We start from the raw sequence: 81,549 nt of genomic DNA, 5'->3' as shown, positions 1-81,549 counted from the left end.
CCGACATGGTCAGTTGGCGGTTGGGCTGCGTATGGGGAGTGGGCGGTGAGGATGGATCGTTCCGGATGGCCTGTGGGAGTTGATGATGCAAATCCGGGCGCCCCGCTCCTCGGGCGTGCCTGTCGGCAGCCGTACCGGTCAGACCTCGACGACCACGGGAAGGATCATCGGGCGGCGACGGTAGTTGTCCGACACCCACTTGCCGATCGTGCGGCGGATCAGCTGCTGGAGCTGGTGCGGCTCCACGACGCCGTCCTGGGCCGACCGGGCCAGGGCCTCGTCGATCTTCGGGATGACTGCGGAGAACGCCGAGTCGTCGATGCCGGAGCCGCGGGCCTGGATGTGCGGGCCACCGACGATCTTGCCGGTGCTGCTGTCCACGACCACGAAGACCGAGATGATGCCCTCGTCGCCGAGGATGCGGCGGTCCTTGAGGTGGGTCTCGGTGACATCGCCGACCGAGAGGCCGTCGACGTACACATAGCCCGCCTGCACCTTGCCGACGATCTTCGCGACGCCGTTGACCAGGTCGACGACGACGCCGTCCTCGGCGATCACGATCCGGTCCTTGGGAACGCCGGTCAGCGCGCCCAGCTCGGCGTTGGCGCGCAGATGGCGCCATTCGCCGTGCACCGGCATGAGGTTCTTCGGCTTGCAGATGTTGTAGAAGTACAGCAGCTCGCCGGCCGAGGCGTGGCCCGAGACGTGGACCTTGGCGTTGCCCTTGTGGACGACGTCCGCGCCCCAGCGGGTCAGCCCGTTGATCACGCGGTAGACCGCGTTCTCGTTGCCCGGGATGAGGGAGGACGCGAGGATCACCGTGTCGCCGGGGACGATCCGGATCTGGTGGTCGCGGTTGGCCATCCGGGAGAGCGCCGCCATCGGCTCGCCCTGGGAGCCGGTGCAGACCAGCACGACCTCGTCGTCCGGCAGGTCGTCGAGCGTCTTGACGTCGACGACCAGGCCCGCGGGGACCTTGAGGTAGCCCAGTTCGCGGGCGATGCCCATGTTGCGGACCATCGAGCGGCCGACGAAGGCGACCCGACGGCCGTACTCGTGGGCGGCGTCGAGGATCTGCTGGATGCGGTGGACGTGGCTGGCGAAGCTCGCCACGATGATGCGCTTCTGCGCATTGGCGAAGACCGTGCGCAGGACGTTGGAGATGTCCCGCTCCGGCGGGACGAAGCCGGGGACCTCGGCGTTGGTCGAGTCGGTGAGGAGCAGGTCGATGCCCTCCTCGCCGAGCCGGGCGAACGCCGGCAGGTCGGTCAGCCGGCGGTCCAGCGGCAGCTGGTCCATCTTGAAGTCGCCGGTGTGCACCGCCATGCCCGCGGGGGTGCGGATGGCGACCGCGAGGGCGTCCGGGATGGAGTGGTTGACGGCGATGAACTCGCAGTCGAAGGCTCCGATCCGCTCCCGGTGGCCTTCCTTGACCTCCAGGGTGTACGGACGGATGCGGTGCTCCTGGAGCTTCGCCTCGATCAGCGCGAGGGTCAGCTTGGAGCCGATCAGCGGGATGTCCGGCTTCTCGCGCAGGAGGTAGGGGACGCCGCCGATGTGGTCCTCGTGGCCGTGCGTGAGCACGATGCCGTCGATGTCGTCGAGCCGGTCCCTGATGGACGTGAAGTCCGGCAGGATCAGGTCGATTCCGGGCTGCTCCTCCTCGGGGAAGAGCACTCCGCAGTCGACGATCAGCAGCCGGCCTCCGTACTCGAAGACCGTCATGTTGCGGCCGATCTCTCCCAGACCGCCGAGGGGCGTGACCCGCAGGCCGCCCTTGGGGAGCTTCGGGGGACGGCCGAGTTCGGGATGCGGATGACTCAAAAGACTCTCCTCACCACGCGCGCCACGCTGCCGTCGGGGCACGTGGCGCGCATGACATTCGTGCACTTGCTGTGGGGCGGTTAAAGGCCGTTTTCAGTTGTGAAGTCTGTGCTCAGAGTTGTACCCCGCCGGCGGCGAGGTCCCGCGTCAGCTGCTCCGTCTCCTCGGGGGCCAATTCCACCAGCGGCAGGCGCAGCGGCCCGCCGGGCAGGCCCTGCAGGCCGAGGGCCGCCTTGGTGGTGATGACGCCCTGGGTGCGGAACATGCCGGTGAAGACCGGCAGCAGCTTCTGGTGGATCTCCGTCGCCTTGGCGACGTCACCGGCGAGGTGGGCGTCCAGCAGGGAGCGCAGCTCGGGGGTGACGACATGGCCGACGACGGAGACGAAGCCGACGGCTCCGACGGAGAGCAGCGGGAGGTTGAGCATGTCGTCGCCGCTGTACCAGGCGAGGCCGGAGCGGGCGATGGCCCAGCTCGCGCGGCCGAGGTCGCCCTTGGCGTCCTTGTTGGCGACGATCCGGGGGTGCTCCGCCAGCCGGACAATCGTTTCGGTGTTGATCGGGACACCGCTGCGGCCGGGGATGTCGTACAGCATCACCGGCAGGTCGGTGGTGTCGGCGATGGCCGTGAAGTGCCGCAGGAGTCCTTCCTGGGGCGGCTTGCTGTAGTACGGCGTGACCGCGAGCAGGCCGTGGGCGCCGGCGTCCCGCGCGGCGCGGGCCAGCTCCACGCTGTGCCGGGTGTCGTTGGTTCCGGCTCCGGCCACCACGAAGGCGCGGTCACCGACGGCGTCGACCACGGCGCGGACCAGCTGGGCTTTCTCCGCATCGCTGGTGGTCGGGGACTCTCCGGTGGTGCCGTTGACGACGAGGCCGTCGTTGCCGGCGTCCACCAGGTGGGCGGCGAGCCGCTGCGCGCCGTCGAGGTCGAGATCGCCATCCGCCGTGAACGGCGTGACCATGGCGGTCAGCACCCGCCCGAACGGGGTCTGCGGTGTGGAAGTCGGAGCCATGGGTCCCACGCTACTCGTAGCTCACCGCTGGGTGTGCCGCCGGGGAGCCAAGGATGTGGACTCCGGCACTGCCTGCTCGGGGGTTCAAGCAGTGCCGGGTCCGTTTCTTCAGCGTAGATGAAGTTCTCAAAATGCTGCAATACGGACACCTCCCGGGTCGGGGCCCCGGAGGTGCCGCGGTGCAGGTCGGGGCGTTACGGGGCGATGCGGCCGTTGGCGTTGAATGCGCCGTACGTGAGCGGCATCAGGCGCGCCCAGTGGGCCTCCATCTGCTCGCCGACCATCTCGATCTCGCGCTGCGGGAAGGACGGCACCTTCGCCTGCTCGTGCTGGGTGCGCAGCCCGAGGAAGTGCATCAGGGAGCGGGCGTTGCAGGTGGCGTACATGGAGGAGTAGAGGCCGACGGGCAGGACCGCGCGGGCGACCTCGCGGGCGACACCGGCGGCCAGCATGTCCTGGTAGGCGGCGTACGCCTGGCGGTAGGAGTCCTCCATGGCGCGGCTGGTCAGCTCGTGCTGCTCGGGGGTGCCCTCGACGAACTCGTACTTGCCGGGGCGGCCCTGCTGGACGAGCTTGCGGTCGGCGCCGGGGACGTAGAAGACGGGCTCCAGGCGGCGGTAGCGGCCGGACTCCTCGTTGTACGACCAGCCGACGCGGTGGCGCATGAACTCGCGGAAGACGAAGATCGGGGCGCTGATGAAGAAGGTCATGCTGTTGTGCTCGAACGGGCTGCCGTGCCGGTCGCGCATCAGGTAGTTGATCAGACCCTTGGAGCGCTCCGGGTCCTTCTGCAGCTCTTCGAGGGACTGCTCACCGGCCGTGGAGACGCGGGCCGCCCAGAGCACGTCGCTGTCCGCGGCGCTGTGCTTGACCAGCTCGACCGTCACCTCGCTCCGGAAGCGGGCGGGATCGCTGTCGGAGCCGGCAGGGCCGTCAGGGCTCTGCGTGCTCGCGGCGGGGGTCTGGGACACCGGTGGTTCCTTCCGTTCGTTCCGTGCGGCGTCCAGCCTACGGCCCGCCACTGACAGCGCGGGAAATCCCGCCTGATGCGGTGTTAGCGGGCAAAAGGGACCCCGGCGTCCGGAGTGGCCGGGGGCGTTGATATTTTTCACAGAAGTTACTGGAAACGGGCACCAAACGGACGCCTCAGACGTCTGACTCTGTGAAAGTGCCCACTTCGAGGTTCCTAGGAGAGCCCCAGATGTTCCGCCGGCGTGAGCCCGTCCCGTTCGCCTTCGTCGCCGAGGCAGACCGGTTCCGCAGCAATGTCACTCCCCCGCCCCGGGAACGCGCCTCGCGCTCCCAGCTGGCGGGCCGCACGCTGATCACCCTGACCGTGGTGGGGGGCCTGGCCGGCTCCCTGCTGTTCGGGATTCCGGCGCTGCAGCAGGTGCCGGGCGCCGCCACCACGCATCAGTCCGAAGCCGCGCACCGCTGACCTGCGGGGCCGGAACCACCCCTGCCGCAGGGCTCGGGTGGTTCCGGCCCCGCACTGCCGATAGCCTCACCGGATCACAGCTTCCATCAGTGCCCTGAGTGAGGATCAGCCGTGCCCCTGCCTTTTCTGACGGCCGACCGCGACCTCGACGTCGACGACCGTGCGGCGGCCCCGCCGCTGCCCCATGAGGCGCCCGAGCGCTGGCGGCGGCCGTACCGCCCCGGCCCCTGGCGGGTGGGTATCTCGGCCGTGGCCCTGCTGCTGGCGTCGTTCGTGCTGCTCTCCGCCATGATCGTCGGTTTTGCCGGTTCGGTGGCGGGCGCCGTGACCTGCGTGGTGCTGGCGCTGGTCGTCATCGGTCTGGCGCTGCGGATGCTGCGGGTGGGTGTCTGGGTCAGCGCGCACGGGCTGCGCCGGGTCGGGCTGCTCTCCACGGTCACCGAGCCGTGGGGCGCCACCGGGGCGCTGCGGACGGTGCAGCAGCCGGTGCGCTGGCTGGGGCTGCCCCGTACGGTGCAGGGCCAGGCGCTGGTCGACCGGCGGATGTCCGGGGCGGCGCGGGTGCTGCTGACCGATCACGACGCCGACTTCCTCTCCCGCCCGGAGGCGTTCGAGCGGGCGGCCGACGTCCTGGAGGCGTGGGCCGCGGAGTACCGCAGGTAGACGAAGACGCATGACGACGGCGCCCGGCCGGGGAGGGTTCTCCCGGCCGGGCGCCGTCGTCGTATCCGCCGCGGTCGCGCGGTGCGCGTGAGCTCAGGTGCGGGCCGGCGTCCCGTCGTGCAGGGCGATGGCGCGCTGCATGGCCTTGCGGGCGCGCGGGGTGTCGCGGGCGTCGTGGTAGGCGACGGCGAGGCGGAACCAGGCCCGCCAGTCGCCGGGCGCCGCCTCGGCCTCGGCCTGCCGCCGGGCGAAGACCGCGTCGGCGGCGTCCCGGTCGATGCGGCCGCCCGGGGTGCGGGCGGGCGCCTCGTCCTCGGCGGCCTCGGGGCCCTCCTCGGCCGCCAGCTCACGGCCGAGGCGGTGGGCGTCGCGGGCGAAGCGGGTGTTGTGCCAGAGGAACCAGGCGCCGATGACCGGCAGCACGAACGCTATGGCGCCCATGCCCATCGCGGCCGGCTCCCCGGTCAGCAGGAGCAGTACGCCCTCCATCGCGACCACGCCGAAGACCAGCACCAGCACGGTCGCGAGGAAGAAGTAGGTGATCTTTCCGCCCATGATGCTCAGCCCAGGTCGAGGAAGTGTTCCAGGCCCACCGTCAGGCCCGGGGTGGACACCACGCGGCGCGCGCCGAGCAGGATGCCCGGCATGAAGCTGCTGTGGTGCAGCGAGTCGTGGCGGATGGTGAGGGTCTCCCCCACGCCGCCGAACAGCACCTCCTGGTGGGCGAGGAGCCCGCGCAGCCGTACCGAGTGGACGGGCACGCCGTCGACCGAGGCGCCGCGGGCGCCGTCCAGCGCGGTGCTGGTGGCGTCCGGCTGCGGTGCGCAGCCGGCCTCCGCGCGGGCCGCGGCGACGAGCTGCGCGGTGCGGGTGGCCGTACCGGAGGGGGCGTCCGCCTTGTTCGGGTGGTGCAACTCGATGACCTCGGCCGATTCGAAGAACTTGGCGGCCTGCCGGGCGAAGGTCATGGTCAGCACGGCGCCGACGGAGAAGTTCGGCGCGATGAGCACGCCGGTTCCCGGGGAGGCGGCCAGCGCGGTGCGCAGCTGCGCGAGGCGTTCGTCGGTCCAGCCGGTCGTGCCGACCACGCCGTGGATGCCGTGGCGGACGCAGAAGTCGAGGTTGCCCATGACGGCATCCGGGTTGGTCAGCTCGACGGCGACCTGGGCGCCGGCGTCGGTCAGCGCCTCCAGACGGTCGCCGCGGCCCAGCGCCGCGACCAGCTCCATGTCCTCGGCGGCCTCGACGGCCTTGACGGCTTCGGAGCCGATGCGGCCCTTGGCGCCGATCACGGCCACGCGCAGCTTGCTCATCGTGTCAGCTCTCTCTCGGTGGTACGGCGAACGGGTCAGGCGACGGCTTCGTGCAGCCGGTCGGCCTGCCGGTCCTTGAGCGGTCCGATGACGGACAGCGAGGGCCGCGCGCCCAGGACATCACGGGCCACCTCCCGGACCTCGTCGGGGGTGACGGCGGCTATCCGCTCCAGCATCTCGTCGACGGAGAGCTGGGCGCCCCAGCACAGCTCGCTCTTGCCGATGCGGTGCATCAGGGCGCCGGAGTCCTCCAGGCCCAGGACGGTGGAGCCGCGCAGCTGGCCGATCGCCCGGCGTATCTCGTCGTCGGTGAGGCCTTCGGCGGCGACCTGGTCGAGCTGGTCGCGGCAGATCGCGAGGACGTCGCGCACCTGGTTGGGGCGGCAGCCCGCGTAGACGCCGAACAGGCCGCAGTCGGCATAGCCGGAGGTGTACGAGTACACGCTGTAGGCCAGGCCGCGCTTCTCGCGGACCTCCTGGAAGAGGCGGGAGCTCATCCCGCCGCCGAGGGCGGTGTTGAGGACGCCCAGGGCCCAGCGGCGCTCGTCGGAGCGGGCCAGGCCCGGGGTGCCGAGGATGACGTGGGCCTGCTCGGATTTGCGGTTCAGGTGCTCGACGCGGCCCCCGGCACGCAGCGTGCGGGAGCCCGCACGGGGGGCGAGCGGGGTGGCGGCCGCGGTGTCGAGGGCGCCGGCCCGTTCGAAGGCGCGGCGGACCAGGCGGACGACCTTGGCGTGGTCGACGTTGCCGGCGGCGGTGACGACGAGGTGCGTGGGGTCGTAGTGCTTCTTGTAGAAGCGGCGGATGCGCGCGGGGGTGAGGGCGTTGACGGTGTCGGGGGTGCCGAGGACGGGGCGGCCCAGCGGGGTGTCGCCGAGCATCGTGTGCGCGAAGAGGTCGTGGACGCCGTCTCCCGGGTCGTCCTCGGTCATCGCGATCTCTTCGAGGATCACCCCGCGCTCGGCCTCGACGTCCTCGGGCTCGATCAGCGAGCCGGTGAGCATGTCGCAGACGACGTCGATGGCGAGCGGCAGGTCCGTGTCGAGGACCCGCGCGTAGTAGCAGGTGTATTCCTTCGCGGTGAAGGCGTTCATCTCGCCGCCGACGGCGTCGACGGCCGCGGAGATGTCCAGTGCGCTGCGCCGCTCGGTGCCCTTGAAGAGCAGGTGCTCCAGGTAGTGGGTGGCGCCGTTGAGCGACGGGGTCTCGTCGCGGGAGCCGACGTGCGCCCAGATGCCGAAGCTGACCGAGCGGACGGTGGGCAGGGTCTCGGTGACCACCCGCAGACCGCCGGGGAGGACGGTCCGGCGGACGGTGCCCGCGCCGCCCTCGCCCTTGAGAAGTGTTTGGGTACGGGCGACGGCCCGCCCCTCCGAAGAGGTGCGGGCCGTCGCACGGTGCGTGCGGGACGTCACTTGGCGGCGTCGTCCTTCTTGTCGTCGCCGTCCTCGTCCTCGATCACGGGGATCAGGGAGAGCTTGCCGCGCTGGTCGATCTCGGCGATCTCGACCTGGACCTTGGTGCCGACGCCGAGCACGTCCTCGACGTTCTCCACGCGCTTGCCACCGGCGAGCTTGCGGATCTGCGAGATGTGCAGCAGGCCGTCCTTGCCCGGCAGCAGGGAGACGAACGCGCCGAAGGTCGTCGTCTTCACGACGGTGCCCAGGTAGCGCTCGCCGACCTCCGGCATGGTCGGGTTGGCGATGCCGTTGATCGTGGCGCGGGCGGCCTCGGCGGCCGGGCCGTCGGCGGCACCGATGTAGATGGTGCCGTCGTCCTCGATCGTGATGTCGGCGCCGGTGTCCTCCTGGATCTGATTGATCATCTTGCCCTTGGGGCCGATGACCTCACCGATCTTGTCCACGGGGATCTTGACGGTGATGATCCGCGGGGCGTTGGGGGACATCTCGTCCGGGACGTCGATGGCCTCGTTCATCACATCGAGGATGTGGAGGCGGGCGTCGCGGGCCTGCTTGAGCGCGGCGGCCAGGACCGAGGCGGGGATGCCGTCGAGCTTGGTGTCGAGCTGCAGGGCGGTGACGAACTGCTTGGTGCCGGCGACCTTGAAGTCCATGTCGCCGTAGGCGTCCTCCGCACCGAGGATGTCGGTGAGGGCGACGTAGTGGGTCTTGCCGTCGATCTCCTGGGAGATCAGGCCCATGGCGATACCGGCGACCGGGGCCTTGAGGGGCACGCCGGCGTTCAGCAGCGACATGGTGGAGGCGCAGACCGAGCCCATGGACGTCGAGCCGTTGGAGCCCAGCGCCTCGGAGACCTGGCGGATCGCGTAGGGGAACTCCTCGCGGGTCGGCAGGACCGGCACGATGGCGCGCTCGGCGAGCGCGCCGTGGCCGATCTCGCGGCGCTTGGGCGAGCCCACGCGGCCGGTCTCACCGACGGAGTACGGCGGGAAGTTGTAGTTGTGCATGTAGCGCTTGCGGGTCACCGGGGAGAGGGTGTCCAGCTGCTGCTCCATGCGGAGCATGTTGAGGGTGGTGACGCCCAGGATCTGGGTCTCGCCACGCTCGAACAGCGCGGAGCCGTGCACCCGCGGGATGGCCTCGACCTCGGCGGCGAGCGTACGGATGTCCGTGACGCCGCGGCCGTCGATGCGGACCTTGTCCTTGATGACGCGCTCGCGGACCAGCTTCTTGGTCAGCGCGCGGTAGGCACCGGAGATCTCCTTCTCGCGGCCCTCGAACTGCGGGAGCAGCTTCTCGGCGGCGATCTCCTTGACGCGGTCGAGCTCGTTCTCCCGCTCCTGCTTGCCGGCGATGGTCAGCGCCTGGGCCAGCTCGTCCTTGACCGCGGCGGTGAGCGCCTCCAGGACGTCGTCCTGGTAGTCGAGGAAGACGGGGAACTCGCCGGTCGGCTTGGCGGCCTTGGCGGCGAGGTCGGCCTGGGCCTTGCACAGCACCTTGATGAAGGGCTTGGCGGCCTCCAGACCGGCGGCGACGACCTCTTCGGTCGGGGCCTCGGCGCCGTCCTTGACCAGCTGGACGGTCTTCTCGGTGGCCTCGGCCTCGACCATCATGATCGCGACGTCGCCGTCGGGCAGCACACGGCCGGCGACGACCATGTCGAAGACGGCGTTCTCCAGCTCGGTGTGGGTCGGGAAGGCGACCCACTGGCCGTTGATCAGCGCGACACGGGTGCCGCCGATCGGGCCGGAGAAGGGCAGGCCGGCCAGCTGCGTGGAGCAGGAGGCGGCGTTGATCGCGACCACGTCGTAGAGGTGGTCGGGGTTGAGCGCCATGATCGTCTCGACGATCTGGATCTCGTTGCGCAGGCCCTTCGCGAAGGAGGGGCGCAGCGGCCGGTCGATCAGGCGGCAGGTGAGGATCGCGTCCTCGGAGGGCCGGCCCTCACGGCGGAAGAAGGAGCCGGGGATCTTGCCGGCCGCGTACATCCGCTCCTCGACGTCGACCGTCAGGGGGAAGAAGTCGAGCTGGTCCTTGGGCTTCTTCGACGCGGACGTGGCCGACAGCACCATGGTGTCGTCGTCCAGGTACGCGACGGCGGAGCCGGCGGCCTGCTTGGCCAGGCGGCCCGTCTCGAAGCGGATGGTACGGGTGCCGAAGGTGCCGTTGTCGATGACGGCTTCGGCGTAGTGGGTCTCGTTCTCCACCAAGAAAATCTCCTCGTCAGCGTCCGCCGCCCGTGTGGCGGCGGACCTTCGTCGGGGAGCGCCGGTACGGGCCGGTCTTCGATCGAAGCTCCCGGGGCGGGGCCGCGCAGATGTCGTGCGGCGCACGTCCGGGGGCCACTACCGAGGACCGGCGGCCAGGGGGCGCTCCCCCTCGTTCGGTTGTACTCGTGCCACCAGACTACAAAGCTTCCGGCCGCCTCGCGGCGACGCCGGTGTCCGGTGCGTACGGCAAAGGGAGCGGCCCCCGGTGGGAACCGCTCCCTTCACGGCGTCTTACTTGGCGCCCGCCGCGCCGCGGCGGATGCCCAGGCGCTCGACCAGCGCACGGAAGCGCGTGATGTCCTTCTTCGCCAGGTACTGCAGCAGGCGGCGGCGCTGGCCGACGAGCAGCAGCAGACCACGGCGGGAGTGGTGGTCGTGCTTGTGGGTCTTGAGGTGCTCGGTCAGGTCCGAGATGCGGCGGGAGAGCAGGGCCACCTGGACCTCGGGGGAGCCGGTGTCGCCTTCCTTCGTGGCGAACTCGGTCATGATCTGCTTCTTCGTGGCGGCGTCGAGCGACACGCGATACTCCTTGGGGTGATCGGTCCGGGAGCGTCCCTGGATTTGCTTCACAGGGAATCTTGATGACTCACGGCGGACCGTCACACAGCGTACCAGCCGACGGCGACGGCCCCCCGGGCGGGCCGGGGGGCCGTCGTCGTGGTGCGGGCGCCGGTCAGTTGCCGGTCAGGCCGCGCACCTTGGCGTAGACGTCCAGGACCGCGAGGCAGAGCGGCACCAGGGAGAGCAGGACCAGGCTGTCGAAGAGGTCGAAGATCCGGCCCCAGAAGGGGGTGACGCCCTTGCGGGGGACGACCAGTCCGACGCCGACGAGCAGGGCGGCGCCGCCCGCGATGCTGGCGGAGAACCAGACGGTGCGGATGTTGAGCGGGCCGGCGTCGCCGAAGCGGGCCAGCTCGACGAGGGCGTCGACCGGCGGGTGGAGCGAGATGCCCAGGATGAGCAGCACGATCGTGAGGATGCCGGCGACGACCATGCAGGCGATCTGCGCGGTGTAGTCGAAGAGCCGGGCGCGGAGCATGATCGTGATGCCCGCGGCCAGCGCCATCAGCTGGGCCCACATGTTGTCGGAGAAGCCGAGGACGACACCGGCGGAGCCGACGACCAGGGCGGAGCAGCCTGCGACGAGGCCGAGCAGGAGTTCGTGGCCGCGGCGGGCCTGGTTGCCGATCTTGACGAAGTCGACGGCCTCGGAGTCGCCGTCGGCGTCGTAGCCCTTGGCGATCTGGTCGGGCGACTTGTAGCCGATGGGCAGGCGGGCGAAGCGGGCGGAGAGGCCGGGCAGCCAGGCGACGAGCGCGATGGAGACGGCGGCGGTGACGGCGGCGACCTCGATGGGGGCGGCGTCGGTGAGGATCGCGGCGAAGACCGAGAGGGTGCCGATCGCGGAGAGGAAGGCGGCGGCGACGAACGGGGCGTCGCCCTGCGGCAGCAGCACGACCAGCAGCACGGAGGCGATCAGGACGACCACGCAGCCGACGAGGAGGTGCAGGCGCCCGGGGCCCTCACCCGCGTCGACGGGGAAGATGCCGGAACCGGCGATCAGCAGGTGCGGCAGCGACGCCAGGCCGAGCGCGATGGAGGAGCCGTGGTCGTCGTAGACGCGGGCGCGGACGCCGGAGACGGTGACCAGCACGATGCCGACGACGCCGGCGATGATGCCGGGCAGCCGGTGCATGTCGCGGTCGACCGGGTTCGAGAACCAGAGGGCGAACGCCATCATCGTGAGCAGCAGGACGCCGGCGGTGAGGCCGACGTAGTGCATGAGGTCGTCGCTCCAGCGGGTGCGGTTCTGCTTGACCGCGGAGGCGACGGCGTCCGAGACGTCGTCGAAGACGGGGAGCGGCAGCGATTCGGCGAACGGCTTGAGCAGGAGGAGGTCGCCGTCGAGGATCTGCTGCTGCGCGAGCGACCGGCCGGCGTCGAGCACGGTGCCGTCGCGGCGCACGAGGTGGTAGCCGGTGGGGGCACCCTCCGCCTGGGACTGCCCCGACAGGCGCAGGATCTCCGGGTAGATGTCGACGAGTGCGACGTCCTCCGGCAGTGCCACATCGATCCGTGCGTCCGGCGCGGCGACTGTGACCCGGCAGAAGCCGGTACCTGTGGTCGTGCTCACCTGGCGGTTCCCCCTATCCGTTGGGTGTTTTGTCGCGTGCGTGGCGTATATATGGAGTCATATACGGATCCCCCGTGGGAGCCTTTTCACGCCGTCGCGGCACGCTCGCGGGGCGTCAGCGTACCGCCCGATTCGGCGCTTGCCCCACTCCCCCCGAGACTTGACTCCAAACAGTAGGATCAACGCCTGCGTCGGGCCAAGGACTTGGCTCGGGGGACCGTCGAATCCAACGGGGGCGGTCCGAGACTGCGAGATGCATGAAGGACTGATGCCTCGGTGAGCGTTGTCATCGTCAAGCGCCCGCCCCGCGCGCTACCACCTGAAGTTCCTGGTGAGGAGGTGATGCTGGAGGCGCCTCCCGAACTCCCCCGGGAGGGGGAGCAGGAGAACATCCTGATGATGTTCATGCCCATGATGGGTATGGGCTCTTCGGCCGCATTCCTTTTCATGGGCGGCCAGCCATTCATGAAAATCATGGGTGGCGTGATGGTGGTTTCCACTCTGGCAATGGCGATCGTACAGATCGTCAAAGCCCGCCAAGGCCCTTCCGGGCAAATGGTTCAAGAGCGTCAGGATTACCTCAAGTACCTTTCGCAGAAGCGAAAAGAGGTGCGACGCACCGCACGTAAGCAGCGTGATGCGCAGCTGTTCACGCACCCCGATCCCGGGCAGCTGTGGTCGGTTGTCGCGGAGGGCAAGCGGGTCTGGGAGCGCCGGGCGAGCGACCCGGACTTCGCGCAGGTGCGGCTGGGGCTCGGCCCGCAGCAGCTGGCCACCCCGCTGAAGGCGCCGGAGACCGCGCCGGTCGACGAGCTGGAGCCGCTGACCGCGCACGCGATGAAGGAATTCCTCGACAAGCACGGGCACTTGGAGAGCCTCCCGCTCGCGGTGTCGCTGCGCGCCTTCTACCACCTGACGGTCTCCGGCGACCCGGACACCGTCTACGGCGCCGCCCGCGCGATGGTGGCGCAGCTGTGCACGCTGCACTCCCCCGAGGACCTGGTGGTGGCGGTCGTCGCCTCGCCGGGTGCGCAGGCGGAGTGGGAGTGGACGAAGTGGCTGCCGCACGCCCAGGACAAGACGACGGACGGTGCGGGCACCCGCCGGCTGGTCGTCGGTGACCTCGGCGAGATCGAGGAGCTGCTGGCGGACGAGCTGGAGGGCCGCGGCCGCTTCAACCCGCAGGGCACGCCGGTGACGGACACCCCGCACCTGGTGGTCGTGCTGGACGCGGGCGAGGTGCCGATCGACTCGGTGATCGCCGGTGCGGAGGGCCTCCAGGGCGTCACGATCATCGAGGTCGTCCCCGGCGACCTCGACGAGATCCGCGGCGGTCTGGCCGTACAGGTCTGGCCGGGCAAGCTGGTGCTGGAGTCCGCCAACGGCGCGGTGTACGAGGGCGTCTGCGACACGCTGTCGGAGGCGGAGGCGGAGGCGCTGGCGCGTCAGCTGGCGCCGCTGCGGGCCGGTGCCGGTGCGGACGGCGAGGAACCGCTGCTGTCCAACCTGGACTTCACGGACCTGATGGACATCGGCGACGCCGGCTCCGTCGACGTCCAGCGCACCTGGCGGCCGCGGACGCTGCACGAGCGGCTGCGGGTGCCGATCGGTGTCGACCGGGACGGTCAGCCCGTCATGCTCGACATCAAGGAAGCCTCCCAGGAGGGCATGGGCCCGCACGGTCTGTGTGTCGGTGCGACCGGTTCCGGTAAGTCCGAGGTGCTGCGCACCCTGGTGCTGGCGCTGGCGGTCACCCACTCGTCCGAGACGCTGAACTTCATCCTCGCGGACTTCAAGGGTGGCGCCACCTTCACCGGTATGTCGGAGATGCCGCACGTCGCGGCGGTCATCACCAACCTCGGTGAGGACGTCTCGCTGATCGACCGCATGCGCGACTCGATCACCGGTGAACTCCAGCGCCGTCAGGAGCTGCTGCGCTCGGCGGGCAACTACGCGAACATCACCGACTACGAGAAGGCGCGTGCCGCGGGTGCCCCGCTGGACCCGCTGCCGTCGCTGGTGATGATCATCGATGAGTTCTCCGAGCTGCTGGCCGCCAAGCCGGACTTCATCGAGATGTTCATCCAGATCGGCCGTATCGGCCGGTCGATGGGTGTGCACATGCTGCTCGCCTCGCAGCGTCTGGAGGAGGGCAAGCTCCGCGGTCTGGACACCTTCCTGTCGTACCGGCTGGGTCTGCGGACGTTCTCCGCGGCCGAGTCGCGGACCGCGATCGGTGTGCCGGACGCCTACCACCTGCCGAACGTGCCCGGCTCCGGCATCCTGAAGTACGACACCGAGACGATGGTGCAGTTCAAGGCCGCGTACGTGTCGGGTCCCTACCGCGGTCCCGGTGCCGGCGGCGGGGGCGGCGGCGGGCGGGCCAACCGGCTGCCGGTGCCGTTCACGGCGGCGCCGGTCGCCGAGCAGATCATCGAGGACCCGACGCCGATCGAGCCGGAGGCGCCGCAGCAGGACGACGCGCTGGCCGACACCGTGCTGGACGTCATCGTCCACCGGATGCAGGGCCAGGGTCCGCCGGCGCACCAGGTGTGGCTGCCGCCGCTGGAGGAGGCGCCGACCGTCAACCAGCTGCTGCCGGCGCTGGCCGTCACCCCCGAACGGGGCGTGCACGCGCCGGAGTACGGCGCGCTCGGCAAGCTCGTGGTGCCGGTCGCGCTGGTGGACAAGCCGTTCGAGCAGCGGCGTGACGTGATGTACCTGGACTTCTCGGCCGGTGCCGGTCACGGTCTGGTCGTCGGTGGTCCGCAGTCCGGCAAGTCGACGCTGATCCGTTCGGCCATCGCGTCGTTCGCGCTCACCCACACCCCGGCCGAGGTGCAGTTCTACTGCCTCGACTTCGGTGGCGGCGGCATGCTCGCCATGGAGGGGCTGCCGCACATCGGCGGCGTCGCCTCGCGTCTGGACGCCGAGAAGGTGCGCCGTACGGTCGCCGAGGTCGTCGGCATCCTCAACGAGCGTGAGGAGTTCTTCCGGCAGCACAACATCGACTCCATCGGCACCTACCGCCAGCGGCGTGCCTCGGGCGCCTTCCCCGACCAGAAGTGGGGCGACGTCTTCCTCGTCATCGACGGCTGGGCGACGTTCAAGACCGACTACGAGCAGCTGGACCCGGTCATCCTGGACATCGCCGGCCGCGGTCTGGGCTTCGGTATCCACCTGATCGTCGCGGGTTCGCGCTACACCGAGATCCGTCCGGCCCTGCGCGATCAGCTCCTCAACCGTGTCGAGCTGCGGCTCGGTGACGCGATGGAGTCGGAGTTCGACCGCAAGCGCGCGGAGAACGTGCCGATGGGCAAGCCGGGTCGCGGTCTGTCGCCGGAGAAGCTGGACTTCCTGTCCGCGCTGCCGCGGCTGGACGGCGTCAGCGATCCGGAGTCGCTCAGCGAGGGCATGGCGAATCTGGTGGAGACGGTCAAGGAGCACTGGCAGGGCGAGCCCGCCCCGCAGGTGCGGATGCTGCCGACGATGCTGTACGCCCGGGATCTGCCCAAGGGCAGCGACTACCCGGAGCACGGCATCGCCATCGGTGTCGACGAGACGACGCTGTCGCCCGCCTTCATCGACTTCGAGACCGACCCGCTGCTGGTCATCTACGGCGAGAGCGAGTCGGGCAAGTCGTCGCTGCTGCGCCTGCTGACCAAGCAGATCGCCGAGCGGTACCCGTCCGAGAAGGCCCTGATGGTGGTCTCCGACTACCGCCGCGCGCTGCTCGGCGAGGTCCCGGAGAGCCATCTGTACAAGTACTGCGCCGCGGGGCCGCAGCTGGAGGAGGTCATCTCCGGGCTGGCCGGTTCGCTGGGCCGCCGGATGCCGGGCCCGGACGTCACGCCGGAGCAGCTGCGCAACCGCAGCTGGTACGACCTGCCGGACGCGTTCGTGATCGTGGACGACTACGACCTGGTGGCGACGAGCAGCGGCAACCCGCTGCAGCCGCTCCTGGAGTACCTGCCGTTCGCCCGTGACCTGGGTCTGCGCCTGATTCTGTCGCGTACCTCCTCGGGTGCCGGACGGTCCTCGTTCGAGCCGGTGATGCAGCGGACGAAGGAGCTGGGCGCACAGGGCCTGATCCTCTCGGCCGACCCGGGCGAGGGTCCCCTGATGGGCAACATCAAGGGCCAGAGCCTGACACCGGGCCGGGCCACGTTCGTCACGCGCAAGCGCGGCGCACAGCTGGTGCAGACCGGTTGGCTGCCGGCGAGCGGCCGCTGACCTGCGGATCGGCACGACAACGGCGGTGGGGCGTCCCTCTTCGAAGGGGCGCCCCACCGCCGTTTGCGGGGAGTCGTGCGCGTTCCGTACGGGCCCGGGGCCGGGTCGCTGTGACCGGCCGGGCTCCGGGACGGGTCAGCCGAAGGCGCCGTGCCTGCCGACGTCGGGGCGGACGCCGCCGGACGGGGCGGCGTCGGCGGGCCCCGCGCCCGGGGTCGCTGCGGGTGCCGGGCCGGTGGCCGCCGCGCCCTTGGCGGTCTTGGCGTCCGCGGCTCCCTTCGGGTCCTTCGCGTCCTTCGGGTCCTTCGGGTCCGCGCCGCCGGGGCCCTTGCCCGCCGGTGCGGCGTTCGTCGCCCCGGCCGTTCCGGAGGCGGCGGTGTCCGGGGTGCGGGCTCCCTTGGCGACTCCGGCGCCGCCGCGGCGGGAGCCGCCGGGGCCGAACGGGTCGGGGCCGGCGGGCGCGTCGGAGACCGCCCATTCGCCCTTCAGCGGCGGGCGGTTGCCCTGGCCGCCGCCGCCCTTCCTGCCCCGGGCGAAGCCGCCGAGCGCGTTGCCCAGCTGCCCGAGCGCCATCACGCCGTACATCAGATCGCGGCTGCCGTCCGGGGAGCCCGCGGCCGGCGCGGCGGGCGCCGGGGCGTCCTTCGCCTCGCCGTCGTGCTCCGGTGCGGCGGGCCGGGACGCGGCGGAGTCCAGGTCGGCGGCGGCCAGTTCGAAGACGGGCAGCGCATCGTCCACCGACCGCTTGAGGCGGTGCCAGTCGGCGGCGAACGCCTCGCCCGCCGGGCCGTGCCAGTCGGCGGCCGCCGCCCGGGCCACATGGGTGTCCAGCTCGCGGAGCATGCCGTCGAGGTGGCCGCCCATCTCCCGCCACCCGGCCGCGGCCTCGTGCAGCGCCTCCGGATTGCCCCGCCCCGTCATCCGACACTCCTGATCATCGCGTCCAGCTCGTCCTCGACCGCCTGCGTCGAGGCGGCGGTCTGCCGTATGCCGCCGCCGACCTCGGCGAGCCGCTCCCGCAGCTGCCCGAGGGCGCGTTCGGCCTGCTCGTACAGTTCCACGTGCGAACGGGCCGCCTCGTCGTCACCGAATCCGTCGCGCAGTGCGGCGGCATCGGCGCGGCGCCGGAATGCGGTCAACTGCCGTGCCAGATCATCCGCGTGTTTTTCGAAGACCGAGCCGAGCTTGTGCAACTGCTCGGTATCGGTCCGGACTTCGTCGGACATCTTTTTCTCCCCGTATTCGATCAGCAGTGACCTGCCGGACATCGTCTCAGATGTAGCACACCGGCAAAGGGCTCCCACCCTGCCGTTCGGCGGCCGGACGGTTCTCTCCGGAATGCGCGGTGGGCAATATCCGGCAAGAGCGACAACCCGCCTTGGCGCCCCGTTCCCACCCGTCATTAGACTCATGACGCCGGTGCAGCACACGGGTTGCTGTGCCACACGTTCAAGGGGGCAGCATGAGCAACGAACGGCAGATCCAGGACGAGGACCTGATGGATGTCGCCCAGGATCCGCAGCAGGCACACCGGCTGCGCAAGGCGCTGAAGACGCTGGCGGAGAATCCGAACGTCGGCGGTCCGCTCCAGGAGATGGCCAAGGAGGTCCTGTCCGGGCGGATCGGTATGAAGGAAGCGATCCAGACGCCGACGTACATGGACGCGCTCGGCGACCGCCTCGGGGAGATGCGGCGCGCGGCGGAGAACCAGACGATGGCGGAACGCGAGGAGTCGCGCGAGAAGTTCGCCGCCTGGCAGAAGCAGCAGGAGGAGCAGGAGGACAAGGAGCGCGCGGAGCGCGACGGCCCGTCCTCCGGCCTCGTCACCGGTCCGCGCCGCGGCCGCGGCGGCTCCTCCCACCGGAGCTGAGCCGCGGCTCCCGCCACCGGAGCCGGGATCACGGAGAGCAAGGGGAGGGGGAGAGATCCAGAGAACCTGGATCTCTCCCCCTCCCCCTCCCCTTCTCCTTTCCTCTCCGCAATTCCCTCCGATCTCTCCTCCCCTCCCTTTCCTGATTTCCCCCTTTTCTTCACACCGCGCGGCAACTCGCCTCCCCGGAAGTGCCCGAGGAGGCGCACTCCCACCGCGATCCCGCACGCTCCGTCCCGTAAATCGCGTTCGGAAATCGGGAGTACGGGGCTTTTGGCGCGAATACCGTCCACCGGACGAAGGATCGAGTGTCCGATACCCGGTCCGCGGGCGGCGGAGCGCACCCCGTGTACCGGTTCCGGAACAGCGCGGACCCGACGGCTCCCGAAGCGTGGCGCGGATCATAAGATCGCCGGTGAGGCCGGAAAACGACGGTGAGACGGTGAAGGGCGGGATTTCCATGGGGGACGAGGAAGTCGTCGACACCTCGCGGACGGACGGCCGCACGGCGCCCCGATACGCCCCGCATCCGTACGTCGGCGGCCGCACCCCGGTGCTCCGCGCGCTCGCCGCCTGGCGGATGAGCTGGCCCGGCGCGCCCCGCGTCATCGTGCTGACCGGCGCCCCGGGCAGCGGACGCGGGCGGCTGCTGACCGGCTTCCTGATGCTGTGCGACCCGGAGTTCCGCACCCGGCTGCCGCTGGACGAGCTGGATCCGGCGACGATTCCGCCGGACCTCCCCGCGCCCGCCGTGCTGCGCCCCGACGGGCTCACCGCGGCGCAGCTGCTGTGGACCGCCGCCGATCACTTCGGCCTCGCCGCGACCCGGACCGCCGACCTCTTCACCGAGCTGGGCGGGCGCGAGGAGTCGGTGACGGTGGTGGTCCCGGACCTCGCCGCGGCGGGCCCCGTGCGCGCCGCCGGGGAACCGGCCCGCGTGGTGCGCGAGGCCCTCGCACCGCTCGCCGCCGTCCCCACCGTGCAGCTGCTGACCGTCGCCCCGCGCGAACTGGCCGCCGAGCTGACCGCGGGACTGCCGCGGGGCCAGGCGCAGATCATCGACCTCGACGCACCGGAGTGGGCCGATCCGGACGCGCTGGTGGCGCACGCCGCGACGGCGCTCGACCCGGCCCGGAGGGCGCCCGCCCTGCCGTTCACCACCGACCCGCAGGTGCGCGGGGCGCTCGCCGGGGCGCTGGCCGCCCGCGCCGCCGGGAGCCATCTGACGGTGAAGCTCGCCGTCCGCTCCGCGCTACGGGCACCGGACGGCTTCGACCCGACCGCCACGGAGCAGCTGCCCGCCACCGTGGGGCAGGCGGTCGATCTGCACGCCCGGCGGCTGGGCGCGGATCCGCAGCTGCTCCGGCTGCTGCTGACGCCGCTCGCGCTGGCCGAGGGCGACGGTCTGCCGCGCCCGCTGTGGGGCCCGCTGGCGAGCGCCGTCGCCCAGCGCGATCTCAGCCGCGAACTGGCCGAAGGCACGCTGCTGACCGCCCCGTTCGTGGACCCGGTGGACACCCCGTCCGGCGCGGGCGCCGACGACCGGCCCCTGATACGCCTCGCCCACCCCGCGCTCGCCGCGGAGATCCGGGAGCAGCTGCCCGACGTCCGGGGCGCGCAGACCCGGATCGCCATGACGCTGCTGGAGGCGGTGCCCGGCCAGGACTGGTCCCGGGCCGACCCCTACGTCCGCGACCACCTCGCCGGGCACACCCTCGCCGCCGGGCTGCTGCCCCAACTCCTCACCGACCCGGGCCTGTTCGCCCATGCGGACCCGTTGATACTGCGCGCCGCCGTCGAGGCCGTACCGCCCCAGGAACTGGGCGCCCCGGCCCGTACGTATCTGCGCACGGCGCGGCTGCTGACCCGTACGCAGGCCACGCCGGCCCTCCGCGCGGCGCTCCTGGAGACGGCGTTCACCGAGGACGGGCTGACGCCGTATGCGCAGGCGCTGCACGGCCTCGGCCTCGGCCTGCCGTGGCGCACGCTGTGGAGCCTGCCGTCCGCCGGGGCGCGCAGCGCCACCGCCGGAGTGCTGCCGGGCGGCCCGGCCCCGGTACCGGTGGCGGTCTGCCGCGTCCCCGCCACGGCGCCGGGCGCCCACCCGCTGCCCGGCGGCGACGGCGCGTTCACCGTCCATGCCCTGGCGGACGGCGCCCCGCTCGACGCGGCACCCGAGCAGGTGGTGCACCCCACCGAGGAGGAACGTGTCGCCGCACCGTTCGGCCTCGATCGGGACGGCCGCCACGTCCACGTCCGGGACCGGCGCACCCAGGAAGTGGTGGCATCGGTGCTCGCCGACTCCCCCGTCCTCGACGCCGATCTGTCGGCGGACGGCATCCTGCTCCTCACCACCGAACGCGGCATCACCGCCCGGCAGCTCCTCGCACTGCCGCCCACCGTCCCGGACGGCCCGGCGGCCGCGGCGGCGACCGGCTCTCCGGGGCGGTAGGCGACGGGCCGGGTCAGACCGGGGGCCGCACCCAGGCGTGGCCGGGGCGCCTTACGTCCGCACTGCGCCCCTCCCCGCCCCTGCCACCGGCCTTACGGCTTCGGGCTCACGGGCCCGGCCTTGCGGTTCGTTTTACGGGTTCGGGCTACGGGTTCGGCTCACGGCTTCGGGCTTGCCACTCAGGGCGCATGGTGCGGTGAACGGGGCGCGGACGGCGGGGCAGAGGCGGTCGGCTCAGGCGGCCGCACCGGTGCGGGAGCGACGGGCTCACGGCAGCAGCAGCCAGTCCGCGGCGAGGGCGGCGGCCAGTCCGACGCCGAGCAGCCAACTCCCCAGCCGGGTACGGCCGTGGCGGCTGAGTTCGATCACCACGCCGCACAGCACCAGCGCCGCGCCGTAGACCCCGACCACCAGCACCGAGGTCCGGCTGGCCAGCCGCACCACCAGCACCACGGCCATCGCGCCCATCATCACCGAGGCCAGGGCGATCCGTATCCGCCGCGCCTGACGGGGCGTCGCCGCCGCCTTTTCCCCCGAAAGAGGCTCTTCGCCCCTGGCTGCTTCCATGATCCGAGATGCTACGGGACCACCCCACCCCCGCCCCGCCCGCACTCTCCGTACGACAACACCCCGGCCACGGCACCCCGTTCGCCCCCACCCCGGCGGCCACCCCACCGGGAATGCGTCCCCCGCCCCGGCCCTTTCCCCGACCTCCCCCGCCCTTTCCGGAAAATCCCCACCCCACCACCACCGCACAGGGATTTCCCCCGGCCAAATCCATCTCCCCCACCCAACCCACCCATCAATGCTCCACAATTCCCACAAGTCCCACACAATCCCATTTGACGGGGTCCCCAGGAGATCACCTAAAGTGAGAGCGTTGGATGTGAAAATTGCCATGCGGAAATGGGCATGCAACGGGGGCAGCGATGGCAGACAAGGCTTTTGACGTAGAACCGGACGTGCTGAAGGCACAGGGCACCGCGTTCGTCCACCTCGGCAGCGACTTCACCAAGGCGTCGAAGAAACTCCAGGACGATCTGGAGAGCATCGGCGACCCGTGGAAGAAGTGCGACTTCGGCGAAATCTTCGACACCATCTACGACCCGATCAAAAAGGGCATGTTCACGTCGATGGACTCGCTCGGAGAGCGCCTTGAGGGAATCGGCGAGAAGCTCGGCGAGATGGCCCAGTCATACACGAAATCCGACGACCAGGGCATCCACACGATCAGCGCCGTCGGCCGCCCCGTGATCTGACGGGGCCGACGCCCCGCACCCGCCGGCACCACGCGCCGCATTCCCGGGGCCTTCCCGGCTTCCCTTCCCACACCGCGATCCGGCCCGCCGACCGCGGTCACGTCACACTTCTCTGCCACACCGTACGGGGGACAACACCGTGTCATTGACGCTTCCAGGAGAGGTCACCTGGGTCCTGGACCTCCTGGGATACGAATGGCCCGAGGCCGACGAGGACGCGCTCTTCGACTGCGCGGCGGCATGGCGCACCTTCGCCGAGCAGGTCAACGAGACCCTTTCCCAGGGCTCTTCCGCGGCCAACGAGGTGACATCCGCCAACTCCGGTGAAGCCATCGAGGGCTTCACCAACGAATGGGGCGCTTTCGCCGGCAGCGGGAACAGCGGCGACAGCTATCTCCGCGACGCCGCGGCGGCAGCCGAGGTCATCGCGCTCGCTTTCGATGCCGCCGCGCTCGCCGTCATCGAAGGAAAAGTCGCGGTCATCGTCCAGTTGGTGATGCTGGCCGTGGAACTCATCTCGGCACAGGCCGCGGCGCCGTTCACCCTGGGCCTCTCCGAATTGGGCGCGGCCGGCGTCACCCAGGCGACGCGGGTGATCGTCCGGCAAATCCTCGACAAGATCAAGCGCGAAGTGATCCAGGCGGCCACCAAGGCCATGGAGCACGCCACCATGGACGCCATCAAGAAGATGGCGAAGAAGGCGGTGTCCAAGGAATCCCGCAAGCTGGCGGCCGACTACATCAAGACGACCGTCAAGGAAGAGGTCAAGGACAAGGTCGTCACCGAGGCGAAGAACCAGGCCAAGGAATTCGCCAAGGACACCGTCGTCGAGGGCGCCAAGGAAAAGGCCAAAGAAGCCGGCACGGAAATGGGCCAGAACGTCGCCGAGCAGAGCATCGAGGCCCACTTCGGCGAACGCGACGGCATCCGGTGGAACGAAACCGCCGATATCGGCAAGGAAAAGGCCAAGGAGTACGCCGACGACGTCCAGAAGGACGCGACGGACCGGCTGCAGAACTACAAGGACGGCGTCACCAGCCTCGCCGACCCCACCACCTACACGGACCGCGCCCAGGCCGACCTCACCGAACGCGGCCTGACCCACGCCCAGCGCCAGGCCGACCAGCACACCGGCGGCGCCGCCACCCGCCACCAGGAACACACGGACACGGTCAAGGAACACGTCCGGTCCGTGTTCGGCTGACTGTCCTTCTCGGCTGAGACGAGCCCGCCGCGAACGATACGAAGCGACGGACCCACCACCACGCCACCACCACCGCGGTTCGCCCGCCTCCGTAAATACCCCACCAACCCATCAGGGCCCGGCAGTCCAAGAACTGCCGGGCCCTGACAACGTTTCAAGGGAATTCTCCCTCAGCTGTGCCTCACTGACCGGGAGGCGCCGGCGGGTAAGGCCCCTGCCCACCGGGCTGCTGCTGATAAGCACCGGGCTGCTGATACATCCCCTGCTGCGGCGGCACTCCAGGACCACCCGGCCCGCCGAACCCCGTGGGACCACCAAGCGGAGGACCATTCCTCCGCTTCTTCTTCACGACGACCAGCACGGTGATTCCCACAATCACGAACAGCACGATCAACGAGAACCCGATGATCCCGAGCACCGCACGGAAGTTGCTGGTGTCCTTCGGCTCCGTCGCATCCGACCGGTTGGACGGCTTCATCAATCCGTCGTCGTCACTCGCCTCCGGCGACTTCAGCGGCCCGTTCTTCGACCCCGCCGGAATATCCGCGGTCAGCGCCTTGTAGGGGTCGATGACACCGTAGCCGTAGTACGGATCGGGCGTGTCGGTACCAGCCGGCGCCTTCGCGGTCTTCACCAGCCGATTCGCAATCTGCCCGGCCGTCAGATCAGGAAACTTGGCACGGAGCAGGGCGGCGGCGGCCGAAACGTAGGCAGTGGAGTCGGAGGTGCCGCTCGCGTATCGGTAAGGCTTGCTGGCTGCGGCGGAGCGGATTTCCACGCCGGGTGCCGTGAGCATCAGGTGCGGACCGTAGTTGGATTCTTCCCAGACCTTCTGATGCCTGTCGCTGGCGCCCACACCCAGGACGCCTGGAGCCGCTGCCGGATAATTGGCGTTCCCCGAACCTTCGTTTCCGGAGCTTGCAACAAGCAACACATCATGCTTCACCGCATAGGCGATAGCTGAAGATTCCTCTTCGGTGGGTGTGACAGGATCGCCGATCGACATGTTGACGACCTTTGCCCCGTGATCGACCGCATACCGCAGAGGGCCAGCGTACGTCGCACCATATGTAGCGTTCTCGGAGTTCGAGAGCTTCACCGGAAGGATCTTCGCATCCGGCGCCAGTCCCATGACACCGTCAGAATTTCCCGGGCCATGTCCATGCCCCGCAATCAGAGATGCCATGGAGGTGCCATGGTTGTTCACGGTCTCTTGATCAGCGGGATCGCCGGTGGAGAAATTCTTTCCGGGAAGAACATTTCCCTTGAGGTCAGGGGCACTCCCGTCCACACCGCTGTCGATGACAGCGACAGTGACCCCCTTGCCGGTGGAGACCTTCCACGCCTCCTCCGCACGAAGAGAATTCAGCGCCCACTGTTGGTCTCTCATCTGGTCTGCCGAAGCGACCGGCGCGGTACCGAAGAGCAACGCTCCAGCCACTGCAGCGCCGCTCACCGCCCGCAGCGTCCGCGTGAAGCTCATGCCGTACACCTCTCCTTAGAGAAAGGGGCCCGCAGCCCGAAGACTGCGGGCCCCCTCGTCTCCGCCGATTACCTGGCCAGTGAGTCTCTACTCGATGACCTTCGGGGCCACATTACGCTCGGGCGTCCAGGTCTCCTCGTCTTCCACGAGGTAGTCGGGACGCTCGCCGTTCTCGTTCTTGCCGCGGCCCTTGGCGCCGTTCACGCCCGGAGCACCGGCCATGCCCATGGGGCGGCGGCCGCCAAGGCTGCCCTTCTGGCTGCCGCCACGGCTGCGGTGCAGACCGGAGCCGCCCTGGGCGCCACCGCCGGTCTTACCCTTGGCGCCGCCGACCACGCCGCCCTTCTGCTTGGCCAGCGCGCTGCCGCGTCCGGCGGCCGCGCCGCCCTTCGCTCCCCCGGCGCCGCGGCCGGCAGCACCTCCCATACCGGGCATGCCGGCGCGTCCGCCACGGGCACCCGCGCCTCCTGCTGCCCCACGACCGGCCGCGCCGCCACCGATGAGGCCCGCGGCGCCACCGGGCACGCCCGAGGAACTGGTCCCTGAGCCGCCGCCGACACCACTCCCGCCGCCGATGCCTGCACCGCCGGCGAGCCCGCCGCCCCCGGTGCCCGAAAGTCCCCCGCCTCCGGCTCCTCCGCCGCCGGAGAAGCTGTCAAGGCCGGTGCCGATGTTGGGCAGCGTGGACGACTTCGCCGGCATGGTGCTGCCCAGTCCGCCGGAGATGCCGTCGTGACGCGGACCTTCAAGGTCAACAGGTGACTTGTACCCGCCGCCGTGGGGGGTGGGGATGTTGGCCTTCGCGGAAGGCTTCGGCGGATTCATCACACTGTCAGGGACAGGCACGAACGGTGGTGGCACCGGCGTGTCACCACCAGGAGGAGGCACATCCTGATCCCTCGACGTCCCGTGCGGCGGCTTCCCGATCGCTGCCACATTCGACCTGTAGGACGACCCCAGGTACTCCATGATGATCGCCGTCTGGAGCTGGCGTTCCTTGCCCTCGGAAAGCTCACCGGAGTTGCCGTTGAGGACGTCTTCGGTCGGCTTGCCGGCCGCCAGCTCGCTGTTGGCCTTGGAGTCGTCGCGCCCGCCCTTGGCTCCGAAGGTGACCACCTTCAGGCCGTAGTTGCCGACGGCATCGAGATTGCTCTCCGTGCCCGACGGCTTCTCCATGGCGTCGATCTTCTTCTTGTAGTCACTGAGCGACGCCTCGACACCGTTCATGATGTCGTGCATGTTGATCGCCCAGGGACCGGCGTTGCCGATGTTCTCGCTGATCTTCTGCGCCGTCCGGCGGAATCCCTCCGCCGCCTGACCGCCCCACGACTCCAGGACTTCCTTGACGGCGTCGTCGAATTCCTTCCGCAGCCCGCCGCGGCCGTCCGTCCCGATGAGAGTGTCGTGGATCCACTTCCAGTTGGTCGCGATTTCCTTGACCTTGCCGGGCTTGGCGTCCGCCACCATCGCCTTCAGCTGGTCCATGTCGTACTGGTAGAACTTGGTTTCGTGCTTGGCGTAGAAGCAGCCCTTGTCGGTGGTCACACCGCCCTTGTTCTCACTCACGACTACTTCCCCCCGGGGTTCAGAGCGTTGGAGGCGTCGTACTCGCGGTCGTGGTAGGCGTCCCGCGTCTTCGCCGTCTTCTTGCTGAGATCGTCGACCAGGTCCGCGATCTTCTTCAGGATGTTTTCGTCCATCCACGCCTTCATGGCGTCATGGGCTTCCCTGAGCTCCCGCTCTTCCCGGAATCCGGTGCCGAGGGTGCCGTCCGGCAGGTAGGTGCTGTGACCCGCCTTCGTCTTGGCCTCGTCCATCGAACGGAGTACGCCGTTGAGTTTCCGACCGACCGTGTCCAGAGCCTCGAGATCGACGAAATATTCGTCGGCACTGCCCATTACTGTCCTCCCCGTGTGATCATGCCGTTCTTCCGCCGCCAGTCCCGGAGCGCGATCGATGAACCCACCACTCCGGCAACCGCCAGAAGTCCTCCGCCCACAATGTAAAGGGAAATGCGCGCCCGCCGGTCCTCCGGGCTCTCCCCGATGATGAGGGCGGCCGGCTGGACCTTGGCGGTGTTCTGGTTGACGGGCTTGTCCGGAGTGGGCGAACTGGTGGGCCGGGTGGTGTCCTTGAGGGCCGCCACCGGGTCGATGACGCCCCATCCGATGTTGTGGTCCGGTCCCTGGTTGACGCGCTCGGCGGTCTGCTCCAGGTGCCAGATCAGTTCGCGTGGCGTCCAGTCCTTGTGCAGGGACTTCAGGAGCGCCGCGGCACCGGCCGCGTACGGGGCGGCGAAACTGGTGCCCTGGTCCACGCAGTTGCCGCCGTCCGGCACCGTGGAGACCATGTCGACGCCGGGCGCCGCGATGTCGACGTAGTCGCCGGGCTGCGAGAACGCCGCGCGCTCGTTGTTGCGGTCGGAGGCGGCGACGGCCAGGACGTTGTCGAACTCCTGGAACGCCGCCGGGTACATGCGCTTCTCCTTGCCGGAGGCGCCGTCGTTGCCCGCCGAGGCGACGATCAGAACGCCCGCCTTCGCGGCATGGGCGACCGCCGCCTTCAGCGTGGGGAGCAGCTCCTCGCTCGCGTCCGTGCCCTGGGAGATGTTGATGATCTGAACGTCGGCGGCGACGGCCGCGTTGATGGCCTTGGCGAGGCTGTCGGCGGTGCCGGGCTTCTCCTGGTCGGTCTGCTGGAACGGGATGACCTTGGCCCTGGGCGCCAGACCGTAGAAGCCCGAAGAAGGCCGCGGCTGGGCGGCGATGATGCCGGCGACCTTGGTGCCGTGGCCCACCCGGTCCTCGGTGGGCTTGCCGCCCTTGACGAAGGTCTGGCCGCCAGACCCGATGGCCGGCTTGATCTGGTCGTTCCCGGCGTCGATGCCCGTATCGATGACGGCGACGCGGACGCCCTGCCCCTTGGTGTCCGCCCACAGCTGCTGCGTCATGAGGCGCTGCAGGGACCACGGGGTCTCTTTGATGTCGGTGGTGTTGAACTTGCACTCACCGCTGTTCAGCGGAACGTTCTCGTCCGCGGCCGCCGGAAGGGCGGTGACACCGGAAAGAGCGATGGTGCAGGCCGTTGTCACCAAGACACCCGCCGCGCGGCGGCGATGCCCTGCTCGGTGACCGTTGGCGCGAGATCCCACGGGTTGTCTGCTCTCCATGCGTGGTGGACGGGACGAGGAAGCGATACGGAGGTGCCGTTGGTACGGGAGCGGCGAGCGGTGCCGGGCGTGGACGACAGAAGGGCGGGCGCACTGGTGCAGCGCGCCCGCCCTCTTCTGCCACTGTGCGAGCCTCGTGGCTGCTCAGCCGTTAGCCGTTTCCGCCTGCGGCGACGGAAGCACCTGCCACCTGGTGGTGGTCAGTGGTTCCACATGTTGGCGTTCCGGTGCTCCGTCTCGCGGTAGTTCACGGATGCCTCGTGCAGCGCCTTGGAGATGGCCTCCAGCGTCTGCTGCAGGGAGTGCGCGCGCTTGTCCCACTCGTGCTGGCGGGCCTTGTAGCCCTCCTGCGCCGCACCCTCCCAGGTGCTGGCGATGCGCTTGACACCGGCCTCCAGGTCGTCCAGCTGCTGCCGGATCTGGCTGGCGGTGCGCTTCACGTCCTGGGACGCCTGCTGGATCGTCTCGGCATTGACGAGAATGTGGCCCGACATGATCTCTCCTCGGAATGTACTGAACTGATCGATTCACACGGCCGCGGGGAATTCGGGATACCGAATCGCGGTACCGCGGCTACTGGCTCACCGCGCCGCCGCAGCGGCGCCGGACCTCACCCGAAGGGGGAGTTGTCCGAGGCGGAGGCCACGTGGGTCATCGATGCGTGCTGCGCTTCTTCCGAGGCGGCGTAGTTCTTCGTCGTGCCGTCGATCGCTTCCTTGATCTCGTTCAGCAGCTGGTTGATGCGAGTCGCATCCTCGTTCACCTTGGACTGGAGCTGGTTGTACGAAGAGGCCGCCTGGCCCCGCCAGCCGGAGGTGATGTTGTCGACGACCGTGTTGAGGTGCCGAATCTCGCCCTCGATCGCCTGGCTCACCGCTCCGATCTTGCCGCTGAACGCGACCATCTCTTCTTCGGTAACTGTGAACTGACTACCACTCATCGCAACGTCCCCCATGAGACTCGCACGTCACCCGCACCGCACCGGTGACGGTGCCGCACGGTCGGCGCCGCCTGCTGGCGCCATCGACCACTTTAACCACTTCATACAGCTGCCCCCAACAGAGGGAGCAACGTTGTGACCGGATCACCACAACACCAACTGGCCGCCCCGTAGGGCCAGTTCGAGAAAGCGTCGGGTGAAGTGGACAGATGGGATTCTATCGGTCCACGGAGAAACACATCAAGATTTTCCCGGGCCCCTTCCGGGGAGCAACCGAATCCGTGGAGCAAATCCGGAAAAGCCGGGCGGGCCACCGAAATCCGGTGACCCGCCGGCGGAATCCGGCGCGGGGCGGATGCGGGCCGGGCGCGCCGCCCGCGGGCCCGTTACGACGTGCCGGTCTTCCGGGCGGCGTCGACGCTGAGCGTGGGGCCCTCCGAGAGCAGGTCCACCCAGTTGCCGAGCATGGGCTCCGCGTGGACGCCCTTGTACCCCAGCCGCACGGCCGCCTGGTTGACCTCCTGGTTGGCGTTGCCCGCCTTCTGGGAGCTGTCGTTGTTGACCGGCACCCGGTAGCGCAGCCCGGTGTCGGTGATCAGGTAGAGCGAGCCCGTGGTCTCCTGGGGCGTACGGACCCGCTGGAGGAGCTGGCCGCTGCCGGGCGTGACGTAGGAGGAGGCGCCGTTGGCGATCTTCGCCGGGTAGTCCTTGCCGATCCAGGTGCCCATGTTCGGCAGGCCGTTGGGGTAGCCGAGGGCCTTGTCGGCGCCACCGGGGAGCTTGGTGGTGGTGCCGTCGTAGAGGCTGCAGGAGACGCCGTTCTCGGTCGGGGTGGTCAGACCGCCGGTCTGGGAGCCCTCGGCGAAGTTGTTGGCCATGGCGACGGCCTCGGTCGGCCAGGGCATGTCCACATCGGGGTGGCCCGGCACCGTACCCAGGTATGAGACGAACCGATCCTTGTCGTCCCTCATCGGGGTGATGCTGGAGGTGGAGACCTGTTCGGGCCGCATGGCCGAGCTGTCCGGGTGCACCTTCTGGGCGTTCGGGCCCTCCATCAGCAGCTTGGCGACGAAGTCCGACACCTGCTGTACGCCGCCCGCGGTGACGACGTACTTCTTGCCCGCCTTCTCGCCGTCCGTCGTGCTCTGATCCGCGCTGCCGGGAACTTCGAGGACGGTGCCGATCTTCCGGTACTGCTCCGGGACGCCGTTGGCCTGCGAGAGCTGGCCGGCCCCCTTGACGACCGGCAGGTAGATCGGCACCGGGCTCTTGATGAGGGTGTCCATCCACTGCTGCGTCACGTCCTGCGGCTCCGCCTCACTGAAGAGCACGCGGCGCAGGACCAGGTTGGCCTCCTCCGGGTTCTGCCCGGCCAGCTCGGGGTTGTGCCCGCTCAGGGTGGCGTCGAGCGCGAACTTGAAGCCGTTGTGGTCGACCAGCCAGAGCTTCTTCTGCGGGTCGCGCACGAAGAGCACCTGCTTCATGTCGAGGCGCCCCTTGCCCTCGACGAGGTTCTTGTCCTTGCCGCCGAGCACGAAAACGGCCTGCTGGGCCTTGCTGTTGATACCGCTGCCCGGACGGTCGCAGACGGCCCAGGTCTTCGCCTGGCCCGCGTCCTTGGCATTGGGAAGCCGGTCGGGGGCGAACGGAATTCCGACAGCGGGGCCGTGTGCGATCTTTCCGTCCAGTTCGGATTCCTTCACATTCACGACGCTGTACTTGTCGGGATTGAGAAGGAGTTTCGCGGAGGCGAGGTTCAGGACGGGGTGGAGGAGTTTCTGCTTCTTTCCCTGACTTCCGTCACCGGACAGAACGACATAACGGGTCGTCGAATCGGCCCCGACGATGACGCTTTCCCCGTTGTCCCAGCCCTCGGGCGCGACCGGCTTCATGATGCCGCAGGCACCGAAGCCGACCAGGATCACGACGCCCATCAGGACGCTCGGCAGCACTGCCTTCAGAGGACGCGGCGCACTCTCGATCGAACCGCTCGGCAGTGGCTTCAGAAATGCGGCATTCGTGCGCTTCCGCGCGAATGAATACGCATTGAGCTCGTCCCGACGTGATGCCATTGTTGCTTTCTCTCCCCGCGTGTCGGATCCACATCGACCGCCCCCGGCACTCAAGCCGTAGCGCCCTCTACTATGCCGTGTGTCGATCGACCCGTACGGTACGGGTGCCACCTTCCAACGCACCAGTCTCAACGGCGATTGATACGCCGCGAGGCCACACCACCAGTAGAGGAGCAGGCCGGGGGATGTCCAGCGCCACCAGGGCTCGACGCCGCAATGGGCGGCAACAGCAGCAACAGCCTTCCACGGCACCGCGCAACGCGGGAAACGGCGGCCCGGACGGCACAGATCCGGCCAACGACAGGGCGGGGGGCCGGAGTTCGTCGGGCGGACCGGTGGCCCCGCGGCTGCGTCCGCAGATCGGCAGCATCGGACCGGTCCGCGTCCAGCAGCTGGCCATCATCGAGATCGCCGCCGCACTGGTCCTGGTCGGCGCGTCCGTGAACGTGATCGCGCTGACCGTCGCGGTCGTGCTCGCCGCCGTCCTCGTCATCTTCGCGCTCGGCCGGCGCCGCCGGATCCCGCTCCCCGAGTGGATCACGACCGTGCGGGCGATGAAGCGCCGCGGCAAGGCCGCGGGGGCGGCGGCGACGCAGGGCGTCGAGCCGGCCTTCGCCCCGGTCGTCGAGTGCGACCCGGCGCTGCGCACGTACGAGTACACCGATGCCGAGCAGCGCGCCGTCGGCTTCGTCGGGGACGGCACCTTCCTGACCGCGCTGGTGCAGGTCGAGCCCCGGGACGAGCCGCTGCGGCCCGTCAGCGGCAGCCACATGCTGCCGCTCGACGTGCTCCACACCGCGCTCGACGTCGAGGACATCCACCTCGAATCCGTGCAGTACGTGCAGTACACCCAGCCGGCGCCGGCGCCGCACCTGCCCGAACAGGCCGTCGCCGCCCGCTCGTACGCGCCGCTGCAGGCGCAGTCGCAGACCCCGGCGGTGCAGCTGACGTGGATCGCGCTGAAGCTCGATCCGGAGCTGTGCGCGGAGGCGATCGAGGCCCGCGGCGGCGGCATGGAGGGCGCCAAGCGCTCGCTGCTGCGCGCCGCCGACCAGCTGGTGAGCCGTCTGACCTCGCACGGCGTCCGGGCGCGCGTGCTGTCCGAGCGGGAGGTCGTGGCGGCGGTCGGCACGGCGGTGTGCGTGAGCCCGCGGGCCGCCAACGGCGCCATGGGGCGCGACGCGCGCTCCGGTCGCCGCACCCAGGAGACGACGCGGGCGTGGCGCTGCGACGACCGCTGGCACACCACGTACTGGATCGGACGCTGGCCCCAGCTCGGCCCCGGCGGCGCGCCGCTGGCGGCCGTCACCCAGCTGCTGACCAGCACCCCGGCGATGGCGAGCACCTTCGCGCTGACCGCGACGCACGGCGGCGGGCGGGCGCCCGCGATCTCCGGCTACGTCCGGCTGTCGACCCGTAGCGAGAACGAACTCGACGCGGCCCAGCGGGAGTTGGAGCGGCGTTCCGGTTCGGCGAAGGTCGGTCTCGTCCGGCTCGACCGGGAGCAGCTGCCCGGCCTGCTCGCCACGCTTCCCCTCGGAGGTACCCGCTGATGACCTCTCCCACATATCAGCCGCGTGTGAACAACTCCGGGACGGGCTGGCGCAATCCGCCTATCGGTGCGCCGGACGCCGGGCAGGGGCGCCGTCCCTCGCACCAGCCGCGGCCGGACGAGCAGCGGTCGGCGCAGTCGGGGCCGACACCGCAGCCGGGCTTCGGGCTGCGCGGTCCGCGCCGCAGCCCGCACGTCCTGACGGCCGAGTCGCTGGCGTCGCTGACCCTGCCGGTCGGCGACGACGGCGTCATCATCGGCATCGACCCGCAGAACCAGCCCGCGGTGCTGAGCCTGCTGCGTCCGGCGCCGTTGGAGATCGCGCTGGTCGGCAGCATGTGGATGGCGCAGGTGCTGGCGCTGCGTACGGTCGCCACCGGCGCGCGGGTGGCGGTCGAGACGGCGCGCCCGCCGGCCTGGGGCCAGATGGCGCAGGCCGCCGGCGGCGGTCAGCAGTGCGTGTCGGTCCACGAGGTGCGCCAGATCGCGCCCCAGGGGCCGTCGGTCTCCAGCCCCGTGCTGGTGGTGCGGGACATGGGCGCGCGCCCCCCGCGCAATCAGCTGGCGCCGAGCCCCTGGCAGTCGGTGCTCACGGTGCTGCCGTTCCTCGGGCCGCGCTCGCCGCAGATGCTCGGCCGGGCGGATCTGGTCGGACTGCAGCGGCTGTCGCCGGAGGAGGCGGAGGTCGTCACGCGCGTCATGCGGCTGCCGGAGCAGGTCGGCGCGGTGCTGCCGACGCTGAGCGACAACGCGATGCTCTGGTGCACCCGCGACAGCCACCAGTTCGTGATGACACAGCCCACCGAGGCGGAGACCAACCTGCTCGGCGGGCCGCGCCGGATGGACTGACGGCGCCGGGCGCCCGGCGCCCGCAGACCGGGGCTTTTCCTACGGGCGCATCCTTGGGTGCGCCCGTAGGCGTGCCACGGACACAAGACGACATGACGTCGACTGCCGTTCCGGCCCGACTCTTGATTAGGCTGTATGTCGCCGCAGGAGCACACCGGACGGCAGCCGATACGGGGATGGAGATTGCAGTGTTGGCGCAACCCCGGGCGGGGTGTTCCGAATTCCGTGACATCCGATCGATCCGCCTGTATCCGGTCCTGCCGTTCAGGTGCGTTGCAGTACACCAGGAGGCACAGTGAACGAGCGGGAGGCTTTCCGCCCGGACGGGAACGACCCTGACGACGAGCAGTCCGAGTTCGACCTGACGGGCGAATTCAAGATCGATTTCGCGGCTCCGGCCTGGTACGCGAGCAACGACACCAGCGGGGGCGCGGGCACGCCCATGGCGCCCGCCCCGTCCCCCGCCTCTCCCCCGCCGCCCACCGGACAGCCGTTGTCCGGCCCGGGTGTTGCGGGTCCGCCGGCGACCGGCGGGGCGCAGGGCGGCCCCGGCGCCCCGGTGCCGCCGCCCGCCGCGGCCGCGCCGCCCGGTTTCCCGATGCTGCGCCCGCAGGAGCCCGCGGACACCCCCGCGCCCCAGGCCGAGGCCCCGGCGGAGGCCGCGGCGCCCGCGCCCGCCGCCGACGCCCCGGCGCCCGGCGGCAACGTCCGCTCCGGTACGGGCGCCGACCCGTCGGCCTCGCTGTGGGACGACGACGAGGACGACGCCGCACCGACGGAGGAGCCGGCGCCGGCCGCGCCCCAGGCGCCCGTGGCCGACGCGCCGCGGTCCGACGCCGGGCAGGGCCCCGAGCAGCAGGCTCCGGCCGCTCCGCCCGCCCCGCAGGCGCCCGAACCGCCGGACCCGCAGGCGCCGCAGACCGACGCACCGCAGGTGCCGGTCCAGGCGCAGTCCGCACCGTCCGAGCAGCCGCCGGCCGCGCAGCCGGTGCCGGAGCAGGCCGCCGCGCAGCCGCCCCAGGCCCCGCAGCAGGGCGGCGCCCCGCAGGACGTACCGCCGCAGGGCGGGGTGCAGCCGGGCGTGCCGCCGCAGGGCGCCCCGTGGCCCGCGCAGGCGGACGCGGCCGCGCAGGGCGGGCTGCCGCCGCTGCCCCCGGAGTACCAGCCCGCCGACCCGCGCACCGCGCAGGCCCAGCAGGCCCAGGCCCAGCAGCCGCCGCAGCAGGCCCAACAGCCGCAGCCGGGGCAGGAGTTGCCCCCGCAGCAGCCGCAGGCGCAGCAGCAGGCCCAGCCCCAGGCCGGTTTCCCGCAGCAGGCCGCACCGCAGCAGGGCTACCCCCAGCAGGGCGGGTACCCGCAGCAGGTGCCGCCGCAGCAGGCGGGCGCGTACGGCTATCCGCAGCCCGGGTACGGCTACCCGCAGCAGGCCCAACAGCAGCCGCCCGCCCAGCAGTCGGCGTACGGCTACCCGCAGCCCGCGCAGGGGTATCCGCAGCAGTCGCCGCAGACGTACCCGCAGCAGGCCGGTTACGACCCGCAGGCGCAGCACGCCGCGCAGCAGGCACAGCAGCAGGCCCAGGCCGGTTACCCGCAGCAGGGCCAGCCCGCGCAGGCGGGTTACGACCCGCAGGCGCAGGCCGCCCAGCAGGCACAGCAGACTCAGGCCGCCCAGCAGGCGCAGGCGGCGCAGCAGGCGCAGCAGGCGCAGCAGGCTCAAGCCGCCCAGCAGGGCCAGGTGCCGCATCAGCCGTTGCCGGGTCAGCAGGCCGGCGGGACGAACTACGCCTCGTACTCCCAGCCGGGTCAGCAGCAGCCGCAGCGGGCCACCCCCGGTGCGCCGCTGGGCTACAGCGCCGCGGTCGAGCTGACCTCCGACCGGCTGCTGCGCAACCAGCCCAAGCGGCGCAAGCCGGGCGCCAACGCGCAGCCGTCCAAGTTCAAGCTGGGCGCGAAGAAGGAGGAGGCGGAGCGTCAGCGCAAGCTGGAGCTGATCCGTACGCCGGTGACGTCCTGCTACCGGATCGCGGTGATCAGCCTCAAGGGCGGCGTCGGCAAGACCACGACGACCACCGCGCTCGGCGCCACGCTCGCCTCCGAGCGGCAGGACAAGATCCTGGCGATCGACGCGAACCCGGACGCCGGCACCCTCGGCCGCCGTGTCCGCCGCGAGACCGGCGCGACCATCCGCGACCTGGTGCACGCCATCCCGCACCTGCACAGCTACATGGACATCCGCCGGTTCACCTCGCAGGCGCCGTCCGGCCTGGAGATCCTCGCCAACGACGTCGACCCGGCGGTCTCCACGACGTTCAACGACGACGACTACCGCCGCGCCATCGACGTCCTGGGCCGCCAGTACCCGGTCATCCTCACCGACTCCGGTACGGGCCTGCTCTACAGCGCCATGCGCGGCGTCCTGGACCTCGCCGACCAGCTGATCATCATCTCCACGCCGTCCGTCGACGGTGCGAGCAGCGCCAGCACCACGCTGGACTGGCTCTCCGCGCACGGCTACGCCGACCTGGTGCAGCGCGGAATCACGGTGATCTCCGGAGTCCGCGAGACCGGCAAGATGATCAAGATCGACGACATCGTGTCGCACTTCGAGACGCGCTGCCGCGGTGTGGTCGTGGTGCCCTTCGACGAGCATCTGGCCGCCGGCGCCGAGGTCGACCTCGACATGATGCGGCCCAAGACCCGCGAGGCGTACTTCAACCTGTCCGCGCTGGTCGCCGAGGACTTCTCGCGCGCCCAGCAGGCCCAGGGGATGTACCCGCAGCAGGGCCAGCAGATGGGCCAGGACCCGTACGCCCAGGACCCGTACGGGCAGCAGCAGTACCCGCAGCAGGGCCAGCCGCAGCAGCAGCCCCAGGCGCAGCAGCAGCCGGCCGGTTACCCGCCGCAGCAGGGCGGCTGGACCCAGCAGCCGCAGCAGCCGCCCGCTCACTGGCAACAGCAGCAGCCCGCCCCGGACGCGCCGCAGCCCGACCAGCAGGGGTGGCCGCAGCAGCCTCCGCAGTGACGCGGTAGGCGTCACCACCACGCAGCGGGGCCCGGCACTTCACGGTGCCGGGCCCCGCTGCGTGGTGCAGGGAGTCGCGCGTTCGGAACCGTGCGCATGGGGCGTGGGGCGCCGCGCATGGGGCATGGGGCGTGGGGCATGGGGCACGTCGCACGTCACATTGCACACGGCACACGGCACACGGCACACGGCACACGGCACGGACGACGAAAGGGCGCCCGGGGAGTTCCCCGGGCGCCCTTTCGTGTGGCGCGGCGCCGCCCCGCCGGGCTCAGTCCGCCGCGGCGATCAGCTCACGTGCCTGCTTCACATCGATCGCCATGCGCTCCAACAGCGCCTCGAGGGTGGCGAACTTCTCCTGGCCCCGGATGTACGCGAGGAAGTCCACCGCGACGTGGAGCCCGTACAGGTCAAGCCCCACCCGGTCGATCGCGTACGCCTCGACGGTGCGGGTCTTCCCGTCGAACTGCGGGTTGGTGCCCACCGACACGGCCGCGGGCATCGCCTCGCCCTCGACGTGCAGCAGCCCCGCGTACACCCCGTCGGCCGGGATCGCGGTGTGCGGCAGCGTCTCCACATTCGCGGTGGGGAAGCCCAGTTCGCGTCCGCGCTGCGCACCGCGGACGACGACGCCCTCGACGCGGTGCGGCCGCCCCAGGACCTCCGCCGCGCCCGCGACGTCGCCCTCGGCGACCAGCCGGCGGGTGAGCGTGGACGAGAACGGCACCCCGCCGCCCGCCGAGCCCCGCTCCACCAGGTCGACGACCTCGACGGTGAAGCCGTGGGCGACGCCCAGCTCGGCGAGGGTCTCGACGGTGCCCTTCGCCTTGTGCCCGAAGCGGAAGTTGGGGCCCTCGACGACGATCCGCGCATGCAGCTTGTCCGCCAGCACCTTCGCCACGAAGTCGGCGGGCGCCAGCTGCGAGAACTCCTGCGTGAACGGCAGAACCAGAACGGCGTCGACGCCCAGCTCCCCCATCAGCTCCGCGCGCCGGTGGTGCGGGGCGAGCAGCGGCGGATGGGTACCGGGGCGGACGACCTCACTGGGGTGCGGGTCGAAAGTGACGACCACCGCGGGGATGCCCAGCTCCCGGGCGCGCGCGACGGTCTCACCGATGATCAATTGGTGGCCGCGGTGCACTCCGTCGTACGAGCCGATGGTGACGACGCTGCGCCCCCAGCCCTCGGGAATGTCCTCCAAGCCACGCCAGCGCTGCACTGTGCCCGCTCCTCGCCCGAACTCTTGTCCGTCCACTGCGTCAATTCGGCATGACGCAGGTCTAAGACTGCCATGCCGGGCCCCCCGCCACCCGAGAAGGGTGGCCTCACCGGCCCGAAGGCCCCGAAGCACGCGCCCCGAGCCCGTGCGGCGCCCGCACGGGGGCAGCACGGAGCGACGCGCATGGGGCCCGCCGCATGGGGCGCGGAGGCAGGCCCTGGGCCTCGCACGGGGCAGGCGGAGACGGTACACGGGGCCCCTGCACGGGGCGCGGACCGCCAGACACGGCACGCGCCGTACGGGGCAGCGCATGGGGCGCGGACAACCGCCCCGAGCCCTGCACGGGGCGTACGGAGACGGCGCACGGGGCCGCCGCACGGGGCCTGGCCGGAGCGCCCGCACGGTCCGGACCGGAGCGCCCGCACGAGGCGCAACACACGCCGCATGGCACCCCCGCACAGCGCGAAGCAGGACGCCACCGGAGCCCACCGCACGCTGCGCACGCCCCACGCCCCGCTCCGTCCCTCCCCCCCGCGTCAACACGCCACCACACGACACACCAAAGAGCCGGCCCGGAGCCCAAGCTCCGGACCGGCTCCCCGGACCTCCACGTACCGGGCCTCATACGCCCTGCACAGGCCCCGTCCGCTCTAGGCGAACACCGCCAGGCTCTTGGCCCGGCCGCCCTGGTTCTCCACCAGGGCGAGGAAGGTGCCGTCCGGGTCGAAGGCCGCGACCGGGCCGTCGGTCTCGAACAGCGGCATCGGGATCCGCGCGCCGTTCACCAGCAGCCGGGACTGCGCCGCGGTGACGTCCCAGCGGGTGAAGGCGGCGGCCGCCGCCTCGCCGATCGGCATCACCGGCAGCCCGGCGCCCTCGGTGTCGTCCACCGCGCCCTGCAACTGCTCCAGGGTCCGCGCCCGGTCGAGCTTGTACGGCCCGACGCGGGTGCGCCGCAGCGCCGTCAGGTGCCCGCCGACGCCCAGCCCCGCGCCCAGGTCCCGGGCGAGGGCGCGGATGTACGTCCCCGAGGAGCAGGTGACCGAGACCAGCAGATCGGTCACCGGGGTGCCGTCCTCCGCCTCGGCCTCGTGCACGGAGTGGACGACGAACGACGAGACCGTGACCGGCCGGGCCGGGATCTCGACGTCCTCGCCGTCCCGCACCCGCGAGTACGACCGCTTGCCGTCGATCTTGATGGCACTGACCTTCGACGGCACCTGCATGATCGCGCCGGACAGCTCCGCGACGCCCGCGTCGATGTCCGCCCGCGCCAGGCCGTGCGCCGCCTTGGACGCGGTGATCTCGCCCTCCGCGTCATCGGTGACGGTGGTCTGCCCGAGCCGCACCGTGCCGACGTACTCCTTCTCCGTCAGCGCGAGGTGGCCGAGCAGCTTGGTGGCCCGCTCGATGCCGAGGACGAGGACGCCCGTCGCCATCGGGTCGAGGGTCCCGGCGTGGCCGACCCGGCGCGTCCGGGCCATGCCCCGCATCTTCGCCACGACGTCGTGCGACGTGAAGCCGGACGGCTTGTCGACGATGACAAGACCGTCCGGCCCGGTGTTCTTACGCTTCATTCTGCGGCTGCGCCCTCGTCGTCCTCGTCGTCGCCCGGCTTGCGGTACGGGTCGGCCTCACCGGCGTACTGCGCGCCCGACGACACCTCCCGCACCTTGGCGTCCGAGGCCCGTGCCTTGTCGAGCAGGTCCTCGATCGTCTTGGCGTTCTCCGGCAGGGCGTCCGCGACGAACGTCAGCGTCGGCGTGAACTTCGTCCCGGCCGCGGCGCCGACCGCCGAGCGCAGGATGCCCTTGGCGCTCTCCAGGCCCGCGGCGGCGCTGGCCCGGTCCTCGTCGTCGCCGTACACCGTGTAGAAGACCGTCGCCTCCCGCAGGTCGCCGGTGACCCGGGTGTCCGTGATGGTCACGTGCGTGCCGAGCCGCGGGTCCTTGATTCCGCGCTGCAGCTTCTGGGCGACCACCTCCCGGATGAGGTCCGCCAGCTTCTTCGCCCGCGCATTGTCGGCCACTGGTCCGTCTCCTTCGTATCTTCCACAATTGTGCTTCCACCGGCGTCCGTCCGCCCGGCCGTCATGACCAGTCGTCGTCGCCGTGCAGCCGTCGGCGTACCGACAGCAGCTCCACTTCGGGCCGTGCGGCGACCAGGCGCTCGCAGCGGTCCATCACCTCGGTGACATGCCCCGCGTCCCCGGAGACCACCGCGAGGCCGATGGTGGCCCGGCGGTGGAGATCCTGGTCCCCGACCTCCGCGACGCTCACCGCGTACTTGCGGTGCAGCTCGGCGACGATCGGGCGGACGACGGAGCGCTTCTCCTTGAGCGACCGTACGTCGCCGAGAAGCAGGTCGAAGGACAGTGTCCCTACGTACATGTACGACGGGTAGAGCCACCCGTGGGGCCTCGGAATCGCGAGTCCCTCGCACCGTACACGCAACGGCCGGGGCCGATCGACGGAAATTACGCTCCGCCGACCGGCCCCGGATCCGCCCGCCGCCCGGCCGCCCCGAAGGGGGCCGGGCTCCGCGCGGACAGTGCGCTACGTGATCAGCCGCGCGGCTTCTCGCGCATCTCGTACGTCGCGATGACGTCGTCGATCTTGATGTCGTTGTAGTTGCCGAGGTTGATACCGCCCTCGAAACCTTCGCGAATCTCGGTGACGTCGTCCTTGAAGCGGCGCAGACCCTGGATGGTGAGGTCCTCCGCGACCACCTTGCCGTCGCGGATGAGGCGCGCCTTGGTGTTGCGCTTGACCTCGCCGGAGCGGATGAGGACACCCGCGATGTTGCCGAGCTTGGACGAGCGGAAGATCTCGCGGATCTCCGCGGTACCGAGCTCGACCTCCTCGTACTCCGGCTTGAGCATGCCCTTGAGGGCCGCCTCGATCTCCTCGATCGCCTGGTAGATGACCGAGTAGTACCGGACGTCGACGCCCTCGCGGTCGGCCATCTGCGTGGCACGGCCTTCGGCGCGCACGTTGAAGCCGATGACGATCGCGTCGGAGCCGGACGCCAGGTTGATGTCGGACTCCGTGACCGCACCGACGCCGCGGTGCAGCACCCGGATGTCGACCTCTTCGCCGACGTCGAGCTGGAGCAGCGAGGACTCCAGGGCCTCGACCGAACCGGACGCGTCGCCCTTGATGATGAGGTTGAGCTGCTGCACCTCGCCGGCCTTGAGCACCTTGTCGAGGTCCTCGAGGGACACCCGGCGGGTGCGCTTGGCGAAGGCGGCGTTGCGCTCGCGCGCCGCGCGCTTCTCGGCGATCTGGCGGGCCGTACGGTCCTCGTCGACGACGAGGAAGTTGTCGCCGGCGCCGGGGACGTTGGTGAGACCCAGGACCAGGACGGGGGTCGACGGACCCGCTTCCTCGACGTTGTTGCCCTTGTCGTCGAGCATGGCGCGGACGCGGCCGTAGGCGTCGCCGACGACCATGGTCTCGCCGACACGCAGGGTGCCGCGCTGGACCAGGACGGTCGCCACGGCGCCGCGGCCACGGTCGAGGTGGGCCTCGATCGCGATGCCCTGCGCGTCCTGCTCCGCGTTGGCGCGCAGGTCGAGCGAGGCGTCCGCGGTCAGGACCACGGCCTCGAGCAGCTGCTCGATGTTGGTGCCCTGACGTGCGGAGATGTCGACGAACATGGTGTCGCCGCCGTACTCCTCGGCCACCAGACCGAACTCGGTGAGCTGGCCGCGCACCTTGGTCGGGTCGGCGCCCTCGACGTCGATCTTGTTGACCGCGACCACGATCGGCACGTCGGCCGCCTTGGCGTGGTTCAGCGCCTCGATCGTCTGCGGCATGACACCGTCGTTGGCCGCCACCACGAGGATCGCGATGTCGGTCGACTTGGCACCACGGGCACGCATGGCGGTGAACGCCTCGTGACCGGGGGTGTCGATGAAGGTGATGCGGCGCTCTTCGTCGTTGACCTCGGTGGAGACCTGGTACGCACCGATGTGCTGCGTGATACCGCCGGCCTCGCCCGCGATGACGTTCGTCTTGCGGATCGCGTCCAGCAGTCGGGTCTTACCGTGGTCGACGTGACCCATGACGGTCACGACCGGCGGACGCGCGACGAGCATCTCCTCGCCGCCCTCGTCCTCGCCGAACTCGATGTCGAAGGACTCGAGCAGCTCGCGGTCCTCCTCCTCCGGGCTGACGATCTCGACGACGTAGTTCATCTCGCCGGCGAGCAGCTCCAGCGTCTCGTCGGAGACGGACTGGGTCGCGGTCACCATCTCGCCGAGGTTCAGCATGACCTGGACCAGCGACGCGGGGTTCGCGTTGATCTTCTCGGCGAAGTCGGTCAGCGAGGCACCACGCGAGAGGCGGACCTTCGCGCCGTTGCCGCGCGGCAGCATGATGCCGCCCACCGACGGGGCCTGCATGGCCTCGTACTCCTGGCGACGCTGCCGCTTCGACTTACGACCGCGACGCGCGGGACCGCCGGGACGACCGAACGCACCCTGCGTGCCACCGCGGCCACCGGGACCGCCGGGACGGCCACCGAAACCGGGACGGCCACCGAAGCCGCCGCCGGGGCCACCGCCACCGGGACGACCGGCGAAACCGCCACCGCCGCCACCCGGGCGACCGCCGCCGCCACCGGGACGGCCGGCGAAGCCGCCGCCACCACCGGGACGACCGCCGCCACCGGGACGACCGGCACCGCCGGGGCCACGGCCGCCGGGGCCCGGACGCGGGCCGGCAGCCGGACGCTGCGGCATCATGCCCGGGTTCGGGCGGTTACCGCCGCCGGGACGCGGGGCGCCACCGGGGGCCGCACCCTGCGGACGGGGCATGCCGCCGGGGGTCGGACGGGCGCCGCCCTGACCCTGGGGACGGGGACCACCCTGGCCGCCGCCCTGCGGACGGGGACCGCCGGGACCACCCTGGCCACCGGGGCGCGGCGCGCCACCGGGACGGGGGGCCTGCGGACGGGCCATGCCCGTGGAGCCACCGGAGGTGAAGGGGTTGTTGCCCGGACGCGGGCCGGACGGACGGCCGCCGCCGGGACGCGGGGCACGCTCGCCACCGGGACGCGGGGCGTTGCCGCGGCCCTGACCGCCCTGGCCGCCCTGCGGCGCGGGGCGCGCCGGACGGGGGCCGGGGGTGGCGCCGGGGCGCGGGCCGGGCTGCGCGGCGGGCGCGGCCGGCGGGGCCTGGAACTCGGGCTGCGCGGGGGCGGCCGGAGCGGGCTTGGGACCCGGGCGGGCCGGCGTCGGGCGCGGGCCCGGGGTGGGCGCGCTGCTCTTGGGCGCCTCGGGCGCGGCCGGGGCCGCGGGGCCCGGCTTGGGCGCACCGGGCTTGGGGGCGCCCGGCTTCGGGGCAGCCGGACGGGCCGCCTGCGCCGGAGAGGGCGCGGACGGCTTTGCGGGCGCGGCCTTGCGCGGCGCCGCGGGCTTACCGGCGGCGCGGCCGCTGCCGCCACCCGCCTGGAAAGCGTCGGTCAACTTGCGAACAACCGGCGCCTCGATCGTCGAGGATGCCGATCGGACGAATTCGCCAAGTTCTTGGAGCTTGGCCATGACGACCTTGCTCTCCACTCCGAACTCCTTGGCGAGTTCGTATACCCGGACCTTAGCCACTTCGCTCCTTCTAGGTCCGGGTTGTCCACCGGACCGTCGCTACTTCATGGGCGTACTCATCGCGTACTCATCGAGTGCTCATCGCAATCTCGACCTACTTCCGACTCGCGAGGTACCTGACCGCACGGGGTTTTCCGTGCGCTGTGCATTCGTGCTGTGCGTTATTGCCCGGGCCGCTGTTCGACGCCTTCGATGTACTGCCGCAAGGCCGCTGCATCGAACGGCCCCGGGCCCCGGAAGGCCCGGTTGAACGCCCGGCGGCGGACCGCCAGGTCGAGACAGACCCGTGTCGGGTGCACATGAGCACCCCGGCCGGGCAGCGTACCGCGAGGATCGGGGGCACACTCACCCTCGATCGCCACGATGCGCAGCAAATCGCCCTTGGCCGCTCGCTCCCGGCATCCCACACAGGTTCGCTCAGGGCATGCGCGGGCATGCGTCCGGCCAGACACTGCTTAAGTCTACCTCCCCGCGCCGGCCTCACCCCGATGGGGTAAGGGCCGGACGACTGCTCAGAATTCCTGGTCGGCCCCCGCGGCACCACTCATTTTCACGAGCGGTGCGCGGGGGCGTGCCGTGCGGCTCAGTCCCGGGGGGCCTGCTGCTCGGTGTCCGGGCGGATGTCGATGCGCCAGCCGGTCAGCCGGGCGGCGAGGCGGGCGTTCTGCCCCTCCTTGCCGATGGCCAGCGACAGCTGGTAGTCGGGGACGGTGACCCGGGCGGAGCGCGCGGCGAGGTCGACGACCTCGACCTTGCTGACCCGCGCCGGCGACAGCGCGTGCGCCACCAGCTCGGCCGGGTCGTCGGACCAGTCCACGATGTCGATCTTCTCGCCGTGCAGCTCGGCCATGACCGCGCGCACCCGGCCGCCCATGGGGCCGATGCAGGCGCCCTTGGCGTTGAGCCCGGAGCGCGTGGAGCGCACCGCGATCTTCGTACGGTGCCCGGCCTCACGCGCGATGGCGGCGATCTCGACGGAACCGTCGGCGATCTCCGGCACCTCCATGGCGAAGAGCTTCTTCACCAGGTTGGGGTGGGTGCGCGACAGCGTCACGGACGGGCCGCGGACGCCCTTGGCCACCCGGACGACGTACGACCGCAGCCGGGTGCCGTGCGAGTAGTCCTCGCCGGGGACCTGCTCCTGCACGGGGAGCATGGCCTCCATCGGACCGACGTCCACGAGGACGTTCTTGGGGTCCTTGCCCTGCTGGACGACGCCGGTGATGACGTCGCCCTCACGCCCGGCGAACTCGCCGAAGGTGATCTCCTCCTCGGCGTCCCGCAGCCGCTGCAGGATGACCTGCTTGGCGGTGGTCGCCGCGATCCGGCCGAAGCCGGACGGGGTGTCGTCGAACTCGCGGGGCTCCTCGCCCGGCTCCAGGTCCGCCGCGTCTTCCTTCGCCCACACCGTCACATGGCCGGAGCTGCGGTCCAGCTGCACCCGCGCCTGACGGCGGCTGCCGTCGGTGCGGTGGTAGGCGATGAGGAGGGCCGACTCGATCGCCTCGACCAGCAGGTCGAACGAGATCTCCTTCTCCCGCACCAAACCCCGCAGGGCACTCATGTCGATATCCACGGCTACGCCTCCTCCTGACTCTCGTCGATCTTCTCGTCGTCCTGCGCACCGCGCTGATCGGACGACTCGCTCTTACGGTTGAACTCCAGCTCGACCCGCGCCTTGGCGATCTCGTCGAAGGCGAGGCGCCGCTCGGTGGGCTTGCGGCCCTTGACGCCCGGCACCTGGAGGTCGAGGCCGTCCTCGTCCACCGTCTGGATACGGGCCACCAGCTCGCCGCCCTCGCGCAGCTGCGCCTTGATCAGCCGGCCGACGGCGCGGCGGTAGTGCCGCAGCTCGGTCAGCGGCCGGTCGGCGCCGGGCGAGGTGACCTCAAGGGTGTACGGGGCGCCGCCCATCACATCGGAGTCGTCCAGCGCCTGCGAAATCTCGCGGCTGAGTTCGGCGCACTCGTCGAGCTGGACGCCCGCGTCGGAATCCACCACGACCCGCAGCACCCGCCGTTTGCCCGCGGGGGTCACATCGATCTCTTCCAGATCCAGCTCTCGTGCGGCGACGAGCGGTTCAAGCAGCCCGCGCAGCCTCTCGCTCTGGGTGGTGCTCATCCGGGTGACTCCTCGGCCGCGTGTGCTGTTGTGGGTGGGTCGCGTGTCGGGTCAAAGCCTATCTGTTCCGGCGGGGTACTGACGATTCGGTGGCCGGTCGCGGATACGCTCGCCAGCGGTGATCACTACGGAAGACCCGGGATGTGGAACGTGCCGAACGTGGCGCTCACGCGCAGAACGACCCTGCTGGCCGGTGCCGTGCTGGGCGCCGCCCCCCTGCTGAGCGGCTGCTCCGACGACTCCGGAACGCCCGCTGCGCGGCAGACGGCGGCCGCCGAGCGGCTGCGCGCCGCGGCGGCGGGTGACAGCACGCGCCTGCTGGCCCGCTACGACGCGACCCTCGCGGCCCATCCCGCCCTGGGGCCGCGCCTGGGGCCGCTCCGCGCCGAAGTGGCGCGCCACGCCGAGGCGTTCGGCGCCCGGCCGGCCGGCGGACCGGAGGGCTCGGCCGGGCCGTCGGCCCCCGGCGCCTCCGGGAGACCGGGCGCGCCGGAGGAGTCCGGTGCGTCGCCGAAGGCCGGGGCGCCGCAGAAGGCCGCGGCGTCGAAGAAAGCGGAAGACGGCTCCGGGGCGTCCGGCTCCGGCGTGCCCGGCGACGAGAAGGCGGCGCGCGGTGCGCTGGCCGACGCCGAGCGCCGCCTGGCCGACGCCCGCACCCGCACGCTGCGCACCGCGCCGCCCGAGCTGGCCCGCCTGCTGGCCTCGGTGGCCGCCGCCGGCGCCGCCCACGCGTATCTGCTGACCGCCGCCGGGTGAGACGGCGGGTACGCACCGGACCACCCCGGACCAAGCGGGTGCCCCGCAGGCGCAGCGCCCGCTCCGCTCCGCATGGGGCGCCCGCCCCATGCGCACCGCACCACGCCCCGTCCCGGCACATTCCCCCCACCCATCGAAGGAACAGGCCCGCCCCGTGACGCCCTCCCCGCGCTCCGCCGATGCCCGCCCCACGCAGCTGTCCGCCGTGCAGAGCGCCCTGGCCGCCGAGCACGCCGCCGTCTACGGCTACGGCGTGGTCGGCGGGCGGATCGCCGACGACCGCCGCAAGGAGGCCCGCGAGGCCTACGACGCGCACCGTGCGCGCCGCGACGCGCTGCGCCGCACGGTGCGCGACCTCGGCGGCACCCCGGCGGCGTCGGCCGCCGCGTACGAGCTGCCGTTCCCGGTGCCGGACGCCGCCGCCGCGGTCCGTCTCGCCGCCGAGCTGGAGGACCGGCTCGCCGCCGTCTACGCGGGCCTGGTGCGCGCGGGAGACGAGCGGCGCCGGGCGGACGCGGCCGCCGCGCTGCGGGAGGCGGCGGTGCGCGCGGTGCGCTGGCGGGGCAGCGGCGTAGCCTTCCCTGGGCTCGTGGAACGGGCGGCGAACAGCGCCCCGTCCCCCTCCGTGAGCACCTCGGCGAACGCGCTCTGACGACCGGCCGCGGGCCCTGGCGGGCCGGGCGGCCCCTCATCCCGGAAAGGGACGGCAAGGCATGGCAACGGCACCCGTCGAACCACCGCGGCGGTTGGTGAACTCCCTCGGCAGCGAACCGGCCGCCCCCGTGCGCGACTGGCTGGCCGCGCTGCCGGCGGCGGTCCACGAGCGCCTCGACGCCTGGGAGCTGACGCTGGAGCGGGTGGACACGCCCGGGGGCCGCAGCAGCCTGGTCGCGCTCGTCCGGCAGCAGGACGGGACGCCGGCGGCGCTCAAGTTCCCCGTCCCGGGCCGCTCGCACGCGCAGGAGGCCGCGGTGCTGCGACTGTGGGACGGCTGGGGCGCGGTCCGGCTGCTGCGGGCGGACGAGGCGAGCGGCGCGCTGCTGCTGGAGCGTCTCCAGGGCTCGGTCTCGCTGCGGTCGCTGCCGTCGGCGAAGGCGCTGCTGGAGGCTGCAGGAACGGTACGCCGCCTCTGGGTGGCACCGCCCGGCGCGGACCACGGTTTCGAGACGCTGTCGGGCCGTACGGAAGAGGCGGTGGCGGCGCTGCGCACGGCGGGCGCCCGGACGCCGTCGGCCGCCCCGCTCGTGGAGCAGGCGGCGGAGCTGCGCCGTGCGCTGGCGGACTCCGCCACCGAGGAGTACGTGCTGCACGGCGCGTTCCGCCAGGGCAAGGTGCTGGCTGGGGAACGCGCGCCGTGGCTGGCGGTGGGCCCCGTACCGGTGATCGGCGAGCGGGCCTACGATCTCGCGGCGCTGGTCACGGACCGCTTCGAGGACCTGGCGGCCGGTTCGGGCGCCGCCGCCGCGACCCGCCGCCGGGTGGCAAAGCTCGCCGAGTCCCTGGAGGTCGACCGGGACCGGCTCCGCGACTGGACGCTCTACCGCGCGGTGGCCGCCGGAGTCCGCGAAGCCGCATCGGGCGACCGCCGCCACGGCGAGCTCCTCCTGGAATTCGCCACCTGGCTCTGAACGGGGTGGGCGTGGGGCGCCTGCACCATGCGTGGGGCGCCTTGCACCATGCGCGGTGCGTGGGGCGCCTTGCACCGTGTGTGGGGCGCCGCGCCCCGTGCAGCGTGCGCCGCGAGTGGGGCACCGTGCGTGGGTGCGTGGGGCGCCTCGCTCCCGTGCAGCATCCGCCGTGCGGGGCGCGGGGCGCGGGGCGCGGGAGCCTGACACCGGATGCCCGCCGCTGCGCTGGCCGGGGGCGCCGTGCGGGAGCGGCGCCCCATGCCTCGGGTCCGTTGCTACTGCGGGGACGGCCGGTTCGCGCATGGGGCGGCGGCTGTTCCTCGCATGGGGCACCGCGCATGGGGCCGCTCCGCCCCATGCGCGGTGCGGCTCCGTCCCGCGTGAACCTGCATGGGGCGGGCGCATGGCCCGGTACCGGGCCGGCACAAGGCCCTGCATGGTGCGGGTGCCCCATGCGGCCCATCACGCCACGTCGCCCCACAGAAATGTGCACGGCGCCACTCCCCGCCCGCGCACCCAGCCGATCCCACCCGGGCACGAGAAAGGGCCGACCGAGGCGCTCACGCCCCGGTCGGCCCCGTAGCCCGTATCAGGCGCCGAGTCGCGCGACCGCGTCCTCGACGGAGAGCTCCTCGCGCTCACCCGTGCGACGGTCCTTGACCTCGACAACGCCTTCGCCCGCGCGACGGCCCGCGACCACGATGGTCGGGATGCCGATCAGCTCGGCGTCGGTGAACTTCACGCCGGGCGACACACCGGGACGGTCGTCGACCAGCACGCGCAGGCCCACGGCGCCGAGCTTCTCGCCGATTTCCAGGGCGAGTTCGGTCTGCTTGGCCTTGCCGGCGGCGACGACGTGCACATCGGCCGGGGCGACCTCGCGGGGCCAGCACAGCCCGGACTCGTCATGGCTCTGCTCGGCGAGGGCGGCCACCGCACGGGAGACGCCGATGCCGTACGAGCCCATGGTGACGCGCGCGGGCTTGCCGTTCTGGCCGAGCACGTCCAGCTCGAAGGCGTCCGCGTACTTGCGGCCGAGCTGGAAGATGTGGCCGATCTCGATGGCGCGGTCGATGCGCAGGCCGGTGCCGCACTTGGGGCAGGGGTCGCCGGGCTCGACGACGACCACGTCGAGGTACTGGTCGACCTCGAAGTCGCGGCCGGCGACGACGTTCTTCGCGTGCATGCCCTGCTTGTTGGCGCCGGTGATCCAGGCGGTGCCACCGGCGACCCGCGGGTCGGCGAGGTAGCGGAACGCGGTGCCGGCCAGGCCCTGCGGGCCGACGTAGCCGCGGACCAGGTCGGGGCGGTCGACGAAGTCCTCGGCGGTGACCAGCTCGACGGTGGCGGGCGCGAGGTGCTCGCCGAGCTTGCCGAGGTCGACCTCGCGGTCGCCGGGGACGCCGACGGCGACGATCTCGCCGTCGACCTTCACCAGGAGGTTCTTCAGCGTCGCCGACGCCGGGACGTCCAGGTGCGCGGCGAGGGCCTCGATGGTCGGGGTGTCGGGGGTGTCCAGCTCCTCGACGGGGCCGTGGTCGGCGTCCTCGACCGGAGCGACCTTGACCGTGACGGCCTCGGTGTTCGCCGCGTAGTCGCAGGCCGGGCAGTCCACGAAGGTGTCCTCACCGGCCGCGGCGGGAGCGAGGAACTCCTCGGAGGCGGAGCCGCCCATGGCTCCGGAGACGGCGGAGACGATGCGGTAGTCCAGGCCGAGCCGCTCGAAGATCTTGGTGTACGCCTCGCGGTGCAGGGCGTAGGAGGTGGCCAGGCCCTCGTCGGTGGTGTCGAAGCTGTACGAGTCCTTCATCTGGAACTCGCGGCCGCGGAGCACGCCGGAGCGGGGACGGGCCTCGTCGCGGTACTTGGTCTGGATCTGGTAGAGGATCACCGGCAGGTCCTTGTAGGACGTGCACTGGTCCTTGACCGTGAGGGTGAAGATCTCCTCGTGGGTGGGGCCGAGGAGGTAGTCGGAGCCCTTGCGGTCCTTGAGGCGGAAGAGGAGGTCGCCGTACTCCTCCCAGCGGCCGCTCGCCTCGTACGGCTCCTTGGGGAGCAGGGCGGGGAGCAGGACTTCCTGGCCACCGATGGCGTCCATCTCCTCGCGGACAATGCGGGAGACGTTCTCCAGCACCTTCTTGCCCAGCGGGAGCCAGGTCCAGATGCCCGCGGACGTACGGCGGACGTACCCGGCGCGTACCAGCAGCTTGTGGCTGGCGGTCTCGGCGTCGGCCGGGTCGTCGCGCAGCGTCTTGATCATCAATCGGGACATGCGCTGGACCTGAGCGGCGTGGGCCATGGGAATTTCTCCTGCGTAAGAAAGGTGACTCCTTGGAGATTAGCCGCCTGGACAGGGCGCACGGAAATGGGTTGCCCGGCGCGCACGGGGCGGCGCGCATCCTGCGGACGCCTGGCGCCCCGTGCACGGGGCGCCCGCACGGGGCCTGCGGTACGCGCCGGGGCCACCCCCGTACGGGGCATGGCGCGGGGAGGGGCGGGGCCCGCATGGGGCGCGCGGCACGGCGCCCCCAGGCACCGCCGCCCCACGCCACACGCACCACGCGGCGCGCCCCACGCACCACGCGGCGCGCGCCGCGCCCTGTGCCGCTCCCGGTAAGGCGGCGTCAGCAGCGGCGCAGCGGCAGCGGGGCGCCCATGACGGCGTACGGCGTGGGGGCACTGGGGAACAGCACGCGGCGGGCGAGGTCCTGGTAGCCGAGGGAGCGGTAGAGCGCGCGGGCGGGGCTGTCGGTGTCGAGGGCCGAGAGGATGGAGCGGGGCCGTGTGGTGGTGTCGGTCAGCTCCGTGATCAGCCGGCGGCCGATGCCGCGGTGCTGGTAGGCGGGGTGGACGTGGAGTTCGGTGATGACGAAGGAGTCGTCGAGCCAGTGCGCGAGCTGCTGGGCGCGCAGATAGGGCTCGACGATGCCGGACCACCAGTGGGCGCGGTCGTTGGGCATGCCGTAGACGAAGCCGACGAGGCGGCCGGCGGGTGTGGTGGCGCCCAGTGCGCGGGCCCCGGGGCACTGCAGGTGCCGGAGCACGATGGGGCGGCGGATGGCCATCTCACCGTCGGTGAGGCCGAAGGCGAGGGCCTGTACCGCCAGCGCGTCGTCCACACGGGCGGCGAGATCGAGGGGGCCGACCGCGATGTCATCCATGGTCGGAGCGTACAAGGAGTACGGCCTGACCAGCACGGTCACAGGCGTGCGGGGACGACGGTGCGCGGCCCGCATGTGCCTGGTGCGCAAGCACGGTGCGGGCAGAGCCCACGAGCCGCGGCGCTGCGGGAACCCCGGTGCAGCCCGCATGGTGCGACCGGCACGGGGCGCCACGGTGCGGCGGCGACCGGGCGGACACCATGCGGCACGGCACGCATCACGGCGCGGCCGAGGCGGGACCGCCCACCACGCACGGAGGCCGCCACGCGCGGATCCCACCCGGCACGGAGGCCACCACGCACGCACGGAACGCACCACGGCGCGGCCCCCGCAGCGGTCCCACGCCGCGCCACTCAAGACGCCACGACGCGCCTCGCCGGCCACGCCGGATCAGCCGCGCCGGGCCACGTCAGAACAGCACGCTCATGAACGCCCCGACCTCTTCGAACCCCACCCGCCGGTACGCCGCCCGGGCGGCCGTGTTGAAGTCGTTGACGTAGAGGCTGACGACGGGGGCGACGTCGGCGAGGGCGTAGCGCAGGACGGCCGCCATGCCGCTCTCGGAGAGGCCCTTGCCGCGGTGTTCGGGGTCGACCCAGACGCCCTGGATCTGGCAGGCGCGGGGCGTGGCGGCGCCGATCTCGGCCTTGAAGAGGACCTTGCCGTTCTCCACGCGGGCGAAGGAGCGGCCGGCGCCGACGAGTTCGGCGACGCGTGCCTGGTAGAGGAGTCCGCCGTCGCCGGCCATCGGGGAGATGCCGACCTCCTCGGTGAACATGGCCACGCAGGCGGGCATGATCAGTTCCATCTCGTTCTTGCGGATGCGCCGGACGTAGGGGTCGGGGGCGATCTCCGCGGACGGGGCGGTGGTGACCATGAGGGGCTGGTGGGCGCGGACCTCGCGGGCGGGGCCCCATGCGGGCTCCAGCAGCGACCACAGGGCGGCGGTGGCCTCGGCCGGGCCCACGAGGGAGGAGCAGCGGCGGCCCTGGCGGCGGGCGCGTTCGGCGAAGCCGCGGATGGCCTCGGGAGTGGCGCAGATGGGGACGAGATTGGCCCCGGCGTAGCAGAGGGACTCCAGCCGGCCGCCGGTGTACCAGCCCCACATCTCGCCGCCGAGCCGCCATGGGTCGAGCCCCGCCACCTGGACCCGGGCGGCGACGAAGGCGTTGGCGACCGGGTCGCGGTCCAGGACCTCCAGGGCGGCGTCGAGCTCCCCCGGCTCCAGGACCTTGAGGGTGGTGGTCGTCAGCACGTGTCGGAAAGCCTCACCGGTGCGGGCCTGGGAGGCCAGGCAGGAGCAGGTTCTCGCACTGTACCTCCCGCCGTCGGACACCACCTATGGCGCCAGGTGTGAGCCCCGTCGCCCCGGGAAACGGGGCGACGGGGCTCGGCCACGGCGGGCGCCGTGCGGTGGCTGACGGGGCGGTCAGCCGGCGGCGGTGACGACCGGCTCGCCGGAGGTGACGCCGTCCTTCTCCATCTGCTCGGCGATCTTCATCGCCTCTTCGATGAGCGTCTCGACGATCTTCGACTCGGGGACGGTCTTGATGACCTGGCCCTTGACGAAGATCTGGCCCTTGCCGTTGCCGGAGGCGACGCCGAGGTCGGCCTCACGGGCCTCGCCGGGGCCGTTGACGACGCAGCCCATGACGGCGACGCGCAGTGGCACCTCCATGCCCTCCAGACCGGCGGTGACCTGGTCGGCGAGCTTGTAGACGTCGACCTGGGCGCGGCCGCAGGACGGGCAGGAGACGATCTCCAGGCGGCGCTGGCGGAGGTTGAGGGACTCCAGGATGGAGATGCCGACCTTGACCTCCTCGGCGGGCGGCGCGGAGAGCGAGACGCGGATGGTGTCGCCGATGCCCTCGGAGAGCAGCGCGCCGAACGCGACCGCGGACTTGATGGTGCCCTGGAAGGCGGGGCCCGCCTCGGTGACGCCGAGGTGGAGCGGGTAGTCGCACTGCGCGGCGAGCTGGCGGTAGGCGTTGACCATCACGACCGGGTCGTTGTGCTTGACCGAGATCTTGATGTCGCGGAAGCCGTGCTCCTCGAAGAGGGACGCCTCCCACAGCGCGGACTCGACGAGCGCCTCGGGCGTGGCCTTGCCGTACTTGGCGAGCAGACGGGCGTCGAGCGAACCGGCGTTGACGCCGATGCGGATGGGGGTACCCGCGTCACCGGCCGCCTTGGCGATCTCCTTGACCTGGTCGTCGAACTTCTTGATGTTGCCGGGGTTGACGCGGACCGCGGCGCAGCCGGCGTCGATCGCGGCGAACACGTACTTGGGCTGGAAGTGGATGTCCGCGATCACCGGGATCTGGGACTTCTTCGCGATGACGGGCAGCGCGTCGGCGTCGTCCTGGGTCGGGCAGGCGACGCGGACGATCTGGCAGCCGGAGGCGGTCAGCTCGGCAATCTGCTGGAGCGTGGCGCCGATGTCGGAGGTGCGGGTGGTCGTCATCGACTGCACCGACACCGGTGCGTCTCCGCCCACGGCGACCGGTCCGACGTGGATCTTGCGGCTGACCCTGCGGTCGGCAAGCTTGGTCGGTACGTCCGGCATTCCCAGCGAAATGGCAGTCATCTGGCGAGCAACCCCAAGGTGTGGATCTAGGTCCCGAAGTCGGCGGGCTCCGGCCTCCGAGATTACGGCACCGGGGTTCCCCGAAGCACATCGTGGCCGCGCGGCGGCGTCGTACGAAGACGGCCGGACACCCGCGGCGCTCCGCGGGACGTCCGGCCGTCCACGTGTGTGACCTGCTGCTTTTCCGACTATCCGGTGAGGGTGACCGGGTTGACGACGTCGGCGACGAGGACGAGCAGGGTGAAGCAGATGAACACGCCTGCGACGACATACGCGACCGGCATCAGCTTGGCGACGTCGAACGGGCCCGGGTCCGGGCGGCGGACGACCTTCGCGAAGGCACGGCGGAGCGACTCCCACAGGGCGCCGGCGATGTGCCCGCCGTCCAGCGGGAGCAGCGGCAGCATGTTGAACAGGAAGAGGGAGAGGTTGAAGCCCGCCACCAGGAAGAGCATCGTCGCGACGCGCTGCTCCGGGGGGATGTGGAGGGAGAAGACCTCGCCGCCGACGCGCGCGGCGCCGACCACGCCCATCGGGGAGTCCGCCTTGCGTTCCGCGCCGTTGAAGGCGGCGTTCCACAGGTCGGGGACCTTGCCGGGGAGGTTGATCAGGGAGGTGACGCCCTGCTGGACCATGTTGCCCATGCGGTCGACGGACTGGCCGAAGGACTGCTGGACGACGCCGCTGGCCGGGGTGAAGCCCAGGAAGCCGGCGGTGACGTACTGGCCGTCGACGTAGCCGCCGTGGCCGTCGGTCTTGGCGACCTTGTTCTCGATGAGGTCGGCGTGCAGGGTGCGGCGGGCGCCGTCGCGTTCGACGACGAGCGTGGCGGGCCCGGTGGTGTCGCGGATCTTTGCCTGGAGGGTGTCCCAGTCGGGGATGGCCCGTCCGTCGAAGCTGACGATCTTGTCGCCGGCGCGCAGGCCCGCGGCCTTGGCCGGGGAGTCCTTGGCGCCGGCGGGGCACTTGTCCGTCTTGGCGGACGCCGAGATGACGCAGTCGGAGACCGAGCCGACCTGGGTGGTCTGGGTGTTGATGCCGAAGCCCATCAGCACGCTCATGAAGATCACGACCGCGAGGATCAGGTTCATGAACGGCCCGGCGAACATCACGATGACGCGCTTCCACGGCTTGCGCGTGTAGAAGAGGCGCTTCTCGTCACCCTCCTGCAGCTCCTCGAAGGCGGCCGAACGGGCGTCCTCGATCATGCCGCGCCACGGTGAGGTGGAGCGGGCCTGGAGCTTCCCGTCGTCGCCGGGCGGGAACATCCCGATCATGCGGATGTAGCCGCCGAGCGGGACGGCCTTGATGCCGTACTCGGTGTCGCCCTTCTTGCGGGAGAAGAGCGTCGGTCCGAAGCCCACCATGTACTGCGGCACGCGGATGCCGAACATCTTGGCCGTCGAGAGATGGCCGAGTTCGTGCCAGGCGATGGAGAACAGCAGGCCGACGACGAAGACGACTATGCCGAGGATGGTCATCCAGGTCGTCATGCGCGAGCCTCCGAAGGTGTACGTGCCGCCCGGGCGGCCAGTTCGCGGGCGCGGGCGCGCGCCCAGGTCTCCGCCTCCAGTACGTCCGCGACGGTGAGGGAAGTTCCCCGTCCGGGCACCTCGTGTTCGGCGACCACTTCGGCGACCGTATCCACAATCCCTGTGAAAGGCAGCCCGCCGTGGAGGAAGGCGTCGACGCATTCCTCGTTCGCGGCGTTGAAGACGGCGGGCGCGGTGCCGCCGAGGTCACCGACGTGGCAGGCGAGCGGGACGGAGGGGAACGCCTTCTCGTCGAGCGGGAAGAACTCCCAGGTCCGGGCCGTCGTCCAGTCGACGCCGGGCGCGGCGTCGGGGACGCGGGCGGGCCAGCTCATACCGAGCGCGATGGGCATCCGCATGTCGGGCGGGCTGGCCTGGGCGAGGGTGGAGCCGTCGGTGAACTCCACCATCGAGTGGATGTAGGACTGCGGATGGACGACGACCTCGATCTGTGCGAAGGGGACGTCGAACAGCAGATGCGCCTCGATGACCTCAAGACCCTTGTTGACGAGGGTCGCGGAGTTGATGGTGACGACGGGCCCCATGGACCAGGTGGGGTGGGCCAGCGCCTGCTCCGGGGTGACACCGGCCAGCTCGGCGCGGCTGCGGCCGCGGAACGGGCCGCCGGACGCGGTGACGACGAGCTTGCGGACCTCCTGGCGGGCGCCGCCGGTCAGCGCCTGGAACAGCGCGGAGTGCTCGGAGTCGACGGGGACGATCTGCCCGGGGGCGGCGACGGCCTTGACCAGCGGGCCGCCGGCGATCAGCGATTCCTTGTTGGCGAGGGCGAGCACCCGGCCGGCCTTGAGGGCGGCGAGGGTCGGCGCGAGGCCGATGGAGCCGGTGATGCCGTTGAGGACGGTGTGGCACGGGGAGGCGGCCAGGTCGGTGGCCGCGTCGGGTCCGGCGAGGATTTCCGGCAGCGGCTCGCCCGCGCCGTACCGCGCGCGCAGCGCCTCGCGCAGCGCCGGGGCGGCCTCCTCGCGGGCCACGGCGACGGTGCCGACCCGCAGCTGGTGCGCCTGCTCGGCGAGCAGCTCCACCCGGCCTCCGGCCGCGGAGAGCGCGGTCACCCGGAAACGGTCGGGGTTGCGCTGCACGATGTCGATCGCCTGGGTGCCGATGGAGCCGGTCGATCCGAGGATCACGATGTCGCGGGGGCCGTGCTGCGCGTCCGGATCCGCGGAAACCGGGGTGAAACGCAGGTGCGGGTGGGCGAGGGAGTCCGTCATGGGGTCCATTGTGGCCGGTCGCGGAGGCGGCGGAGGCACCGCGTCGGCGTGGGGGTGCATACGAGGGGCGGTGGGGTGGCGCCGCATGGGGCGGGTGACCCCGTGCCCCGCCCCATGCGGGTACGACGTGGCGGAGTGAGGCCGCGTGGGGCGCGGGGCCCGTGCAGGGCGGGGCGGGGCTGACGGTGCACGGGCGTGGCGCACGGGGCGGCGGGCCCCATGCGCGGGTCGGGGCGCCGCGCATGGGGCGCCGCGCATGGGGCGCCGCGCATGGGGCGCCGCGCATGGGGCGCCGCGCATGGGGCGCCGTGCATGGGGCGTGGAGCATGGAGCATGGGGCGCTGCGCATGGGGCGGCTGCCCGTCGCGGCGGGCGGCCCGTCGCTCCCCTGTGGCGCGCCGCCCCACACGCCTACGACGCCTCGGAACCGGGGCGCCGGACGGGACGGTGGACGTTCTGGTGGGTGCTGGGGCCGGGGGTGGCGTCGGCGATCCAGGGGCCCTCGCCGCTGGGGTCGACGACGCCTTCCTCCAGCCAGCGGTACGCGCCGTCGAGGACACCGGAGACGACCTTGCGGTCGAGGGCGTCGGTGTTGGTCCACAGCCGGGCGAACAGCTCGTCGGCCCGGATACGGGCCTGCCGGCAGAACGCGTCGGCCAGCCGGTACGCCTCCCGTCCGTGGTCGCCGGTCAGCCGCAGATGCTCGGCCCGCACACAGGCGGCGCTCATCGCGAACAGCTCGGCGCCGATGTCGACGATCCGTCCCAGGAAGCCCTGCTTGGTCTCCATCCGCCCCTGCCAGCGCGACATCGCGTAGAACGTGGCGCGGGCCAGCTTGCGGCAGGACCGTTCGACGTACCGCAGATGCCCCGCAAGCGTCCCGAACTCCTGGTACGCGTGCGGGAGTTGGCCGGATCCGGTGACGAGCCGCGGCAGCCAGCGGGCGTAGAAGCGGCCGGCGTCGGCGGCGGCCCTGCCCTTCTCGCCGAGGCTCTTCTCCGGGTCGATGAGGTCGCCCGCGACGGAGAGGTGGGCGTCGACGGCCTCACGGGCGATCAGCAGGTGCATGATCTCCGTCGATCCCTCGAAGATGCGGTTGATGCGCATGTCGCGCAGCAGCTGCTCGGCGGGCACGGCGCGCTCGCCCCGTGCGGCGAGCGAGTCGGCGGTCTCGAAGCCGCGGCCACCGCGGATCTGGACCAGTTCGTCGGCGATCCGCCACCCCATCTCGGATCCGTAGAGCTTGGCGAGGGCGGCCTCGATCCGGATGTCGTTGCGGTTCTCGTCGGCCATCTGGGAGGAGAGGTCGACGACCGCCTCCAGGGCGAAGGTGGTCGCGGCGATGAAGGAGATCTTGGCGCCGACGGCCTCGTGCGCGGCGATCGGCCTGCCCCACTGCTCGCGGACGGCCGACCACTCCCGGGCGATCTTCAGAGCCCACTTCCCGGAGCCCACGCACATCGCGGGCAGCGACAGCCGCCCCGTGTTGAGGGTGGTCAGCGCGATCTTCAGCCCGGCGCCCTCGGGGCCGATGCGGTGCGCGGCGGGGATCCGCACCCGGTGGAAGCGGGTGACGCCGTTCTCCAGCCCGCGCAGGCCCATGAACGCGTTGCGGTGCTCGACGGTGATGCCGGGCGTCGCGGTCTCGACGACGAAGGCGGTGATGCCGCCCCGGTGCCCCTCCGAGGCGGGGACCCGCGCCATCACCACCAGCAGGTCGGCGATGACGCCGTTGGTGGTCCACAGCTTCACGCCGTCGAGGAGGTATCCGTCGCCGTCGGGGACGGCGGTGGTCGCCAGGCGCGCCGGGTCCGAGCCGACGTCCGGCTCGGTGAGCAGGAACGCCGAGATGTCGGTACGGGCGCAACGGGGCAGGAAGGCGTTCTTCTGCTCCTGGCTGCCGAAGACCTTCACCGGCTGCGGGACGCCGATCGACTGGTGCGCGGAGAGCAGCGCGCCGACGGCGGGGCTGGCGGAGGCGACGAGGGCGAGCGCCTTGTTGTAGTAGACCTGCGTGAGGCCGAGTCCGCCGTACTTCGTGTCGATCTTCATGCCGAGCGCGCCGAGCTCCTTGAGCCCGTTGACGGTCTCGTCGGGGATCTGCCCCTCACGCTCGATGCGGGCGCCGTCGATCCGCGTTTCGCAGAACGTGCGCAGCGCGGCCAGGAAGGCTTCGCCGCGCCGTACGCCCTCCGTCGCCGGGCTGGGGTGCGGGTGGATCAGATCGAGCCGGAAGCGTCCGAGGAACAGTTCCTTGGCGAAGCTGGGCTTGCGCCAGTCCTGTTCCCGGGCTGCCTCGGCGACCTGCCGTGCCTCGCGCTCGGAGACGTTGCGGGTGGTCGGAGCGGACATGTCGGGCTCACCTCGCCGCGTTCGGATGGACCGTGCCGACGGACCGGGGCCGGCGGGACGGCACCCATGGGCACTCATGGACTACTTGTGAGAGTTACCCGCTATACGGCATTTGCACCAGCGCTACGCAACCGGCAGAGGCTCCGGAGGGGCCCGTCGGCCGGGGACGGCTGGCCCTGAATCCGTAGCGGGGTGTTGCGCCGGTGAGGGGTATGGCGTGGTGCGCGCGGCGGCGGGCGGAGCGCATGGGGCGGGGCGAGCCCGCTGCACGGGGCAGGTGGAGGCCCGCTGCACGGGGCGGGGCGCTGCATGTCGCCGCATGAGGCCGTCGCATGGGGCAGGGCGAGGACACACGGCATGGGGCGGCTGCATGCGGCGGCGCGGCGGCATGGGGCGGGAGGCTCGTTCCTGCCCCATGCGTGGGGTGCGGGCTGCACCGTGCGCGGGCCATGGCGGCGCCATGCGCAGGGCCCGTAGCCGCCCCATGCGCAGGGCATGGGGCGCGGGCGAGCCCGTTCGGACACGGAAAACGGCCCCGCTGACGGGGCCGTACGGTCGCGATCCGGCGTGCCCCGCGGCCGGGCCGCCAAGGGGGCGTGGCGCGCTCCGGTACAGAGTGCCGGAGCGCGCCACGGCCGGGGCCGGTCCACGGGAGGGAAGGGACCGGCGCCTGGTCTGGACTCATGTGACGGTCTCGGGGACGACCGCGCTGTCCACCGGTCCAGGCCGGGTCGGGCGAACGGGGCGTGCCACGGCCGGCGGGCCGGGCACCGTCCCTCAGAGGTCGATGCCGGTCAGCACCAGAACCCGCTCGTAGGTGTAGTCGTCCATGGCGTAGCGGACACCCTCGCGGCCGACGCCGGAGAGCTTGGCGCCGCCGTACGGCATCTGGTCGGCGCGGTACGACGGCACATCGCCGATGATCACGCCGCCGACCTCCAGCGCACGGTGGGCCCGGAACGCCGCCTGCACGTCGTGGGTGAACACCCCGGCCTGGAGCCCGTACTTGGAATCGTTGACCGCGGCGAACGCGGCGGCCTCGCCGTCGACCTTCGCGACCGAGAGCACCGGCCCGAAGACCTCCTCGCGGGCGAGGGTGGTGTCGGCGGGCAGCTCGGCGAGCACGGTCGGCGCGTACGCGGCGCCCTCGCGCTTGCCGCCGGCGAGCAGCTTGGCGCCGGCCGCGACGGCCTCGTCCACCCATGCCTCGACGCGCTCGGCCGCGGCCTCGCTGACCAGCGGGCCGACCTCGGTCGCGGCGTCGGACGGGTCGCCGGTTACCTGCGCCTCGACCGCCGCGACGATCTTGGGCACCAGGCGGTCGTAGACCTGCGCGTCGGCGATCACCCGCTGCACCGAGATGCAGGACTGGCCGCCCTGGTAGTTGGAGAACGTGGCGATCCGCTGGGCCGCCCAGTCCAGGTCCGCCTCGGAGGCGTAGTCGCCGAGGACGACGGCCGCGCCGTTGCCGCCCAGCTCCAGGGTGCAGTGCTTACGGGGCACCGAGTCGAGGATGTCGTAGCCGACCTTCTCGGAACCGGTGAACGAGATGACCGGCAGCCGCTCGTCCTGGACCAGCGCCGCCATGCGGTCGTTGGGGACCGGCAGGATCGACCAGGAACCGGCCGGGAGGTCGGTCTCGGCGAGGAGTTCGCCGAGGATCAGACCGGACAGCGGCGTGGCGGGGGCCGGCTTGAGGAAGATCGGCACGCCTGCCGCGATCGCCGGGGCGATCTTGTGGGCGCAGAGGTTCAGCGGGAAGTTGAACGGGGCAATACCCAGCACCGTGCCGCGCGGGAAGCGGCGGGTCAGCGCGAGGCGCCCGGCGCCACCGCCGTCGGTGTCGAGCCGCTGCGCCTCCCCGCCGTTGAAACGGCGCGCCTCCTCGGCCGCGAAACGGAAGACGGACACGGCGCGGCCGACCTCACCGCGCGCCCACTTGATGGGCTTGCCGTTCTCCGCGGAGATCAGCTGCGCGATCTCCTCCGTACGCTCGACCAGCCGGCGCTCGACGTGGCTGAGAGCCGCGGCGCGGACGTGGGCGGGGGTGGCGGCGAACTCGTCCTGGACGGCGAGGGCGGCGGCGATGGCCTCCTCGACCTGCTCCTCGGTCGGGACGCTCACCGTGCCGACGAGACGCCCGTCCCAGGGGGAGGTGACATCGAAGGTGGTGTCACCGGTGGCCTCGCGGCCGGCGACCCAAAAGGCGGTGGGGGCTGCAGCATTGTTCGGCACAGTGGATCCCGGCCCTTCCGAAGTGGTGGGTGATGCGCACGGACCGGCGAGCAGATCCGCGCTGTCGACTCTGCCCCCACCGTAGGGGTGCCACGCCGCCGTGGCGTTTGTCCGAAGCGGAGCAATCCGTCGGTGTGTCTCTCCGCGGTGGACGAGGCAGGGGCCTCCTTGAGGGGCGGCATGGGGCGGAGGGGCTGGCGGAGGCGGGGCGGCTGACGGCCCGTGGGGGCGGCGTGGGGCCGTGGGATGTGCCTGGAGGATGTGGCGAGCTCGGGTCGGTGGGCGTGCCGGGGCCATGTGGCGCGTGGGGCGGTGTTGCGCGGCTCGCGTGGCGGGTTCGCCGGCCTCACCCCCGTCCCGCCACTTTCCCGGTTCCGTGCGCATGGGGCGGCGGTCCCATGGCAGCGTCCCGGGCGCGTGCGGGGCAGCGCGTCCGCGCCCCATGCGCGCGGACGGCTGGGCTCGCCGGACAGACGAATGCCCGCCCCGTGCCCCGTGCCCGGCGGAGGGTACGGCGGGGCGGGTGTGTTCACTCCCCCTGGGTCCCCGGTGCGCCGTGCCTGTCCTCGGTGTCCGAGGTCGCCTTGAGGGCGAGCCACAGCTCCATGCGGACGTCCGCGTCGTCCAGGGAGCGGCCCAAGATCTCCTCGACGCGGCGCATCCGGTACCGCAAGGTGTGGCGGTGCACCCCGAGGTCGGCCGCGGCGGCGTCCCACTGCCCGTGCCGGGAGAGCCAGGCGCGGAGCGAGGCCACCAGATCGCCCCGGCCGGTCGCGTCGTGCTGCCGCAGGGCGCGCAGCAGCCCGTCGGCGAAGGCGCGGACGGCGTCGTCGGCGAGCAGCGGGAGGACGGAGCCGGCGGCGACATCCTCGTGCTCGATCAGCGCGCGGCTGCGCCGGCGGGCGACGGAGAGCGTCTGTTCCGCCTGGCGGTGCGCGGTCGGCGCACCGGCGGGACCGGTCGGGGCGGAGAGCCCGGCAGCCAGCAGTTCACCGCCGTACGGGGCCTCGGCGCGGGGCGCCCCACCGCGCGGCGCGGGCGGCACTTCCGGGCGGTCCTCGATGTCCGCGGCGAAGCGGGCGCCCGCGTCGGCCGCGGCCCCGCCGTCGGCGACCAGCGCCGTCAACCGCCCCGTCTCGGGGACCACCAGCACCGCCTCCCCCGTGCGGGCGGCGGCGGACTCCAGCGCGTCCGCGAGGCCGTCGAGGACACCGGGCCCCGTGTGGCCGACGCTGCCGTCAGCTGCCACCGGTTCGGCGACCAGCACCCGGAACGGGGCCTCCAGCAGCCCTCCGTAGAGCCGTCCCGCCACGGACCGCGCATGGTCCGGCTCGCCGACCAGCAGCATCTTCAGCACCGCGGAGGCGAGCCGGGCCTCGGCGTCCTGGAGGGCACGGGAACGCTCCGTGGCGAGCGTCAGAAGGGCCACGGCGGAGTGGACGGCGTAGCGCTCCGCCGTTCCCAGAGCCGCCCCCGTGCCGACGGCGAGGACGCCCCGTGCCCGCCGCCCCGTGCCCAGCGACTGGAGTTCGACGCGGTCGTCGCCCTCCGCCGCGCTGATCACCGCACTGGCGGGCGCTGGGCGCTCCCGCAGCCGTGCGACGTCGATGGTGAGCCGGGCGGCACGGCGGGCCGCCCATTCGGGTGCGGCGGCCAGCACGGCGCCGGAGGCGTCGTACAGCGCGGCCCAGCCGTCCAGGTGCGCGGCGAGCCGGGCCAGCAGGTCGGCCGGGCCCTCCGCACTCAGCGCGGCGCGGGTCAGCTCCCGCTGCGCCTCGAATCCGGCGGTCACGGCGCGGTACTGGTCCGCGGCGACGGCGGCGGACACGGCCTTGCTGATGGCGATGAACGGAGTCCGGCGGGGCACGCCGAACAGCGGCAGCCCCTCGGCGCGTGCCGCCGCGACAAGCGCCTCCGGCACCTCGTCGTAGTTGACGCCGATCGCGAAGCCGAGGCCGATGACCCCCGCGCGGGCCACCCGGCGCACGTAGGCGCGCGCGGTCTCCGCGTCCTCGGCGTCCAGTTTCAGCGCGGTGATCAGCAACAGCTCACCGCCCTCCATGTAGGGCACCGGGTCGATCAGCTCGCTGGCGTGGGCCCAGCGCACGGGGACGTCGAGCCGGTCCTCGCCCGCGAGCACGGTCAGCTTGAGCGCGGTGTGGTTGACCAGGGAGGCGAGGGTGTGCGGCATGGAACCTTCGACGGCGACGGGGGCCTGCGGCCACCGCCCGTGGGGCGGGGGCGGCACCGCCCGGGGTTTGGCCGTCCCGTATGAACGGTCGCTACCGATTCTGCCTCAACGGCGACCGGAGCAGCCGGGCGGCACACGCCGCCGACCAGGGCGCATCCGCCCGGAAGGCGCCCCGTGCCGCGCCCCGAGCCGCACCGCCTGGCGGGCGTCTGCGGGCGTGCTCCGTTCGGGGTCGAGGGCCGGATGAGGCGGCAGGGCCCTCGCGCGGGCCGGTATCTCCGCGGGGAGCCGCGCATGGGGCGTCCGCATGGGGCGGGGCGGACGGGTGCCCGCGTGGAGCGCCGTGCACGGGTCCCAGCGCTCACATCGAGGGCGCTCCGCGCCAGGCGCCACACACAGGGACTCGGCCCTCCCGTCAGGCACCACGCGCAGGCTCGCAGCCCTCTCTCCGAGGCGCCATACGTGGGCCCCGAGCATGAGGTGCTGCGCATGGGGCCCCACGCATGGGGCGCCGGCGTGCTCCCCAGGGGCGTCGTCCATGTGGCCGCTGCAGCCCCCCTGGCCGCCGCCCCGCGCACTACCTCCCCAGATCGACCAGAACCGGAGGCGCGTGCTCGCCGCGTACCGACGTGACCGACAGCACCGCATGGCCGGGTGGGACGGCGTTGGCGAGGTCGGAGGCGGACCAGCGTTCGCGCTCGACGGTGCGGACGGTGATCGCCTTTGCCGTGGCAGCCTTGCCGGTGACCACACGGCGCAGCGCGTGAAACACCTTGCCCGCGGTGCTGTACGCGATGATCTGCCGGTCGGTGACGTCGCGGGTCTCCACCCATTCCTTGCCCCACACCTCGGCGAACCGCGCCCCGTCCCAGGTCGTGACGCCGGCGAAGGCCATCCGGCACCCGACCGCACCGAGCAGCGCGCTGCGCAGCGCCTCGGGAACGTCGTCCAGCGCACGGAGCGTCAGCACCACGCCCGCGTTGGCCCCCCGCAGCCGTTGCAGGCCCCGTAGCGCCTCGGCTGTGATGGTGTGCGCCGCCTCGTCGAGGACGAGGCAGGCGAAGAGTGAGCGGTCGGTGCGGGCCACCGCGGACTCGGTGAACTGCGCCAGCACCAGCCGGGCGAGGATCCGCGACGCCTCGGCATGGCCCCGTTCCGGGAGTTCGACGCGTACCCGCAGTGGCTGGTCGAGGGAGCGCAGCGACACCTGCCGGGTGCGCCCCGTGGTGTCGAAGAATCCGGCGAAGGCGGGGCGGTCGAGCAGCGCGATCCGGTCGGCGAGCAGCGCTCCGGTATCGCCCGGACGCTCGGACTGCCGGGCACGGGCGTCCAGTTCCCGCAGCTGCGCCGTGGCGCCGGCGGCGCGCAGCGCCTCGCGCAGCTCCGCCACCGGCTCCTGCGCACCGTCGAGGAGTTCACGCAGCTCCGGCACGGACGGGAACCGGCCGTACGCGGTCCGGAACGGGCCGAGGAGCTGCCCGAGCACGGTCGCCGCGCGCCGGCCGTCCGCACCGGGCTGACCGGTCGCCAGATCGCCGACCAGCGCCTCGGCGAGGATGCCGGCCGCCTCGTCGGGGTCGGTGGTGCCGCCGTAGAGGTCGAGGTCGGTGTCCTGGCCGGGGCGGCCGATGCGGACCACCACGTCGAAGGCGTCATCGGGGCCGAGGTCCGCGCCCACGGGGCCGACGGCGACGACGGCGCACCGCCGGGCGAGCGCCTGGAGGCACATCGACTCGACGACCGGCTTGAGGACCCGGCTCGTCTTGCCGCTGCCCGACGGGCCGACGGCGAGCAGGGAGGTACCCAACAGGCCCGGGTCCAGGGCGAGTCCGGCACCGCGGTGCTGATACGGGTTGCGTTCGTGGTCGGCGGCGACACCGATGCGGACCTGGTGCGCCAGGAGGTCGTGGTGGGCGGTCCGGCGGACCAGGTCGCGCGCGCCGGACGGGTGCGCCTCGGCGGCGGCACCGTGCCGTAGGACGGTGTCGGTGAACGACGCGATGCCACCGGCGCCGCCCCGTGCGGCGCGCCATGCGTGGTCGATACGGGCGACGTCGACATCGTTCATCCGCCCCGCGCGGGCCTCCGCGGCGAGCTTGTCGGCGGCGTCGACGGCGCCCGCGGCACGCAGCTCGGGCCACTGCGCACGGTCCACGTCCGGTTCGGGCTTCGCCACGGGGGCGCCCTCCCGCATCCGCCGCAGCAGCGGGCCGGCCACCCGGCCCAGCAGCTCGGGCCAGCGGCCCAGACGGCCGAAGACCACGGCGATGCCTGCGATCCACAGGCCGTAGTAGGCCCAGGAGGCGATGGCGTACGCCATCTCGTCTCCCGGGGTTGCCGCGGCCTGCCACGCGTCCGGGACGAGGAGGTCCATGGGCCATGCCCAGTACGGCCCCAGATATCCGTTCCACAACAACGACCACAGCAGCCACCCGCACAGGCCCGAGATGACTGCGCCGCTGATCAGCTGCCGCAGCGGGGCCCGGTCGGGGTCGGCCGCGGGGCGGGGGCGGTGGCCGTACGTCCAGATGCCCGGTGCGGCGGCGGGCCGGGGGGTGCGCAGCCAGCGCAGGACCGGAGGTTCGGGGGCCGCCTCGTGCGGGGCCCGGGGCGGCGCCACGGGGGGCGGCGGGGCGGCCGCCGACGGGGCGACGGGCGGTGCCGCGGGGCGCGGGACGGTGGGTTCGGGTCGGGGTGCTCCGTGCGGTGGCGGCGGAACGGTGTGCGGTGCGTCGTGCGTGCCCTCGGTGTCCATCCGGTGCCCCTTGTCCCCCTTGGACGGTGCCTGCGTCGTTCGTGGACCGTGCCCGTGTCGTGGACGGTGCGGGCACGGTACGCCGCCGCTCAATCTACTGGCCCCGCGCCGTCGCTATGTCCGGCGCGGACAACGCAACACGCGCACTTCTCCCGAACGGAACATGCCAGACCCGGTCCACCGCCCCTAGCCTGCGAGAAAAGACCTTTCGTACGTCCCCTTCCACCCCCAGGAGACTGCCATGACCGAACTGTCCGGAGGCCCCGCCCTCCCCCAGGAGCGTCGCGTCGTCACCGCGATCCCCGGCCCCAAGTCGCAGGCGCTGTGGGAGCGTAAGCAGGCCACCGTGGCAGGTGGCGTCGGTGCGGTGCTGCCCGTCTTCGTCAAGCGCGCCGGCGGCGGTGTCCTGGAGGACGTCGACGGCAACTCCCTCATCGACTTCGGCTCCGGCATCGCCGTGACGTCGGTCGGCAACAGCGCCGAGGCCGTGGTGCGCCGCGCCACCGCGCAGCTCGCGGACTTCACCCACACCTGTGCCATGGTCACGCCGTACGAGCCGTACGTCGAGGTGTGTGAGCAGCTCGCGGAGCTGACGCCGGGCGACCACGCGAAGAAGTCCGCGCTGTTCAACTCGGGCGCGGAGGCGGTGGAGAACGCGGTGAAGATCGCCCGCGCCTACACCAAGCGCCCGGCGGTCGTCGTGTTCGACCACGGCTACCACGGCCGCACGAACCTCACGATGGCGCTGACCGCGAAGAACATGCCGTACAAGCAGGGATTCGGCCCGTTCGCGCCCGAGGTGTACCGGGTGCCGCTGGCCTACCCGTACCGCTGGCTGACCGGCCCGGAGAACTGCGCGCAGGAGGCCGCCGAGCAGGCCATCACGCAGATCACCAAGCAGATCGGCGCGGAGAACGTCGCGGCGATCATCATCGAGCCGGTGCTCGGTGAGGGCGGCTTCATCGAGCCGGCGAAGGGCTTCCTGCCCGCCATCGCGAACTTCGCGAAGGAAAACGGAATCGTCTTCGTCGCGGACGAGATCCAGTCCGGGTTCTGCCGCACGGGGCAGTGGTTCGCGTGCGAGGACGAGAACATCGTCCCGGACCTGATCACCACCGCCAAGGGCATCGCCGGCGGTCTGCCGCTGGCCGCGGTCACCGGGCGCGCCGAGATGATGGACGCGGCGCACGCGGGCGGCCTCGGCGGCACGTACGGCGGCAACCCGGTGGCGTGCGCGGCGGCGCTGGGTTCCATCGAGACCATGCGTGAGCTGGACCTGAACGCCAAGGCCCGCCGGATCGGCGAGATCATGACGGCGCGCCTGGAGACGATGGCGGAGAAGTTCGACATCATCGGCGAAGTCCGCGGCCGCGGCGCGATGATCGCGATCGAGCTGGTCAAGTCCGGTTCGAAGGAGCCGAACGCCGAGGCCACCGCCGCGCTCGCGAAGGCGTGCCACCAGGAGGGCCTGCTGGTCCTGACCACCGGTACGTACAGCAACGTGGTGCGTTTCCTGCCCCCGCTGGTCATCGGCGAGGACCTGCTCAACGAGGGCCTGGACATCCTTGAGGCGGCGCTCGCGGCACTCTGACCGGACGGGGCGACGGGGGCGGCACGGGGCCGGCCCCGTGCCCCGGCAGATTCGGCACCTCGGCCCGGGGCGCGGCACGGACCGCGCCCCGGGCCGAGGTGTGTGCGGGGCCCCGTCCGTCTGCCCCGTGCGCGGGCCCCATGCGTGGGGACGGGGCCGGCGCCTGGGGAATCTCTTGCAGGTCGGAGGGGTGGCAGCGTGAAGAAGATGTGCGGGGGCAATGGCGGCCGGGTGATCCGGCTGTCCGGCGTGTTCCCGGTGCCGTACGGTTTCTGCAGATGAGAGATACACCCCGCTCGCAGGGGACTGCGGGCGACGCCCGGTCGGCGCTGCACCGGCTCCGACCAGGCCGTGCCCTCGCGCACGACTCCGGGGCCTCCGGCTCCGGGAATCCTCACCGATCGGACGGCCGCCCGCCCCAGACCCCCCGGGGCGCGCGGTACCCCGATCCGCGCGGCCGCCTCGGAATCACCCCCCCTGTTCCGAGGCGGCCGATTTCTCTTCCCGGACACGGCGGCCCCGCCACCGGGCGCCCCGCGTACCGGCACACCGCCCAGGCACTCTGCTGTCTGCTGGTGTTCGCGCTGCTCACCTGGCAGGTGGCCGCGCACGGTGCGCTGCGGGCACTGGACGAACGGTGCGGCCTCGCACTCGGCGACAGCGCCGTCCCGGCACCGCTCGCGCAGTTCTTCGCGGATCTCGGTAACACCACCGTCGCACTGCCGGTTCTCCTGACGGCGGTCGCAGCGGCGCTCTGGCGCTCCGTACGGGCCGAACGGCGTGCACGGAGCGCCGAACGGGGCACGGACAGCGGCCCGCAGGAGGCGCAAGGCACGGTGGAGCGCCCCGCGGCGGTGCGGTGGTGGCTGCCGCCGCTCGCCGCGCTCGGCACGATGGTCCTCGTACCGGCGGTCGTCGTTCCCGCGAAGGTCTGGATCGGGCGACCGGGGCCGCCGCGCATGGCGGGGGCGCCCCACGACGGGTTCTATCCCTCCGGCCATGCCGCCACCGCGGCAGTCGCCTACGGCCTCGTGGCGCTGTTGCTCCTGCACCGGCGACGGAGGTCCGGCCGCGCCATGCGCGGGCCCCGTGCGGCGCTCCTCGCCGTATCCGTCGTCCTGGTGAACATCGGTGTCGGCGTGGGGCTGGTCCGGCAGGGCTATCACTGGCCGCTGGACGTGGTGGCGAGCTGGTGCCTGTCCGGGGTGGTGCTGACGCTCTGGTCGGCGGTCTGCGCCCGTTGGTACGAGGCCGGGGCCGCGGGGCGGCGCTGACCTCATATCTGGCCGCACCGCCCCGTGCGGCATCCCGACGGGCGCGGCACGCCCCGTGCGCATGGGGCGTCCTGTGCGGGCGATGCCTGCGTGGGACGCACCGTGGACGGGGCGACGCGCGCTCCCGGGACGGGACACCCCGAGGACGGCGCACCGCATGGTGCGGCGCGCCCCGTGCCCCGCCCGCCACCCATCCCGTCAGGTGTCCCGGGCGAGTACCGCCGCTGCTTCGTGCAGGGCGAGTTCCAGGAGACCGGGGTCGGTGAGGGTACCCCGGCCATCAGGAGGAACGATCCAGCGGACGCCTCCGGTGGCCCGGCCCGGGTACGGGACGACGATCCAGGCGCCCTTGCCGACGCCCCGTATGCCGGTGCCCAGCCAACGTGTGGCGGTGCCCGGCGGGACGAAGAAGCCCATGCGGGAGTCTCCGAAGTCGGCCAGGACGGGGCCGGGCCGGGGCGTCACCCACGTCAGGACGTCGAGGGTGGGGTAGCCGAGTTTTCCGTCGACGATCAGCACGTCCCACCGCCTGCCGGCCGGAAGGAGAACCACCCCCAGCGGGCTCCGTTCCCATTCCCACCGGCAAGCATCGGGATCGGGCGCCGCCGATACCAGCCACTCCACTGCACGCTTCGCCCCCGCGGCGTTCATGTCTCTTCCTCGCTCTCCCGGCCCGTTCGGGCAGGTCGACGGGGAGAGGGCGTGGCGGCGGCATCCTTACACGGGTCCGTGGAACAATTTTTCCGCCGGTGTGTGCGGTCGGAAATACGGTGCGTGGGGCCGACACCGCGAACGGGCCTCCGGCGGGGCGCCTGCCGAGGGGAGGCGGGCCGAACTCACGGCGGCTGTCGGCATACGGGGAATGGCGCCGCCCCATGCGGCCGCCCCTCCCTGGGGCGCACCCACCGCATGGGGCGTGGGCCCCATGCAGCGGGCCCCATGCCGCGCCCCACGCAGCAGGCCCCGCGCCCCGCCTCAGCCGCTCCCCCGGCCCGACCTCAGCTGTCGAAGCCGAGTCCCGCCTTGTCCATCGCCCGTAGCCACAGGTTGCGGTGTCCCTCGCGGGCGTCGGCGCGGGTCATCGACCACTGGGTGATCCCGATCCCGGCCCAGCGCAGCGGTTCGGGCGGGAACGGCAGGGGTTTGCTGCGGACCATCTCCAGCTCGGTGCGTTCGGTGCGCTCGCCGGAGAGGAGGTCGAGCATGACCTCGGCGCCGAAGCGGGTGGCGCCCACGCCGAGGCCGGTGTAGCCGGCGGCGTACGCGACGCGCCCCTTGTGCGCGGTGCCGAAGAAGGCGGAGAAGCGGGAGCAGGTGTCGATGGCGCCGCCCCATGCGTGGCTGAAGCGGAGCCCCTCCAGCTGGGGGAAGCACCGGAAGAAGTGCTGGGCGAGCTTGGCGTAGGTGGCGGGATGGTGGTCGTACTCGGCGCGGACGCCGCCGCCGTAGCGGTAGACGATGTCGTAGCCGCCCCACAGGATGCGGTGGTCGGCGGTGAGGCGGAAGTAGTGGAAGTGGTTGTTGCTGTCGGAGAGGCCCTGGCGTCCGCGCCAGCCGATGGCGGCGCGCTGTTCCTCGCTGAGCGGTTCGGTCATCAGCGCGTGGTCGTAGACCGGGACGACGTACGGGTGGACGCGCCGCAGCAGGGACGGGAAGGCGTTGGTGCCGAGGGCGACCTGGCGCGCGAAGACGCGGCCGTACGGGGTGCGCACGGCCATGCCGCCGCGGTACGGGGCGAGGTCCGTGGCGCGGGTGTGTTCGTGGAAGCGGACGCCGAGGTCGCGGCAGGCGCGTTTCAGGCCCCATGCGAGGCGCGCCGGGTTCAGCATGGCGACCCCGTCGCGGTCCCAGAGACCGGCGTGAAAGGTCGGTGAGTCGACCTCGGCGCGCAGGGCGTCGCGGTCGAGGAAGGTGTAGCGGTCCCCGTGGCCGAGGCGGGCGGCGTCCTCCGCCGTCTCCTGGAGTTCGGCGATCTGGTGGGGCCGGGTGGCGATGTCGATCTCACCGGTGCGTTCGAAGGCGCAGTCGATGCCGTGGCGGGTGACGGTGTCCTCGATGGCGTCGAGGTTGCGCAGACCGAGTTCTTCGAGGCGGGCGAGTTCGCCGGGCCAGCGGGCGAGGCCGTTGCCGAGGCCGTGGGTGAGGGAGGCGGCGCAGAAGCCGCCGTTGCGTCCGGAGGCGGCCCAGCCGGTTTCGGCGCCCTCGATCAGCAGGACGTCGCGGTGCGGATCGCGTTCCTTCGCGAGCAGCGCGGTCCACAGTCCCGAGTAGCCGCCGCCGACGACGAGGAGGTCGCAGTGGGTGTCGCCGGTGAGGGCGGGCAGTGCGGCGGGGCGGTCGGGGTCGTCGAGCCAGAACGGGGCGGGGGTGGCGTCCGCGAGGGCGTGGACGGGGGACGGGGCGTTCATGGCAGCTCGTGCCATGGTTCTCAGCTCCTCTTTCTGCGTGCGCCGGCCAGCCGGCCGACGACGACGCACACGACGGCGATGAGGAACATCGCCGTACCGATGACATTGATCTGAACGGGCGTGCCCCGCTGTGCCGATCCCCAGACGAACATGGGAAAGGTCACGGTGGAGCCGGCGTTGAAGTTGGTGATGATGAAGTCGTCGAAGGAGAGCGCGAAGGAGAGCAGCGCTCCCGCGGCGATTCCGGGGGCGGCGATCGGCAGCGTCACGCGCAGGAAGGTCTGTACGGGGGTGGCGTAGAGGTCCTGGGCGGCCTGCTCCAGGCGCGGGTCCATGCTCATCACGCGGGCTTTGACGGCGGTGACGACGAAGCTCAGGCAGAACATGATGTGGGCGATGAGGATCGTCCAGAAGCCGAACTGGATGCCCATGTTGAGGAAGAGGGTGGCCAGCGAGGCGGCCATGACGACCTCGGGCATCGCCATCGGCAGGAAGATCAGGGTGTTGACGGTGGAGCGGGCGCGGAAGCGGTAGCGGGCCAGCGCGAACGCGATCATGGTGCCTAGGGCGGTGGCGCCGAGCGTGGCCCAGACGGCTATTCGCAGGCTGAGGCCGAGGGAGCCGCAGAGGTCGGCGACGCCGCACGGGTCGGTCCAGGCGTCGGTCGAGAAGCGCTGCCACTGGTAGTTGAAGCGGCCGTTGGGCTTGTTGAACGAGAAGATCAGGACGATGACGTTGGGCAGGACCAGATAGGCCAGCGTGCACAGTCCGGCGATCGTGACGAGGTGGCGGCGGAGCTTTCCGGGGCGCCGCACGATGCGGGCGCACGGGGCGGCGTCGGTGGTCTCGTGGACGGTCATCAGACCAGGTCCTCCGTCCCGGACTTGCGGATGTAGAAGGTGACCATGGCGAGGATCGCCGCCATGAGAAGGAACGAGAGCGCGGCCGCGGTGGGGTAGTCCAGGACGCGCAGGAACTGCGACTGGATGACGTTGCCGATCATCTTCTGGTCGGTGGAGCCGAGGAGTTCGGCGTTGATGTAGTCGCCGGTGGCGGGGATGAAGGTCAGCAGGGTGCCGGCCACGACGCCGGGCATGGACAGCGGGAACGTCACACGGCGGAAGGTGGTGGCGGGGCGGGCGTAGAGGTCGCCGGCGGCCTCGTGCAGCCGCGGGTCGATGCGTTCGAGCGAGGTGTAGAGCGGCAGGACCATGAACGGCAGAAAGTTGTAGGTGAGGCCGCAGACCACGGCGAGCGGGGTGGCGAGGACCCGGTGGCCGTCGGTGAGCCCCAGCCAGCTGGTGACGTCCAGGACGTGGAGCGCGTTCAAGGCGCCCACCACGGGGCCGCCGTCCGCGAGGATCGTCTTCCAGGCGAGGGTGCGGATGAGGAAGCTGGTGAAGAACGGGGCGATGACGAGGATCATCACCAGGTTGCGCCACCGTCCCGCCTTGAAGGCGATGAGGTAGGCGAGCGGGTAGCCGAGCAGCAGGCACAGCCCCGTCGCGGTGGCGGCGTAGAGCACGGAGCGGACGAACTGCGGCCAGTACTGGACGAGCGCGTCCCAGTAGGTGGCGACGTGCCAGGTGACGCGGAAACCGTCCTCCAGCGAGCCGGTCTGCAGCGACGTCGACGCCTGGTAGACGAGCGGGGCGGCGAAGAAGACGACGAGCCAGGCGATGCCGGGCAGCAGCAGCCAGTACGGGACGAGCCGTTTGCGCAGCGGCACCGTGCGGACCTCGGGCGGTGCGTCCTCGGGGGCGGGCGCGGGAGCCTCGGTGACGGTGCTCATGCGGCCTCCTCGTCGGCGTCGGCGCCGGCGCTGATGTCCTGAGCGGCGTCAAGGCCGAAGGTGTGCGCGCCGCTCCAGTGCGCGACGACGTCGGCGCCGGGCACGAGGCGGCCGTCGCGGGCGATGTTCTGCTCGTAGACGGCGAGTTCGCCGACGCCGGGGACGTCGAGGAGGTACTGCGTGGAGACGCCGATGAACGCGGCGTCCTTGATGCGTCCGGGCAGCCGGTTGTGGGCCTCGGGTACGGCGTCGCCGGGGTGGGCCAGGGCCATCTTCTCTGGGCGGACCCCGGCGAGGAGTTTGCCCCCCGGGCGGGCGGCGCCGGGGCAGCGGCGGGCCGGAACGCGGAGTGCGCGGTCGGCGGCGCGCAGCAGCAGATCGTCGCCGTCGGCGCCGGTGACCTCGGCCTCGATGAGGTTGGAGGTGCCCAGGAAGTTGGCGACGAAGGTGGTGGCGGGGTTCTCGTAGAGGTCGGCGGGGGCGCCGAGTTGTTCGACGCGGCCGCCGTTCATCACGGCGACGGTGTCGGCCATCGTCATGGCCTCTTCCTGGTCGTGGGTGACGTGCACGAACGTGATGCCGACCTCGGTCTGGATGCGTTTGAGTTCGAGCTGCATCTGACGGCGGAGTTTGAGGTCGAGGGCGCCGAGCGGTTCGTCGAGGAGCAGCACCTGGGGGTGGTTGATCAGGGCGCGGGCGACCGCGACGCGCTGCTGCTGGCCGCCGGAGAGCTGCTGCGGCCTGCGGCGCGCCATGGGACCCAGCTGCACGAGGTCGAGCATCTCCTCGACCTGCTTCTTCACGGACTTGATGCCGCGGCGGCGCAGTCCGAACGCGACGTTTTCGTAGATGTCGAGGTGCGGGAAGAGCGCGTAGTTCTGGAAGACGGTGTTGACGTGGCGCTTGTAGGGCGGCAGGGCGGTGACGTCCTCGCCGGAGAGTTCGACGGTGCCGGTGGTCGGGTCCTCCAGGCCGGCGATCATCCGCAGGGTGGTGGTCTTGCCGCAGCCCGACGCGCCGAGGAGGGCGAAGAAGGAGCCTGCGGGGACGGTGAGGTCGAGCGGGTGGACGGCGGTGAAGGAGCCGTACGTCTTGCTGATCCGGCGCAGGCGGACGTCGCCGCCGCTGCCGCTCTGGGGGCTTGCGGTCTTCGTCATGTTCGGTCGTCCCGTGTCTCGGAGGTCGAAGCGGCGCATGGGGCAGGGGCATGGGGCCGCGGGGCGGGGCGGGGAGGCCGTGCATGGGGCGCGGCCCGCGGGGCCCCATGGGGCGTGCGGGTCAGGCGCCCGTGAGGTCGGAGAACTTCCGCGCGTACTCCTTGTTCTCCTCGGTGGTGAGGGCGCGGAAGGCGTGGGACCGTGCGGCCATCTCCTCGTCGGGCAGGATCAGCGGGTTGTCCGCCAGCCCCTTGTCGATCTTTGCGAGTTCATCGCGTACGCCGTCGACGGGGCAGGTGTAGTTGATGTATGCGGCGAGCCGGGCGGCGGCCTTGGGCTCGTAGTAGTAGTCGATGAGACGTTCCGCGTTCCGCTTGTGGCGCGCCCCGTTCGGGACCATCAAGTTGTCGGACGAGATCATGTAGCCGGCCTTGGGTACGGCGTAGGCGATGTCCGGGTTGTCCTTCTGGAGCTGGACGATGTCGCCGGCCCAGGCGATGCAGGCGGCGAGGTCGCCCTTGTCGAGGTCGGTGGTGTAGTCGTTGCCGGTGAAACGGCGGATCTGTCCCCGGTCGACGCCCTGACGGATCCGGGCGAGGGCCGCGTCGTAGTCGGCGGTGGTGACGTCCTCGGGGTGTTTGCCCATGTCGAGGAGGGTCAGCCCGACGCTGTCGCGCATCTCGGAGAGAAACCCGACGCGTCCCTTCAGACGCGGGTCGTCCAGCAGCTGGCTGACGGAGTCGACGGTGCGGCCGCCGGTGGCCTTCTTGTTGTAGGCGATGAGCGCGGGGATGCCCTGCCAGGGGTAGGAGTGGGCGCGGTCGGGGTCCCAGGCGGGGCGGCGGAACTGCTCGGCGAGGTGCGCCGTGGCGTGCGGGAGGTGGGCGGGGTCGAGCCGCTGGACCCAGCCGAGGGAGATCATCCGGGCGCAGAGCCAGTCGGTGAGCACGACCAGGTCGCGGCCCGTGTCCTGGCCCGCCGCGAGCTGGGCCTGGATCTTGCCGAAGAACTCGTCGTTGTCGTTGATGTCCTCGGTGTACCTGACGGTGATGCCGGTGCGGCGGGTGAACGCCTCCAGGGTGGGCCGGTGCCTGCCGTCGTCGCTGACGTCCATGTACTCGGTCCAGTTGGAGAAGGCGAGACGTATCTCCGTGGCCGAGTGGTCAGGGGTTCGGGCCGCGTCGGTGCGGCCGGCGGGCGGGATGCCGCATGCGGACAGGGCGAACGAGCCGCCGAGCGCGGTCGCGGCGAGGGCGCTCGCGCGCAGCACGGAGCGGCGGCTCATCGCGAGCCGGCCGCTGCGCACGCTGCGGCGCACCGCGGCAACCTCGGGCGGGGAGAGCGGGGCGGGCTGGTGCGGGTGGTGCTCCATGCGCGGGTGGCCCTTTCCAGGTGGACCGGCATGGTGCCGGTACTGACGTTGCGGCGCGGCGCCCGCGGCCGGGGAGCGTACGGGCATGGTGCCGGGCGTCATGCGGAGGTTCTTCGTGGGGTGGTGCGGTGGCGCAGGGGTGACGGTGACCGGCACGCACCGGGCGGGGTGCTCGATGCGGCGTGCACGAGGTGTGCCGGTGCGGTGCCTGTGGTGGTACGGGCCGGGTGGCGGGCGCCGGAGGCTGCTCGTTGGGCTCGTGCCGCCCCATGCACGGGGGACGGGGCGGCGTGCATGGGGCGCGGGACGGGGCGCCGCTCCCATGGGGCTCCATGCGGCTCTCGCGTGGGGCTCCATGCGGCTGGGGCTCCGGGTCCCGACGGTGGGCCGGGGCCGCGTCGGCACGGCCGGCAGGGGCATGGGGCGCGGGGCCGGCCACGGTGCGGAAACCACCCGCATGGCGCGTCGTCGGCCGGCCGCCCTCGCCCATACGGCCTGAGCCGGGTCGGAGCCGGACCGCCTGGCGGGGCGTCGGCGCCCCGCCGCTCGTGCCTCATACGGGACGCCCCATGCAGGGCGCTCCATGCGCAGCACCCGCGCCCGGGGCGCCGGAAAGCCCCCCCCGGGCCGGCCCGAGGACGAACCCCATAGGCGAGGCCTGAGGGCACCGCCTGATGCGCACGCCCCGGGACAGCGGCACGAAGGCCGCCCCATGCCCGGGACCCGGGACAACCCTCGTGCAGGACACCCGCATGGTTCGCCCGCCCCATGCGGCGCGCACCACGCCGACGAACGCCACGATCGGCATGCCCTGCGGCAAGCGCCCCAGGGCGCACGTTCCGCGGCGCGCCCCGGGCCACCCGCCCCGTGGCGGGTTACGCCCGGTCCCCGAAGACGGTTCGGTGCCAGTCCTTCCTCGCCGTCCCGGTGATGTCGTACATGACGTGCTTGACCTGCGTGTACTCCTCGAAGGAGTAGGCGGACATGTCCTTGCCGTAGCCGGATGCCTTGGCGCCGCCGTGCGGCATCTCGCTGATGATCGGGATGTGATCGTTGACCCACACGCAACCGGCCTTGATCTCGCGGGTGGCGCGCCCCGTGCGGTAGACGTCCCGGCTCCATGCGGAGGCGGCGAGGCCGTAGGGGGTGTCGTTGGCGAGTGCGATGCCCTGGTCGTCGCTGTCGAAGGGCAGCACGACGAGCACCGGTCCGAAGATCTCCGACTGGACGATCTCGCTGTCCTGGGGTGCGCCGGTGATCAGGGTGGGCCGGTAGTAAGCGCCCTTCGCCAGGGTGCCCTGGGGCGCCTCGCCGCCGGTGACGACGGTGGCGTAGGCGCGGGCCCGGTCGACGAACCCGGCGACGCGGTCGCGCTGGGTGTGCGAGATCAGCGGGCCGAGGTCGGTGGAGCGGTCGAAGGGGTCGCCGAGCCGTACCGTCGCCATGAGGTCGGCGACGCCGGCCACGAACGCGTCGTACAGGGGGCGTTGGACGTACGCCCGGGTCGCCGCGGTGCAGTCCTGACCCGAGTTGATCAGGGCGCCGGCGACCGCCCCGTGCACGGCCGCCTCCAGGTCCGCGTCGTCGAAGACCACGAACGGGGCCTTGCCGCCCAGTTCGAGGTGGAGGCGTTTGACGGTGGCCGTGGCGACCTCGGCGACGCGCTTGCCGACGGCGGTCGAGCCGGTGAAGGACGTCATCGCGACGTCGGGGTGACCGACGAGGTGTTCGCCGGCGTCCCGCCCCGCGCCGGAGACGATGTTCAAGGCCCCGTCGGGCAGCCCCGCGCGGCTGGCGGCCTGCGCGAACATCAGGGAGGTCAGCGGGGTGATCTCGGCGGGCTTGAGGACGATGGTGTTTCCGGCGGCGAGCGCGGGCAGCACCTTCCACGCCGCCATCTGGAGCGGGTAGTTCCAGGGCGCGATGGAGCCGACGACTCCGACGGCCTCGCGCCGCACGGCGGAGGTGTGGTCCGGGCTGTATTCCGCCGCGGCCTTGCCCTCCAGGTGACGGGCGGCCCCGGCGAAGAACGCCGCGTTGTCGACGGAGCCCGGTACGTCGAACTCCTCGCTGAGCTTGAGGGGCTTTCCGCAGTTCAGCGACTCGGCAAAGGCGAGGTCGGCGGAGTCCTCGGCGAGCGCCGCGGCGAAGCGGTGCAGCGTGTCGGAGCGCTCTCCCGGGGTGGCGCCGCTCCATGCGGGGAAGGCGCGGCGCGCGGCGTCGACCGCGGCGTCCACGTCGCCGGAGCCGGCCAGCGCGTAGGTGTGGATCTGCTCGCCGGTCGCCGGGTCCACCACGGCCTGGGTGCGGCCCGAGGTGCCGCTCCGGAGCCGTCCGTCGATGAATTGCGCACCCTCGGCAAACCGCTCGGACACATCGAATCGCTGATCCATGGTGCTCTCCTGAGCCGGTCCAGAGCCGTTCCACGGCACGACCGGGCGTAGCTCATTGCGGAAATGATGGCCGATCCTGGCAGAGCACTTGGCGGCCAACAAGGGATTCCGTAGTTTCCTTTTGGTTACGCGACGAATTCTGCGAATTCCGTCGGGTGGGCGCCCGACACGTTGTCAGTGCCCGCTGACAGAATCCCGGCATGATGCACGACGCGACGGGGACCGCACGAGCCGACACCACCGACCTGCCTCTCGATCTGCCCGCACTGCGCCGGGCGGTGGCCGCCGGACGGCGTTTCCGGTACGTCCACTTCTGGGGCCACGCCCCGCGCCGCGACGGCGCGCTCGGGCCGAGCTGCTTCAGCCAGTGGTGGCCCGCCCCGTTCACCGTGGACGGCGTCACCTACGCGACCGCCGAGCACTGGATGATGGCGGGCAAGGCGCGGCTGTTCGGTGATGCCGAGGCGGAGCGGCGGGCCGTCGAGGCGCGCCATCCGAGGGAGGCGAAGGCCGCGGGGCGCACGGTGCGCGGTTTCGACGACACCCGGTGGCAGGAGCACCGCTTCGAGCTGGTCGTCGAGGGCAGCGTGCACAAATTCGGCAGCGCCCCCGCCCTGAAGGAGTTCCTGCGGGCCACCCGCCGCCGCGTCCTGGTGGAGGCCAGCCCGTTGGACCGCATCTGGGGCATCGGCCTGGCCGCCGACGACGAGCGGGCCGCGGATCCGGCCCGCTGGCGGGGCCCCAACCTCCTCGGCTTCGCCCTCATGGAGGCCCGCCGAAGGCTCGACGAGGCGGAGGCGGAGACGTCGTAACGCCGCCGGGAGGACGGCGAGCGCACCGGAGACAACGCCGACACCGAAGGAGCGACGGGCGGCGTCCCAGGGGCGTTACGGGGCGGGGAGGCGCCCTCGGGTGCGGCCGCGGAGACGGGCTGCTGCCGGGTGGAGGCCCAGGAGACGGAAGGCGGCGCAGGCGTGGCGCCGCAGCGGGGCCCCGGGGGGGGAGCGTCGGCGCGGATTCCTGTCGCTTCTCACCCGCTCCACTCCCCCTCTCCGGAGGTTCCGTCACGGTGAGACCGACCCTCGGACGGTGCTTGGGTGCCACATACGATGACGGGCGTCTCCACACATCGCTGCGCCACTGACCAGGAGGACCGTTGTCCGATCTCGATGCCTTCATCGCGGGCCTGCCCAAGGCGGAGCTGCATGTCCACCACGTCGGGTCGGCCTCTCCCCGGATCGTCGCGGAGCTCGCCGCCCGGCATCCGGATTCCGCGGTCCCCACCGACCCCGAGGCGCTGGCCGATTTCTTCACCTTCCGTGACTTCGGACACTTCATCCAGGTCTATCTGTCCGTCGTGGACCTCATCCGCGACGCGGCGGACGTCCGGCTGCTGACCTACGAGGTCGCCCGCGACATGGCGCGGCAGAACATCCGGTACGCGGAACTGACCGTGACCCCGTTCAGCTCGACCAGCCGCGGCATTCCGGACGCCGCTTTCGTCGAGGCGATCGAGGACGCCCGCAGGTCCGCGGAGACGGAGCTGGGCGTGGTGCTGCGCTGGTGCTTCGACATTCCCGGCGAGGCGGGTCTGGCGGCGGCCGAGGAGACGACGCGGATCGCCTGTGACCTGCAGCCCGAGGGGCTGGTGTCGTTCGGGCTCGGCGGTCCCGAGGTCGGCGTGCCGCGGGGGCAGTTCGCCCCGTACTTCGACCGCGCCCGCGCGGCGGGGCTGCGCTCCGTTCCGCATGCCGGGGAGACCACGGGGCCGCAGACCATCTGGGACGCGCTGCACGAACTGCGCGCCGAACGCATCGGGCACGGCACCAGCGCCGTGCAGGACCCGAAGCTGCTGGCCCATCTCGCCGAGCACGCCATCCCGTTGGAGGTCTGCCCCACGTCCAACATCGCGACCCGCGCGGTGCGCAAGCTGGACGAGCACCCGATCAGGAAGATGGTCGACGCGGGGCTGCTGATCACGGTCAACAGCGACGATCCGCCCATGTTCGGCACCGACCTCAACACCGAATACGGCGTGGCCGCACGGCTGTTGGACCTGGACAAGGACGGCGTCGCGGCACTGGCCAAGAACGCGGTGACGGCGTCCTTCATGGACGCCCCGGCCAAGGCCCGCCTCGCCGCCGAGATCGACGCCTACGCGGCGGCGCAGCGCGCATGACGCGGGGCGGGCTCCCGCACCGTGTGGTGGGGAGCCCACCCGACAACTTGTGACGGGCGCGCCCGGCAAGCGGGGCACCCCCTCGGCGCTGCCTCGCATGGGGCGGCAAGCCTCATGCCCTGGCCCCATGCCCTGGCCCCGTGCGGGTCCCCGCAGCGCCCCATGCGCGCAGCGCTCCGCCCTCCGTGCGACGCGAGGCGCCGCCCCGTCGGCGTTCAACCGCGCCCCGGGCCGGCGCCCCGCTGACACACCGCCCCCCTACGCCCGCCCGTCCGCCGCCGCCCTCACAGCCCCACGAGGGCGTTCCACTCCCCCGCGAGGGCGGGGCGTTCCGCCGCCGTGATGTCGCGGGCGGTGGCGAGGCGCTTGCGCATGGCGGAGTCGGGGAAGATCAGCGGATCCTCGGCGAGCGCGGCGCGTTCCTTGTCCTTGGAAGCGGCCAGGACCTCGCGGGCGGCCGGTACGGGGCAGACGTAGTTGACCCAGGCGGCCAGGTCGGCGGCGATGTCGGGCCGGTAGTAGTGGTCGATGAGCCGCTCGGCGTTGCGCTTGTGGGCCGCCAGGTTGGGGATCATCATGCTCTCCGCCCACAGTTCGCCGCCCTCCTCGGGCACCACGAAGGCGATGTCCGGGTTGTCGGCCTTCAGCTGGATGACGTCGCCGGAGTACGCCTGGGCGGCGATCACGTCGCCGGAGTCGAGGTCCTTGATGTAGTCGTTGCCGGTGAACCGGCGGATGTGCCCCCGTGCGACGAGCCGGCGCAGTCGGTCGGTCATCCGGTGGAAGTCGTCGGCCCGCCAGCGGGTGATGTCGACGCCCTCGCCCTGGAGCAGCATGGCGAACGCCTCGTCGATCCCGGAGAACAGGCTGACCCGGCCGCGAAGGTCGTCGTGCCACAGGTCGGCGACGCTCCGGATCTCACGGCCCAGCCTGCGGCGGTTGTAGGCGATGCCGGTGATGCCCGACTGCCAGGGCACGCTGTGCCTGCGGGCGGGGTCGAACGGTGGGGACGCGAGCTGCGGGTCGAGGTTGCGGGAGACGTGCGGCTGCGCCGTGCGGTCCATTTCCTGGACCCAGCCGAGACGGACGTAGCGCGCGCACATCCAGTCGCTGATGACGACCAGGTCGCGCCCCGTGGGCTGGTGGTTCATCAGCGCGGGGCCGATCTTGCCGAAGAACTCGTCGTTGTCGTTGATCTCCTCGGTGTACGTCACGGAGATCCCGGTCCGCCGCCGGAACGCGTCGAGGGTGGGCCGGCGCTGCGTGTCGTGGTCGTCGACGTCGATGTACAGCGGCCAGTTGGCGAAGACGAGGCGGTGGTCGGCCGCCGAACGGTCCGGGGCCGCGCGATCGGCGGCCCGTACGTAGGCGGGCGGCACACCGCATCCGGCGAGGCCGGCCAGTGCCGCCGCCGTACCGATTCCGACAGTGCCCCGGAGCAGCGAACGCCGCGTGAGTTCCGACATGGCGTGCACTCTCACGCCTCACGGACGACGACGGCAAGCCGACAGAACGTCAACTGCCGCTCCCCCACCCGCGACGGTCTGCCGGGCGCGGGGCTGCGTGGGGCACTGCGCATGGGGCGCACCGCATGGGGCGGGGCCGCACGGGGCGGAGGGAATGGGACGGAGCGCTCCGATCCCGCATGGCGCCACGCATGGGACGCGCCGCGTCGGCCCTGCATGGGGCGCAGCACGTCGGCTCCGCATGGGCGTCGCGCATGCCGCCCACCCCACGAGGCACGCCCTCGCCCCCGACCGCGCCCCACGCCCCCACCCCCACAACGAACAGGGCCCAGAACGCAGCACTCCGCGCCCCAGGCCCTGCCC

At 71.8% G+C, this 81,549-nt stretch carries 62 protein-coding genes; 17 read left to right on the top strand and 45 right to left on the bottom strand.

Features of this window, described 5'->3' with window-relative positions; translation table 11 throughout:
* Positions 1-138: 138 nt before the first annotated feature.
* From ABT345_RS30225 to thyX, 3 genes are all read right to left on the bottom strand, one after another.
* Positions 139-1,824: a ribonuclease J gene (locus ABT345_RS30225; RefSeq protein ID WP_345079959.1), complete on the bottom strand. Its 1,686-nt coding sequence runs from the start codon at positions 1,822-1,824 to the stop codon at positions 139-141.
* Positions 1,825-1,936: 112 nt separating this feature from the next.
* Positions 1,937-2,836: a 4-hydroxy-tetrahydrodipicolinate synthase gene (gene dapA / locus ABT345_RS30220; RefSeq protein WP_345079962.1), complete on the bottom strand. Its 900-nt coding sequence runs from the start codon at positions 2,834-2,836 to the stop codon at positions 1,937-1,939.
* A 194-nt stretch (positions 2,837-3,030) separates the two neighbouring features.
* On the bottom strand, positions 3,031-3,723 hold the full coding sequence (thyX, locus tag ABT345_RS30215; protein ID WP_345080360.1) for an FAD-dependent thymidylate synthase: 693 nt from the start codon (positions 3,721-3,723) through the stop codon (positions 3,031-3,033).
* Between the two features lie 314 nt (positions 3,724-4,037).
* On the opposite strand from thyX, the gene ABT345_RS30210 reads away from it, so the two are divergent.
* Together ABT345_RS30210 and ABT345_RS30205 are read left to right on the top strand one after the other, a co-directional pair.
* Positions 4,038-4,274, top strand: coding sequence for a hypothetical protein (locus ABT345_RS30210; RefSeq protein ID WP_345079965.1), 237 nt, complete (start codon positions 4,038-4,040; stop codon positions 4,272-4,274).
* Positions 4,275-4,385: 111 nt separating this feature from the next.
* Complete coding sequence (locus tag ABT345_RS30205) at positions 4,386-4,937, top strand: SCO5741 family PH domain-containing membrane protein (protein ID WP_345079968.1); 552 nt, start codon at positions 4,386-4,388, stop codon at positions 4,935-4,937.
* 93 nt (positions 4,938-5,030) lie between these two features.
* Here the strand turns inward: ABT345_RS30205 and ABT345_RS30200 are convergent, their stop codons facing one another.
* From ABT345_RS30200 to eccD, 6 genes are all read right to left on the bottom strand, one after another.
* Positions 5,031-5,492: a tetratricopeptide repeat protein gene (locus ABT345_RS30200; RefSeq protein ID WP_345079971.1), complete on the bottom strand. Its 462-nt coding sequence runs from the start codon at positions 5,490-5,492 to the stop codon at positions 5,031-5,033.
* Positions 5,493-5,497: 5 nt separating this feature from the next.
* Positions 5,498-6,250 (bottom strand): 4-hydroxy-tetrahydrodipicolinate reductase, encoded by a 753-nt coding sequence (gene dapB, locus ABT345_RS30195; protein WP_345079974.1) that lies wholly within the window; start codon positions 6,248-6,250, stop codon positions 5,498-5,500.
* A gap of 35 nt (positions 6,251-6,285) precedes the next feature.
* Positions 6,286-7,665: a M16 family metallopeptidase gene (locus tag ABT345_RS30190; RefSeq protein WP_345079977.1), complete on the bottom strand. Its 1,380-nt coding sequence runs from the start codon at positions 7,663-7,665 to the stop codon at positions 6,286-6,288.
* A complete protein-coding gene (locus ABT345_RS30185) occupies positions 7,662-9,878 on the bottom strand; it encodes a polyribonucleotide nucleotidyltransferase (protein ID WP_345080362.1) in 2,217 nt (738 codons plus the stop codon). Before ABT345_RS30185 ends, ABT345_RS30190 begins: the two co-directional genes overlap by 4 nt.
* A 294-nt stretch (positions 9,879-10,172) precedes the next feature.
* Positions 10,173-10,460, bottom strand: coding sequence for a 30S ribosomal protein S15 (gene rpsO, locus ABT345_RS30180; protein ID WP_009714645.1), 288 nt, complete (start codon positions 10,458-10,460; stop codon positions 10,173-10,175).
* Positions 10,461-10,614: 154 nt separating this feature from the next.
* Positions 10,615-12,075, bottom strand: a complete 1,461-nt coding sequence (gene eccD / locus ABT345_RS30175; RefSeq protein WP_345079984.1) for a type VII secretion integral membrane protein EccD — start codon at positions 12,073-12,075, stop codon at positions 10,615-10,617.
* Between the two features lie 276 nt (positions 12,076-12,351).
* On the opposite strand from eccD, the gene eccCa reads away from it, so the two are divergent.
* Positions 12,352-16,308, top strand: coding sequence for a type VII secretion protein EccCa (gene eccCa / locus ABT345_RS30170; protein WP_345079988.1), 3,957 nt, complete (start codon positions 12,352-12,354; stop codon positions 16,306-16,308).
* 135 nt (positions 16,309-16,443) lie between these two features.
* On the opposite strand, the gene ABT345_RS30165 is transcribed toward eccCa, so the two are convergent.
* Entirely contained in the window at positions 16,444-17,229 is a 786-nt protein-coding gene (locus ABT345_RS30165; protein WP_345079991.1) for a WXG100 family type VII secretion target, read from the bottom strand.
* Complete coding sequence (locus ABT345_RS30160) at positions 17,226-17,534, bottom strand: hypothetical protein (RefSeq protein ID WP_345079994.1); 309 nt, start codon at positions 17,532-17,534, stop codon at positions 17,226-17,228. Before ABT345_RS30160 ends, ABT345_RS30165 begins: the two co-directional genes overlap by 4 nt.
* A 236-nt stretch (positions 17,535-17,770) precedes the next feature.
* On the opposite strand from ABT345_RS30160, the gene ABT345_RS30155 reads away from it, so the two are divergent.
* Positions 17,771-18,178, top strand: a complete 408-nt coding sequence (locus tag ABT345_RS30155) for a hypothetical protein (protein WP_345079997.1) — start codon at positions 17,771-17,773, stop codon at positions 18,176-18,178.
* A gap of 460 nt (positions 18,179-18,638) precedes the next feature.
* Positions 18,639-20,630 carry an ATP-binding protein gene (locus tag ABT345_RS30150; RefSeq protein ID WP_345080000.1) on the top strand — a complete coding sequence of 664 codons (1,992 nt, stop codon included), beginning with the start codon at positions 18,639-18,641 and terminating at the stop codon, positions 20,628-20,630.
* Positions 20,631-20,897: 267 nt separating this feature from the next.
* On the opposite strand, the gene ABT345_RS30145 is transcribed toward ABT345_RS30150, so the two are convergent.
* Complete coding sequence (locus tag ABT345_RS30145) at positions 20,898-21,197, bottom strand: hypothetical protein (RefSeq protein ID WP_345080003.1); 300 nt, start codon at positions 21,195-21,197, stop codon at positions 20,898-20,900.
* Positions 21,198-21,559: 362 nt separating this feature from the next.
* Here ABT345_RS30145 and ABT345_RS30140 point away from each other — a divergent pair, with 362 nt between their 5' ends.
* Both ABT345_RS30140 and ABT345_RS30135 read left to right on the top strand, forming a co-directional pair.
* Complete coding sequence (locus ABT345_RS30140; protein ID WP_345080006.1) at positions 21,560-21,889, top strand: hypothetical protein; 330 nt, start codon at positions 21,560-21,562, stop codon at positions 21,887-21,889.
* A 139-nt stretch (positions 21,890-22,028) separates the two neighbouring features.
* Positions 22,029-23,093: a WXG100-like domain-containing protein gene (locus ABT345_RS30135; protein ID WP_345080009.1), complete on the top strand. Its 1,065-nt coding sequence runs from the start codon at positions 22,029-22,031 to the stop codon at positions 23,091-23,093.
* A 181-nt stretch (positions 23,094-23,274) separates the two neighbouring features.
* Here the strand turns inward: ABT345_RS30135 and mycP (ABT345_RS30130) are convergent, their stop codons facing one another.
* The 7 genes from mycP (ABT345_RS30130) to ABT345_RS30100 form a co-directional block, all read right to left on the bottom strand.
* A complete protein-coding gene (gene mycP, locus ABT345_RS30130) occupies positions 23,275-24,576 on the bottom strand; it encodes a type VII secretion-associated serine protease mycosin (protein ID WP_345080012.1) in 1,302 nt (433 codons plus the stop codon).
* An 87-nt stretch (positions 24,577-24,663) separates the two neighbouring features.
* Entirely contained in the window at positions 24,664-26,142 is a 1,479-nt protein-coding gene (locus ABT345_RS30125; protein WP_345080014.1) for a hypothetical protein, read from the bottom strand.
* Positions 26,143-26,144: 2 nt separating this feature from the next.
* Positions 26,145-26,474, bottom strand: a complete 330-nt coding sequence (locus ABT345_RS30120) for a hypothetical protein (RefSeq protein WP_345080017.1) — start codon at positions 26,472-26,474, stop codon at positions 26,145-26,147.
* Positions 26,474-27,667, bottom strand: a complete 1,194-nt coding sequence (gene mycP / locus ABT345_RS30115) for a type VII secretion-associated serine protease mycosin (protein WP_345080020.1) — start codon at positions 27,665-27,667, stop codon at positions 26,474-26,476. The genes ABT345_RS30120 and mycP (ABT345_RS30115) overlap by 1 nt, the downstream gene beginning before the upstream one ends.
* Before the next feature lie 278 nt (positions 27,668-27,945).
* A complete protein-coding gene (locus tag ABT345_RS30110; protein WP_345080022.1) occupies positions 27,946-28,239 on the bottom strand; it encodes a WXG100 family type VII secretion target in 294 nt (97 codons plus the stop codon).
* Positions 28,240-28,355: 116 nt separating this feature from the next.
* On the bottom strand, positions 28,356-28,685 hold the full coding sequence (locus ABT345_RS30105; protein WP_345080025.1) for a WXG100 family type VII secretion target: 330 nt from the start codon (positions 28,683-28,685) through the stop codon (positions 28,356-28,358).
* A 386-nt stretch (positions 28,686-29,071) separates the two neighbouring features.
* A complete protein-coding gene (locus ABT345_RS30100) occupies positions 29,072-30,757 on the bottom strand; it encodes a type VII secretion protein EccB (RefSeq protein ID WP_345080028.1) in 1,686 nt (561 codons plus the stop codon).
* Between the two features lie 335 nt (positions 30,758-31,092).
* On the opposite strand from ABT345_RS30100, the gene eccE reads away from it, so the two are divergent.
* The 3 genes from eccE (at position 31,093) to ABT345_RS30085 (ending at position 36,180) form a co-directional block, all read left to right on the top strand.
* Positions 31,093-32,310, top strand: coding sequence for a type VII secretion protein EccE (eccE, locus tag ABT345_RS30095; protein WP_345080031.1), 1,218 nt, complete (start codon positions 31,093-31,095; stop codon positions 32,308-32,310).
* A complete protein-coding gene (locus ABT345_RS30090; protein ID WP_345080034.1) occupies positions 32,310-33,158 on the top strand; it encodes a hypothetical protein in 849 nt (282 codons plus the stop codon). Before eccE ends, ABT345_RS30090 begins: the two co-directional genes overlap by 1 nt.
* 295 nt (positions 33,159-33,453) lie before the next feature.
* On the top strand, positions 33,454-36,180 hold the full coding sequence (locus ABT345_RS30085) for an SCO5717 family growth-regulating ATPase (RefSeq protein WP_345080037.1): 2,727 nt from the start codon (positions 33,454-33,456) through the stop codon (positions 36,178-36,180).
* A gap of 271 nt (positions 36,181-36,451) precedes the next feature.
* Here ABT345_RS30085 and ABT345_RS30080 read toward each other — a convergent pair whose 3' ends face one another.
* The 8 genes from ABT345_RS30080 to rimP all read right to left on the bottom strand — a co-directional run bounded on the left by ABT345_RS30080 (position 36,452) and on the right by rimP (position 45,125).
* Complete coding sequence (locus ABT345_RS30080; RefSeq protein WP_345080040.1) at positions 36,452-37,399, bottom strand: bifunctional riboflavin kinase/FAD synthetase; 948 nt, start codon at positions 37,397-37,399, stop codon at positions 36,452-36,454.
* A 650-nt stretch (positions 37,400-38,049) separates the two neighbouring features.
* Positions 38,050-38,976, bottom strand: a complete 927-nt coding sequence (gene truB / locus ABT345_RS30075) for a tRNA pseudouridine(55) synthase TruB (protein WP_345080043.1) — start codon at positions 38,974-38,976, stop codon at positions 38,050-38,052.
* A complete protein-coding gene (rbfA, locus tag ABT345_RS30070) occupies positions 38,973-39,428 on the bottom strand; it encodes a 30S ribosome-binding factor RbfA (RefSeq protein ID WP_030288054.1) in 456 nt (151 codons plus the stop codon). Before rbfA ends, truB begins: the two co-directional genes overlap by 4 nt.
* A gap of 61 nt (positions 39,429-39,489) precedes the next feature.
* A complete protein-coding gene (locus ABT345_RS30065; RefSeq protein ID WP_143944399.1) occupies positions 39,490-39,789 on the bottom strand; it encodes a DUF503 domain-containing protein in 300 nt (99 codons plus the stop codon).
* A gap of 173 nt (positions 39,790-39,962) precedes the next feature.
* Complete coding sequence (gene infB, locus ABT345_RS30060; RefSeq protein ID WP_345080051.1) at positions 39,963-43,004, bottom strand: translation initiation factor IF-2; 3,042 nt, start codon at positions 43,002-43,004, stop codon at positions 39,963-39,965.
* A gap of 161 nt (positions 43,005-43,165) precedes the next feature.
* The gene (locus ABT345_RS30055) at positions 43,166-43,456 is read right to left on the bottom strand and encodes a YlxR family protein (RefSeq protein ID WP_345080054.1); all 291 of its coding nucleotides are present in this window, start codon (positions 43,454-43,456) and stop codon (positions 43,166-43,168) included.
* A 131-nt stretch (positions 43,457-43,587) separates the two neighbouring features.
* Complete coding sequence (nusA, locus tag ABT345_RS30050) at positions 43,588-44,580, bottom strand: transcription termination factor NusA (RefSeq protein ID WP_345080057.1); 993 nt, start codon at positions 44,578-44,580, stop codon at positions 43,588-43,590.
* A 2-nt stretch (positions 44,581-44,582) separates the two neighbouring features.
* The gene (rimP, locus tag ABT345_RS30045) at positions 44,583-45,125 is read right to left on the bottom strand and encodes a ribosome maturation factor RimP (protein ID WP_345080060.1); all 543 of its coding nucleotides are present in this window, start codon (positions 45,123-45,125) and stop codon (positions 44,583-44,585) included.
* Positions 45,126-45,284: 159 nt separating this feature from the next.
* Here rimP and ABT345_RS30040 point away from each other — a divergent pair, with 159 nt between their 5' ends.
* From ABT345_RS30040 to ABT345_RS30030, 3 genes are all read left to right on the top strand, one after another.
* Positions 45,285-45,881 carry a hypothetical protein gene (locus ABT345_RS30040; RefSeq protein ID WP_345080062.1) on the top strand — a complete coding sequence of 199 codons (597 nt, stop codon included), beginning with the start codon at positions 45,285-45,287 and terminating at the stop codon, positions 45,879-45,881.
* Between the two features lie 154 nt (positions 45,882-46,035).
* Positions 46,036-46,533: a ferritin-like domain-containing protein gene (locus ABT345_RS30035; protein ID WP_345080066.1), complete on the top strand. Its 498-nt coding sequence runs from the start codon at positions 46,036-46,038 to the stop codon at positions 46,531-46,533.
* Between the two features lie 61 nt (positions 46,534-46,594).
* Positions 46,595-47,509 carry an aminoglycoside phosphotransferase family protein gene (locus tag ABT345_RS30030; protein WP_345080069.1) on the top strand — a complete coding sequence of 305 codons (915 nt, stop codon included), beginning with the start codon at positions 46,595-46,597 and terminating at the stop codon, positions 47,507-47,509.
* A gap of 589 nt (positions 47,510-48,098) precedes the next feature.
* Here ABT345_RS30030 and ABT345_RS30025 read toward each other — a convergent pair.
* From ABT345_RS30025 to ABT345_RS29980, 10 genes are all read right to left on the bottom strand, one after another.
* Positions 48,099-49,808, bottom strand: a complete 1,710-nt coding sequence (locus ABT345_RS30025; protein WP_345080072.1) for a proline--tRNA ligase — start codon at positions 49,806-49,808, stop codon at positions 48,099-48,101.
* Between the two features lie 325 nt (positions 49,809-50,133).
* Positions 50,134-50,670, bottom strand: coding sequence for a GNAT family N-acetyltransferase (locus ABT345_RS30020; RefSeq protein WP_345080075.1), 537 nt, complete (start codon positions 50,668-50,670; stop codon positions 50,134-50,136).
* A 409-nt stretch (positions 50,671-51,079) separates the two neighbouring features.
* Positions 51,080-51,925 (bottom strand): GNAT family N-acetyltransferase, encoded by an 846-nt coding sequence (locus ABT345_RS30015; protein WP_345080078.1) that lies wholly within the window; start codon positions 51,923-51,925, stop codon positions 51,080-51,082.
* A gap of 174 nt (positions 51,926-52,099) precedes the next feature.
* Positions 52,100-53,257 carry a flavodoxin-dependent (E)-4-hydroxy-3-methylbut-2-enyl-diphosphate synthase gene (gene ispG, locus ABT345_RS30010; RefSeq protein ID WP_345080081.1) on the bottom strand — a complete coding sequence of 386 codons (1,158 nt, stop codon included), beginning with the start codon at positions 53,255-53,257 and terminating at the stop codon, positions 52,100-52,102.
* 188 nt (positions 53,258-53,445) lie between these two features.
* Complete coding sequence (locus ABT345_RS30005) at positions 53,446-54,750, bottom strand: M50 family metallopeptidase (protein WP_345080085.1); 1,305 nt, start codon at positions 54,748-54,750, stop codon at positions 53,446-53,448.
* Positions 54,747-56,021: a 1-deoxy-D-xylulose-5-phosphate reductoisomerase gene (gene dxr, locus ABT345_RS30000; protein WP_345080088.1), complete on the bottom strand. Its 1,275-nt coding sequence runs from the start codon at positions 56,019-56,021 to the stop codon at positions 54,747-54,749. Before dxr ends, ABT345_RS30005 begins: the two co-directional genes overlap by 4 nt.
* A gap of 411 nt (positions 56,022-56,432) precedes the next feature.
* Positions 56,433-58,373: an acyl-CoA dehydrogenase family protein gene (locus ABT345_RS29995; protein WP_345080091.1), complete on the bottom strand. Its 1,941-nt coding sequence runs from the start codon at positions 58,371-58,373 to the stop codon at positions 56,433-56,435.
* A gap of 777 nt (positions 58,374-59,150) precedes the next feature.
* Positions 59,151-60,608, bottom strand: coding sequence for an aldehyde dehydrogenase family protein (locus tag ABT345_RS29990; RefSeq protein WP_345080094.1), 1,458 nt, complete (start codon positions 60,606-60,608; stop codon positions 59,151-59,153).
* 529 nt (positions 60,609-61,137) lie between these two features.
* On the bottom strand, positions 61,138-62,799 hold the full coding sequence (locus tag ABT345_RS29985; RefSeq protein ID WP_345080097.1) for a PucR family transcriptional regulator ligand-binding domain-containing protein: 1,662 nt from the start codon (positions 62,797-62,799) through the stop codon (positions 61,138-61,140).
* A gap of 577 nt (positions 62,800-63,376) precedes the next feature.
* A complete protein-coding gene (locus ABT345_RS29980; RefSeq protein ID WP_345080100.1) occupies positions 63,377-65,554 on the bottom strand; it encodes a type IV secretory system conjugative DNA transfer family protein in 2,178 nt (725 codons plus the stop codon).
* A 241-nt stretch (positions 65,555-65,795) separates the two neighbouring features.
* On the opposite strand from ABT345_RS29980, the gene gabT reads away from it, so the two are divergent.
* Positions 65,796-67,145 (top strand): 4-aminobutyrate--2-oxoglutarate transaminase, encoded by a 1,350-nt coding sequence (gene gabT / locus ABT345_RS29975; RefSeq protein WP_345080103.1) that lies wholly within the window; start codon positions 65,796-65,798, stop codon positions 67,143-67,145.
* A gap of 575 nt (positions 67,146-67,720) precedes the next feature.
* Positions 67,721-68,419: a phosphatase PAP2 family protein gene (locus ABT345_RS29970; RefSeq protein ID WP_345080106.1), complete on the top strand. Its 699-nt coding sequence runs from the start codon at positions 67,721-67,723 to the stop codon at positions 68,417-68,419.
* Between the two features lie 198 nt (positions 68,420-68,617).
* Here ABT345_RS29970 and ABT345_RS29965 read toward each other — a convergent pair whose 3' ends face one another.
* From ABT345_RS29965 to ABT345_RS29935, 7 genes are all read right to left on the bottom strand, one after another.
* On the bottom strand, positions 68,618-69,070 hold the full coding sequence (locus ABT345_RS29965; RefSeq protein ID WP_345080109.1) for a bifunctional DNA primase/polymerase: 453 nt from the start codon (positions 69,068-69,070) through the stop codon (positions 68,618-68,620).
* Positions 69,071-69,417: 347 nt separating this feature from the next.
* Positions 69,418-70,842: an NAD(P)/FAD-dependent oxidoreductase gene (locus tag ABT345_RS29960; protein ID WP_345080112.1), complete on the bottom strand. Its 1,425-nt coding sequence runs from the start codon at positions 70,840-70,842 to the stop codon at positions 69,418-69,420.
* A gap of 5 nt (positions 70,843-70,847) precedes the next feature.
* A complete protein-coding gene (locus ABT345_RS29955; RefSeq protein ID WP_345080115.1) occupies positions 70,848-71,687 on the bottom strand; it encodes an ABC transporter permease in 840 nt (279 codons plus the stop codon).
* Positions 71,687-72,619, bottom strand: a complete 933-nt coding sequence (locus tag ABT345_RS29950; RefSeq protein ID WP_345080118.1) for an ABC transporter permease — start codon at positions 72,617-72,619, stop codon at positions 71,687-71,689. The genes ABT345_RS29955 and ABT345_RS29950 overlap by 1 nt, the downstream gene beginning before the upstream one ends.
* Positions 72,616-73,776, bottom strand: a complete 1,161-nt coding sequence (locus ABT345_RS29945; protein ID WP_345080122.1) for an ABC transporter ATP-binding protein — start codon at positions 73,774-73,776, stop codon at positions 72,616-72,618. The genes ABT345_RS29950 and ABT345_RS29945 overlap by 4 nt, the downstream gene beginning before the upstream one ends.
* A 121-nt stretch (positions 73,777-73,897) precedes the next feature.
* Positions 73,898-75,148 (bottom strand): polyamine ABC transporter substrate-binding protein, encoded by a 1,251-nt coding sequence (locus ABT345_RS29940; protein ID WP_345080125.1) that lies wholly within the window; start codon positions 75,146-75,148, stop codon positions 73,898-73,900.
* Positions 75,149-76,023: 875 nt separating this feature from the next.
* Positions 76,024-77,541: a gamma-aminobutyraldehyde dehydrogenase gene (locus ABT345_RS29935; RefSeq protein ID WP_345080128.1), complete on the bottom strand. Its 1,518-nt coding sequence runs from the start codon at positions 77,539-77,541 to the stop codon at positions 76,024-76,026.
* Positions 77,542-77,741: 200 nt separating this feature from the next.
* On the opposite strand from ABT345_RS29935, the gene ybiA reads away from it, so the two are divergent.
* A complete protein-coding gene (ybiA, locus tag ABT345_RS29930; protein WP_386459045.1) occupies positions 77,742-78,353 on the top strand; it encodes a riboflavin biosynthesis intermediates N-glycosidase in 612 nt (203 codons plus the stop codon).
* Between the two features lie 344 nt (positions 78,354-78,697).
* On the top strand, positions 78,698-79,720 hold the full coding sequence (locus ABT345_RS29925) for an adenosine deaminase (RefSeq protein WP_345080131.1): 1,023 nt from the start codon (positions 78,698-78,700) through the stop codon (positions 79,718-79,720).
* 284 nt (positions 79,721-80,004) lie between these two features.
* Here the strand turns inward: ABT345_RS29925 and ABT345_RS29920 are convergent, their stop codons facing one another.
* Positions 80,005-81,186, bottom strand: a complete 1,182-nt coding sequence (locus ABT345_RS29920) for a polyamine ABC transporter substrate-binding protein (protein WP_345080134.1) — start codon at positions 81,184-81,186, stop codon at positions 80,005-80,007.
* Between the last annotated feature and the right edge of the window lie 363 nt (positions 81,187-81,549).

Source organism: Streptomyces sp. NPDC000404, assembly GCF_040300365.1.
Classification (GTDB): Bacteria; Actinomycetota; Actinomycetes; order Streptomycetales; family Streptomycetaceae; genus Streptomyces; species Streptomyces ramulosus.
This window is presented reverse-complemented; position numbering and strand designations above follow the sequence as displayed.

Coding starts and splice junctions, on each gene's coding strand:
- dapA (WP_345079962.1), bottom strand. CDS start 2,836: ATGGCTCCGACTTCCACACCGCAGACCCCGTTCGGGCGGGTGCTGACC.
- ABT345_RS30210 (WP_345079965.1), top strand. CDS start 4,038: ATGTTCCGCCGGCGTGAGCCCGTCCCGTTCGCCTTCGTCGCCGAGGCA.
- ABT345_RS30200 (WP_345079971.1), bottom strand. CDS start 5,492: ATGGGCGGAAAGATCACCTACTTCTTCCTCGCGACCGTGCTGGTGCTG.
- dapB (WP_345079974.1), bottom strand. CDS start 6,250: ATGAGCAAGCTGCGCGTGGCCGTGATCGGCGCCAAGGGCCGCATCGGC.
- ABT345_RS30165 (WP_345079991.1), bottom strand. CDS start 17,229: ATGACGGGGCGGGGCAATCCGGAGGCGCTGCACGAGGCCGCGGCCGGG.
- ABT345_RS30160 (WP_345079994.1), bottom strand. CDS start 17,534: ATGTCCGACGAAGTCCGGACCGATACCGAGCAGTTGCACAAGCTCGGC.
- ABT345_RS30155 (WP_345079997.1), top strand. CDS start 17,771: ATGAGCAACGAACGGCAGATCCAGGACGAGGACCTGATGGATGTCGCC.
- ABT345_RS30150 (WP_345080000.1), top strand. CDS start 18,639: ATGGGGGACGAGGAAGTCGTCGACACCTCGCGGACGGACGGCCGCACG.
- ABT345_RS30145 (WP_345080003.1), bottom strand. CDS start 21,197: ATGGAAGCAGCCAGGGGCGAAGAGCCTCTTTCGGGGGAAAAGGCGGCG.
- ABT345_RS30140 (WP_345080006.1), top strand. CDS start 21,560: ATGGCAGACAAGGCTTTTGACGTAGAACCGGACGTGCTGAAGGCACAG.
- mycP (WP_345080012.1), bottom strand. CDS start 24,576: ATGAGCTTCACGCGGACGCTGCGGGCGGTGAGCGGCGCTGCAGTGGCT.
- ABT345_RS30120 (WP_345080017.1), bottom strand. CDS start 26,474: ATGGGCAGTGCCGACGAATATTTCGTCGATCTCGAGGCTCTGGACACG.
- ABT345_RS30110 (WP_345080022.1), bottom strand. CDS start 28,239: ATGTCGGGCCACATTCTCGTCAATGCCGAGACGATCCAGCAGGCGTCC.
- ABT345_RS30105 (WP_345080025.1), bottom strand. CDS start 28,685: ATGAGTGGTAGTCAGTTCACAGTTACCGAAGAAGAGATGGTCGCGTTC.
- ABT345_RS30100 (WP_345080028.1), bottom strand. CDS start 30,757: ATGGCATCACGTCGGGACGAGCTCAATGCGTATTCATTCGCGCGGAAG.
- ABT345_RS30090 (WP_345080034.1), top strand. CDS start 32,310: ATGACCTCTCCCACATATCAGCCGCGTGTGAACAACTCCGGGACGGGC.
- truB (WP_345080043.1), bottom strand. CDS start 38,976: ATGAAGCGTAAGAACACCGGGCCGGACGGTCTTGTCATCGTCGACAAG.
- ABT345_RS30065 (WP_143944399.1), bottom strand. CDS start 39,789: ATGTACGTAGGGACACTGTCCTTCGACCTGCTTCTCGGCGACGTACGG.
- rimP (WP_345080060.1), bottom strand. CDS start 45,125: ATGAGCACCACCCAGAGCGAGAGGCTGCGCGGGCTGCTTGAACCGCTC.
- ABT345_RS30030 (WP_345080069.1), top strand. CDS start 46,595: ATGGCAACGGCACCCGTCGAACCACCGCGGCGGTTGGTGAACTCCCTC.
- ABT345_RS30025 (WP_345080072.1), bottom strand. CDS start 49,808: ATGGCCCACGCCGCTCAGGTCCAGCGCATGTCCCGATTGATGATCAAG.
- ABT345_RS30020 (WP_345080075.1), bottom strand. CDS start 50,670: ATGGATGACATCGCGGTCGGCCCCCTCGATCTCGCCGCCCGTGTGGAC.
- ispG (WP_345080081.1), bottom strand. CDS start 53,257: ATGACTGCCATTTCGCTGGGAATGCCGGACGTACCGACCAAGCTTGCC.
- ABT345_RS30005 (WP_345080085.1), bottom strand. CDS start 54,750: ATGACGACCTGGATGACCATCCTCGGCATAGTCGTCTTCGTCGTCGGC.
- dxr (WP_345080088.1), bottom strand. CDS start 56,021: ATGACGGACTCCCTCGCCCACCCGCACCTGCGTTTCACCCCGGTTTCC.
- ABT345_RS29995 (WP_345080091.1), bottom strand. CDS start 58,373: ATGTCCGCTCCGACCACCCGCAACGTCTCCGAGCGCGAGGCACGGCAG.
- ABT345_RS29985 (WP_345080097.1), bottom strand. CDS start 62,799: ATGCCGCACACCCTCGCCTCCCTGGTCAACCACACCGCGCTCAAGCTG.
- ABT345_RS29980 (WP_345080100.1), bottom strand. CDS start 65,554: ATGGACACCGAGGGCACGCACGACGCACCGCACACCGTTCCGCCGCCA.
- gabT (WP_345080103.1), top strand. CDS start 65,796: ATGACCGAACTGTCCGGAGGCCCCGCCCTCCCCCAGGAGCGTCGCGTC.
- ABT345_RS29965 (WP_345080109.1), bottom strand. CDS start 69,070: ATGAACGCCGCGGGGGCGAAGCGTGCAGTGGAGTGGCTGGTATCGGCG.
- ABT345_RS29960 (WP_345080112.1), bottom strand. CDS start 70,842: ATGGCACGAGCTGCCATGAACGCCCCGTCCCCCGTCCACGCCCTCGCG.
- ABT345_RS29955 (WP_345080115.1), bottom strand. CDS start 71,687: ATGACCGTCCACGAGACCACCGACGCCGCCCCGTGCGCCCGCATCGTG.
- ABT345_RS29950 (WP_345080118.1), bottom strand. CDS start 72,619: ATGAGCACCGTCACCGAGGCTCCCGCGCCCGCCCCCGAGGACGCACCG.
- ABT345_RS29945 (WP_345080122.1), bottom strand. CDS start 73,776: ATGACGAAGACCGCAAGCCCCCAGAGCGGCAGCGGCGGCGACGTCCGC.
- ABT345_RS29940 (WP_345080125.1), bottom strand. CDS start 75,148: ATGGAGCACCACCCGCACCAGCCCGCCCCGCTCTCCCCGCCCGAGGTT.
- ABT345_RS29935 (WP_345080128.1), bottom strand. CDS start 77,541: ATGGATCAGCGATTCGATGTGTCCGAGCGGTTTGCCGAGGGTGCGCAA.
- ybiA (WP_386459045.1), top strand. CDS start 77,742: ATGATGCACGACGCGACGGGGACCGCACGAGCCGACACCACCGACCTG.
- ABT345_RS29920 (WP_345080134.1), bottom strand. CDS start 81,186: ATGTCGGAACTCACGCGGCGTTCGCTGCTCCGGGGCACTGTCGGAATC.